The sequence below is a fragment of the Shewanella aquimarina genome, assembly GCF_023349185.1.
In the GTDB taxonomy this organism is placed as follows: domain Bacteria; phylum Pseudomonadota; class Gammaproteobacteria; order Enterobacterales; family Shewanellaceae; genus Shewanella; species Shewanella aquimarina.
In genome coordinates, this window is sequence record NZ_JAKIKY010000001.1 from 115344 (window position 1) to 230686 (window position 115343).

Annotated in this window: 97 protein-coding genes, 3 tRNA genes and 2 other RNA genes (2 of these 102 cut by a window edge); 45 read left to right on the forward strand and 57 right to left on the reverse strand. The window is 52.2% G+C overall.

Annotation, left to right across the window (positions count from 1 at the left end; translation table 11 throughout):
• From L2731_RS00440 to L2731_RS00530, 19 genes are all read left to right on the forward strand, one after another.
• A protein-coding gene (locus L2731_RS00440; protein WP_249251315.1) for an AAA family ATPase crosses the window boundary here: on the forward strand, positions 1 to 53 show its 3' portion. The gene continues 904 nt to the left of window position 1, outside the view; the window shows 53 of its 957 coding nt (coding positions 905–957); the start codon falls outside the window, past its left edge; the stop codon is at positions 51 to 53.
• Entirely contained in the window at positions 53 to 982 is a 930-nt protein-coding gene (locus L2731_RS00445; RefSeq protein WP_249251317.1) for a DUF58 domain-containing protein, read from the forward strand. Before L2731_RS00440 ends, L2731_RS00445 begins: the two co-directional genes overlap by 1 nt.
• Positions 983 to 1477 (forward strand): DUF4381 domain-containing protein, encoded by a 495-nt coding sequence (locus L2731_RS00450; RefSeq protein WP_239851295.1) that lies wholly within the window; start codon positions 983 to 985, stop codon positions 1475 to 1477.
• Complete coding sequence (locus L2731_RS00455) at positions 1465 to 2469, forward strand: vWA domain-containing protein (RefSeq protein WP_249251320.1); 1005 nt, start codon at positions 1465 to 1467, stop codon at positions 2467 to 2469. The genes L2731_RS00450 and L2731_RS00455 overlap by 13 nt, the downstream gene beginning before the upstream one ends.
• Positions 2466 to 4487: a VWA domain-containing protein gene (locus L2731_RS00460; RefSeq protein ID WP_249251324.1), complete on the forward strand. Its 2022-nt coding sequence runs from the start codon at positions 2466 to 2468 to the stop codon at positions 4485 to 4487. The genes L2731_RS00455 and L2731_RS00460 overlap by 4 nt, the downstream gene beginning before the upstream one ends.
• A complete protein-coding gene (locus tag L2731_RS00465) occupies positions 4481 to 6121 on the forward strand; it encodes a BatD family protein (protein ID WP_415836995.1) in 1641 nt (546 codons plus the stop codon). Before L2731_RS00460 ends, L2731_RS00465 begins: the two co-directional genes overlap by 7 nt.
• A gap of 84 nt (positions 6122 to 6205) precedes the next feature.
• A complete protein-coding gene (locus tag L2731_RS00470; protein ID WP_041509446.1) occupies positions 6206 to 6769 on the forward strand; it encodes a sigma-70 family RNA polymerase sigma factor in 564 nt (187 codons plus the stop codon).
• Positions 6762 to 7466 (forward strand): DUF3379 domain-containing protein, encoded by a 705-nt coding sequence (locus tag L2731_RS00475; protein WP_041509445.1) that lies wholly within the window; start codon positions 6762 to 6764, stop codon positions 7464 to 7466. The genes L2731_RS00470 and L2731_RS00475 overlap by 8 nt, the downstream gene beginning before the upstream one ends.
• A gap of 337 nt (positions 7467 to 7803) precedes the next feature.
• The gene (putP, locus tag L2731_RS00480) at positions 7804 to 9255 is read left to right on the forward strand and encodes a sodium/proline symporter PutP (protein WP_249251332.1); all 1452 of its coding nucleotides are present in this window, start codon (positions 7804 to 7806) and stop codon (positions 9253 to 9255) included.
• Between the two features lie 381 nt (positions 9256 to 9636).
• Positions 9637 to 10953 carry an OmpP1/FadL family transporter gene (locus L2731_RS00485; RefSeq protein WP_249251334.1) on the forward strand — a complete coding sequence of 439 codons (1317 nt, stop codon included), beginning with the start codon at positions 9637 to 9639 and terminating at the stop codon, positions 10951 to 10953.
• A 105-nt stretch (positions 10954 to 11058) separates the two neighbouring features.
• Positions 11059 to 11445 carry a VOC family protein gene (locus L2731_RS00490; protein ID WP_249251336.1) on the forward strand — a complete coding sequence of 129 codons (387 nt, stop codon included), beginning with the start codon at positions 11059 to 11061 and terminating at the stop codon, positions 11443 to 11445.
• A gap of 74 nt (positions 11446 to 11519) precedes the next feature.
• Complete coding sequence (locus tag L2731_RS00495) at positions 11520 to 12230, forward strand: SIMPL domain-containing protein (protein WP_011866235.1); 711 nt, start codon at positions 11520 to 11522, stop codon at positions 12228 to 12230.
• Between the two features lie 114 nt (positions 12231 to 12344).
• The gene (locus L2731_RS00500) at positions 12345 to 13361 is read left to right on the forward strand and encodes an efflux RND transporter periplasmic adaptor subunit (protein WP_249251338.1); all 1017 of its coding nucleotides are present in this window, start codon (positions 12345 to 12347) and stop codon (positions 13359 to 13361) included.
• A 30-nt stretch (positions 13362 to 13391) separates the two neighbouring features.
• Positions 13392 to 16646: an efflux RND transporter permease subunit gene (locus L2731_RS00505; RefSeq protein WP_249251341.1), complete on the forward strand. Its 3255-nt coding sequence runs from the start codon at positions 13392 to 13394 to the stop codon at positions 16644 to 16646.
• An 11-nt stretch (positions 16647 to 16657) separates the two neighbouring features.
• Positions 16658 to 16870 carry a YgaP family membrane protein gene (locus L2731_RS00510; RefSeq protein ID WP_033537722.1) on the forward strand — a complete coding sequence of 71 codons (213 nt, stop codon included), beginning with the start codon at positions 16658 to 16660 and terminating at the stop codon, positions 16868 to 16870.
• A gap of 23 nt (positions 16871 to 16893) precedes the next feature.
• Positions 16894 to 17280, forward strand: a complete 387-nt coding sequence (locus L2731_RS00515; protein ID WP_415836994.1) for a rhodanese-like domain-containing protein — start codon at positions 16894 to 16896, stop codon at positions 17278 to 17280.
• A gap of 750 nt (positions 17281 to 18030) precedes the next feature.
• Positions 18031 to 20445: a S8 family serine peptidase gene (locus L2731_RS00520; RefSeq protein ID WP_249251345.1), complete on the forward strand. Its 2415-nt coding sequence runs from the start codon at positions 18031 to 18033 to the stop codon at positions 20443 to 20445.
• A gap of 100 nt (positions 20446 to 20545) precedes the next feature.
• Positions 20546 to 20950 (forward strand): VF530 family protein, encoded by a 405-nt coding sequence (locus tag L2731_RS00525; protein WP_249251347.1) that lies wholly within the window; start codon positions 20546 to 20548, stop codon positions 20948 to 20950.
• A 142-nt stretch (positions 20951 to 21092) separates the two neighbouring features.
• Positions 21093 to 21551: an Atg14 domain-containing protein gene (locus tag L2731_RS00530; protein WP_249251349.1), complete on the forward strand. Its 459-nt coding sequence runs from the start codon at positions 21093 to 21095 to the stop codon at positions 21549 to 21551.
• A 54-nt stretch (positions 21552 to 21605) separates the two neighbouring features.
• On the opposite strand, the gene ribA is transcribed toward L2731_RS00530, so the two are convergent.
• From ribA to rssA, 6 genes are all read right to left on the reverse strand, one after another.
• Positions 21606 to 22223: a GTP cyclohydrolase II gene (gene ribA, locus L2731_RS00535; RefSeq protein ID WP_041509436.1), complete on the reverse strand. Its 618-nt coding sequence runs from the start codon at positions 22221 to 22223 to the stop codon at positions 21606 to 21608.
• 246 nt (positions 22224 to 22469) lie between these two features.
• Positions 22470 to 22826: a YibL family ribosome-associated protein gene (locus tag L2731_RS00540; protein ID WP_041509435.1), complete on the reverse strand. Its 357-nt coding sequence runs from the start codon at positions 22824 to 22826 to the stop codon at positions 22470 to 22472.
• 169 nt (positions 22827 to 22995) lie between these two features.
• Positions 22996 to 23472, reverse strand: a complete 477-nt coding sequence (gene nrdG, locus L2731_RS00545; protein WP_249251353.1) for an anaerobic ribonucleoside-triphosphate reductase-activating protein — start codon at positions 23470 to 23472, stop codon at positions 22996 to 22998.
• Positions 23473 to 23733: 261 nt separating this feature from the next.
• On the reverse strand, positions 23734 to 25851 hold the full coding sequence (gene nrdD / locus L2731_RS00550) for an anaerobic ribonucleoside-triphosphate reductase (RefSeq protein WP_239882807.1): 2118 nt from the start codon (positions 25849 to 25851) through the stop codon (positions 23734 to 23736).
• 250 nt (positions 25852 to 26101) lie between these two features.
• Positions 26102 to 26809 (reverse strand): Rossmann-fold NAD(P)-binding domain-containing protein, encoded by a 708-nt coding sequence (locus L2731_RS00555; protein ID WP_249251354.1) that lies wholly within the window; start codon positions 26807 to 26809, stop codon positions 26102 to 26104.
• Between the two features lie 446 nt (positions 26810 to 27255).
• Entirely contained in the window at positions 27256 to 28203 is a 948-nt protein-coding gene (gene rssA / locus L2731_RS00560; RefSeq protein ID WP_239851319.1) for a patatin-like phospholipase RssA, read from the reverse strand.
• 216 nt (positions 28204 to 28419) lie between these two features.
• Here rssA and L2731_RS00565 point away from each other — a divergent pair, with 216 nt between their 5' ends.
• The 3 genes from L2731_RS00565 to L2731_RS00575 all read left to right on the forward strand — a co-directional run bounded on the left by L2731_RS00565 (position 28420) and on the right by L2731_RS00575 (position 31093).
• Positions 28420 to 29763 carry a DEAD/DEAH box helicase gene (locus L2731_RS00565; protein WP_249251356.1) on the forward strand — a complete coding sequence of 448 codons (1344 nt, stop codon included), beginning with the start codon at positions 28420 to 28422 and terminating at the stop codon, positions 29761 to 29763.
• 315 nt (positions 29764 to 30078) lie between these two features.
• Positions 30079 to 30519, forward strand: coding sequence for a DUF3010 family protein (locus L2731_RS00570; protein ID WP_239851322.1), 441 nt, complete (start codon positions 30079 to 30081; stop codon positions 30517 to 30519).
• A 67-nt stretch (positions 30520 to 30586) separates the two neighbouring features.
• Complete coding sequence (locus tag L2731_RS00575) at positions 30587 to 31093, forward strand: M48 metallopeptidase family protein (RefSeq protein ID WP_249251359.1); 507 nt, start codon at positions 30587 to 30589, stop codon at positions 31091 to 31093.
• Positions 31094 to 31168: 75 nt separating this feature from the next.
• Here the strand turns inward: L2731_RS00575 and L2731_RS00580 are convergent, their stop codons facing one another.
• The 10 genes from L2731_RS00580 to L2731_RS00625 all read right to left on the reverse strand — a co-directional run bounded on the left by L2731_RS00580 (position 31169) and on the right by L2731_RS00625 (position 47450).
• A complete protein-coding gene (locus tag L2731_RS00580) occupies positions 31169 to 32425 on the reverse strand; it encodes a peptidoglycan DD-metalloendopeptidase family protein (RefSeq protein WP_249251633.1) in 1257 nt (418 codons plus the stop codon).
• 245 nt (positions 32426 to 32670) lie between these two features.
• Entirely contained in the window at positions 32671 to 35727 is a 3057-nt protein-coding gene (locus L2731_RS00585) for an AAA family ATPase (protein WP_249251361.1), read from the reverse strand.
• Entirely contained in the window at positions 35724 to 36866 is a 1143-nt protein-coding gene (locus tag L2731_RS00590; RefSeq protein WP_249251362.1) for an exonuclease SbcCD subunit D, read from the reverse strand. The genes L2731_RS00585 and L2731_RS00590 overlap by 4 nt, the downstream gene beginning before the upstream one ends.
• Positions 36867 to 37206: 340 nt before the next feature.
• Positions 37207 to 38067: a glutathione-dependent disulfide-bond oxidoreductase gene (gene yghU, locus L2731_RS00595; RefSeq protein ID WP_249251364.1), complete on the reverse strand. Its 861-nt coding sequence runs from the start codon at positions 38065 to 38067 to the stop codon at positions 37207 to 37209.
• A gap of 235 nt (positions 38068 to 38302) precedes the next feature.
• A complete protein-coding gene (locus tag L2731_RS00600; protein WP_249251366.1) occupies positions 38303 to 38626 on the reverse strand; it encodes a hypothetical protein in 324 nt (107 codons plus the stop codon).
• Positions 38627 to 38726: 100 nt separating this feature from the next.
• Positions 38727 to 39800, reverse strand: a complete 1074-nt coding sequence (locus L2731_RS00605; RefSeq protein WP_249251368.1) for a toxin-antitoxin system YwqK family antitoxin — start codon at positions 39798 to 39800, stop codon at positions 38727 to 38729.
• A 33-nt stretch (positions 39801 to 39833) separates the two neighbouring features.
• Positions 39834 to 42152 carry a toxin-antitoxin system YwqK family antitoxin gene (locus L2731_RS00610; protein ID WP_249251369.1) on the reverse strand — a complete coding sequence of 773 codons (2319 nt, stop codon included), beginning with the start codon at positions 42150 to 42152 and terminating at the stop codon, positions 39834 to 39836.
• Between the two features lie 91 nt (positions 42153 to 42243).
• The gene (locus L2731_RS00615) at positions 42244 to 44013 is read right to left on the reverse strand and encodes a toxin-antitoxin system YwqK family antitoxin (protein WP_249251371.1); all 1770 of its coding nucleotides are present in this window, start codon (positions 44011 to 44013) and stop codon (positions 42244 to 42246) included.
• A gap of 111 nt (positions 44014 to 44124) precedes the next feature.
• Positions 44125 to 46491, reverse strand: coding sequence for a hypothetical protein (locus tag L2731_RS00620; protein WP_249251373.1), 2367 nt, complete (start codon positions 46489 to 46491; stop codon positions 44125 to 44127).
• A gap of 194 nt (positions 46492 to 46685) precedes the next feature.
• Entirely contained in the window at positions 46686 to 47450 is a 765-nt protein-coding gene (locus L2731_RS00625; RefSeq protein WP_249251375.1) for a TSUP family transporter, read from the reverse strand.
• A gap of 111 nt (positions 47451 to 47561) precedes the next feature.
• Here L2731_RS00625 and gcvA point away from each other — a divergent pair, with 111 nt between their 5' ends.
• On the forward strand, positions 47562 to 48485 hold the full coding sequence (gene gcvA / locus L2731_RS00630) for a transcriptional regulator GcvA (protein WP_249251377.1): 924 nt from the start codon (positions 47562 to 47564) through the stop codon (positions 48483 to 48485).
• Between the two features lie 3 nt (positions 48486 to 48488).
• On the opposite strand, the gene L2731_RS00635 is transcribed toward gcvA, so the two are convergent.
• The 6 genes from L2731_RS00635 to L2731_RS00660 all read right to left on the reverse strand — a co-directional run bounded on the left by L2731_RS00635 (position 48489) and on the right by L2731_RS00660 (position 54031).
• Positions 48489 to 50459 (reverse strand): NERD domain-containing protein kinase family protein, encoded by a 1971-nt coding sequence (locus L2731_RS00635; RefSeq protein ID WP_249251379.1) that lies wholly within the window; start codon positions 50457 to 50459, stop codon positions 48489 to 48491.
• A gap of 108 nt (positions 50460 to 50567) precedes the next feature.
• Positions 50568 to 50954, reverse strand: a complete 387-nt coding sequence (locus L2731_RS00640) for a ribonuclease E inhibitor RraB (protein ID WP_041509417.1) — start codon at positions 50952 to 50954, stop codon at positions 50568 to 50570.
• A gap of 36 nt (positions 50955 to 50990) precedes the next feature.
• Positions 50991 to 51218, reverse strand: a complete 228-nt coding sequence (locus L2731_RS00645) for an RNA-binding S4 domain-containing protein (RefSeq protein ID WP_249251380.1) — start codon at positions 51216 to 51218, stop codon at positions 50991 to 50993.
• A gap of 48 nt (positions 51219 to 51266) precedes the next feature.
• On the reverse strand, positions 51267 to 51815 hold the full coding sequence (locus tag L2731_RS00650) for a GNAT family N-acetyltransferase (RefSeq protein WP_249251382.1): 549 nt from the start codon (positions 51813 to 51815) through the stop codon (positions 51267 to 51269).
• Between the two features lie 4 nt (positions 51816 to 51819).
• Positions 51820 to 52098: a peptidylprolyl isomerase gene (locus L2731_RS00655; RefSeq protein ID WP_011866267.1), complete on the reverse strand. Its 279-nt coding sequence runs from the start codon at positions 52096 to 52098 to the stop codon at positions 51820 to 51822.
• Positions 52099 to 52189: 91 nt separating this feature from the next.
• Entirely contained in the window at positions 52190 to 54031 is a 1842-nt protein-coding gene (locus L2731_RS00660) for a DUF885 domain-containing protein (protein ID WP_249251384.1), read from the reverse strand.
• A 79-nt stretch (positions 54032 to 54110) separates the two neighbouring features.
• Between L2731_RS00660 and L2731_RS00665 the strand changes: the two genes are divergently transcribed.
• Positions 54111 to 54620 (forward strand): diguanylate cyclase domain-containing protein, encoded by a 510-nt coding sequence (locus L2731_RS00665; protein WP_041509413.1) that lies wholly within the window; start codon positions 54111 to 54113, stop codon positions 54618 to 54620.
• A 59-nt stretch (positions 54621 to 54679) separates the two neighbouring features.
• On the opposite strand, the gene L2731_RS00670 is transcribed toward L2731_RS00665, so the two are convergent.
• From L2731_RS00670 to L2731_RS00715, 10 genes are all read right to left on the reverse strand, one after another.
• On the reverse strand, positions 54680 to 55927 hold the full coding sequence (locus L2731_RS00670; protein WP_041509412.1) for a tetratricopeptide repeat protein: 1248 nt from the start codon (positions 55925 to 55927) through the stop codon (positions 54680 to 54682).
• A 2-nt stretch (positions 55928 to 55929) separates the two neighbouring features.
• A complete protein-coding gene (locus L2731_RS00675) occupies positions 55930 to 56547 on the reverse strand; it encodes an energy transducer TonB (RefSeq protein WP_249251385.1) in 618 nt (205 codons plus the stop codon).
• Position 56548: 1 nt separating this feature from the next.
• On the reverse strand, positions 56549 to 56953 hold the full coding sequence (locus L2731_RS00680; protein ID WP_011866272.1) for an ExbD/TolR family protein: 405 nt from the start codon (positions 56951 to 56953) through the stop codon (positions 56549 to 56551).
• Between the two features lie 13 nt (positions 56954 to 56966).
• Positions 56967 to 57494 (reverse strand): MotA/TolQ/ExbB proton channel family protein, encoded by a 528-nt coding sequence (locus L2731_RS00685; RefSeq protein WP_082035592.1) that lies wholly within the window; start codon positions 57492 to 57494, stop codon positions 56967 to 56969.
• Positions 57494 to 58849 (reverse strand): MotA/TolQ/ExbB proton channel family protein, encoded by a 1356-nt coding sequence (locus L2731_RS00690; protein ID WP_041509410.1) that lies wholly within the window; start codon positions 58847 to 58849, stop codon positions 57494 to 57496. Before L2731_RS00690 ends, L2731_RS00685 begins: the two co-directional genes overlap by 1 nt.
• On the reverse strand, positions 58849 to 59631 hold the full coding sequence (locus tag L2731_RS00695) for a DUF3450 domain-containing protein (protein ID WP_239851343.1): 783 nt from the start codon (positions 59629 to 59631) through the stop codon (positions 58849 to 58851). The genes L2731_RS00690 and L2731_RS00695 overlap by 1 nt, the downstream gene beginning before the upstream one ends.
• 502 nt (positions 59632 to 60133) lie before the next feature.
• Positions 60134 to 61093, reverse strand: coding sequence for a class I SAM-dependent methyltransferase (locus L2731_RS00700; RefSeq protein ID WP_249251387.1), 960 nt, complete (start codon positions 61091 to 61093; stop codon positions 60134 to 60136).
• 107 nt (positions 61094 to 61200) lie between these two features.
• The gene (locus L2731_RS00705; protein WP_249251389.1) at positions 61201 to 63798 is read right to left on the reverse strand and encodes a TonB-dependent receptor; all 2598 of its coding nucleotides are present in this window, start codon (positions 63796 to 63798) and stop codon (positions 61201 to 61203) included.
• A gap of 764 nt (positions 63799 to 64562) precedes the next feature.
• Entirely contained in the window at positions 64563 to 65774 is a 1212-nt protein-coding gene (locus tag L2731_RS00710; protein ID WP_239851349.1) for a porin, read from the reverse strand.
• A gap of 233 nt (positions 65775 to 66007) precedes the next feature.
• Complete coding sequence (locus tag L2731_RS00715) at positions 66008 to 68407, reverse strand: DNA polymerase II (protein WP_249251391.1); 2400 nt, start codon at positions 68405 to 68407, stop codon at positions 66008 to 66010.
• 138 nt (positions 68408 to 68545) lie between these two features.
• On the opposite strand from L2731_RS00715, the gene dinG reads away from it, so the two are divergent.
• The 6 genes from dinG to L2731_RS00745 are packed head-to-tail and all read left to right on the forward strand — an operon-like array spanning position 68546 to position 74003.
• A complete protein-coding gene (gene dinG, locus L2731_RS00720; RefSeq protein ID WP_249251394.1) occupies positions 68546 to 70618 on the forward strand; it encodes an ATP-dependent DNA helicase DinG in 2073 nt (690 codons plus the stop codon).
• 8 nt (positions 70619 to 70626) lie between these two features.
• Entirely contained in the window at positions 70627 to 71400 is a 774-nt protein-coding gene (locus L2731_RS00725; protein WP_249251397.1) for a sulfite exporter TauE/SafE family protein, read from the forward strand.
• Positions 71397 to 72059, forward strand: coding sequence for a primosomal replication protein (locus L2731_RS00730; protein ID WP_249251398.1), 663 nt, complete (start codon positions 71397 to 71399; stop codon positions 72057 to 72059). Before L2731_RS00725 ends, L2731_RS00730 begins: the two co-directional genes overlap by 4 nt.
• Before the next feature lie 9 nt (positions 72060 to 72068).
• Positions 72069 to 72758, forward strand: coding sequence for a DUF2057 domain-containing protein (locus L2731_RS00735; RefSeq protein ID WP_249251400.1), 690 nt, complete (start codon positions 72069 to 72071; stop codon positions 72756 to 72758).
• A 7-nt stretch (positions 72759 to 72765) separates the two neighbouring features.
• Positions 72766 to 73668: a histone deacetylase family protein gene (locus L2731_RS00740; RefSeq protein ID WP_249251401.1), complete on the forward strand. Its 903-nt coding sequence runs from the start codon at positions 72766 to 72768 to the stop codon at positions 73666 to 73668.
• Between the two features lie 50 nt (positions 73669 to 73718).
• A complete protein-coding gene (locus L2731_RS00745; protein ID WP_041509400.1) occupies positions 73719 to 74003 on the forward strand; it encodes a late competence development ComFB family protein in 285 nt (94 codons plus the stop codon).
• Between the two features lie 55 nt (positions 74004 to 74058).
• On the opposite strand, the gene L2731_RS19585 is transcribed toward L2731_RS00745, so the two are convergent.
• The 3 genes from L2731_RS19585 to L2731_RS00755 all read right to left on the reverse strand — a co-directional run bounded on the left by L2731_RS19585 (position 74059) and on the right by L2731_RS00755 (position 76226).
• Positions 74059 to 74178, reverse strand: a complete 120-nt coding sequence (locus L2731_RS19585; protein ID WP_415836998.1) for a DUF6538 domain-containing protein — start codon at positions 74176 to 74178, stop codon at positions 74059 to 74061.
• Between the two features lie 114 nt (positions 74179 to 74292).
• Positions 74293 to 74389: signal recognition particle sRNA small type (ffs, locus tag L2731_RS00750), an RNA gene on the reverse strand.
• A gap of 310 nt (positions 74390 to 74699) precedes the next feature.
• Positions 74700 to 76226 carry an HNH endonuclease signature motif containing protein gene (locus L2731_RS00755; protein ID WP_249251405.1) on the reverse strand — a complete coding sequence of 509 codons (1527 nt, stop codon included), beginning with the start codon at positions 76224 to 76226 and terminating at the stop codon, positions 74700 to 74702.
• Positions 76227 to 76516: 290 nt separating this feature from the next.
• Here L2731_RS00755 and L2731_RS00760 point away from each other — a divergent pair, with 290 nt between their 5' ends.
• The 3 genes from L2731_RS00760 to L2731_RS00770 all read left to right on the forward strand — a co-directional run bounded on the left by L2731_RS00760 (position 76517) and on the right by L2731_RS00770 (position 78411).
• Positions 76517 to 77095, forward strand: coding sequence for a recombinase family protein (locus tag L2731_RS00760; protein ID WP_249251407.1), 579 nt, complete (start codon positions 76517 to 76519; stop codon positions 77093 to 77095).
• Positions 77096 to 77257: 162 nt separating this feature from the next.
• Positions 77258 to 77557, forward strand: coding sequence for a Rha family transcriptional regulator (locus tag L2731_RS00765; protein ID WP_249251409.1), 300 nt, complete (start codon positions 77258 to 77260; stop codon positions 77555 to 77557).
• Positions 77558 to 77739: 182 nt separating this feature from the next.
• Positions 77740 to 78411: a hypothetical protein gene (locus L2731_RS00770; RefSeq protein WP_249251411.1), complete on the forward strand. Its 672-nt coding sequence runs from the start codon at positions 77740 to 77742 to the stop codon at positions 78409 to 78411.
• Between the two features lie 238 nt (positions 78412 to 78649).
• Here the strand turns inward: L2731_RS00770 and L2731_RS00775 are convergent, their stop codons facing one another.
• The 3 genes from L2731_RS00775 to L2731_RS00785 form a co-directional block, all read right to left on the reverse strand.
• Positions 78650 to 79885, reverse strand: a complete 1236-nt coding sequence (locus L2731_RS00775; RefSeq protein WP_249251415.1) for a site-specific integrase — start codon at positions 79883 to 79885, stop codon at positions 78650 to 78652.
• Positions 79886 to 79958: 73 nt separating this feature from the next.
• Positions 79959 to 80055: signal recognition particle sRNA small type (gene ffs / locus L2731_RS00780), an RNA gene on the reverse strand.
• Between the two features lie 196 nt (positions 80056 to 80251).
• A complete protein-coding gene (locus tag L2731_RS00785; RefSeq protein WP_041509562.1) occupies positions 80252 to 80551 on the reverse strand; it encodes a ComEA family DNA-binding protein in 300 nt (99 codons plus the stop codon).
• Between the two features lie 391 nt (positions 80552 to 80942).
• Here L2731_RS00785 and L2731_RS00790 point away from each other — a divergent pair, with 391 nt between their 5' ends.
• On the forward strand, positions 80943 to 82334 hold the full coding sequence (locus L2731_RS00790; protein WP_249251417.1) for an SLC13 family permease: 1392 nt from the start codon (positions 80943 to 80945) through the stop codon (positions 82332 to 82334).
• Positions 82335 to 82416: 82 nt separating this feature from the next.
• On the opposite strand, the gene megL is transcribed toward L2731_RS00790, so the two are convergent.
• The 6 genes from megL to pspA form a co-directional block, all read right to left on the reverse strand.
• Positions 82417 to 83592 (reverse strand): methionine gamma-lyase, encoded by a 1176-nt coding sequence (megL, locus tag L2731_RS00795; protein WP_249251419.1) that lies wholly within the window; start codon positions 83590 to 83592, stop codon positions 82417 to 82419.
• A gap of 125 nt (positions 83593 to 83717) precedes the next feature.
• Positions 83718 to 84812, reverse strand: a complete 1095-nt coding sequence (locus L2731_RS00800; protein WP_249251421.1) for a TIGR01620 family protein — start codon at positions 84810 to 84812, stop codon at positions 83718 to 83720.
• A gap of 85 nt (positions 84813 to 84897) precedes the next feature.
• Entirely contained in the window at positions 84898 to 86340 is a 1443-nt protein-coding gene (locus L2731_RS00805; protein WP_249251634.1) for a YcjX family GTP-binding protein, read from the reverse strand.
• A gap of 127 nt (positions 86341 to 86467) precedes the next feature.
• The gene (pspC, locus tag L2731_RS00810) at positions 86468 to 86863 is read right to left on the reverse strand and encodes an envelope stress response membrane protein PspC (protein ID WP_144200503.1); all 396 of its coding nucleotides are present in this window, start codon (positions 86861 to 86863) and stop codon (positions 86468 to 86470) included.
• Positions 86850 to 87089, reverse strand: coding sequence for an envelope stress response membrane protein PspB (pspB, locus tag L2731_RS00815; RefSeq protein WP_041509393.1), 240 nt, complete (start codon positions 87087 to 87089; stop codon positions 86850 to 86852). The genes pspC and pspB overlap by 14 nt, the downstream gene beginning before the upstream one ends.
• A gap of 20 nt (positions 87090 to 87109) precedes the next feature.
• Positions 87110 to 87793 carry a phage shock protein PspA gene (gene pspA, locus L2731_RS00820; protein ID WP_011866293.1) on the reverse strand — a complete coding sequence of 228 codons (684 nt, stop codon included), beginning with the start codon at positions 87791 to 87793 and terminating at the stop codon, positions 87110 to 87112.
• Positions 87794 to 87970: 177 nt separating this feature from the next.
• On the opposite strand from pspA, the gene pspF reads away from it, so the two are divergent.
• From pspF to fabV, 7 genes are all read left to right on the forward strand, one after another.
• On the forward strand, positions 87971 to 89041 hold the full coding sequence (gene pspF / locus L2731_RS00825; RefSeq protein ID WP_239851371.1) for a phage shock protein operon transcriptional activator: 1071 nt from the start codon (positions 87971 to 87973) through the stop codon (positions 89039 to 89041).
• Between the two features lie 87 nt (positions 89042 to 89128).
• Complete coding sequence (locus tag L2731_RS00830) at positions 89129 to 90769, forward strand: ABC transporter substrate-binding protein (protein ID WP_249251423.1); 1641 nt, start codon at positions 89129 to 89131, stop codon at positions 90767 to 90769.
• The gene (locus L2731_RS00835) at positions 90769 to 91800 is read left to right on the forward strand and encodes an ABC transporter permease (protein ID WP_249251424.1); all 1032 of its coding nucleotides are present in this window, start codon (positions 90769 to 90771) and stop codon (positions 91798 to 91800) included. Before L2731_RS00830 ends, L2731_RS00835 begins: the two co-directional genes overlap by 1 nt.
• The gene (locus L2731_RS00840; protein ID WP_220071820.1) at positions 91787 to 92677 is read left to right on the forward strand and encodes an ABC transporter permease subunit; all 891 of its coding nucleotides are present in this window, start codon (positions 91787 to 91789) and stop codon (positions 92675 to 92677) included. The genes L2731_RS00835 and L2731_RS00840 overlap by 14 nt, the downstream gene beginning before the upstream one ends.
• 12 nt (positions 92678 to 92689) lie before the next feature.
• On the forward strand, positions 92690 to 93703 hold the full coding sequence (locus L2731_RS00845; protein ID WP_041509387.1) for a peptide ABC transporter ATP-binding protein: 1014 nt from the start codon (positions 92690 to 92692) through the stop codon (positions 93701 to 93703).
• Positions 93678 to 94463, forward strand: coding sequence for a peptide ABC transporter ATP-binding protein (locus L2731_RS00850; protein ID WP_011866299.1), 786 nt, complete (start codon positions 93678 to 93680; stop codon positions 94461 to 94463). The genes L2731_RS00845 and L2731_RS00850 overlap by 26 nt, the downstream gene beginning before the upstream one ends.
• A gap of 104 nt (positions 94464 to 94567) precedes the next feature.
• Positions 94568 to 95770, forward strand: a complete 1203-nt coding sequence (gene fabV / locus L2731_RS00855) for an enoyl-ACP reductase FabV (protein WP_239851377.1) — start codon at positions 94568 to 94570, stop codon at positions 95768 to 95770.
• A 486-nt stretch (positions 95771 to 96256) separates the two neighbouring features.
• Here the strand turns inward: fabV and ppiD are convergent, their stop codons facing one another.
• The 9 genes from ppiD to L2731_RS00900 form a co-directional block, all read right to left on the reverse strand.
• Positions 96257 to 98122, reverse strand: coding sequence for a peptidylprolyl isomerase (ppiD, locus tag L2731_RS00860; protein ID WP_249251427.1), 1866 nt, complete (start codon positions 98120 to 98122; stop codon positions 96257 to 96259).
• A 226-nt stretch (positions 98123 to 98348) separates the two neighbouring features.
• Complete coding sequence (locus L2731_RS00865; protein ID WP_011866302.1) at positions 98349 to 98621, reverse strand: HU family DNA-binding protein; 273 nt, start codon at positions 98619 to 98621, stop codon at positions 98349 to 98351.
• Positions 98622 to 98880: 259 nt separating this feature from the next.
• Complete coding sequence (gene lon, locus L2731_RS00870; protein ID WP_239851381.1) at positions 98881 to 101238, reverse strand: endopeptidase La; 2358 nt, start codon at positions 101236 to 101238, stop codon at positions 98881 to 98883.
• A gap of 126 nt (positions 101239 to 101364) precedes the next feature.
• Positions 101365 to 102645 carry an ATP-dependent protease ATP-binding subunit ClpX gene (clpX, locus tag L2731_RS00875; protein WP_041509384.1) on the reverse strand — a complete coding sequence of 427 codons (1281 nt, stop codon included), beginning with the start codon at positions 102643 to 102645 and terminating at the stop codon, positions 101365 to 101367.
• Positions 102646 to 102729: 84 nt separating this feature from the next.
• On the reverse strand, positions 102730 to 103341 hold the full coding sequence (clpP, locus tag L2731_RS00880) for an ATP-dependent Clp endopeptidase proteolytic subunit ClpP (RefSeq protein ID WP_041509383.1): 612 nt from the start codon (positions 103339 to 103341) through the stop codon (positions 102730 to 102732).
• Positions 103342 to 103430: 89 nt separating this feature from the next.
• On the reverse strand, positions 103431 to 104735 hold the full coding sequence (gene tig / locus L2731_RS00885; protein WP_239851383.1) for a trigger factor: 1305 nt from the start codon (positions 104733 to 104735) through the stop codon (positions 103431 to 103433).
• Between the two features lie 252 nt (positions 104736 to 104987).
• Positions 104988 to 105063 (reverse strand) — tRNA-His (locus L2731_RS00890).
• An 8-nt stretch (positions 105064 to 105071) separates the two neighbouring features.
• Positions 105072 to 105148: transfer RNA gene (locus tag L2731_RS00895), tRNA-Arg, on the reverse strand.
• 63 nt (positions 105149 to 105211) lie between these two features.
• Positions 105212 to 105288, reverse strand: a tRNA-Pro gene (locus L2731_RS00900).
• 345 nt (positions 105289 to 105633) lie between these two features.
• Here L2731_RS00900 and folD point away from each other — a divergent pair.
• The gene (gene folD / locus L2731_RS00905; protein WP_249251428.1) at positions 105634 to 106488 is read left to right on the forward strand and encodes a bifunctional methylenetetrahydrofolate dehydrogenase/methenyltetrahydrofolate cyclohydrolase FolD; all 855 of its coding nucleotides are present in this window, start codon (positions 105634 to 105636) and stop codon (positions 106486 to 106488) included.
• Between the two features lie 182 nt (positions 106489 to 106670).
• Here the strand turns inward: folD and cysS are convergent, their stop codons facing one another.
• Complete coding sequence (gene cysS, locus L2731_RS00910) at positions 106671 to 108050, reverse strand: cysteine--tRNA ligase (RefSeq protein ID WP_249251430.1); 1380 nt, start codon at positions 108048 to 108050, stop codon at positions 106671 to 106673.
• A 264-nt stretch (positions 108051 to 108314) separates the two neighbouring features.
• On the opposite strand from cysS, the gene L2731_RS00915 reads away from it, so the two are divergent.
• Both L2731_RS00915 and L2731_RS00920 read left to right on the forward strand, forming a co-directional pair.
• A complete protein-coding gene (locus L2731_RS00915) occupies positions 108315 to 108809 on the forward strand; it encodes a peptidylprolyl isomerase (protein ID WP_249251432.1) in 495 nt (164 codons plus the stop codon).
• 18 nt (positions 108810 to 108827) lie between these two features.
• Entirely contained in the window at positions 108828 to 109556 is a 729-nt protein-coding gene (locus L2731_RS00920) for a UDP-2,3-diacylglucosamine diphosphatase (RefSeq protein ID WP_041509559.1), read from the forward strand.
• A 33-nt stretch (positions 109557 to 109589) separates the two neighbouring features.
• On the opposite strand, the gene miaE is transcribed toward L2731_RS00920, so the two are convergent.
• Positions 109590 to 110354, reverse strand: coding sequence for a tRNA isopentenyl-2-thiomethyl-A-37 hydroxylase MiaE (miaE, locus tag L2731_RS00925; protein WP_239851390.1), 765 nt, complete (start codon positions 110352 to 110354; stop codon positions 109590 to 109592).
• Between the two features lie 250 nt (positions 110355 to 110604).
• Here miaE and L2731_RS00930 point away from each other — a divergent pair, with 250 nt between their 5' ends.
• Entirely contained in the window at positions 110605 to 111201 is a 597-nt protein-coding gene (locus tag L2731_RS00930; RefSeq protein ID WP_041509378.1) for a Yip1 family protein, read from the forward strand.
• Between the two features lie 120 nt (positions 111202 to 111321).
• Here L2731_RS00930 and glnS read toward each other — a convergent pair whose 3' ends face one another.
• Both glnS and feoB read right to left on the reverse strand, forming a co-directional pair.
• The gene (glnS, locus tag L2731_RS00935; protein WP_239851391.1) at positions 111322 to 112992 is read right to left on the reverse strand and encodes a glutamine--tRNA ligase; all 1671 of its coding nucleotides are present in this window, start codon (positions 112990 to 112992) and stop codon (positions 111322 to 111324) included.
• Positions 112993 to 113197: 205 nt separating this feature from the next.
• Positions 113198 to 115343 carry the 3' portion of a Fe(2+) transporter permease subunit FeoB gene (gene feoB, locus L2731_RS00940; RefSeq protein WP_249251434.1) on the reverse strand. Its footprint extends 149 nt past the window's final position, so 2146 of the gene's 2295 nt are visible here — the last part of the coding sequence; the start codon falls outside the window, past its right edge; the stop codon is at positions 113198 to 113200.

Here is a 115343-nt window from a genome sequence, read left to right on the forward strand (position 1 = left end):
TGAGCAGCGATCAGGTGATCAACCATATTCTCAGTCAGGTAGCGGTGCCTTAATGGAACAGAAGGCTTTACCGCTATTTGCCGATGGCGTCTCCCTCAATCAGAAAGAGCTGTTAGCCTGCCAGAATATCGCCAGGGCCCTGCCCGAACGCAAGACCAAGGCGCGAGCGGCGCTGGCCGGCCATAGAGCCAGCAGCATCAAGGGACGGGGCATGGAGTTTGCCGAGGTGCGCCACTACCAGAGCGGCGACGACGTGCGCACCATAGACTGGCGGGTGACCGCCAGAACCGGCAAGGCCCATACCAAGCTGTTTGTCGAGGAGCGCGAGCGTCCGGTGTTGCTACTACTGGATCTTAGCCATAGCCTCTATTTCGGCTCCAGCCTTATGTTGCAGTCGGTGCAGGCGGCGCACCTGGCCGCGACCTTGGGCTGGACGGCCGTCGGTCACGGCGATCGCCTCGGCGCCCTAATCGCCTGTGAGACAGAACACCTTGAACTTAAGCCTCGTAGTCGCCAGGGTGGCATGCTGGCACTCATCTCGGCCATGGAGCAGGTGCACCAGCGGCAACTGAGCCAGCTCGATCAGCCAGTGAAACAGCCTGAGCATATCTTCAAGGCCTGCCAACGCCTGAGACGGATCGCCAAACCCGGTTCGCTTATCTGGATCATCAGTGACGGCAACCATTTCAGCCCCCAGTGTCTGGGGCCGCTGAGCGAGCTAAAGCTCCATTGTGATATCGGCGCCTTTCTGATCACAGATCCCCTCAGGCAAGGCACCCTTCAGCTGCCGCCACAGTTCCAATTCCCGGTCAGGGATGGCGATAAGGAGCTGATGCTGGACAGGCGCAGCTACGATGCCTGGCTCAATCAGCAACAAACACAGCAACAGGGATTTATCACCATGATGAATCAGATCAACGCACGGCCAAGACGCATCGACGCGGCCCAGCCGTTAAACCAACAAATCGGAGCCCTAAGGTAGATGCAAGCGGCAAGTCAACCTGCACTAGCCAAGATGCAGGATATCATCACCCCTGAGCCTATCGGCTTCTGGCCCCTCGCCTACGGCTATTACCTAGTGGCTCTGCTACTGATTATCCTGATCGCCGCCCTGTTCATCTATGTCAAACGCAGAGGCAAGCAGCTGGCGGCCAAACGCGAGGCACTAAAGCTTCTTGCTGAAGTAACACCCGATGATCCCCAGTTAGCACTCACGGTCAACAGCCTGCTTAAACGCAGCGCCATGAGCTATCTGCCTCGTGAACAGGTCGCCTCCCTACAGGGAGACGACTGGTATGCCTGGCTAAGCGCCCAGCTGCCAACCATGGACCCTAAGCTGCCAAGCCTCTTGGAGAAGCGTTATCAGTCCGCGCACCTCACGCCAGAGGAAGCCACACAACTTTTGAGCGGCGCCAAAGTCTGGCTGCAGCACGCGCTACCGCTAAAGGCTGACAAGGAGGCATTATGTTCACACTAGCCTGGCCTTGGCTGCTGGTTTTATTGCCGCTTCCCTTAATCTTTCGCAGCAGCAAACAAGCACAGCAAACGGTTGGCGGGCATCTGCAGATGCCCGGCGTCGGTGAGGCGCAGACCCTCGCACTCGATAATTCCCCTAACCGCAGTCGCTGGCCCTATTGGTTGGTGTGGACGCTGCTGGTTTGCGCCGTCGCCCGCCCCCTATGGGTTGGCGATGCCATCGAGCTGCCGAGCAAGGGGCGTGACCTCATGCTGGCGGTGGATCTGTCGGGCAGTATGCAGATAGAGGACATGGTATTAAACGCAAAGACGGTCGATCGCTTTACCATGGTACAGAGGGTGATGAGCGAGTTTATCGAGCGCCGCAAGGGCGATAAGCTGGGGCTCATCCTATTTGCCGATCACGCCTATCTGCAGGCGCCGCTCACCCAGGACAGACGCTCGGTGGCCCAGTTCCTTACCGAGGCACAAATTGGTCTGGTCGGTAAGCAGACCGCCATCGGCGAGGCCATCGCCCTTGCGGTTAAACGCTTCGACAAGGCAGAGCAGAGCAACCGGGTGCTTATCCTGCTCACCGACGGCTCAAATAACTCGGGGAGCATCACGCCCGAGCAGGCCGCCGATATCGCCGCCAAGCGAGGCGTGACCATCTACACCATAGGGGTGGGCGCCGAGGTGATGGAGCGCCGCACCCTGTTTGGCAAGGAGCGTGTCAATCCGTCGATGGATCTCGATGAGGCGCAGCTCACCCTGCTGGCACAGAAAACCCAAGGGCGCTATTTCCGGGCGCGCAACTCGGATGAGCTAGAGCAGATCTATCAGGAGATAGACAAACTCGAGCCCACCGACAGCGACCAACTCAGCTATCGTCCACAGGCCGAGCTCTTCTATTATCCCTTGGCTGTCGCCCTGCTGATAACGGTTCTCATGATGTTAAGCGGCCTAGCTGCCGTGCAGGCCTTAGTTCAACGTTTACCACGGAGCGCCTCATGATCCATTTTCTCCGTCCCGAATGGCTGCTGGCCCTCATTCCACTGACCCTGCTGCTCTGGCTACAAAGACGCCAGCAGCACCAGGCCTCGAGTTGGAATCGCTATATCGCGCCGCATCTGGCTAAGGTGTTGGTGAGTGGCCAGGCGGCCAATAAGAAACAACATCTTGGCCTAGTCGCCTTTATCTGGCTCGTTGGCGTCTTAGCGTTATCAGGCCCGGCGCTGACCAAGCAGAAGCTGCCGGTATTCGAGTCCAATCTTGGCCGGGTGATCGTCATGGATATGTCGCTGTCCATGTACGCCACCGATCTGGCTCCTAACAGGTTAACTCAGGCAAAGTTTAAGGCAACGGATCTCATCAAGAGTCTCAAGGAAGGCGAGACAGGCCTGGTCGCCTACGCCGGCGATGCCTTTACCATCAGCCCACTGACCCGAGACCAATCTACCCTGCTAAATCTGTTACCGACCCTGTCGCCGGAGATCATGCCCGTGCTGGGCTCAAACCTGCCCGCGGCGCTCAAGCAGGCCAAGCAGCTACTGGTACAAGGCGGTCATCTCAAGGGGGAGATCATCTTGCTGGCCGACGGCGTCGAGCCAGAGCAAATAGGCGAGGCCAAGTCGATACTGGAAGATACCCAGTATCGCCTCTCCATCATCGCCATGGGCACGACACAGGGCGCTGCCATCCGCCTGCCGGATGGACAACTGATGCGCGGTAAAAGTGATCAGGTGGTGGTCAGCCAAACCCATCTCAATGATCTTGGCAGCCTGATTGGCGAGAGTGGTGGCAAGTTGTTTGCCTACCGCGCCGATGGCAAAGATCTCGAGGCACTGACACAAAGCCTGAGCCAGGAAAGCGATGCCAAGACGTCAGATCGCCAAGGGGAAGCCTGGCAAGATCTCGGCCCCTATCTGGCGCTGCTCCTGCTGCTGCCAGCGCTACTGAGCTTCAGGCATGCCCTACCCGCTCTGGCCTGCCTGATAGTCCTCTCCCCTAGCCCACAGGCGCAGGCTGCCAGCTGGCAACATCCGTTTACTACTGACGATCAGCGGGCCATGCAGGCCTATCAGGCGCAAGACTACCAAGCGGCGGCCGAGCAGTTTGACTCGCCTCAATGGAAGGCCTCCTCCCTGTATAAGAGTGGCGACTATCAGCAGGCACTGGAACTGTTCGAGCAAGATGATTCGGCAAGTGGCCTGTTTAATCAGGGCAACAGCCTGATGCAGCTCAATGAACTCGACAAGGCCATCGAGCGCTATCAACAGGCACTGGATAAAGATCCCCAGATCAACCAGGCTAAACAAAACCTTGAGTTAGCTGAGCAGCTTAAACAGCAGCAAGATAACCAAGGTCAATCGGAACAGCAGAAGTCTGATCAGAATCAGTCCCAAGATAACTCTGATCAAAGTAGCTCTGACCCAAATAGCGCTGATCAAAGTAATTCTGACCAAAACAAAGGCCAGGACGCTAACGGACAACAGGGTAGCGGGCAGGAGCAGAGCCAACAGACCAGCGATGGCGACCAGCAATCTGGCGACGACTCACAAGGCGATGGCTCACAGGAGCAAAACGCTCAAGAAAAGGATGGCCAGGCGTCACAACAGCAAGGCTCGCAAAATGCCGGTCAGGATAACCCGTCCCAAGGGGAGCAACAGTCAGGCACACAAAATGATGCTCAGATGAGCGCCGATCCGGCTCAACAGGCCAATAACCAAGAAGATGACAGTAAGCAAGCGGATGCTAATGCAAGTCAAAGCGATGCCGGACAACAGACGGGGCAAGACCAAGCTCAGGCAAGCAAGATGACCCAGGGACAAGCAGGCGAGTCAGATGAACAAGGCGAACCTGCTGCGGCCCTAACCAATGCGATTGCGCCAGAGGATCTGCCACCCGAGATGCAGCGGGCCCTCTCGGGGGTGGTCGATGACCCTCAGGTCTTGCTGCGCAACAAGATGCAACTGGAATATCAAAAACGCCGCCGTCAGGGCGCGACCATAAAGGACAATCAACAGTGGTAATACGACGCTTTTTGACCTTAGCCTGTTTGGCACTCAGCCTGTCAGCACCAGCCTATGCCTTAACCAAGGTAGAAACCTCGGTAGACAGAAATCCCGCCATCCAGGGGGAATATCTGGTGCTTAGCATAAAGGCCGATGACGATGTGGACAACGCCAGGCTGGACACCAGCATTTTGCTAAAAGACTTCATCGTCGGGCGCACCAGTGTCAGCCGCAGCACCCAGATCATGAACTTCGACGCCAGCAAGGAGACCCGCTGGCAGATCCTGCTTGCCCCCAAGAAAACCGGCACAGTGATCATCCCCGCCATGACCATAGACAACGTCAGCTCTGATCCTATAGAACTCAAGGTGGCGGCCCCCGGTAGCCAACCCGAGCAGATGAAGAACCTGTTTATCCGCAGCAGCGTCTCCACCGAGACCGCCTATGTGGGGCAATTAATCACCTATAAGGTGAAGCTTTACCTGGGCGTCGAGCTGCAACGCGGCGTACTCAGTGCGCCCAATGTCGAGGGCGCTCAGCTCAAACAACTGGGGGACGACATCGACGGCACAGAGATCATCGATGGCCGCCGCTACCGTGTGATCGAGCGTACCTATAGCCTGATCGCCGATAAGCCAGGCACACTGTCGCTTGCCGGCGCCAGCTTCTCTGGCGATGTGTTAGTCGAATCCTCCCGCCGCGGCGGCATGTTCTCCTTTAACGAGAGCCGCCCCATGCAGGCCAAGGCCGCCCCGAGCGACATAGAGGTATTGCCCATCCCCGCGACTTATCAGGGTGACTGGCTGGTGAGCGATCTCGTGGTGTTAAAAGAGGACTGGAAGAAAGATGCTCAGTACCAGGTCGGCGTGCCCATCACACGTAACATCAGCCTGCTGGCCTCCAACGCCGACGATACCAGCCTGCCGGGGATCACCCTAGACCTGCCCGAATCCTTTAAGGTCTATCCGGAAAAACCCCAGCGCAAGACCTATGTGCGCGATAAGCAGGTGGTCGCCCAGCTCAACCAGACCACGGCCATAGTGCCTACTCAGCCCGGTAGCTATACCCTGCCCGCGATCCGCATTCCCTGGTGGAACAGCCGCACCCAGAAACAGGAGTTTGCCACCCTGCCCGCCCACACCATCAGTGTGGCACCTGCAAGCGCAAGCCAGCAGAGTCCGCTGGTCGTGACAACAGATGCTCAGACCGCTACAACAAACTATTGGCCCGGCATCAGCGCACTGTTTGCCCTGCTATGGTTGGCGACTATGCTCTTGTGGTATCGCCACTACCAAGCTTATCGTTATCGCGCCGCGCCGAGCAATGCAAACAGGAACGCTGCAAACCCTGCCCCCATGGACTCAGATGCGCTGCGCCAATTTGAAACCGCCTGCCGCCAAGGCAAGACGGGCGAGGCACTGGTCGCCCTGCAGCGTCATATGAGCCAACAGGCGGGCAAGCCGCTGACCCTGACAGATATCGCGGCCCTTAGCTGCGATCTCGACCAGGCGATCCAAGCCATACAGCGTCAGGGATACAGCCCCGGTAGCCAGGGGCTAGACTGTGAAAAGGTGATCCGCACGGTGAAAAATGCCCCAAAAACTGCGCCCCACAGCACACCATCTGCTTTAAGGCCCTTAAATCCGCTCTAACAACTTGCCTCAGGCGCGCCAATGGCGGTAACTTAGTCGAAACAATTGACGCGCCTCCCCTCCTTTCTATGCTGCGAGTAAAAAATGTTTAGCGTGATACGAAATAAAAAACCGAAAAAGTCGGTCAATAGAGACATGCTGAATAAACAACGACGATACGATAGCCTTGTCAGGGCACTTCATGGCGATCTATTCCGCTACGCCTTCTGGCTGTGCGGGGATAAACATATCGCCGAAGATATCACACAGGAAACCTTCTTACGCGCCTGGCGCTCCTTGGAATCACTAAAAGATGACAAGGCGGCCAAGGCTTGGCTGATCACCATATTACGGCGTGAGAACGCCCGCCGCTTCGAGCGCAAACAGTTCGACTACTCGGATGTGGAGCAGGCCGATATCGCCGACCATATCTCCGCCTCCAGCGAGGAGAGCATGGAGCAGCATATGCTCAGGCGTCAGATCGCCAAGCTTGAAGCCGAATACCGTGAGCCCCTTATCCTGCAGGTGATCGGCGGCTTTAGCGGTGAAGAGATCGCCGACATCTTAGATCTGAATCGTAATACCGTAATGACTCGCTTATTTCGCGCCAGAAATCAGCTAAAAGAGATACTCGATGACACGCAAACTAGGGGGCGCTCCAATGGATGAGCTCAAATTCCGCCGCGAGGCCTATGAAAATCCAAATCGTCAAGACGACGAATTTCTTGCGTCGATGCATGAGTCGAGCGAGCGCACCGCGTTTGTTAACGATCTCAAACTACTAGACAAGAAGCTTGAGGCCGCTCTGAAGGTAGAAGTGCCTGAGGATCTCGAGGCTAAGCTGCTACTCAACCAACAGCTGCATCAACATCAGGTGGAGCGCCGCAAGACAGGTTTTACCCTGGCACTGGTGGCCTCTATCGCCTTCATCGCCGGGATCAGCTTCACCCTGCTACGCCTCGCCCCGGTCGATCTGGGGCAGCACGCCCTGGCCCATGTCTATCATGAAGAGATGGCGATGAAGAGTGAGCGCAATATCAGCGTCGATGAGGTCAATACCCAGCTCGCCTCGCTGACTAGCCTCAATCATGCCCGCTTTACCGAGCAACCCGGCCGCGTACTCTACAGTACCTACTGTGACTTCCAGGGCGTGAAGAGTATCCACCTGGTGATGCAAGGCAAGCAGGGCAAGGTCACCCTGTTTATCGTACCGCTGGAAGACCGCATGGTGCTTGAGGAAGCCTTTGCCGATAATCGCTACCAGGGAATGGGCTTCAAGTCTGACAACGCCTACGTGCTCCTGGTCGGTGAAGATGTGACGGATCTGAACTTTGTCAGAGACGAAGTGAAAGAGTCCTTCATCTAAGAGGCTAAAAGCTGAACCTGTGCATAAAGCAAATCGCCAGACAAGATGATCTAAGGAGCCGACCTAGTGTCGGCTCCGTCATACCTTGCCACGGCTAACACTTACACGCTACAACACCTCAAAACGACCAACAAAGCCACAACATTTCCGCTTTATTTGGCAATTAATCGACCGATAAAGCCTAGATATTGATCACATTTCAAGGCAGATTTGGGCTAGCGCTCAAACATCTGCTAGCATAGCAGGCTCACTTAAAACAGACATGTCACTCCCCATCGGCGCTGGGCTAGCATCCCAGCCAGCAAGGGCATTGGCATGAGAACAATATGGCGTAAGCATGAATATTGAATTACCGATATTAATTACTTTTTTCGGCTACCTCATCCTCATGATGGGCATTGGCCTTTGGGCATATAAAGCAACCGACTCTGTCGACGATTATATTCTAGGTGGTCGCTCCATGGGACCGGCCGTCACCGCGCTCAGCGTGGGGGCCTCCGACATGTCCGGTTGGCTGCTGCTGGGACTACCTGGCGCCGTCTACCTCGGCGGCTTGGGCGAAGCCTGGATCGGCATAGGCCTGGTATTCGGTGCCTGGCTCAACTGGCTGTTTGTGGCCAAACGCCTGCGGATCTACACCCAGTTTACCGACAATGCCCTCACCCTGCCGGATTTCTTCGAGAAACGCTTCGAAGACAAGCAGTCTGTGCTCAAGCTGGTCTCGGCGGTCACCATCTTAGTCTTCTTCACCTTCTACACCTCATCAGGCATGGTGGGCGGCGCCATACTGTTCGAGAAGGTGTTCGGCCTGGACTACAACCTGGCCCTGCTTATCGGCTCAGGCATCATAGTGGCCTACACCTTCGTCGGCGGCTTCTTCGCCGTGAGCTGGACCGATTTTTTCCAGGGCTGTCTGATGCTGATCGCCCTGCTTATCGTGCCAGTCACCATCTTCAGCCAACCAGAGACACAGAACGGCATTCATAGCCTGGATCCAACCATGTTATCCCTACTGAGTGACAACACCACCATGATTGGCCTGGCATCTCTGCTGGCATGGGGCCTTGGCTATTTCGGTCAGCCCCATATCCTGTCGCGCTTCATGGCTATTGGTAGCGCCGACGACCTCAAGGTATCGCGCCGTATCGCCATGAGCTGGATGGTAGTGGCGCTGATGGGCGCCCTGGCAACTGGCCTTGCCGGCAGCCTCTACTTTGCCGACCAGCCTATCGACAACCCCGAGACCATCTTCATTCACCTGACCCATGCCGCCTTCAACCCTTGGATCGGTGGCCTGCTGGTTGCGGCGATCCTCTCGGCCATCATGAGCACCATCGATTCTCAGCTACTGGTCTGCTCCAGCGTGATCACCGAAGACTTCTACAAGAAGTGGCTCAGACCCGAGGCCAGCAGCAAGGAGCTGATGATGATAGGTCGTATCGGCGTGCTGACCATAGCCGTCATCTCTGGCCTCATTGCCTTAAATCCGGAAAGCAGCGTACTGAGTCTAGTGAGCTATGCCTGGGCAGGCTTTGGCGCGGCGTTTGGCCCTGTGGTCATTCTGTCACTCTTCTGGCGTAACTATAGCCGCAACGGCGCCGTGGCCACGATTCTTGTTGGCGCCATCACGGTCGTGCTATGGAAACAGAGCAGTGGCGGCATCTTCGATCTGTATGAGATACTACCTGGTTTCCTCTTCGCCACCCTTGCCGGTGTATTGGTTAGCCTGCTCTCTGCCCCAGCAGACAGCACACGCGAACAATTCGACCAGTTTAACCAGAAACTCTGAGGCCAGGCTCCCACTTCGCTGACGTAAAAATGAGCGGAAGATAAAAAAAGCGTACAAGTGTACGCTTTTTTTATACCGTAAAAATTTTACTTACAATTTGTCATTTCACATCCCGTTAACCTTTAGCAAAACCTTAACCAAACCCAGAGCCTACGTGACATAGCTCGATCGAGGCACTCTTCAAACAGGCGTCCATTTCTCGGCACAAAACCGGCCAAGCATTTAACACAAAGTCAACAAAAAGTTGTATCTGGTCGGAGTTGTTGAGGTAACACCTCATCCCTACTATGCACGGGAATTATAAAATGGACCCGGCCGCCACGACTTAGGCACAAGCATGAGCGCAGTATGCAGCCGGGCCGACAATAACGAGAACAAACTATGAAGCGTTTCAACAAGACAATACTCGCAGTAGCCGTCACACTCGCTAGCTCACAGGCGATGGCCGCTGGTTTCCAACTCAACAGCCAGTCAGCCACTGGTGTCGGCCGTGCATTTGCCGGTGATGCCGTGATCGCTGACAACGCCTCAGTGCTGTCTCGCAACCCAGCGGCCATGGCCCTGTTTGACGAGAAGCAACTTTCTATGGGCCTGACCTACGCCGATGTGGAAGTCAGCGTAAAAGATGTCTATATAGATTCTGCGCTGGGTCAGATCCACTACGGCCATGTGGATGATGCGGCAGAAGCCAAGATCATCCCGAACTTCTATTATGTCAGCCCGGTAAACGACAAGTTTGCCTATGGCGTTGCCATGTTCAGCAACTTCGGCACAGGTACAGACACCACACCTATGTCACAGCAGCTGGTCAACGGCCTGCCTGCCCCGCTGGATCTCCTAGGTAAGACAGAAGTCACCACACTTAACTTTAACCTGAGCGCCTCTTACCGCTTTAACGACCACTTCAGCATCGGCGCCGGTGTCGATGTGATCTATGGTCAAGGCACCCTGACCCGCGGCGGCCTGGTACCGACTCAAGCCGGTGCAGTGCAGCAAGAGCTTGTAGATGTTGACGCCGACGGCGTAGCATTTGGCGGCATCATAGGCGCAGTGTATGAGATCAATGCCGATCACAGATTTGGTATGAGCTACCGTTTCAGCCCAGATTTCAAGGCGACGGGCGACATCGACATGTACAATCCTGCAGCCGGTGCCAACGTGGCCTTCGATGAGATCAACATCCCTATGCCGGATATCTTCCAGGTAGCGGGTTTCCATCAGCTCACCGAAAAGTTTGCCCTGCACTATACAGCTCAGCTCACCACCTGGGGCGACTTTAAAGAGATCACTGTGACCGATGGCACCCTAGGCGGTGTACCAGTTGCGCCCGAGGCTAGCCTGAAAACTTACGCCTGGGACGACTCTTGGCTGTTCAGCATCGGCGGCACCTATACCCTCAACCAGGACTGGACAGTGCGCGCCGGTTACATGTTTGACCAGGGTGTTGTGGGTGAACTCAGCTCTATCTCTATCCCTGACTCTGACCGTCAGTGGTTCACCGCCGGTGCCACCTATAACCTGGGTAAGCATGCGAGCCTGGACTTCGGTGTCGCCTTCATCCGTGGTGAAGATGTAGATCTTATCGAGCACAGCGCCATCACGGGCGGGCTACCAATCGGTCCAGATACCGGCATGGTTCACGCCACCACGCGCTCGAACGCCACCTACTACTCTATGCAGTACAACTACAAGTTCTAACTTGTTGACCAATACCCAAAAAGCCGCAGTCTACTGCGGCTTTTTTGTAGTTATGGGAAAACTTTTCTACAGTTAACACAAGGCTCCCATGACGACAGATGGACGATGGCAAAAGTAATTGGTTTAGGTGGCATATTTTTCAAGAGTGACGATCCCAAACGGCTCGCCGAGTGGTACAAGACCTACCTACAGGTGCCGGTAGAGAACTGGGGGGGCGCGGCCTTTTACCTCAACAACCTGATGCCGATGGCGGCCACCGGCTACAGCGTCTGGACCCCCATGGGCAGAGACACGGATTATCTCCATCCCTCAACCAAAGAATTTATGTTTAACCTGATCGTCGACGATCTCAACGAAGCCCTCTCCCAGGTGGCCCAGGGTGGCGCCCAATTAATTGCGGAAACCGAAGACTCTGAATTTGGCCGTTTCGGCTGGTTTATCGACCCCGACGGCAACAAGGTCGAGCTCTGGCAACCCAGCACCCAAACCTGAGCGCTGTTTCTCTGGAAAACCAAACGAAACAAGCATATGCTGGCTTTACCCCATAGCAACTCGGACGCTTATCCATGCAAAAATCACTGGCGAGTATTCTCTTAGGCGGCTTCATCTGCGCCGGTCTCTATCTGTTAGGCACTAGCCTTGGCGACAGCATCATAAAGATGCGCGCCATGGAAAGAACCGTCACGGTCAAGGGTCTCGCCGAGGTCGAGGTAAAGGCCGACACCGCCATCTGGCCCATCCGCTTCACCCAGGTCGACAATGATCTCAATAATCTCTATCAGGAGGTGCAGAGCAAGACAGATAAGGTGATAGCCTTCCTGATTAAACAAGGCTTTACGCAAGATGAGATCTCAAGTTCCCTCCCCTCCATCGAAGACAGACAGGCCCAGGGTTATGTAGACCCTAACGTCAAGTATCGCTACGCGGCTCAGGTCACCGTATCCCTCTACACCAAGCGGGTGGATCTGCTGCTGGGCACCCAACGCAACCTTATCGAACTGACCAAGGAAGGGATTGCCATCTCCAACCAGGATTACAACGGCCGCACCGAGTTTCTCTTCACCGGCCTGAATGAGCTCAAGCCGCAGATGGTGCAGACGGCCACGGAGAATGCCCGCCAAACCGCCGAGAAGTTTGCCAAGGACTCCGCCTCCCAGCTTGGCAAGATAAAGCAGGCGTCTCAGGGGCAATTTACCATCAGCAACCGCGACAGCAACACCCCGAGCATCAAGAAAGTCAGGGTGGTTTCGACCCTGACCTATTACTTAAACGATTAGTTTTAAAGGGGCAAAGGATTTTCGCCCCTTCAATCGCATTTTTCTAATAAAAGATTGCACAAGCTTAAAAAGTCCATTAGAATTTTCTTATGAAGTTTTAAGAGGTGATCTTCCATGCAAGTACAACACACGTTTTCCATCGGCATTCTGCTGTCGCTCGTCAGCCTGGTATCGGCTGCCAACGAACTGCCGACTATGAATCTGGCCAAACAGTCTCAACCCCAGTGGATCACCTTAGATGCACAGCTCGAGGCAGTAAAATCGGCGACGGTATCGGCGCAAACCTCGGGTCGCATCATCAAGATCAACTATGACGTCAACGATATAGTGCCCCAGGGCGCCTCCCTGCTGGAGATCACCAGCAAGGCACAGGGCGCCGAGCTGGCGGCCGCCGAAGCCGATTTTGCCCGCGCCCAGGCCCAAAACGAAGAGGCGCAGAAACAGCGCAAACGTTACGAGCAGCTGTTCCCCCAAGGCGCCATCTCCCAGGGTGACATGGATCAGGCCATCGCTAACGCCCGCGCCTCGGCCCAAGCCGTCAGCGCTGCCAGAGCCAGAATCATTCAGGCAAACGAGTCTTTGCAGTACACCACGGTCAGCGCGCCGTTTGCCGGAGTAGTGACTAAACGCCACGTTGAGGTGGGCGAGACCGTATCGCCGGGCCAGCCATTGCTGAGCGGCTTTGCCACCGAGCATATGCGCGCCGTCACCCATGTGCCGCTGCGTTACATAGATGCGCTGCGGGCCAATCCTAAGATGAAGCTAGTGCTACCTAACGGCAAGGAACTCGAGTCGGATACCCTGACCATCTTCTCTTTTGCCGACGCCAAGAGCCACAGCTATAAGACACGTATCGACCTACCGCCTCAGGAGCCCAACCTGATGCCAGGCATGTGGGTCAAGGCCAGCTTTAACGCAGGCAACAGGAATACCCTGACCATCCCTGAGTCTGCGGTGATCTATAACAACGAGCTAAGCGCGGTCTACCTGATGCAGAACGACCAGTTCATGCTCAATCAGGTGCGACTGGGCAACAAGCAGGGCGATAGTTTCGAGGTGCTATCCGGGCTAAGCGACGGCGACACCATCGCCGTCGATGCCTACCAAGTGCTGCTGAAGTTGAAACACTAGATCTGTTGATCGAATAGGAGCCGTATAGATATGAATCAGCAAGATCGACACCAAGATAATCACCACAGCCAAAAACGTCTGGGATTTTCCGGGCGCCTGGCGGCCATGTTCCAGCTGAGCGCCATCACGCCACTGCTGGCCCTGCTTGGCCTGCTGCTGGGTCTGTTCGCCGTCATGGTGACCCCAAAAGAGGAAGAGCCGCAGATAGATGTCACCTTTGCCGACATCTACATCCCCTTCCCCGGCGCCACGCCGAGCGAGGTCGAGCATCTGGTGACTCAGCCCATGGAGGAGGTGATCTCGCAGATCAAGGGCATAGATACCCTCTACTCCTTCTCGCAGCCGGACGGCGCGCTGATCATCGCCATCTTCGAGGTGGGCATTCCCCGCAACGAGGCGATCGTCAAGCTATACAATCAGGTCTACTCCAATAAAGACAAGGTCGCCAGCCAGGCAGGCGTGGGCGAGCCACAGATCAAGCCCCGCGGCATCGACGATGTGCCCATCGTTAGCCTGACCCTATGGTCGAAAGACAAGACGCAATCTGCCGAGCAGCTGACCCACATCGCCAAGGGGCTTGAGAGCGAGCTGAAACGCATTCCGGGCACCCGCGAGATCTACAGCGTGGGGAGTCATGAGATTAGCCTCAACGTGCGGATCGATCCCGCCAAGATGAGCTTCTACGGCCTCACTTACGACGATATCAACCGTAGCCTGTCGAGCAATAACCATGTCTCCATGCCGGTATCGCTGGTGCAGGATAATCAGGAGATCAAGGTTCAAACTGGGCAGTTTTTAAAATCGAAACAAGAGGTTGAGCAGCTGGTTGTCGCCGTGTATCAGGACGAGTCGGGCCAGAGCGCCCCCGTGTACCTGGGCGATATCGCCAAGATAAGCCTCAACAGCGACATCCCGACCCAGCACGCCTGGCACGGCTATAAGTCGGCCATCTATCCTGCGGTCACCATCGCCATCGGTAAGCAGCCGGGCGAGAACGCCGTGGATATCGCCAATGTGATCCTCGAGCGTCTGGACAAGATAGACAACATACTGGTGCCAGACGATGTCAACATCACAGTCTCGCGCAACTATGGTAAGACGGCGGGCGACAAGGCCAACACCCTGATCCTCAAGCTAGTGTTTGCCACCTCGGCCGTGGTGATCTTGGTCTTCCTCACCATGGGGCTACGCGAATCTGTGGTGGTGGGCATCGCCATCATTATCACCCTGGCGATCACACTGTTTGCCTCTTGGGCCTGGGGCTTTACCCTTAACCGTATCTCGTTGTTCGCCTTGATCTTCTCTATCGGTATTCTGGTGGATGACGCCATCGTGGTGGTGGAGAACATCCACAGGCATATGGCGCTGGGCAAACGCTCCTTCGTCGAGCTGATCCCCGTCGCCGTCGATGAGGTGGGCGGCCCGACCATATTGGCGACATTTACCGTGATCGCCGCGCTGATGCCCATGGCCTTCGTCTCTGGTCTCATGGGCCCCTACATGAGCCCCATTCCCATCAACGCCAGTATGGGGATGCTGATCTCCCTGGCCATCGCCTTCATCGTCACCCCCTGGCTGGCCACTAAGCTGCTCAAGGGCCATCATCACCAAGGCGGCGATGGCGAGCATGATGTGGACGATCGCATGCTAAGACTGTTTACAAGGCTGATCTCCCCCTTCGTCAGAGGCAAACAGGCCAGTAAGGCGAGAATTGGCCTGGGCGCTGCTATCACCCTGCTGATCATGATCGCCGTATCCCTGCCCGTAGGTCAGTTGGTGGTACTCAAGATGCTGCCCTTCGATAACAAGTCGGAGTTTCAGGTGATGCTGGATATGCCAGAAGGTACGCCGGTTGAGCAGACCCAGCGCGTACTCAAGGCCCTTGCAATGGAGCTGGATAAGGTCGAAGAAGTGGATAATTACCAGCTCTACGCCGGCACCGCCGCGCCGATGAACTTTAACGGCCTAGTGCGTCACTACTTCCTCAGACAGAGTCAGGAGCTGGGCGACATTCAGGTCAATTTGGTCGATAAAGGCGATCGCGATAGAGACAGCCACAGCATAGCTTCCGAGGTGCGCCGCGCGCTGCAGGCCACCGCCAAGCAATACAATGCCAACGTCAAGGTGGTTGAAGTGCCCCCAGGTCCACCTGTATGGTCGCCTATCCTGGCCGAGGTCTATGGCCCTAACGCCGAGATGCGAGAAACTGCCGCCAAGGCACTGCAACAGCTATTTCATGACACCCAGGATGTGGTGGATATCGACATCTATCTACCGGCCGCCCAGCAAAAATGGCAGGTCAATATCGACCGTGCCAAGGCCAGCCTGATGGGCGTGCCCTACAGCAATATCGTCGATCTGGTCGCCACCTCGGTGGGCGGCAAGGCGGTGAGCTATCTGCACAAACCCAATCAGAAGACCCCGGTACCCATCAAGCTGCAGCTGGAGGAAGGCGCCAAGGTGGATCTCGAGCAGGTGCTTAACCTCAGGCTCACCAACGCCTCGGGTAACTCTGTGCCCGTCTCTGAGCTGATCACCATACATAAGCGGGCCATAGACGCGCCTATCATACGCAAGAACATGATCCCTATGATCATGGTGGTGGCCGACATGGCAGGCCCGCTGGACAGCCCCCTATATGGCATGTTCAAAATTGCCGGCAGCATCAATCAAGAGGGTGGTCTGGGCTTCGATCAACACTATATCAACCAGCCTTCAGCGCTGGACAGCATAGCCGTACTCTGGGACGGCGAGTGGAAGATCACCTATGAGACCTTCAGAGACATGGGTATAGCCTATGGCGTGGGCATGATCGCCATCTACCTCCTGGTGGTGGGTCAGTTCCGCTCCTACAGTGTGCCGCTGATCATCATGGCGCCTATTCCGCTCACCATCATAGGCGTGATGCCGGGCCATGCCCTACTTGGGGCACAATTTACCGCCACCTCTATGATAGGCATGATCGCCCTGGCGGGCATCATAGTGCGTAACTCCATCCTCTTGGTGGACTTTATTAATCAGGAAACCGCCGCAGGCGTGCCCTTCGAGCAGGCGGTGATTCATTCTGGCGCCGTACGGGCTAAGCCCATCATGCTCACGGGACTGGCCGCCATGATTGGCGCCCTGTTCATCCTGGATGATCCGATCTTTAACGGGCTGGCCATCAGCCTGATCTTCGGCATCTTGGTTTCAACCCTGTTAACCCTGGTGGTGATCCCCGTGCTCTATTACGCCGTGATGCGTCACCGCCCCGAATACTTTGCCGCGGTCAATCCGCAATCTTAAGGAGATACAGTATGTCTGTCGAACGTAGTATTTTCGCCTTTGCAGGCTTTATGGTCATGTTGTCTTTACTGCTCACGGCCTTTGTCCATCCCAATTTTATCTGGCTAACGGCTTTTGTAGGCGCTAATCTATTTCAAAGTGCCTTTACCGGCTTCTGCCCGGCCGCCATGTTGATGAAGAAGATGGGGATCAAGACAGAAGCGGAATTGGCCCGCATGAAATAACTCACAGATCACAAGGAGCCAACGTGAGACAAGCCAATAAGATGCTACCCAAGTCTTTTATCAGCCTGATGGCGCTGCTGTTTATCGCCATCATGGGCGTATCTGCGCCAAGCTATGGCGAAGAGAAAAACCCTAAGGTTGCTTGGGAGCATATACAGCAAGGGGCCATGGTCGTCGATGTCAGAACCCCTGAGGAGTTTGCCGAGGGACATCTAGAGAACGCGATTAATATTCCCTTTGAAAACATTGCCGAAGAGTTTACCAAGCGCGGCATCGCCAAAGATCAGTCTGTGGTGCTCTATTGTCGCAGCGGCCGTCGCAGTGGCATAGCTCAGGAGAGTCTGGTAAAGCTAGGCTACAGCAACACCTATAATGGTGGCGGCTATCAGAGCCTGGCTAATAAGCAGTAAAGATAAGTTCTGCCATTAACACAAAGGCGCCTCCGGGTGCCTTTTTTATTTCAGCTTTCGTTATTTCTGCCCTTCTTATTTCAACCTTAGCTATTTCAACCTTAGCTATTTCATGCTTTCTATTTATAAGCCGCCTAGGACATAGCATCAAAGCAAGTTAGCCAAAGGCGGATCAGGACACCGCCCCCAATAACGCCTCTATCCCCTCGTTAGCCTATCTCGCCGGCAAGTAACCAACCGATACATAGATTCATGGGCCACTCGGTGCTCACTCAATATGCGCTCAATGTGAAACTAACTATGCGGCCAATGTAAAACGAATATGCAGGCAAGGATCAGCCAAGGTATCGGGGCAAATGTAACAATTGAAACAACATATAACCATTAGCTATAAGTTATTACAATTATGGAATATCAATTAGATAATAATTACAATGAGTTATAAATTAAGGTCAATTTCCCGTCGCAGGAAAGCACCCCTCGCACCTACAAAATAAATACGCCAAAAATTCGAATAAATACTCAAAAATACACTATCCCACCGACGAAACAATCGTATTCATTGAATATTTCCCGCATAAAAATGCTCTATCCCATTATGATGTTTGGCCCGCATCACGAATTAACAGCTTGTTTACAAATGTTTCTACAGCAGATAAATTCACTGTCGAGTAACGCATATAATGGCAGTCATGCTGCTATGTACTCTAATAATAATTATTAATTCTAACTTTTAAAATGGAAGACAATATGACAGTTAAAAAGACAACTGCGGTCGCTATGTCTTTGTCTGCGCTTGCCTTGGCAATCGCGGCAAACGTCAATGCGGCGCCTTCGAAAGGACTCCACCTTCAGGCGGATAATGCCCGTATCAATCAAGCATCTCCCCTGCCTAAGCGCTATATCGTCAAGTTTAAGAATGCCCAGGCCGCCGCACAAGCCGATGCCAACAGCCTGAATGATTATCAGCCTAGAGCCAACGAAGTCTTCTCTCAGCACAGAGCACTGAACAGCGTGAAGGCCAAGCAGATGAAGCGTATCGGTCGCTCAAACGCATACTCGGCTCAGCTCGATAGCAAGGGCGTTAAGGCCCTGAAATTGCGCGCCGACATCGACTATGTTGAAGAAGATATGCCGCGCCGTCTGCTGAGTGAAACGACGCCTTGGGGTCAAACCTTCGTAGGCGCCACCAGCCTAAGCGACAGCATGGCCGGCAACCGCACCATCTGTATCATCGACTCGGGTTACGATCGCAGCCACAGCGAGCTGAGCGGCAACAATGTCACTGGTACCAACAACTCGGGCACAGGCAACTGGTACGAGCCAGGCGCCCACAACGCGCACGGTACTCACGTAGCCGGCACCATTGCCGCTATCGCCAACAACGACGGTGTTGTCGGTGTGATGCCAAACCAAAACGCCAACATCCACGTGGTAAAAGTATTTAACTCTGACGGTTGGGGTTACTCGTCTTCGCTGGTTTCTGCGGTTGACACCTGTGTCAATAACGGTGCCAATGTCGTCACCATGAGTCTGGGTGGTTCTCAGTCAACCACGACTGAGCGCAACGCACTCGCGGCTCACGCCAACAACGGCGTGCTACTGATCGCCGCTGCCGGTAACGACGGTAACAACACGCACAGCTACCCAGCCTCATATGACGCCGTAATGTCTGTTGCCGCGGTAGACAACAACAAAGATCACGCCGCCTTCTCTCAGTACACCAACCAGGTTGAGATCTCAGGCCCAGGTGAAGCAATTCTTTCGACTGTCACACGTGGCGAGGGTCGTCTGGCAAACATCACCGCAGGTGGTCAGTCATACTTCGACAATGGCGTAGTGCCTCACAACCGCTATGTGAAAGACAGCAGCGGCAACTATGTCGGTACACCTATCGCAGGTTCTGTCACCGCCGAGCTGGCCGAGTGTAGCGTATCGGGCGGTGTATTTAACTGTGGCGACATGACAGGTAAGGTTTGTCTGGTTGAGCGTGTTGGCAACCAAGGCGCCAGCTACCCAGAGATCGACGCGGTTAAGGCTTGTAACAATGCCGGCGCCCAGGCGGCCATCGTGTTCAGTAACACGGCGCTGCCAGGTCTGCAAAACCCCTTCCTGGTTGACACCAACAACGAAGCCCCAATGGTTTCTGTTTCTGTCGATCGCGCCACTGGTCAGGCACTGCGTGCTCACCTAGGCACCAATGTCACTGTGGCTAACACTAGTGGTGAAGATTACGAGTACTACAATGGTACCTCTATGGCGACGCCACACGTATCGGGTGTTGCGACACTGGTGTGGAGCTATCACCCAGAGTGTAGCGCCGCTCAGGTGCGTGCTGCGCTGACCGCAACCGCAGAAGATCTGGACGTAGCGGGTCGCGACGACAAGACTGGTTATGGTCTGGTTAACGCGGTTGCAGCCAAAGAGTACCTAGATGCTTCTTGTAACGGCCCAACCGATCCGGGTACGGGCGGAAACGGTAGCAACGTGCTGGAAAATGGCGTGGCTAAGACCAACCTGTCTGGCGTGAAAGGCGACGAGCTACACTTCTCTATCGACGTACCAGCGGGTGCCAGCGATCTGAACTTTGCCATGAGCGGCGGTACAGGTGATGCTGACCTATACATGCAGTACGGCGCGGCTCCTACCCTGAGCAGCTACGACTGTCGTCCTTGGAAAGGTGGCAACAGCGAGTCTTGCCCTGTGAGCACACCGCAGGCGGGTACCTACTATGTGATGGTGCAAGGTTACAGCGACTTCAGCGGTGTCAGCCTGACGGCTAGCTACACAGAGCAGAGCTCTGGCGGCAACACTGGCGGCCCAGCCACCTACACCAACAACACCAGCTATGCGATCCCTGACAACAACACTGCTGGTATCAGCAGCCCAATAGATGTGGCTCGCAGCGGCGACTCAGGAACGGTAACGGTAACGGTTAACATTACCCACACCTACATCGGCGACTTGCAGGTTGAACTGCACAGCCCAAGCGGTCAGGTAGCCGTGCTACATGACAACAGCGGCGGCAGTGCCGACAACATCATCAAGAGCTACACAGTCGACATGTCTGGCGTAGAATCGGCCGGCACCTGGACACTGAAGGCCGTAGATAGCGCCCGTCGCGACACAGGTACTATCGATGCATGGCAGCTGAGCTTCCAGTAAAGGCATAAAATAAACAGGGGACCTCAGGGTCCCCTTTTTTATCGAAAACGCCATGAATAAGCTGATATAATAAGACAAATTTTTTGACTCATTCATCACCATGACCCAGGCGAATAATCCATTACACGGCATCAAACTCGAAGCCTTACTCACCGACCTTGTCGACCACTACGGCTGGGAAGAGCTGGGTAGACGCATCGACATACGCTGCTTTAACCACGACCCCTCCATCAAATCCAGTCTCAAGTTCCTGCGTAAGACCCAATGGGCCAGAGAAAAGGTCGAGCGCCTCTATCTCAAGATGATTGGCCAGCCTATCCCGCAGCACCTTCGCGGTGACGCCGGTCGCAATACCGAGACTCCACGCGCTAGCGGTACCCAGAGTTCTGGCAGATCCAGTCCAACAAGTCATCACCCCACAAAAGAGCAGCCCACGAAAGACAAGGCTGAAGATGAGAGTTCAACGGGCGTGAATCAACACATTTGGGGAAAAGGCCCGGATTAAGCTAGAAAAGAAGCCAGCGAATTTCACCGAAAAAGTGAATCCTATCAGCGTATTCATGCAGGAATTAACTTAAGCTTTGCGCCTGCCTGCCGATATTCTGGCTAGGCATCGTCTTAGTCGTCATAACCAGGAAGGTTAGCAAATGAATGTGCTCGGTATAAATCCCTTAGGCGCCCAAAGCGCCGGTCCTACAGACTTAAGCTCTATCGAGGTGCGCAGCACCAATTCCCCGCAGGCGCCCCAAGTTCAAAACACTCAGTCTCAGCCAGTAACCGATAAGGTCAGCCTGTCCGAAGAGGGCCGTCAGGCGCTCGCCGATGCGACGGGCAAGGCGCTGCGTAACAACGATGCGGCCAAGGCAGCTAACGCGCAAAAAGCGGAGCAAGAAGTGGATGAAGGCCAATCTCAGATAGACAAAAAGATTAAAGAGTTAAAGCAGAAACTCGAAGAGCTAAAACTCGAGCTACAGGCCCTTCAAGGGGATGATTCCGAGGCGGCGAAACAAGCGCGCAAGCAACTACAAGATCAGATAGCCGTTCTCAGCAATCAGCTGATGTCCCTGCTCAGCGCTAAAGAGAAACAGGATCAATCGCAAGGGTAACAAAAAATAATCACACCATGGCGACAGGTTAAGGTGTCGCCATGGCGAAAGAGGTTAATTTTGATGTTCTTCGGTGAAGTGATATTCAGACATCATATGACCCAGCTCGGTCGACTTGGTCTTTAGATACGCCTCATTGTAACGATTCTTACCTACCTGCAGAGGCACGCGCTCGATAACCGCTATACCTAGCTCTTTCATCGCCTTGACCTTGCGGGGGTTGTTGGTCATCAGCTTCACCTGCTGCACACCAATCTTCTCCAGCATAGGCTTGATCATGTCATATTTGCGCATATCGGCGGCAAAGCCCAGACGCTCGTTGGCCTCTACCGTGTTGGCGCCTTGATCTTGCAACTCATAGGCACGGATCTTATTGAGCAGGCCTATGCCACGGCCTTCCTGACGCAGGTAGAGAATAAACCCCTGACCCGCCTCGGCGATATTTTGCATCGCGGTTTGTAGCTGAAAACCACAATCGCAACGCAGACTAAACAGGGCATCACCGGTCAGACACTCGGAATGAATTCTGCCCAACATGGGCTGGCTCGCATCTAACTCGCCAAAGGTGAGCGCCACATGTTCTTTGCCCGTCTCTGTATCTTCGAAACCATGCATGGCAAATACTCCCCAAGGGGTGGGAAGTTTAGAGGTGGCGACATACTTAATCGACATGAAATAACCTTTACAACTCGCTCTGTCTGAGATGCGAATGAAGAATGAAAACCAGGTGGAGAAACTCTCCCCTTTCTCAGACCGAGCATTCTATGTGTTTTTGCCTAACAGTGAAATACCCGAGTATTAAAATCGGATATTGCTTCACCGCAACCGCTTCGGCTTATTAGGATACGCTCTGAGCGGCGACAAGGCTATGAAGTCGCTCACGCCGCCATCAAAATCCTTTATGCTTTATCCTCAGTCTTAAAAGGCCTTAGGTGCGTATCCTGTTACCTGAGTCAATCCCATCTGACGACCCAGCGCCGTCATGGGATGCACGACTATCAAACCCTTCACCGAACGCTTAAGCTTACCCATATCAGCCTGCTCGGCCTTGGTCAGCGCACGGCTAAAGGCAAGTTCACTCAGCTCGGTGCCGCGTTTGTTCAATTGACGGCTCTGTTGCTGTTTGACATGGGTAATTTGCTTAGTTACCGCATTGATCTCTTGCTTAAATTGCAAAATCACCGCCTGATCGCCGCGCTTCTCCGCCGCATCTAATTTACGACGATACTTGTCGAGACGATCGTTCAACTGCTGTAACTCTTGCTTTAAATTCATTAACTTGCCTTAAAAATCTCACGAATACACAAATGCCACTCGGTTAAAAATAGGCAGCATTTGCCAGTTTGGCGAACATTATACCACTAATGAGGAAGGTGCGAACAAGTCATCTGGTGCAGGCCTCACCAGCGTCTTGGAGCCTGTTTATTCGTTTTTGGCGTAACAATCAGCGCTGCTTTTGGGTGAGATAGTGGATCACTTGGTTGCTGCTGCCGCGAAACACCAGGCTAGGATCGGCTAAATCACGCTCAAACTTGCCATCCACCAGCACATCCACATAGGCGACAACGGCTTGTTGCGCCGGGCTGAGTTCATCAAGCCTATAGCCAGTCCATAACCAGATATCCTTACCCTTGCATTCTTGTCTAACTCTTCTCACCAAGGTGAGTATGGTGTCGAGGTTACCTGGATGCAGCGGGTCACCGCCAGAGAGCGACAGGCCGCGACGTTTAATGCGGGTATCGTTGAGATCCTCGATCACCTGCTCGAGCATCTGCTCATCAAACTGATGGCCCGAGTCGGGATTCCAGGTCGATTGGTTGTAACAGCCCCGGCACTGATGCTCGCAGCCCGAGACAAACAGAGTCGCCCTGGTGCCTGGGCCATTGACCACGTCGATGGGAAAATATTGATGATAATTCATGTGTCCCTCATGCAAAGATAGCAAGTGCCCTATGGCGCCTTGCTATCTTCAGCTTCACGTTATCGCGTTAACCGCAGCTAATACCAATCGTAATAAATAATTAATCATTCTAGCTTGTTAAAACGCTCGATAACTGTATTAGTATTTTTAATTGTAGAATAACTACTTATCTAAAAATCCTGCTTTGTTCTCAAGCGTTTTTCCTGCGCTATTTCTGATCACATATTTACTGTGATTGGTATAAAACGGGCCCTCTTCTCGTTAGAGGTGCTTCACCCGGCGTTTAACTTCTTCCTGCTTGCCATAGTTAAAGGGTCTGGCATCCGGGCTACCCAGGTAACCACACACGCGGCGGGTCACAGAAACCCTGCTCGGCTCATGATTGCCACACTTAGGACAGGTAAAGCCTTTACTGGTACAGCTAAACTCGCCGGTAAAGCCACAGTCATAGCACTCATCAATCGGCGTATTGGTACCATAGTAAGGCACCCGGCTGTAACTATAATCCCACACATCTTCCAGCGCCTCGATATTGTGCTGCATATTGGGGTATTCGCCGTAGCAGATGAAGCCACCACTGGTGAGCGCCGGATAGGGCTGCTCGAAATCCAGCTTATCGTACGGGTTCACCTTCTTCTCAACATCCAGGTGGAAGCTGTTGGTGTAATAGCCTCGATCCGTTACGCCATCGATCACCCCAAAGGCCTCTGTGTCCAGCTTGCAGAAGCGGCTGCACAGGTTCTCGCTCGGCGTGCTATAGAGGCTAAAGCCATAGCCCGACTCCTCACGCCAGCGCACGGTAGCCGCCTTTAGGTGTTCGATAATGGCAAGGGCCTTATCTCTGAGCGCTTCGCTGTCATACACATGGGTCTGGCTGCCATAGAGCGCATTGATGGTCTCATGCAGGCCAATATAACCCAAAGAGATAGAGGCGCGGCCATTCTTAAAGATGCCGCTGATCTCATCATCCGCGCGCAGGCGCACGCCACAGGCGCCTTCCATGTAAAGAATTGGCGCGACTCTCGCCTTCACCCCCTGTAGACGCTCGATGCGAGTGTCTAGGGCGCGGCGAGCCACCGCCAGACGCTCATCAAGCAATTGATAGAAGCGGGTCTCGTCGCCCTGAGCCTCGATGGCGATCCGCGGCAGGTTCAGGCTCACGACACCCAGGTTGTTACGCCCTTCGTGCACCAGCTCGCCTTCCTCCTCATAGGTGCCGAGGAAGCTGCGACAGCCCATAGGCGTCTTAAAGGAACCGGTAACCTTCTCGACCTGTTCGTAGTTGAGGATATCCGGATACATGCGCATCGACGCGCACTTGAGCGCCATCTGCTTGATATCATAGTTGCAGTCACCGACCTTATGGTTAATGCCGTCGCGAATGGCAAACACCAACTTAGGAAAAACGGCCGTCTTACGGTTCTTACCCAGGCCAGTCATGCGTACCTTCATCATAGACGACTGAATCAGGCGCGACTCCCAAGAGGTGCCCAGACCGAAGCCGAAGGTCACAAAAGGTGTCTGGCCGTTGGCGGTGTGCAGAGTATTTACCTCATACTCCAGCGACTGGAAGGCATCGTGACACTCCTTCTCCGTCTGCGCCGTGGCAAAGGCCTTGGCGTCTGTGATCCCCCAGGTCAGCGCGACCTGATAATGCTTGTCGTAACTCTTGGCAACGAATGGTGCCAGCACCTCATCGATACGGTTGATGGTGGTGCCGCCATAGATATGGCTGGCCACCTGAGCGATGATCTGCGCCGTCACGGCGGTGGCGGTCGAGATAGACTTGGGGGTCTCGATCTCGGCGTTACCCATCTTGAAACCATGGGTCAGCATGCCGGCCAAGTCGATCAGCATACAGTTAAACATGGGGAAGAAAGGCGCATAGTCGAGATCGTGATAATGGATCTCACCCGACTCATGGGCCGCCACCACATCCTTAGGCAGAATATGGCGTGTGGCATAATGCTTGGCCACAATGCCCGCCAGCAGATCCCGCTGGGTGGGGATCACCTTGGAGTCTTTGTTGGCGTTCTCGTTAAGCAGCGCGGCATTGCTTTGCTCCACCAGACCACGGATCTCGCGGTTGAGGCGACTGCTCAACTCACGATGGATATCCCTATCATGGCGATACTCGATATAGACCCTGGCGAGTCGCTTGTAGGGGCCTTCCATCAACTGGTTTTCGACCGCATCTTGCAGGTCATGAATATCCACCTGCTCGAGCTCGGCCACCGACTGGCGTACTTGTAGGGCCACCTCGGTGGCATAGGCAACATCATCAATACCTGCCGAACTTGCAGCGGCAATCACTGCATCCCGAATCCTTGTTTCGTCAAAAGGCGTGCGGTAACCATCCCGCTTAATAACCACTGGCATTGTTCAATATCTCCTCAAGTAACGGCCAAATTAACACCATATATAGTGTTAATATAGACGATGAACACAATATGTAGCGCATTAAGCTACAAGTTAGGCTCAAGTACCTTGATCCAGATCATTAATTTGCGGATGGATTTTTTTAACACAAGATTACTGCCAACTGAGCCACTTATCGTCAAAACTGGCCTTGACCCAGCCGGCAAAGGGAGCTAGATGCGGGATAAAAATGGGACAAACTGTGAATAAATTACGTAATTCTTTTAGATAGTGACAGATAACGCTGTAGTTGCCCGGAAGCCTGTTGCGAACTTCCTGAGGCAGACGCCAATTGCATGGTCGACTTGAGTCCCTGCCACATCGCCTTATCGTTCTGGGTCAGCCCGTGTTCCCCCTGAACAAATACCGCCAGTTGCGCCGACACCCGCGCCGCCTTCTGGTTCAGCCCCTGGCTATCGAGGCTGTCCATCTGTTTTAGCACAGACTCGGCATCATCGAGCATGGCGATCATCACGCTATCGGGCTTACTCTCCTTGAGTTGCGCTCGCTGGCTGGCAATAAAGTCAAGCAGCGACGGCTGCGACGCATCCCCCTTTGGGACCTCAAAGCCTGCCTGACCCAGGCGATTGAGCTGGTTTTCCGACAAGATGCCGTCCTGATGCAGACGCTGAATTAACTTAGGAATGTCGCCAAGACCAAATTGCCCCTTGGAAAAGAAATCTTTCGCCATCGCCTCTATCTTCTGCGCCCGCTCGGCCCTGGGCGAGAGAAACACCGCCTCCTGTGGGATCTCTGGTCCGCCAGCTTTTGCCTGGGTGTCCTGGTGGGACAGCGTCACCTTGTCGCTGGAAGATGAACTATCGACATCTGGGGTGTCCTGACCATGTGTGTTTTGGCCATAGGTGTTGGCGATCAGGTTGCCTTGTGAACCCGTAATGGCCTGGCTAATTGAATTCATTGTCAATTTTTCGACTGCTGCATGAAATATCCATGCAAGCAGCAAAAACCAGGCCAGAGATAACCTATGCCCCAAATAACTCAGGCTAGAGAAAACTCATGTTAGAAATAACTCAGGCCAGAGAAAACCCGGGTCACAGAAAACCCGGGGCACAGAAAACCAGAGGCGCTTATTTAAAAGCTAGGGCCTGTTTATCTTTCGCGTTCATTTTTGCAGCATTCTGTATCGCCTTTATACAAGACAGAGCGATTGTAATGTGGTGTGCTACATCAATGAGCGATAACGCAGTAGAAAAATGATACAGACGCTGCCCGCAGGGTTCGTCTTGAGCACGTTCAACTCTTTGTTACTCGGATTTTATATAGAATAACTATACTTCAAGCCTCATGCCGCGATTTGAACGTGCTCAATTAGAACAAAATTTGTTCTCAAAAGGTCAACAGGCCCTAGTGACTCTCCAGCTCATCGACTCGGGCGCGGATAATATGAGCCACCTGCTTAACCGCCTCCTGCCCCGCCTCGATTGCCTCACCAGCGCGGTGAAACTCCATGGTTCCTATCTCCATCACGTTAGGGGTGATCAGGATATCCGGCGGATCGCCCATCAGGCGTACTCTTTTATGGCGCTGCTCAAGGATATCCATCGACTGCGACATCACAGCCAACATCCCGGGCTCGCTACGATTACCCAGGGAAAACTTATCGGTCAGGCCGCTGACATAGTCTCTTCCCCTTGCCAGGAGATCCATGAAGCCGCTCTCCAGCTCCTTCTCGGCTTTCACCAGCTCGGCCTCGCTGGCCTTCACATCGGAAGAGATGGCCACAGGTAACTGCTGTTGGCGCGTCTTCCTGTGTGCATTGAGATCCACGGCAATCACCAGGTCGACCCCCATGGCACGACTCACAGACACGGGAACCGGATTGACCACGGCACCATCCACCAGCCAGCGGTCGCCGACTCGCGCCGGTGGTAAGATCCCCGGCATGGAGCAGGAGGCGCGCACCGCGTGACGCAGATTGCCCTGCTTAAACCAGATCTCCTGCCCGGTATAGAGGTCGGTTGCCACCGCGGCGAAAGGCATCTGCATCTGCTCGATGTCCAGGTTGCCGATATGCTGCTGCATCACGTCAAACACCTTCTCGCCACCAATCAGTCCGCCCTTGCGCCAACTGAGATCCATCAGGCCAAGCACGTCCCAGCTAGAGAAGCTGCTGACCCAGGCCTCTAAATCCTCAAGATTATCTTGCGCATAGGCGGCGCCCACCACGGCGCCGATAGAGCAACCTGCCACCTTATTGGGGAAAATCCCCATGTTCGCCAGCTCGTTTAGCACCCCGATATGGGCCCATCCCTTAGCCGCGCCACTCCCCAATGCAATGCCGATATTCGCCATCTTCTCTACTTCTCTCCCTGGGACGCGATCGGCCTTAACCACGCCGCGCCGTATGTTGTCTTTGTTTTCATCATAAGCCAAAGCGCGCTCGGGCACAGCCCGTGACACTGAAAATTAATCTCGGCGATAGGCTTACGAATCGGTATCGCGCTAGTCATGGCTGAATCGCGCTTAGCGATGTATAATGCGCGCCTATCTATATTTTGGAGCACAGCATTGCAATTTTCAGATTTTTCACTCGATAAACGTCTACTGACCAGCCTTGAACACATGGGCATCGATACGCCGACCGAGATCCAAACGCAATCGATCCCCGTAGGCTTATCGGGAAGAGATCTCATGGCATCGTCTAAGACAGGCTCGGGCAAGACCCTCGCCTTCCTGTTGCCAGCAATGCAGCGCGTCATCGCCACCAAGGCCCTCAGCAAGCGCGACCCTAGGGTCTTGATTCTGCTGCCCACTCGAGAGCTGGCCACTCAGGTCTACAGTCAACTGCGGCTACTTGTGGCTAACACCCAATATAAGGCAATCAAGATCCTCGGCGGGGAAAACTTTAACGACCAGGCCAAGGCGCTGGTCAAAGACCCTCACTTCGTGGTGGCCACACCCGGCCGTCTGGCGGATCACCTGGCCCAGCGCCATCTGTTCCTCAACGGACTCGAACTGCTCATCCTAGATGAGGCCGACCGCATGCTGGATCTGGGTTTCGCCGAGCAGCTAAAGGCGATCAACCAGGCCGCCGATCACAAGCGTCGCCAGACCCTGATGTTCTCGGCCACACTGGATCACGGCCAGATCAACGAAATTGCCGCCGAGCTACTCAAAGAGCCCGAGCACGTGGCCATCGGCGCCTCTCACGTAGAGAACCAGGATATCACCCAGAAGATCTACCTGTGCGACAACCTCAGCCACAAGGAGCAGCTGCTTACCCGTCTGCTGCAGCTCGAACCGCACAAGCAAGTGATCATCTTTACCGCTACCCGCGGCGATACCGACCGCCTGGCAACACTGCTGGCCGAGCAGGGCTTTAGCACCAGCTCCTTAAGCGGTGAGCTGAAACAGGCGGCGCGCAACCAGATCATGGATCAATTCAGCCGCGGTCAGCAGCAGATTTTGGTCACCACAGATGTGGCCTCTCGCGGCCTGGATCTGCTCAACGTCTCCTTGGTGATCAATTTCGACATGCCAAAATTTGCCGAGGAATATATTCATCGTATCGGCCGCACCGGCCGCGCCGGCGCCAAGGGCGATGCTATCTCCCTGGTGGGACCGAAAGACTGGTTCAACTTCAAGCAGGTACAAACCTTCCTGCAGAAACGTTTCGAATTTAGCGAGCTAGAGGAGTTAGCGCCTACCTTTAAGGGTCTGAAGGACAAGCCCAGCCAGGACAAGCGTCAGGGTAAGAGTCAGGCAAAGCCTAAGGCCAAGACGACCAAGACTAGCCGCAGCGACAAACCCAAGCAACAGCGAGATAAACGCTTTATCACAGGTGTCGACGTGGGCGATGCGCCTATGCTACGTAAACCCAAGTCGAAACTGAAAGATACGCCGGAAGAGTAAACATCGAGCGACTAAGCTAATACGACAAAGCAAGTCCAGCTAAGCTAGTACAAATAAGCTATTACGAATAAGCGGCCACCTAAGGCCGCTTTTTAATGCCCTAAGCCGCTCACCATCAGTTCCCTCTAAAGCAGCTTTCCCTGACCTGCTTCCCCAGACCAACTCTCCATGACACTCCCGGGGGAAACGGCGCCAAGTCGCATGATTTAAACCGAGCAATAGCTAAGTGCGGCGATTTTCACGCAACAACTAGTGCTCAATTGCAGCAATTAAGGTTACAATAGCCGCCATTGATTTTTTTATATTAGGGTTATCATGAGAGTTTGTGGCGTTGAGTTAAAAGGTGGCGAAGCCATCATCTGTTTGTTGAGCTATGAGGGTGAGACCTTTAACATCCCTGATTGCCGTTCTCGCTCACTGACCATCTCTAATTCGGCCAGCACAGAGTCGATCAAAGAGTTCCACTTTGCCTTCAGCAAGCTGATGCAAGACTATAAGGTCGACGAAGTCGCCATCATTGAGCGCGAGCAGAAAGGCAAGCTGGCAGGCAGCGCCACCAGTTTCAAGATGGAAGCGGCCATTCAGCTTTGCGGCCTGCCGGTGCAACTGATCTCACCGGTTAACATCAAGGAGCAGCTCAAGCGCAATCCGCCTATGGTCGATTTCGACGGTCTGGACCTGAAACGTTTCCAAAAGAGCGCCTTCGAAGTAGCCTACTGCTACCAAAACAAGTGCATCTTTACCAAGAAAGACTAAGCATCTTGCCGGGCCACTGCGCCCGGCTATCTCTTCGACCGCGACGTCAGCTAATCAACACCTAGTTATGTCATCACTGCCCTATCTACAAGGCTATCGACCCGAGCTCATCAGCCAGGTCAATGAACTCATCGAGACCAATCGACTGAGGACGGTGCTCGAGCGCCGTTACCCAGATGGTCACGCTATTCGCAGCGACAAGGCCCTGTATGACTACACCATGGCGCTGAAGAACCGCTACCTCAAGAAGTCATCCCCCCTAAGCAAGGTGATATTTGACGATAAGATCACCCTCAAGAAACAGGCCCTGGGGCTGCACAGCTATGTGGCCAAGAATCATGGTGGCAAGACCAAGTCGAAGAATGAGATCCGCATCGCCGCCAGGCTCAAGGAGGTCCCCGAGCCCCTGCTGCGCATGGTGGTGGTACACGAGCTGGCGCATCTTAAAGAGAAGGATCACAACAAGGCCTTCTATCAGCTGTGCTGCCATATGCAAGGCGACTATCATCAGCTGGAATTTGACCTGCGCCTATGGCTCACCATGCTAGATCTCGAGGCCCAAGAGAAAGCCTAACCATAAAAAACGCCACATCATGTGGCGATTTTTCTCTTCGATAAGCAGTTAAATCAATCGGTATTAATTAGCTTTTTAGCTCTGACCCATCATCATCTGGCGCACCTTGACCAGCTGAGCAAACTCGCCCATCTGTTTCTTCGACAGCTTACTCGCCATGGGGATATTTGCCTTCATAGGATCCACGGGGCGGCCATTGATATGGAACTCATAGTGCAGATGTGGCCCAGTGATGCGGCCCGTCTTACCCGACAGGGCGATCACCTGTCCGCGGGACACTCGTTGACCCTTATGTACCAAGGCCTTAGAAAGATGCAGATAGCGGGTACGGTACTTGTTGCCATGATCGATCACCACATATTTACCCGCATATCTATGGTCGGTCACCAAAGAGACGATACCATCACCAGGGGCTACCACCTTAGTGCCGATCGGGGTGGCAAAATCGGTACCATTATGGGGCGCGGTGCGCCCCGTCACCGGGTGGTGACGATGGCGGTTGAAACGCGAACTGATACGGTAATTTTTCTGTAGCGGAACACGCTGGAAGGCGCGCGCCAGGCTGCGGCCCTGATCGTCATAGAAGTTGCCGTCGCTATTCTGGTAGGCGTTGATCGTGCTGCGGCCACGTTCTATGGTGATGGCGAGGATATCGCTATTACCCGTCACCTCACCATCGATATATTGATCGCTCTTAAGCACAGAGAATCGATCGCCCGCGCGCAGATCCCGGGCAAAATTCAGCTTCTCTTTCAGCAGTGACTCGATGCGCTGGATCTCGCCGGCATTGAGGCCAATACCTTGAGCCGACAGATAGAAGGAACCTTGGATCTCGCCGCTTAGGGCCCTGTCCTGCCAGATCCCGTCGATGTTGATCTCATCGACACTGAAACCACCCTCTTCGTAACGGCTAAACACCACTTGGCGCGCCGCATTGAAGTAAAGTTCGAGTTTCTCCAACTGACCCGAGTCATCGAGCCAGAAACGTATTATGTTGCCGGGCTTTAGGGTATCGAGAGCCAGGATATTGAGATCCGCCTCCAATACCTTGTACATGGTCTGCTGATCCACATTGGCCTCAACAAACAGGCCGCTTAGGGTATCGCCAGACACTATGGTCTTAACAAAATCGGCATGAGACACGGTTTCGACCGTTTCATCGCTCAGGTGCAGGTTAGTCACCAGAGACTCAATATCCAGCGCCACGGGAATGCGTTGTGGCAGCGCCTGTTTTTGGCTCGGCCACAACAGCGCCGCACCCACAACCAGGCCCGCCGCCAATAAGATCTTTTTGTGTGGCGCGGGTAACGCCATGATACGGGATTGAGACATGCTCAAAAAAGAAATTTTACCTGCGCGCAACCTGTGCCTCATTTTTCATTATTATGCTTTTCATTAGACCCCAAAACCCCATAAAACATGGGGTCGATACCAAGTTATATCAAAAATAACGGCATTTACAAACCGATCGACAACACAATTTAATGGAATATATAGAGGTTTTCGGCCGCCAAACAGACAAAAAAACTAAAAAGGTGCTGAAAAGCCAACCAATATCAGCACCTTCTTAATTTCGGTTAAGGTAAAACTAATTTAATTTCGCTGCCCTCGGCACTCTTGTGGATATCGATGCGGCTAGTGATCTGCTCCTTCATCTCGGTGACATGAGAGATCACCCCCACCATGCGCCCGGCCGATTGCAGATCCATCAGGGTCCTGATGGCCAGTTCTAGAGAATCCTGATCCAGACTGCCGAACCCCTCGTCGATAAACAGGGTATCTAACTTGATGCCACCGGCGTAGGCCTGCACCACATCCGACAAGCCAAGGGCCATAGACAAGGCCGCCATGAAGCTTTCGCCGCCGCTCAGTGTCGCCACAGATCGCACCTTAGCCGTGTAGGCATCTTCGACCTCAAGCTCCAGGCCTGAGGCCTTATTTCCCTTGGCCCGCTCCTCCTTACGTAACAGGCGATAGCGCCCCTTACTCATCAGCTGCAACCTGTGACTGGCTTCTAGCAAGACATCGTCCAGCAGCACGGAAAGCACGAAGCGCTGCAGGCTTATCTTGTTACCCGTATTGCCATTGGCCACATCGGCCAGGGTGCCTACCACGGCATATTGCTGCTCGAGCGCATCGGCCTTAAGGTCCAGCGCTTTGAGCTGCTCCTGAGTTTGACTGAGCTGCGCCGCCCTGGCACTCAGCTTCTGCCACTGCGCCAACGCCTGCTGCATCGCCTGCTGGGCGTCCATTTTCTGCTGCTCGAGGACGGCGATATCCGGCGCCTCACAGTCCGCTAACGCCTGGGTTAACTGAGACAGGTTGGCTTGATGTGTGATTAGCGCCTGCTCGAACGCCTTTATCTGGTTTGCCAGCTCGCTCTGCTCTGCCTCTGTCAGGCAAGCCTGCTCAAAGTCAGCAACACACTCAAACTCTGAGGTGTCGAGCGCCTGTTGGAAGCTCTGAGTCTCCTGCTGGGCAAGCGCCTTGATGTCCTCAAGACGACCGCTGGCCGCCTCCAGCGAGGCCTTGGCCGCCGCGTTATCCTGCTCAGCCTTGGCGTGGGCCGCCCTCACCGCTTGCTGACGTGACTTAAGCCCTGCGATGGTTTGAGTGAGCTCGGCAATGGCCGCGCCGACCGCCGCCGCATCGCTGAAGCCCTCGGGAATGGCCGCGCTTATCTGCTGATACTGTCCCTTGTCGCTGGCCAGCTGCTCGGCCAGCTTGGCGTAATGCGCGCGCGCCTCATCTAGCGCGGTTTGTAACTCACGTCCCTGGCGCTCGCTGCGCTCAAGCTGAGTCTCTAACTGGGCAAGTGATTGCTGCGCCGCCTTAGCACGCTCAAACCCGTCGCTAAGCTCCGCAAGTCGCGCCTGATGCTCCTCGAGCGACAAGCCTGCTGCCTCGCCCAGCTCCTGTACAAGCTGATCCGCGCTCTGCTGCAGGTTCGAAAGGGATTGCTGTAGCAGCTTATACTCGCTTCTGGCCTGATGCAGCAGATTGAGCGCGTCGCTCTCTCGCTGCTTGGCGCTCGCCAGCGCCTCGTCGCTCGGCAGGTCAAACTCGCCCATCGCAGGCTCTGGGTGTTCCAGGCTGCCACAGACGGGGCAAGGCTCGCCCGGCGCTAACTCGGCCGCGAGACGCGCCGCCTGACCACGATGCCAGCTAAGCTCCAGACGCTTATGGGCATCGATGGCCTGCTGGTGCTTTTCGGCAAGCTCACTGCCGGCTGTCTTAGCCGCCATTAACTTCTGCTCGAGCGCCGCGATCTCCAGCCCCTGCTGCTGCCAGCGCTCAAACACCTTGAGCTGGGCGCGGCCGTCGCTAAGCGCCTGCTGCATACTCAGCAGCGGCTCGGCCTCACGTTTTAGGCTCTCGCGGCGACTCACCATCTCCTGACGAGCCAGGTTAAGCTCGTCTAACTGTTTGGCGCTCTGCTTACCACTGGCCTCGGCCGCCTGCATCTTGGCCTGACCATCCGCAAGCTTCTGACTCAGCAAGTTCAGCTGCTCAAGCTGAGGGGTCAAGGCCTCGAGCTGGGTCAGGCGCTGCTGCTGGCTCAATTGCTCCAGCTCAAGCTCACCCAGCCGCTCAAATGCCTGCCTGCTCTGCACTAATGTCTGCTCGGCACTCGTTTGGGCCTGCCGGCACATCTCTAGATGACGGGTGGCGCTTTGTTGCTCGCCGAGGCGTGACTGCATCGCCCGGTACAGGGGGCTCAGACTATTTGCCCGGCCCGCCGCCTGCAATCTCTGCTGCCACAGGGTCGCCTCGACCTGACGAGCCTTCAAGGCTTCACCCTCGCTCTGTAATTGCTGCAAGCGATTAAAATCGCCCTGTAACTTCAATCCCTTGTCCAGATGCTGATTAGCCGCCAGCAGGCTCTGCTCGCTCTGCTGCTTTTGTGTCTGGGCAAGTGCCAACTCGGGCGCGATACTCTCAAGCTCGTCCGCCAGCGCCTGGTCGCTCTCAAGCGAAGCGCCTTCCAGGATACCGCCGCGGCGATTACGCATCGCCTCGACGTCGCGTCGAATACCGGCTGCCTGCTGTTTGAGCCGTTCCTCTATGCGGCGGTAGATGTGGGTCTGAAACAGCTGGCTGAAGATCTTCTCTCTGGCCTTGGAATCGGCCATCAAGAGCTCACGAAACTTGCCCTGGGGCAGCACCATGACCTGACGGAACTGATCCACATCCAGGCCTGTTAACTGCTCTATCTGATGGGTGGCGTCAGACACCTTGGCCGCCACCAGCAGGGTCTCGCTGCCATCCGTGTCGAAGCGGCTCAGCTGGGCCTCGCTCTTTTGCAGCGTTACTCCGTCACCACTCTTCTTGGCTCTAGGCTGCTCGGGCACACGGCGAATCAGGTAACGGGTCGCCCCCAGTTCAAACTCGAAACTGACCTGAGTAAGCCTTTGCTCATCGGCCATGTCGCAGCGCATCTGAGTGCCTTCGCGCTCATCCCCCGTGGTCTTGCCATAGAGGGCGAAACAGATGGCGTCGAGAATCGTCGTCTTACCCGCGCCAGTGGGGCCGTTGATCAGAAACAGCGGGTTGCTACCAAGCGCGGCAAAATCTATGGTCTGCTCATCGGCGAAGGGCCCGAAGGCGGTCATGGTCAGTCGCAGTGGTCTCATCGCTCCGCCTCCCCTTTGTGTAGCTCATCCAGGGTCTGGGTGAGCAGATCAAGCTGCGCCTCACTCAGCGGATCGCCAGAGACCTGTGTGAAAAAATCTTTAAACATCTCGAGCTCGCCCTTCTTTATGTGATCCGAGGCGATAGCCAGCTGCTCGTTATTGGCCATAAGGCCGGTGCGCTCCAGATGCAGCACGTTGGGATAGACGCTCCTGAGCTTGCCCATGGCATCTAAGATGGCGTGTTTATCCAGCAGACGCACCATCAGATAATCCTCTCGGCCGGGATCTTTCGCCCCCTGCTTTAGTAAGTCATCGAGCGCCCCCTCTATGATGCGCACGTCTCGCAGAGGGCTGAGTGGCAGTAGCGTCATGCTCGCCGGGCTGCCCGAATTCAACTCCACAAGGGTCACCGACTTGTGCTGATGCTGCTCACTAAAGGAGTATTTGAGGATGGAGCCCGAATAGCGCACCTGCTCCGCCCCCTTGTATTGGGGACCATGAAGATGGCCGAGCGCCGTGTACGCGAAGGGCTGGAAATGTTTGGGCGAGATCTTGTCCGCCCCGCCGATACTCAGTGGCCGCTCCGAATCCGACTCGCTGCCGCCATCGAGGAAGCAGTGACCTATCACCACCTTAGGCAATCCCTGACTATCGTGCTCGTGCACCTGCTTAAGCAGCTCGACCATCGCCGCCTCATGGCTGCCGGCCTCGCAATCGAGTATCTGCCTGACGGTGGCAGGCTCGGCATAGGGCAGCGGATAGAAGATGGCGTCGCCGCCCTCGCCGCTCAACCTTATGGGGCATACCTGGGCGCCTAGCGGGCCTATGATATGCAGGCCACTGGCCTGCATCTGACGCGCGGCAAATCCGAGGCGCTCATGGCCATCATGGTTACCGGCGATCATGATGACGTCGATCCCAAGGGCGATAAATTCGTTGAGCACCTCATCGAGCAGGGCCACCGCGTTGGCCGGCGGCACGGATCTATCATAGATATCACCGGCGACAATCAGGGCGTCGACCTCATGGGTCTTAGCCAGGGAGACTATCTGATCGAGCACATGGCGCTGGTCGTCGAGCAGGCTCTGATTATGCAGCTGACGGCCGATATGCCAGTCTGAGGTATGGATAAATTTCATCTTTTCTCGTTTAAAAATGAGGAGGATAGGAGCGAAGCCATTGCTGGCTATAGTAAGAAATGTCACCCCATTAGGCAATGCAGGCCTGTATCTGTATCACTTTTCTACCGCGTTATTGCTCGTTGTTCTAGTACATACACAACAATCGCTCTTCCTTGTACAAAATCGATGCAGAATGCAGCAGAAATGAACGCGCAAGCTCAACAGGCCGTAGGACTCTGTTTACCGCAGATAGAAAAGATAAATAGATAAAGAGATAAAGAGATAAGAAGACAAAAAAGACCCACCTTAAGCGGTGGGCCTTTTCGGTATTGCTAGCTCATATTATCAAGCGTGTGCGTTACTTCTCGGGCGTCATGGCCAGCACGGCGTCGATATCGGCGCCGCTGTGGCGCTCGGCCAACAGCTCCCAAGGCTCTCCCCAGGTGCGATTGACGATGCGGCCACGGCGCACCGCCTCCCGTGAGGCGATCTGCTCTGCCCAGCGCTTAAGATGCACATAGCTATCGACATCGAGGAACTCGCCAGCATCATAGGCCTGACCCAGCACCAAGTTGCCATACCAGGGCCAGATAGCCATGTCGGCGATGCTGTACTCATCCCCGGCGATATAGGTGTGCTCGGCCAATTGCTTGTCCAGCAGGTCCAGTTGGCGCTTCACCTCCATGGAGAAACGATTGATGGGGTATTCAAATTTTTCCGGTGCATAGGCATAGAAGTGACCGAAGCCGCCCCCCAGGTAAGGCGCGGAACCCTGTAGCCAGAAGAGCCAGTTGAGCACCTGAGTACGCTGTGGGCCGCTCTCTGGTAGGAAGTGGCCAAATTTCTCCGCCAGATAGAGCAAGATGGCGCCCGACTCGAACACGTTAACCTCGGTCTCGCCCGAGGTGTCCAGCAAGGCGGGGATCTTGGAGTTGGGGTTGACCGCCACGAAGCCGCTGGAGAACTGGTCGCCCTCACCTATCTGAATAAGATAAGCGTCATATTCGGCATCGGCGCCGAGGGCGAGTAACTCTTCGAGCATGATGGTGACCTTCTGGCCATTTGGGGTCGCCATGGAGTAGAGCTGCAAGCCATGCTCGCCTCGGGGCAGCTCGGCCTCATGACGGGCGCCCGCGGTGGGTCGATTGATACTGGCCCAGGTACCGCCATTTTCGCTGTCCATGGTCCACACTTTCGGGGGAGTATAGGTTTCTGACATACTGCTTCCTTTATCTTATTCGTTTGCGCCCCTCACTCATTCAGGCCTTGCCTGTGGGAGCCTGATTGCTACCCAATCTATCTCGGGGCGATTGAGTTCAATTTAAACCCTTGTGAGGTCAATTGGATAGAACCTTTGGCTATAGCGCCAAGAAAAAAGGCATGAAAGAAAACTGGCACTTAACCGCTGCAACCATCGCAAGGCAAGCGTAACGATATTATCGCCGAGGCATTAGTCAGGCGGGGTCTGTATCAGACTCGCCATTCTGCTTTGTCTGATACCTATCCAGGGTACCGCTGCGGGCCAGCCCTCTATGCACGTTGCGGCACAGCTTGGCAAAACGACTCACCTCACCCAATAAGGGCTTTTCTCCCTGCTCGAGGGCACTTTCCCAATAGCAGATCTCGCTGTCGACCAGCTCGAGTAACTTCTTAGGACAGCCGATACAAGACCCCTTGGGCCCACAGACGAAGGTCTCTGGCTCATTTAGTGGCATGGTCTGTTTGACCTGATCGATCAGCTGCAGCATGGCGGTGGCGCTATCTGGCTTACGCGTCATGGGCTTCGATATCTCCCATCGAACCAAAGTAAAAGTGAGGCCGCTATATTACCTTTCCCTGAGATAACAAAGTGGGGTCTAGATCAAAGTAGGGCCTAGATCAAAACCGCTCGTGATAAACCTGCTCACCCACCTGATTAAAATAAAAGGCCTCGAGTCGTTTTCCCTTGCCATCAAATAGCTCACGTTTAACCAGGTGGCCCGACTCATCCAGGGTGTCCACTCGAGTATCCACCATGATGCCCTGTCGATAATGCTTGGCATTCATCAGCCGGCCATTACAGTGATACCACTCAAACCGCCCCTGTTCGCTACCCATCTGGTAGTGGGCGAGTTTTTCCAGCGCGCCGGTGGACTGACAGTAACTTCGCTGCTCACCATGGCGCACTATGAGCGGGTCGAAGCCGTATTGCTGCTCAGACTGCAGGCGACCGTTTGACCAATAGGTCTGCTGCGCGGCCAGGTTCGCCGCCCTGTCATAGGTATAGCGGGTCTTTACCTTGCCGCTGGCATAGAAAGTAACTTCGCTCAGGCGCTTAAGATCCTTTTTACGAAACAGGGCGTCGCTGGCCAGGCTGCCGTCGGGGAAATAGCGACGCAGGCGCTCTCGCTGTTCGCCATCTTGATAGAAGAGGTGTGTCCAGGGACGCCCCTGCTCATAGGTGATGGACTCGACTGTCTTTTCGCCTTCCAGGCGCTGGTAACGCTCAATAATGCCTTGCTCATTAAACAGGGCTACCGCCTGAGTCTCACCGCCTCGATAGATAGCCTGACGTTTAGGCCGCTGGCTTTGTGCATGATAATCCAGCTGCTCCCCCTCTCTTACCCCCTGGTGATACCAGGCATGGGACAAGATACGACTGCCATTTGCCGAGAAGCTAAAGCCGTGGCGTTTACCCTGATGGTACTGGGTGGCGCTGAAGAAGCCCTCCGGCTGGCCTGTGGTCTTGATGCCACTGAAGGGCTCGCCGCGATAGCCCTCCAGACAGTCCGTCTCGACCCAGATCCCATAGACCTCTTGTCTGCTACAGTCGATGGGCGACAGCGCCTGCTCTTCTACGGGCAGCTGTGGCGCCTCGCTGCAACCGGGTATCAGGAGAATACCAAGCAAGAGCGTCGCGGCCCGGCCTAGCAAACGCGCAGCGGCTCGACTGAGCAAGAAACCGGGACACATCTTATCTAACCACCCGCATTTTCGACACGCCACCTAGTGATGCTCCGTCTTGATCAGCTTGCCAAATTGGTCATAGAAGGCCCAATCACCGGCCTCGCGGTCTGCAATGTAACTTCCTTCGCTGCGCAGCTCACCGTTAGGCCAGAAGGCGCGCCACAACCCTTCTTTGCGTGAGTGCAGAAATGCCCCCTGCTCGGCCTGCTTGCCGTTAGCATGGAAATAGCTGGCCTCGCCTTCTCGCTGACCGTCGAGCCAGAGCTCCTTGGCCTTAGGCTTGCCGGTTTGAAAATAGCTCAACTGCTCGCCGCTGAGCCTATCCTTTCGATAGTGGGCGCGCTCCTGCAGCTGACCATTGGGATAATACTTGGCATAGTCCCCGTGGCGCTTACCGCTCTGATACTCGGCGCTTTCCGCCAACACGCCATCCTCAAACCAGCTTTGCCACAGGCCCTCCTGGCTGCCCTTGAGCATCTTGCCCTCGCGCTTGAGTTGACCATTGCTCGGGTAATACTCGCTGAAGTGGCCACTGAGCTCACCCGCCTGATACTGCTCGCTGCGATAACGCACCTGCTTGAAGCTGTAATAAGCCCGCTCGCCCTCGAGTTTGTCCTCATGATAGTGGCTAATACGATAGATGTTACCCTCGGGAATCGACCCGAAGCTGGGGTCTTTATCCTGGTAACGATACTCGATCCACTTACCCTCTTTACGATCTGCCTGGTAACCGCCTGTCACCCGGCGGCGGCCATTATCAAACTCGCGGTAAGGCCCGTTTAGCTTGCCCGCCTCGAAGGTCATCTCCCGACTGACCAATCCCTGGCGATATTGCCGCCAGGTTCCCTGTTTCTCGCCATTCTTGTACTCGCCCGCTTCGTTAAGATCGCCATTTGCGTACCAGCGGGAAAACTCACCGTCGAGCGGATAGCGGCTGCGCCCGGCCGGCTTATCCATGCCGTAATGCAGCAGCTCTCTGGGTTTGCCCGTTTCATAGAAGGCCTCATACTTGCCCACCCATTGACCCTCGATGCGTGTACCGCGCTCTTTAAGAGTGCCATCATCGAAGTAGCGCTCGGCCCTGCCGGTCTGGCGATTGTCCTGGTATTGATCCAGGCTGCGCAGATTGCCATTGTCGTAATAGGCCAAGAAATCCCCATGACGTGCCCCCTGGCGCCACTGCTCTTGGCGTTGCAGCCTGCCATTACGGTAGCGCTCGAAGTTGCCATCTTTCAGACCGAGATCATAATCTTCTGTCTTGACTAGGTTACCGGCCGTGTCGAAGACTTGCTGCATTCCGTGTAAGGGGTACTGACCGTTATCGGCCAGAGTCTCCTCATGGTAACGAATCACCTTCTTGGGCTTGCCGTCGTCAAAATAGGTCTTCTGCACGCCAGCCTGCAGCCCGGCTTTATAATTAAGCTCGCTCACCAGGATGCCGGCGCGATTGAAATAGCGCTGTATACCGTCATGTTCGCCATCGAGGTAGTTTTCCTCCTCGAGCTTAACGCCCGTATCGCCGTAATGCACCAAGGTGCTCTGGCGCAGCCCCTCACTGTACAGCCCCTTTAGCGACAACTGACCATTGGGATAGTAGGTCAGGCTCTCACCATGGAGACGACCGGCGGCGTAATACTCGTCGCGCTCGGGCGTACCATCATCATAAAAAGTCTGCCAGCGCCCCTGACGCTCGCCGTTGGCATCCAGGGAGCCTTGCTCTATCACCAGCCCCTCGCTGTTTTGTGCAAGATAGGGGCCGGACAACTGGTTGTTGGCATACTGCTGTCGCTGAGCCAGCACACCATTGCCATGATAGGTCTCCCAGATCCCGTGGCGCAGATTATCGACATAGGTTTCTTTGGCCTGTAGCTTGCCGCTGGCAAAATAGCGCAGCACCTCAGTCTTCACCCCGGCCTCATAGACGATCTTCTGGTAGAGGTTCCCTATGTCATCGTATTGCACCCACTCACCGCTTGGCACGCCCTTGAGATAGAACTGCTCCTCACTCAGCTCGCCACTCGAGCCAAACAACTGCCAGCGTCCCGATTGCAGGCCGCTCACATACTCGCCATTCAGCAGCTTTTGATTGTTTGGCAAGAAGACCTGCCAGCGCCCATTGGGCACTCCTTGAGCAAACTCCCCCAGGGTATAGCCCTGATTGTCGCGCACCAGGGTCACCTGACCATTGAGCGCCATGCCAGTAGCCAAGTTGTAGTATGTGGCTATGCCCTCCTGCTGGCGGATCTCCACCATCAGGCTGGAAAGATTCTGACTCGCCGCCACTGGGCAGGCGATAAAGCTAGCGACGCCTAGGCCAACGCCAGCCAGCAGGGCCGAATAAGCTCGATTAAACTGCATGTAAGCTTCCTTTTACCTAACAATATGTTCCTAAAATACTTTTCTATAAAATCTTGCTTGAACTTGGCCCTCAGCCTTAGTCAAGCCGAGCCTATCGCGCGAAGATCTGATCCCGCAATGGGCGATTGGGCCAGCTTTGTGCGTCGCCAAACGGCTCGCCATGGCGATATTCGCTGCGCCTATGTAGCGCTCCATCCTCATAAAACTCATACTGAGCACCATGCTGACGTCCCTGCTCGTCAAAGTTAGCGATCGCCATCTGATAGCCCTGGATGCTGCGTCGCTGCCAGACACCTACCTTAATGCCTTCCCGAAAGCGCCCCTGCCAATACTCTCTGTGTGAGACGACTCGCGGTGAATAATCGCCCTCAGCGAGCGGCAATATCCACTCGCCGTCGCGCCGACCATCGCGATACTGTCCCTGAGCGTAGATCTCGCCATCGGCGTAGTAGCGCTCAAATCTCCCGGTTAGCTCGCCATCGCGATAATGGATGCGCTCCAGCACCTGCCCCTTCTCTCCAAGGGAGAGATATTCGCCATCGAGCCGACCTTCGAGGTTATAGTGACACTGAGTGCGCATCTCGCGACTCTGTCTCTGCCAGTCGCCCACCGGCTTATCTTCGACATATTGCCCCTTGTAGATAAGAGTACCATCGCCGCTAAGCTTCTCGGCCAGACCGTGGCGCAGCCCGTCTCGGTAATGGATCTTCTCTATCCAGGCGAGCTGATTTTGCTGTTCTGGCTTATTCTGCCGACCTAGATTAGGTTGACGTTCTAGCTTAGTTTGACGACCTAGTTTAGTGGCGATCTTGAGTCCGGTAAGCTTACCCGCCAGGGTTTCTTCCCGGCTTATCACCTGCCCATCAAGATATTGGGTCTCCAGACGCCACTGCCTCAGCTTGTGCTTTTCTATCTGCTTAACCAGGGCGTCTTGGCGATAAAAGCGTCTCACCTCTTGCTTGTCGCCATTTGCACCATAGTGAAATTGCCCCTCTCGATATCGCTCGCCGCTGCCTCGATACTCGACGAAATTTAGGGTGCGGCCGCGATCGTCCAGAAGCTCTCGTTTCGCCAGCTGCCCCTCTTCGAAATAGTTCAGCTGCTCGCCCACCTTGACGCCATTTTGCCATTGATGATGCTGTTTTATCTGACCATTTGGAAAATAGGCAAAGTAATCGCCCTCTTCCTTACCGTCTCGATAGGCCTGGGTAACTTCTACCTTGCCCTCACGCCAGAAGATTTCGGTGCCATGCTTAAGCCCGTCTCGTTTCTGGCTCTCCATGGTGAGCTGGCCCTGCCGGTTATAAAACTTATCGCTGCACTGCCCCGTATGACACAGCACCCGCACCGTCTCCCCGCCCGGGGTATAGACCGTCTCTTGCTGCACAGGCTCTCCCAGATGATAGACCGCCTCACGCTTGAGCTGCCCCTCGGGGTAATACTCCTTCTGCGGCCCGTCTCTTTCGCCCTTGTCGAACTGACAGTCACAACTGAGTTGGCCGTCTTCATAGAAGATCTTAACCGCGCCCTGTCGCCGCCCCTGCGGATTAAATGTCCCCTGCTCGACTAAGGTGCCATCGACGCCATAGAAGCGATACGGTCCTACAGGATGAGTCTTGTCATCCCCCTGGCGATCGCTGTTGAGGGCGCCGCTAAACTGCCGAATACCAGAGTGCGTGCCTGAATCATTACCAAGATAATAGGGCTCGAAGGAAAACTTTTGCTCGGCACCGGGTCGCGACTTGGATTGCGGCTTGCGCAGCGGCTTGGGCGGCCCCTTGAGGTAAAACTTGGCCTTATTCTTCTCCTGGGTGGGCTGCCAGTCCTTATCGAGCCAAATCGTCGCCTGGGCAGTGGCCATGCAGACACACCAGAGCGGCAGACTGTACGGCAAACAGCGCAGAAGCGTGTAAAAAATACTGGAAGAAATACTGAAAAGAACACTGAAAAGAAGACGCAATCTACTCATCTCCTATGGCAGCGGCTTTAGGTGAAATTGATAGGGAATTGTCAGCGGCTCATGGTCAATCGAGAGATAGGCAGCGCTGCTCACGGCGCCATCGACACTTAGCCAACGCTCGTCAACCAGGGCCTTGTCTAAGGTATTTATCTCGCTTCCCTTTGCCGAATTGGCCCCTTTGGATAGCCGCGGCGATAGGTGTCGCCCCTGAGCGTCGGTGATCACCAAGGAGCGATATAGCTGGCTGATTGGCACCTCGGTCTTGTCCAGTGTCGATAGCCAAGGGGTGAGATCCACCAGCCAGGGACGGCGATTATCACCCGCGCCGAACGTCTGCCAATGGGCGTGACCAAGACACTCTATGCTGCCTTTGATGCGCTTGTCGTAAAAATAGCGTCTCTTGCCATCGGGCGTCATCAGCACATAGGCACTCTGCCCCAGGCCATTGTCGACAAGGCGCCACTCAACCAGCTTACCCGCCTCTTCGAAGCCCTCGCTGATTTGAGGCTGACACACCTCGGCGAGGGCGCTCGGTAACCGGATATAAAGATCGTTGCCCGTAATGGAGGCAATCGATGGCTCGCTTAATCGGCCAGGCTCAGCAACGGCGCCTCGATCGGTTACCCGGTCTAACTCAACAGGACCTAGAGAGGCTGACTCGAGCGGTGGATTGGCCAGGTTGGCCTCATAGGCAGCCTGGGTAACGAAGCTAATCTGTTTTGCTATCTTGCGATCACTTAACTGCGCGCTATGCAGGATCTTGAGCGATTCGGGCACGCTATCGAGCTGCAAGATATAGACATGAGTGCTTTGCTCGCGGGGAAACAGCTCATCGAGCAGCAGCTGCTCTGTGTTTGAGAGCCATGCAGGCCCCTGCCCCTCCGGCTCGACAATGCCCAGCTTGCCCTGTAGGCCATTGAAATCTGGCGCCAGGGCGTTAGCACCTAGATTGGTTATAGCCAGGCGATAGCGGCCGGGTTTACTCAGCGCGGTGAGCGTTAGTGTCGTCTCACCAAATCGATAGGGCTGCTTCAGCAGTTGCGCCCAGGGCAACTGCAGGCTGTAACGTTTCACTGGGGTGAATATCAGCTCGGCGCGGATCTGATAGAGCTCCTCCAACTTGGCTTTACTCTCCCCCCAACCTATGGGGAGCAGATTAACGCCTGAGCTGACCACACCATTGATGGCGCTGGCGCCGCGGGCGCTGTGTTGCCACAGCGGCAAGTCGATCACTCTATCCTTCCAGTCAAGCAACTCGATATTACGGTATGCGACCGAGGTGGCGTAATCCCCCGTCGTCAGGCCATGGATATAACGCAGCTCGATATCATCGCCGCCCCAGCCCGCAGACATGACCCCCTCATCGGGTTCCATCATGGCTACGCTGGCATCTCTATCATCCGGCGCCATGGGCAGGGTCGGAATATCGAACAGCTCGATAACGGCCCCCTCGCCGCCCAGAGCGTCATCCCCAAGATGCTCCTCAGCGAAAACGTCATCCTCATCGAAATAGTCACCCTCATCCTGCCACAAGATGCTGCTGACATAGGGGGTCGATGTCGGTGCCATTAGCCAGCGGCGAGCCTGAAGCTTGTCGCCCTTTTGTTGCTGGTCTACTAGCAAGAGTTTGTCGAGCCAGCCGTTTTCCCGATTGAAGCTCACTTCGCCAAAGCGCCGATATTCGATGCCTTGTCGCTGCGTATCTCGCTCGAGTCTCACTGTGATCCATTGCCCCTCGGTGGCGACTATCTGCCACTCTTCAGGCTCGCCAGCTCCTCTTTGCAAGAAATCGCCAAGCCCCGATGGCAATAAATTGCCAAGTCTAAGCGTATCGCCCACCGCGAGCGCCTTCTGTAGACGATGTGCTTGAGAAACAAGCGGATAGAACTCGAATAGCGATTTTAGGGGAGCGAGTACCGACTGCGCCTCTTGCCCCTGTTTAGCCACATAGGCAAGCCACTCATCTTGGGCCTTAAAGCGCGCCGTACTCTGACTGACGCCATTGTCCATTAGCAAGGTGCCCCGGCGCACTATGTTGGCAAGCGCCGCGCCGCGGCCGCTATCGTCGAAACTGTTGATATTGAGTCGATAGGCGGGGTCTTGATATTGCAACATAGTGGGCAAGACGGAGAAACTGACCGCCTTAGCGCTATTTGGCGCCGAGTCCACTCGATATTGGAGCAGTGCCCGAGCTCGGACACCGACTTGCTGGTTATCACCATGGGCAAATAGCGTGCTCATGGTGACCTGATATTCGCGCTGGCTGGGGGCCATTTCCTGGCCATCCGATTCACGACCATAGCTGGGTGACGCCAGCCCCAAAAGGCTGAAACAGAGCGTCAATGCCGTAAAAACAATCCTGTTCTGGCTAGAGGCCATCCTAACTTCCCTGGCTTTGCATGTTGCTGAAATGTAATGAGATTAAACTATCCCTTCGGCCATTCTACACAAAAGCCCGGTGAAATCCACAGCCTTGGGCACAACCAAAACACATAGTCAAACCGATGGCCTGCTAACTCGCAATCGTCCCCTGAAACCTTTTAAAGATCGGCACTATCTATAGCCCTTTAGCGCTATAGATAGTGCTCCAACAATAACTTGCCGCTCATCGCTATCGACATGGTCACCACCAGCGGGCGGATGATCTTACTACCCTTGGTGAGCACCATGCGAGAGCCTAAGGTCGCACCTATGGCCTGACCCAAGAGCATCACGCCCCCCAGCAGCCAGAGCACCTTACCGCCTAAGGCGAAGAAGATGAGTGAGGCAATATTAGTGGAGAAATTCAGCACCTTGGCGTGGGCAGTTGCCTTTGCCAAGCCATATCCGGCGAGCGACACGAAGGCCAGCGCGAAGAAGCTGCCCGTACCTGGGCCGAAGAAGCCATCGTAGAAACCGACGCCTAAAGCGGCCGTCAGACCGAACAGGGTTGGCGAGAGTACCTGATGCTTGTCCTCTTCGCTGATGGACTTTGAAAACAGGAAATAGCAGCCTATCGCTAGGATCAAGAAAGGCAGCAGCAGCTTGAGCACGCTGGTGTCGATAAGCTGCACCGCAACCGTGCCCAAGGCCGCCCCCACAAAGGCGCAGCAGATGGCGAGCTTCATCTTGCTGAGATCGACCATCCCCTTACGCACAAAATAAAAACTGGCGAAGAAACTGCCGCCACAGGCTTGCAGCTTGTTGGTGGCCAGCGCCGCCGTGGGGGGAAGCCCAGCCCACATGAGTGCGGGAATGGTAATAAGGCCACCGCCGCCGGCGATAGCATCGATAAAACCGGCCAGGGCAGCCACCGCAAACAGCATGGCCACCAGTTGATAACTCAGTTCGACAGACATAAGGACTCATATAAAGCTTGATTAGAATTTGGCGGCTATTAAACGCCCTTTGCATCCATTTGGCAAAGGAGTTATCCTCGCCTTAGCGTGAAATAATCTCACACATAGACGATGAAACCACTGACACTCCCGCCCCTCAATGCGCTGCGCGCCTTCGAGTCAGCGGCAAGACACCTAAGCTTTACCCGCGCAGGAGAGGAACTCTTTGTCACCCATGGCGCCATCAGTAAACAGATAAAAACATTAGAGTCTTACTTGAATGTCAGCCTGTTTACCCGCCAACATAAACAGCTCAGCCTCACCCTGGAGGGAGAACGTTACCTGCGCCACATCAGCAGCGCACTGCAAAGCATCGGTCAGGCCACGGAGGAGCTAAGGTCACAGCCGGGTATCGCTCAGGCATTATCGATCAACGTCTTGCCCAGCCTTACCATCAACTGGTTGATCCCAAGGCTGGAGGAGTTTAAGGCGCGCCACCCTCACCTGTATGTGGATCTCTCCATCGGTGACTTTCAGGTGGACTTCAAACGAGATAAGTATGACGTGGCCATTCGTAGTGCCACGGTGCGGCCAAGCCATTGCCACGTGCTCAAACTGATGGATGAAGATCTCTGCCTGGTGTGCGCCCCCCAGCTCGCCGAACAGATAAAGACGCTCAAAGATATCAACCGGCAGACGCTACTGAAGCACACTACCCGCCCTGAGCTCTGGCCGCTCTGGGCCGAAAAGGTGGGCCTAAGGCTGACCACGGACAAGATGCTGGGGATGGAACATTTCTATATGCTGAGTCAGGCGGCTGTCAGCGGCATGGGGCTGGCGCTGATCCCCCGCTTCTTCATCGAAAGGGAGCTGGCAGAGGGCAGTCTGGTGATCCCCTTAGCGACCCAATTTACCAGCCCCTACGCCTACTATGTGTTGACGCCTAATCTACTACCGTCAAAGCAAAGTGAGCGACCACTCAAGGTCCAGGCCTTTATCGACTGGCTGCTGGAGATCTTTGCCCCATACCGCCACCAAAGCGACGATCTCAGTTAGAACTTACTCGAGCAAATCGCTCACATCGAAGGCCTCGAGATAGTTAACGCCCTGGCCCACATCGAACTCGAAGTTGAGCACCTTGAGGCAGGTATCGAAGGTCTTCTCGCCAAACCACTCCCGGTCGAAGGCATGCAACGCCTTGATGATCCCGGCCTGACCACCGTCGCCCTGGAGTTTAACCGGCGTCAGGGTGGCGATAAAGCTTGCCACCAGGCCGTAGAGGTCCTTCTCCGCCTCCCCTTCGGCGGCCCATAGCTGAGGGTCGGCATAGCGACGAGCATAATGACTGGTGGCGATATCCAGCCCTATGCCGAAGTTCACCAGTACGGCCTTATCGTCGCTACAGATGATGTTTTTCGGACAGATGGCGCCGTGATAGATATCCATCTGATGCAGATACTGCAGCGCCGACAATAACTGAGTAAACCAGGTTGCTGGCTGCCCGAATTGAATCTCGCTGAGTTCGTCCAGCGACACGCCTCGCTCCCAGGCACGACTGATAAACAGCTCATCGCTCTGGGGCAGCTGACCAAAGTTAAGCACCTGCTCCACATGGGGGTGATAGAGTTTCGACAGGCTGCGATATAGGCTGCTGAGCATCAGCCAGTCTGTCTCTACCTTGGCATAGATGGAGACACCGCAGGGGTAGTTCCCCTGAAGGTGACGGGCACGCCAAAACTGGCTGTGCTCTGTGGCGGCAATAAACTGCTCGAGCTGATAGTGATGGTCTATGATGGCGCCGCTGGCGATCTCGATACGCTCAGGCAGGGTGTCGCAGACGCCGTTGTCGATCAATGCCGCGATATCACAGCGGATCATGTCCAGATCTGTGTTACTGCCACTGGCGGCCTGGCGAAACCATTGGTAGATCCTCGGCTGACGTGTCTGCTCCGCCAGGGAAAGAAAACTGGTGGCGAAGGCGGTGATATCTTCGCTGGTATTGAGGTTGTCCTTGATATCGATAAACTCGACATCACCGAGATCCGAGACGAACAGACAGTTGCTCTGCCAGCCACCCACAGTCACCCCGCGGCGGTGGATCTGCTGCAGGCCAGACACGGCTCGGCGCAGGATCTCCAGCAGTTGATAGGTGGTCAGCTGTTCATGTTCGAGCACATCCAGCGGCACGCCCCGAGGCATACGGATGGGCAGCACCAGCTGCTCGCCATCCTGAATAAGGGGCGCACACTGAGGCACGCCGCTGCAGCCGGCCAGGGTTTGCAATCGCTTAAACTCGTCGCGCAGGCGCAGCTCATATTGCAATGACTCATCGCTGTTCTCAAACTGAGTAGGCACTAACATCTTGAGCAACCAGGGGGCGGTCCAGCCACCTGGATTGTACTCCGCCTGCCACACCTCGAGGCCACTCTGGATGAAGAGACACTTGAGCTTAACGAAGTCCTGGATCTTGTTGTTGCGCTGCTCTACCAGGGCCACCTGACCTATGGTCTCAAGCACCATCTGTTTCTGTTTGTCGGTCACCTGATGCTTACGCGGCGCAGTGAGTCCCCACTCCTTGGTAAGCGCCGCGACGATCTGACTCGGGGTATAGATACTAAGCGAGCCCTGCTGCTTGGCCAGCTCTATCTCCTCCCCCTTTCGCCCGGTGACAAACACCATCCCCTGACACCAGGGGGCATAGACGCCTACAGGGATCTTATGTTTGACGTTGCCTGCAAGCACACGGGCCACATAGTTGGCCTTAGCTAAACTGTTGTCCACCTGACGCCCGTCGAGCGACCAGGCATGCATTCCGGCGTCTAAGCGCCCTATGTAGCCCTTAACATCGACCACATAGACGCCCCACTCGCCGATCACCAGGGCATCGACTTCCATCGCCTGGCCCGATTTGGTGGGGATCTCCACATTGGTCAGCAGAATGTAATTTTCCGGCAACTCGTCGGCCAACATGGCAAATGCCCAGCGCTCGGCGTCATTGACCGGGGTTCCAAAACTGATCTGCTTCGCCATCTGCTCTCCCTAACTCTGGCTAAATGCTCTTGTCGCTAACATTACCGTAAAAAAAAGCCACTATAAATAGTGGCTTATTAAATTAGTGGCTTTCTAAATTAGTCGCGATTAGTGCTGGCAGTCGTCGCCGCACTCATGGTCGTGGTCGGCAAACTCGTCGTCACCTTCCTGATGCTGCATCACACCCCAGCCATCGGTGGCGCCGCCGAACTCCGCGGCAAACTCGTTAAGCTCGAACTCCTGATCGACGATCGCCTGGTAGTCGGGCACCATGTTGATACAGACGATAAGCTCCCACTTGCCAAGCTCGTCGTTGAGGTGTAATTCCATCTCACCTTCGAGCTCAGACTGAGCGAGTTCTTCCACCGCAGATTCGGCGTCACGCTGATCTTCGAAGATCAGGAAAAAATCCACATCCAAGGCCTTGGTTAAGTCGATACCCGCCTCGGCCATGGCCGCTAACATCTTGCCATTATCATCATCTGGAAACTGCATAGTTTGACTCCTTCTGGATCTCTCGGCGACGAATCACTAAGCGACAATTGTCACGCTTTCGCCGTTATAGCTGACCACCTGGCCGGCAATCACCTTCTTACGTTTACGGGTTTCGACCTCACCATCGACGGTCACCAGGCCTTCGCTGATCACCATCTTGGCTTCGCCGCCACCTGAGGTCATGGATTGCACCTTCAATACTTTATAGAGTTCGATATACTCATCACCCGGCAACAAGGCCAAGGTTTGGGATTCTGTGGTCACACTAACTACCTTTATTTAACTGAGTCGGCGGGAGTATACCACTCTGCCCTACTGCGGGCTATCGGGACGCTCCGAGGCGAGCAACCCATAATAGCGGTCGTCCACCCAGGTCTGGTTGAGCCTAAAGTTCTGCCTCAAGGTGCCCTCAAGGACAAAGCCGCACTTCTCCAGCACCCGCGCCGATGCAAGGTTATTGTCCGTACACAGGGCGATAAACTTATGCACCTTAAACTGCAGACAGGCCCAATCGATCACCGCCTTGAGACTCTCGGTGGCATAGCCTCGTCCCTGGCCGCTGCGGCTGAGCATATAGCCCATCTCGACCTGTCTCAGGCTGGCATCGACACAGTAGAAACCGGTGAAGCCGATAAACTCGCCGCCATCTATGGTTTCGATCACCAGGGTCAACCAGGCGCCGGACTCGTAATGCCAAGGAGTGAGCCTTTGATCAAACCTCTCCCGTATGACACCTTCGCTTTGGGGCGCTCTCACATAGCGATTTTGCTGCTCATCCTGATGGACCGACAGAAAATGCGGCCAGTCCTCAGGCGTGAGCGAGCGGATCTTCAAGCTATCAGTATATAACTCGAGACTCAAAAGATTAACCGCGGCTGGTCACTTCGAGCAGGTGGTAACCAAACTGCGTCTTAACCGGACCCTGCACCTCGTTTAGTGGTGCACTGAATACCACTTCGTCAAACTCGCGAACCATCATGCCTGGGCCGAATGAACCCAGATCGCCACCCTGTGCGCCAGACGGACAAGAGGAATGAGCCTTAGCCATCTCACCAAAATCCGCGCCGTCCAAGATCTGCTGCTTAATCTGTGCGCACTCTTCTTCGCTGCTAACCAATAGATGACGTGCTGTTGCTTGTACCATGTGGCACTCCTTTGATTTTCCTAAAAATGAATAAAATAAAACCCAGCAAGTATAAAACATTTGCTGGGTTTAAAAAGGCGTATCGCTCAGATTATGCCTTACCACCCTCTGCTTTTATCCAGCGGTGGATTTTTTGCTCCATGACCGCCATCGGCAGAGAGCCAGAGGTTAAGATCTGATCGTGGAAGCCTTTCAGATCGAACTTGTCGCCCAGGGCCTGCTCGGCTTCTGCGCGAAGCGCCAAAATCTTCAACTGACCAACCTTGTAAGAAAGGGCCTGGCCGGGAATCGCCATATAACGCTCTACCTCGGCGATGATATCGGTTTCGGCCATCGGCGAGTTGTCCTTCATATATTGAATCGCCTGTTCGCGGCTCCAGCCTTTGGCGTGTAGACCTGTGTCCACCACTAGGCGCATGGCGCGCAGCATCTCGTCGGATAGTTTACCGAAATACTGGTATGGGTCTTCAAACAAGCCCATCTCGATACCCAGGTACTCGGCGTACAAGGCCCAGCCCTCTTCGAAGGCGGTATAGCCGCTAAAGCGCTGGAACTCGGGCACACCAGTCAGCTCCTGCTTGATGGCTATCTGGAAGTGGTGCCCAGGCGCTGCCTCGTGCAGAGATAGCGTCGTCATGCCCCACTTAGGCTGAGCCTTAAGGTTGTAGGTGTTGATGTAGAACACGCCTGGGCGAGAACCATCCACCGCTGGCGACTCATAAGATGCCCCGGCAGCAGACTGCTCACGGAAGCTCTCCACAGGCTTAACCACATAATCGGCCTTGGGCATGACATTGAAGTAGTTAGGCAATACGGCGTTGATCTTGTCCTTTAACACCATATAGCCGTCAATTAGCCCCTGGCGCTCGCTAAAGAAGTACTGAGGCTCTGAAGAGAGTGACGCAAAGAAAGCCTTAAGGTCACCCTTAAAGCCCACCTGCTCTCTCACCTTATCCATCTCACTGAGAATACGCGCCACTTCATCTAGGCCAATCTGATGAATCTCGTCGACCGACATAGTGGTCGTGGTATGGGCGTTAGCTAGGTGTTGATACCAGAGTTTACCGTTAGGCAGCCCCCACCAACCATCGCTCGCTCTGGCGACCGGCAGATAGGTTTCCTGGAAATATTGCTTCAAAGCGGCCAGCGCAGGGATCAGCTCTTTGCTGATTAACGCGTCATATTGCTCGGTCAGCTTTTGCTTGTCAGCGTCACTAAAGCTCTCTGGCAGGTTGTTGATTGGTGCATAGAAGAGGCTATCTTTGGCCTGCTCAACTAACTGTGCATCCAGCTGAGGAATAATACGCTCAACCAGGACTCGTGGAAGTACTGCCTTGCTGGCAATCCCTTCGTCCATGCGTGCCTGAGCGAGCTTAGTCCAGTTGATGAAGCCTGACAGACGCGACAGCCAGTTCTCATAGTCTTTAAGCGTCTTGAATGGCTGTGCACTCTCGCCACTGCCCAGCTGCACCATAGTAATCACAGTGCTGTAGAACTGGTTCATCGGCATGAAATAGGCTGGGAAAGTCTCTGACACTAGGGCCATGTTTCTGTCATAGCTAAACATGTCGTAGCTAAGTTGCAGCGACTCGGGTAAGGCACTGCGATCGATTGCCTTAACAGCCTTCAGATAACGACTATTAAGCTCGTGACGCGCCTTGAGGTATTCCTCGGTGAGGTCGCCACCGAACTGGTCGTTGTAATCGTTCACGCCGACAAAGGTGGCGTACATAGGCTCCAATTTGAGCATGTCGTTGAAATAACGATCGACTAAGGCAAGGTATTCTTGCTCGGCGCTTTGCACTTGAGGCGCCACAGTCTGTTCTGGCGCCGGCGCATTGCCGTTAGCCTGGCTTGCACTGGTTTCCTTTTCCGAGCAGCCCACCATGGCCACCATAGCTGATATCGTCAAAGCGAGAAGCGTTTTGTTCATTCGAGTTATATCCTTCATATTCTGTGCAAGTGAGTGTTGTTTTCTATAATTACCTTAGGTGTATCTGAGGAGCGAGCTAATGATTTACTCATTTAGTAATTCTGGATTCAGAGATCCCGAAACTGGCGTCTACAACCAAACCTATTTTATGGAGGTGTTTAATCGTGAGTGGCACCGCCACATGCGTGAACGCCAGACGCTGGCCTTATTGTATCTTTGCCCACACATTCATGAAACAGTAAAGCAACCTCATTTACTGGAATTATTCATGAAACAGGTTCAAGAAGCGATATTGCGAACAACAGATATGGTGGCCAGGCTGAACCAGGATAACTTTGCCTTGGGGCTGTTTAACATAGATAGAGAAGGAACCGAAATCGTTATCGCCCGCATAGAACAGAAAATAAAGGATTTTAACCAGGATTATCAGCGCAAGCACAATAATCGTATCGACTATGAACTGGCCGGTTGTCTCTGCCAACCCGAGAGTGACCTCAACATCGAAAATCTGTTTGAAGATGTACGGTCGTTAACACATACCCTAGAGGGACAGAGGGAGCAGCATACGGCGATGCACTGCCTTAACTAACAGATTTGTTTGTCTACAGGCATAAAAAAAGCCCCTTGCGGGGCTTTTTATTTTCAGGCTTAAAGAGCAACGTTATAAATACGTGCCTTTTCCTTGATGTAGGCGAGATAACTGGTCGCTGTGCGCTTAGTCTTCTCATCCTTAGCAGCCTTCAAACAAGCGTTATATGCCGCTTTATACTGCTTAGTACCTAGATAAGCCAAGGTTAGCTCGAACTCGACCTCACCCGCGCTAACGCCACCGGCAGCCAATGCTTTCTTCAGCACAGGGATCGCCGCTTTGTGTTGCTCACGCAGAGTCAGCAGACGGGCTTGCTTAAGGTATAGCTTACCGTCGTTATTAACGGCAGCAGCCTTACCATAATATTCCGCCGCTTCCTTTAGCTCTTTCGCATTATGATAGAAGCCACCCAGGATAGACAAAGTTTTTTCATCTTCCTTAATCAGGCCACTCTTCATGTGCTTTTCATAGATTTTTGCCGCACGGTATGGTGAACCATTCTGCGCCAGCAGTTGAGACAGACGCGTAATGTTACCCGCAGTCTCTAAAAATCCATTCTTATAAGCTAAGTCGTAAGTTGCTAATGACTTATCATAGCTCTCAGTCATCAAATAAAACTGCGCTAGCTGTACCCATAGACGGCCATCTTGTTGGAAGAGTGGCACCATAGTCTCTAGGACTTTAATCGCATTTTTATAATCTTTCTTATTGAAGTAAGCAGTCAGCTTCATCTGGTATAAGCCCTTATCAGGCTTAGTGCTGATGGCCAGACCCTTATCGACAACGCTGAGTACCTTATCCCACTGCTTAAGCTCAGAATAAGCAATACCTATACGACGATACACTTGTGGATCTTCTTTACAGGTAAACTTCATCCACTCGTAGTAGTAAGGGATAGACTCTTTAAACTTCTTTTCCTGAATCAACAGGTCGGCATACAGACGCAGGGTTGCACCATGGTCTGTACCGCCAAGAATGTCTGCGTCAACGGCTTGCTTCAGATACTTGATCGCCGTACCCATCTGATTTTTTTCGGCATAAAAGTTACCCAACATACGGGCAATATAGGCCTTATCAAAGTCGTCACGGGGACTCGCTTCAAGCAAAACAGCGATCGCTTCGTCGATATTGCCTTCCTGATAAGCTTCGAAAGACTTTTGGACTTTCTTTGCCGAGCTTTGGCCTACGGCCTTAGACTGGCGCTTTTCAATCGGACACTTCTCGGCGGCGTTGGCCGCTGGTGCGACGACTAGGCTTCCACCGATGGCAAGCAATAGTGCTGCTGCAAGCGTATTAACTTTTTGCATCTCTATTTGCCTCCATCAAGTTTAAAGTCTAGTTGTACCGTCATGCCTGGTTGCTTAAGGGCTTTACCGTCAACAATCTTTGGCTTGTACTTCCACTTTTTAAGTGCACGCTTAGCTTCTTTGTCGAAGATACGCTTAGGATCGGCATTGATCACTTGCACATCTTCTACACCACCAAGTTCGTTGATGGTAAAGCTAAGTTGTACCCAGCCTTCCTTACCGTCACGTGCTGCCGCAATTGGATACTGAGGCTCGATACGTACGATAGGTGTTGCATCACCGTCACGAGTCATCATGTTACCCAGCTTGAAGCCAGTATTTGCAGTGCCAGCTACTACACCCGTCATGTTGAAAGACATGTTGGTGTCGATGTCTGATGAGCTATCAGGCGGTGGCGTATCTGGTAAAGGTGGCTGCTCAGGCGGTGTAGGTGGCTTAGGTTTAACCCTAGGCTTGTCCTGCACTTTCGTATCCTGTTTATCCATACTGATCTCAATAACCGGAGAATCAGTCGCAGTGTCGGCGCGTTTCGCGCCGCCACTGACCAAAAAGGCCATGAAAACAAACAGGGCGAAAGTAACAGCACCACCAATTAATAATGATACTATTCCTCTCAGCATATTAGTCTTTCCCCGCTGATACCGAAATCTTGTTGATCCCAGCTTTCTTCACATTGTCCATAACCTTAACAACAATGCCGTGTTCAGCTTCTTTATCAGCTTCGATCAATACAGCCGCTTCTGGTGATTCAGCCAACATACGTTCAACGTTTGCTGTTACACGCTCGATGTCAACCTGACGGTTTTCCATCTTAATAACGCCTGTCTTGCTCACACCAATAAAGATGTTTGCCGACTTCTGAGTTGTCGCTTGAGAAGCCTCTGGCTTGTTGTAGTCAAGGCCAGATGGCTTAATGAACGACGTTGTTACGATAAAGAAGATCAACATGATAAACACGATGTCGAGCATCGGTGTCATATCAATTTGCGCTTCTTCTTCTATACTTGAATGCTTTTTACGTGCCATGTTCAATCTCTCTCTAGTGGTGTGGCAGGCTATCTTTTAGCTTTTCCATACTGATTTTCATTTTGGCGTCCAGACGAGTACTAAAGAATACTCCCGATAACGCTGCGACCATTCCCGCCATTGTCGGCATGGTTGCCATTGAAATACCAGCTGCCATCATACGAGCATTACTCGTCCCATGAACTGCCATCACATCGAATACCTGTATCATACCGGTTACGGTACCTAGCAGACCGATCATTGGACAGATGGCTACTAAGGTTTTGATAATCAGCATACGAGCATTCATATCTTGTTTCGCTTGGGATACCCAAGCTTCACGGATACGGTGTGCATGCCAAGAGGTAGAATCCTCTCGATTGTCCCATGCGGTGATAATGTTTTTGTGCTCTTTTGGCGCAATCAGATTGAGATACCAATAGCGCTCAAGCATTAACACCCACATAAGGAACAGCACTGCCGCAACCAACCAGAGGACGTCGCCTCCGGAGGCCATGAAGCCCCTGACGGAATCCCAGATGTCCATCAGGTATAGCATCATTAGGCGTTCCTCTTCTCAGCGTGCTCGGCAACGATACCCGCACTTTGCTCTTCAAGTACTTGAACAACTGACTTGCTACGTGCAATCACGATAGCGTGCATTAGCATTAGTGGTAGTGCCGCAACCAGACCCTGTACAGTAGTCATCAGTGCCATAGAGATACCGCCAGCCATTAGCTTAGGATCACCAGTACCGAATAGCTGGATGCTCTGGAAGGTTGCAATCATACCGGTTACTGTACCCAGTAGACCCATCATCGGAGCGATAGCCGCTAGAACCTTGATGATAGAGATACGAGTCTCAAGAGCAGGAGTTTCTTTCAGAATCGCTTCGTCAAGTTTCAGCTCAAGGGTTTCAACGTCAACATCTTTGTTGTCGTGGTATGCCTTCAGTACACGGCCCAGAGGGTTGTTACCTGGGTTGTCGATGTTCTTACGTTGTGCGTTAACTTTCGCGCCAACAACATACAGAGTAACCAGACGCTCGATAGAGATCAGGGCACCTAGTACAAGCAGACCGATGATGATGTAACCGATGGTTCCACCCGCTTCGATACGCTCTTCGATAGTCGCCTTCTGAGTGAACACGTTTAGCAGTACACCACGTGCAGGGTCAACAAACAGCTTGTGAACACCAGATGTTTGGCCTTCGAAAGCCTTAACACTAGCGACTTGCTCACCACCAGGCTGCTGTGAAAGCTGCTGAACCAGACCTAGGTCGGCGTTATATACAACATACTGGCCATCGGCTAGCAGGTTGTAGGCACCAACACGAGTGATCTTAGTGTTGTGAACGTTACCATCGATACCCGTTACGGCACCGTCAAAAGTAACGACTTTGCCAGACTCGGCCATTTCGAATAGCTGCTCTTCCCAGAACTTTTCTAGCTCTTCGATTTTTGGCAGCTCTTTACGTGCACCTAGCTCGGCGATGAAAGCATCGCGACCTGGGAACTGAGCGCTTACGTTTGATGAAACAAGCTTACCAGCGAAATCACCGGCTTCACCTTTAACAACACCGAACATTTCACCCAAGTCGCCTTGAGCAATCTTACGGTCTTCTTCTAACTGAGCGATTTTGCGCTCGTTATCGGCGAATGCTTGAGAAAGATCTTTACCGCGCTGTTCTTCAGCAGCCAATGCCGCCTTTTCACGCTTTAACAGTGCAGCTTTATCGCCACGCTCCGCTTGGAACTCGGCTTCGCGCTTCTTGTTTACTTTAGCAGCGTTAGCACGATCGGTTTGAACTTGCTTAAGTAGCTGGTCGATGTTCTTAGGCGCATCAGCAGCGCTCACCATGCCAGCAGTTAAAGATAGACTTGCAGCAACGATTGCTGTAGAGATTAACTTTTTCATTATTGTGCAGCCTCCGCAGCTGGGATTGGTAACGCGAACATATCTGGAGCACCCTGGCCACGGGCCTGGCGAATTGCTTTAGTAATGTTACGTAGGTAGCTATCTTCTAGCTTATCCCATGCTTTAGTCTCAGGATTGAACATCCACGCAGACTTTTGATCTAGGCTTTGTGCATAGTAGGCAACGCGACCGAAGTTGATGAAATCAACCAGGATCTCTTTACCGTCAAGCTGCAGCTTACCGGTTTCAACGTTCATCTTATAACCGTATTCACGCTCGATGTTATAAGCATCAAGGATCAGACGGTATTTTTCAGCCAGCGTTACGTTGGCAGTGTTTAAGGTTTCACGAAGACGCTTGATACGCGATTCACGAGCTTCCTTGTTGAATGGCAGATCCAGAGCAACAAATTGCTCTAGTGCATCAACCATCTTGAACATTAGCGGTACAACGCCTTGACGTAGCTTATCAACACCATTGATGTCTTCTTGGATAAGCTTCATTGTTGCTTCTTGGTCTGCTACCAGGCCAGCTACATAATCGTTGTATGACTTAGTTGACTCACGAGTGTCTGCAACTTGGCCATATTCAAACGCCATGTCTTGCGCTTGATCGTAATACTTATCAACTTTCTTCTGAGATGCAGCTGCATCCGCATGAATTTTCGCATCCGCCTTCTGAACATCAGAAAGTGGATCGGCAACCACTAAGTTACTGCCTGCTAAGGCCAGCGCGCCAATGAGCGCCGTAGCGATTTTAGTTCTATTGCTTACCTTGGACATAGTTCCCAACCAATTTGAAGTGAAAAATAAAAGGTTTAACTTAACGGTAACACGGGTTTTCTGCTTATAGTTGCATGAATTCCGTAACCTTAAGTATGCATTTCTCTTGTGATTGTTAGTTATTATCTTCCCTTTTCTACACCGTTCAAGGTGTAGACCCGCAGGCATCATTTCACAAAATGTTGACCTGTGTCAACATTTGGAAACGGCTAAAACTGCTAGAAAAAGCTCTTAGGGCGTGAAAATAACACAAGAGTCGTTTTTTCAAACAAGTCAACATTTACAAATTTAATTCACATATACTGATTCAACCAATTAAAAACACTTAAAACACTGATTTATATAACCTTAAGAGAATAACAAAAGTAAAATATATTGTTAACAAAATATTAACCGGTCAGCTCTTCCAGAAACGTTTGCATCAAATTATGTTGTGCTGGTATTACCACGCGGTCTATTTACAACATCTTTTATACAAATCATGACTTAACGCCTTCTGGTGCTAGTTCGTTTTATTTATGACTATCTTCCAACCCAGTACCTGACCATCGTGATCTTCAATCTGATTGATGCTAACCAAGTTTGCTCCCAGTTCAATTAGATTAGCTAACATAGCAGAAAGCGCCAGTTCATCTAGTGAGGCTTCGACAAGCTCGCCGAGACGATCTTTTAAAGTATCAATTTGCTGTCGCGCAAAAGCTAAATACTCCTGCTTCTTTGCTAGCGGCCAAAACAGCCCCTGCTGAAAAAGGGTTGCGACATAAGTGAGTAATTCACTGTCTTTCAATGCTCCCTCATCTGACTGAGCCAGAGTGGAGATTTCTTGATTCAATTGGTGACGTAATCGCTCGCACTCTTGATTCTGCTTAATACGCTGGACATCTTCGGCATTGGTAAGTGTCCCCATCTGCAATATAAGCGTATCTATGGTCTGAAATACCCTTGCAATTACCTGTTGACTGATCAGAGTCAATATTCGCCGATTACGATTGATGATCATTGAGCGGCTATGATGCGTCACCAAACTCAGTCTGCCACCAGGACGGAGCACGCGAAGCGCCTCAGGGATAGAAAGTGCTAAATCTGAATACTCGAGACCATATTGAGAGATGACGAGATCAAAACTATTATCATCAAAAGGCAAATCCGAACAATCGATATTCGAGACCAGCGATACATCGACCTGTTTATTTAGCACTAATTCATCAAGCTTGGTGCTAATTTTTGCAAGGTCTACACCTATTACTTCACCCTTCCGGCTCGAGTCTTTAAAAAATTGATTAAGTAACAGCGGTAGTGCCCCATTACCCGTTGCGAGATCCAGCACCTTAAAATTATCAGGTAAATCGTTAAAGTCATGATGCCAATTTGTCTCTAACACCCCTGAATAATTGCCAGAAAAACTGTCCCCAAAAGATGTCAAATGTCCTTGCTGCCAGTATTCGTCCCAATGTTGGCTCATAATGCTCGCCCTTCAGTCTTGTTGTTATTAGCTTATTAATATCATAAAAAAAGGCCCTAAATAGGGCCTTTTTATCAGATATTTATACTAAAACTATTAGCTTACTCTTAGAACTTCAGAGTGTAGCTTGCGCGGTATTCGCGGCCATAGTTGTTGTATAGGTCAGCGTTTTCGAACTTACCGTCTGAAGATAGAACTGGATCTTCATCAGTTAGGTTGTTAACACCTAGCATGATTGAACCGAATGAACCTGCGTCATAAGTATAGTTGATGTTATGGATTAACCATGAATCAAGCTTACCTGTGTCTTTAGTTTCATAAGTTGAATCAGTGTAGTTCATGTTCCATGAAACGCGGTGATCGCCCATGGTATAAGTTGTAGTGAATACAGACTTGTACTCAGGCTGACCATTCCAACCCTTAGTATCTACAGCACCGGCACCACCTTCAACTTCTTCGGTATATTCCAGTACGAAGCTGTTAGTCCATGCCAAACCGAAGTCACCGATATCAGTTTCTAGGTTACCGTTAAATGCAACGTCAAGACCTCTGATTTGAAGTTTGTCGCCGTTACCGTAACCAGTACCGATCTCTTCTGCAGCACCAGTTGCATCACGCTTAACATAGAAAGTGTCTGTAGGAGTCAATGAACCGCTTGCGATACCTTCCATCACGTTTGTGATTGAACGCTGGCTGATAACGTCATCGATCTTCAGATCGAAGTAATCAACCTTGATACCGAAGTTATCAACTACATCCCACGCAACACCCAAGTTGATGTACTCAGAAGTCTCAGGACCTAGATCCTTGTTAGCGCTGATCCAAGTATCATACTGCTTTTCAGGACACTTATCTTGTGGGATACCAGTAGCAGCACAGTATGGGTAGTCAGTACCGTCTTCAGCACTGAATGTAGTCGCAGCATATAGCTGATCAAGTGCTGGTGCACGGAAGGCTTCAGAGTAAGAAGCACGAACAACAACATTGTCCAGAGCCTGCCAACGAATAGATGCCTTAGGTGCAACGTTATCACCGAAATCACTGTAATCATCGTAACGAGCAGCGATGTTCAGCTCAATGGTGTCAGTCAGAGGAAGAGCTGCTTCATAGAAAGCCGCCCAAACTTGACGGTCACCGCCAGCAGAGTTACCAGCACTACCACCGATTAGACCCGCTTCAGACTGTGCGTCATAAACAGAGTCATAATCTTGATCGAAGTATTCCATACCGAAGTAGTGAGCAACCTCACCACCTGGCAGCTCAAATGCGTCGAAACCGATACCAGCGTTGTACTGGTGGAAGGTCGCACGGTCTTGCGTCAGAGTCGTTGCTTTCAGGTTGTTTACACCAGCTTCTGAACCTAGATCGATGCCGTTAGCTTCGTTGTAAGCAAGACCTGAGTAACTTAGGTAGTACTCACCGATAGACTTGTTATCAGCCTTGTTGTAGTGGTAGTAGAATTCCCAAGTCGCATCGTTCCATGCGCTGATAGAACCACGAAGACCAGTCAGGTAATCTTGGTTGTAGTCGTCTACGTTACCGTCACGAGTACCGATACCAACCCAACGGAAGTAACCTTTCGCTTCAACATCGAATGGGTTATGTGGATTGTCTGGTGACATGTTGTTCCAAGCCGCGGCTGGAGGCGCATAACGACCGAAAGAGTTGTTCTGTGTGAACATCACACGACCAAACCACTCAACATCTTCAGCAACTTCATAGTTAGCATCTACATAAACAGTGTTGCGGTCTACAGAGGCTTTGTTGAATGAAACGTTACCGTATGCATACATACATAACTCAGAACCCGCACCGAATACATCATCACCACGTACTTTCTTAAATACGTTGTCACCGTATTGTGCAGCTAAGTCATCACACAGCGGTGAAGGCTGGTAAATACCAGTGTCAGGGTGTTTTACACTCGCACCGTAATAACTCCAGCCATCAGTTTCTGAATAAGCTTGAATTACGCCGTCACCGTTAAGATCACGCATCCAAGGAGCTGTGAATTCACGATCTGCATCAGAGATGCCCTTACGGTCTTGATGGTCGAATGCAAAGGTAATGTTACCCTTATCCATTTCATAACCAGCAACCACAGAGAATTCTTTACTTGTCAGGCCGCCGTCACGGTCTCGAGAACCGCCACCAACGTTGAATTCGATACCTTGGAAGTTCTTCTTCATGATGATGTTAACAACACCAGCAATCGCATCAGAACCGTAAGTAGAAGAAGCACCGTCGGTTAGAATTTCGATACGCTCAACCGCCGCCATAGGAATAGCGTTAAGGTTAGCAGAAGCACCACCTAGAGTAGGTGAACCTGGGAAACGCTTGCCATCGATCAGAACTAGGGTACGGCTTGAACCAGCACCACGTAGGTTGATTGTTGCTTGAGACTGAGCAGAACTACCAGAACGCTCAGAGAATGAACCAAAAGAGTTTAAGTTACTGTTACGTAGCGCATCAGCTACTGTAAAGTTACCTTCAACTTTCATGTCATCTGCAGTGATCGTTGTTACAGGTGATGCACCTTCAAGATCACTACGCTTAATGCGTGAACCAGTAACTTCAATACGTTCAACTTTATCTGCAGCTTGCTCATCTGCCGCGAATACTGCTGGCGCAGTAAATGCCGTCATAGCTGCACCGCTAACTAGTGCGAAACGCACTGAATTAGCTAATAAGCTGTTCTTATACATGTTGTTTCTCCCTGGACTTTATTTTTTATTTTTTTGTGAAAGTAAACACAAATCAACACCAATCGTTACACTTGTGCACATTCGCCAACAAATAGAACCACATGTGAAACATTTAATCAACAATAGCATCACTATTTTCACAGATTTAATTGGTGACCGCTCAATTTGTAGACGACAGTCACAATAAGTCAGGTTTTTGTTAACAGGAGCAATTCGACAGTTTATGTACAAGAATCCCACAAATTAACTAGGCAGACAAATGAAATAAAAGATTAATCACTATAAAAACAATAATATAGTGATTTAAGAATATTTAATCATCCAACAGCTCATACTAAATTAAGAGAGTGTTTAATTAGATACAATCAAACTAAACAACGACAAGATGTTAAATGTCTGTAGCTGTAACAAAGAGGCTTAATTCCAAAATCACGCTGCTCATTGGGCGGAACTCATATTTTTACGTAAAGAATTGATTACAAATTAAGCAGCCAGTGAAGATTAAATCGCAGTCTCCTTTAGGTAACGTCATTAGGCCATGACGCACTATCGTTAAGAGCAGACAATGAGGTGAAATGCTAACGCTAAAATAGACACATCTTCGCCATAGTGAACAAAGAGACTTAAGTTAAATGGTGAGGCAAACTAAGACTGGATTATCCCCCGCTCCTTAACGGAAAAACTTTTTGGCTGAACATAAAAAAGCGCCCAATAGGCGCTTTTCTTTAAATTGATCAGACTTTCAGTCGTCATTACAAGCTGTATTACAGTGTGTAACGAATACCTATGGCTACACCGTCTTCTTCGAATTTAGCCTGGGCCTCTGCATCGGCACCATCGAACTCACTGAAGTCTTTACGGCCTTCAACATAGAGTACTGTGTTGGCATCCCATACATAATGCAGACCGACCACAACGAACTGACGCTTGAACGTAGAATTAGGATCGACATTGTTTGGCTGGATCACATAGTCCTTACCCGCATCTAAGACGTTGTAAGAAACAAAGGGACGGAATCCATTATCAAACTTGTACGAGAACAGGGTTTCGACACCGTAAGAGTCTTTGATCAGACGACCCAGGTTATCGGTATCATGGTTCTCATTCTTGTTGAAGTTAGCCGCGCCATAGAAACCTTCACCATCCCAGTTCCCCCAGGTCGCACCGACACCATAAATCACATCTATGGCGGTGATCTGCTCAGAGGTCTTTCTGAAGGTGACATCAAACTCACCACGGTTGATACCGGCAGTGACAGAAAGTTTGTCGTTTACCTGGTAGGTAGCAGAAGCACCATAGGTGTAATCGTACTCAACTTCCTCTGAATCTAGCACGGGATCTTGGCTGTCCCAGCGCTCTTTACAGTCTGTAGGCAGGTTAGGATCTGCTTCGCAGGTATAGAAGGTATCGTGCTTGAGCTGCGCCTGAACGGCAAAGCTTAGATCGCCTATGCTATTACGGTACTGTACGATCTTGTCACCACGACCCACACCGTTTACCGCGCCATCGGCCTTATTGTAGGTATATACACCCGCAGCGTTACCATCCCATACGAAGCCGTAGTTGGTGTTATAGACGACGTCATACCAAGCGCCCCACTGCTTACCTATGGTCAGGCTACCATAGAGATCATGAGCAATACCGACATAACCTAAACGGTTGTTAAGAAAGTCACCGCTCTTAGATTCGAAGTTACTCTCGCTGCTGTATACGATTTCGCTGTTACCGAATGGATTAACTCCCCACTCAAGCTTAGTGAAGGCCTTCCAGCCATCGCTCATCTCACGAGTAAAACCAAAATTGATCCGTGATGCACCGTTAACCACTTCAGTTGAACCTTGAGTGTTAATAACACGGGCATCAATAAAACCACCAATTTCTACCGCATTTTTATCGTCTTTATAGATCTCGATAGCGGATACAGCGGGGACAAAAATGACAGCCGCTAACGCTGTTGCTATTACACTCTTCTTCATCTGTTTGTCTAACCTTTTGTTATGTTCAGTCTGCTTTATCTTTTTGCGCTACATTCCGTTGTTTTATTTCGTTCCAATTTCAGCTAAAGACTAGCAAAAGATTAGCATTCCCTCAAAGACGAATATCACAATAACGGCGCTATTTTTCACCAATTTAACTTAAGAACTCCCGAAATATCAGACTTTACACTAAGCGTTAACAATTCATCACTATCTCAACAACCAGAAAACAACTAAATTAACGACATTTGCTTGGCCACAAGATTATTGAAACTAGTGTTTAAAATTGAAAGTATGGGATCAGAAATAGGCGCTATCTGTTTATCCAGATAATACTGATAATCGATCTTTCCAAGACGATGCTGTACAGGTTCTGCGCCATTTTGAGTCATCAGATAGCTAATCTTCTCGCCCCGTTTACCATGGCTATCATCTCCGCTTCGCTGACACCAGAGGGTCGCTGCCTTAACGTGAGGCGATGACTTTGCAGTATAGTCTTCTATGTTGCGCCTAAGGCGTTTGGAGAAGATTAATTTATCGTCCAGCTCGCCCTGCTGCAACGCCTCGACGATCTGCTTTAAATAACCAAGCACATCCTGCTTGGCAAAGAGCCGATAATAAAGCTCGCCCTGCACCTCACGCGCCAAGGGGCTCCAGTCACTCCTTACCTGCTCCATCCCCTTAAAAACCAACTTGAGACTGCGGTCATCCTGCTGGTACGCACCCACATAACGCTTCTTAGAACCCTCGGTTGACCCCCTCAATGTCGGCATAAAAAACTGCTCGAAGTGACGTTCATATTCAAGCTCTAGGTAACAGTCTAGCTTAAAGTCCTGCTTGAGCTTGTGTCGCCATTTTTCGTTGATCGATGCGACCAACTCCCGGGCAAAGGCATCGATATCACCAACGCGCTCTGGCGATGAGACATGCACAAAGGTCGAATCGGTATCACCATAGATGACGGTCAATCCCTCTGCTTCAATCCATTGCTTGGTCTGTTTCATGATCTCATGGCCCCTAAGGGTTATCGAGCTGGCTAGGCGCGCATCGTGAAACACACAGCCGCGAGAACCCAGCACCCCATACAGGGAATTCATGATGATCTTTATCGCCTGGGAAAGGGGCGCATTGGCATCGCGCTTTGCCTGCTCCCGCTTGGCCGACAAACTGGCGATAAGTTCAGGCAGGATGGGAGAACTACGGCTAAACTGCGCCCCGAGAAAGCCGGGGACGGTATCGCTCTCTGCTTTGGCGCCTTCTTTTGAGCATTTTGCGCCTTCCTTTAGTCCTTCCACCAATCCCTTAGGATCGATGAGAAAGGTTCTGATGATCGAGGGATAAAGGCTCTTAAAATCGAGCACCAATATGTGCTCATAGAGACCGGGTTTAGAGTCCATCACATAGCCGCCCGGACTCTCTATGCCATCGCTTATCGGCACACTTGGCGCCACATAACCGGCGCGGTGCAGATGCGGCAGATAGAGATTATTAAACGCCGCCACCGAGGCACCTACACGACCTAGCTCTAAACCTGTCAGGCGAGAACGTTCCATCACGAAGGCCAGCAGATCCGTTTTTTCGAAGATCTCCCACACCAGGCGACAATCGGTAATATTGTAGTGGGCCAGCGCCGCCTTATCTTGACGAAACAGCGTCACTATCTCTTCCGCCCTTTGGCTGACATCATGAATCGCCTTGCCTTCACCAAGCAGTTCCCTGGCGACAGACTCCAGGCTAAAACTCTCAAACTGATAAAAGGCCGCCTTTAACCAATCTATGCCATCGAGCACCACACGCCCGGGCAGAATTAAGGTCTCCGGCCGATATTTGTTATCGACACGCCACGAAAGCTGCGTACCCTGCCTGCCCAGCGTTAGCGGAATATTGAGTGCCTTGGCCCTGCGATACAAAAGTGCTAAGTCAAAGGTGACCACGGCCCAACCAATGATGATGTCGGGATCATGCAGCGTAAACCAGTCGAGCAACGCCTTAATTAGCGCCGCCTCATCTGCCACAAGCTGAAGATAGTCTGGCGGCGACTCAACCGCCTCCCCCACCATGATCACCTGTTTGTAGGGCTCGCCGCTGGCCGATTGGCCGTAAAGCCCGACACTGAAAAGCTCGCCATCCATCGCACATTCGAAGTCCAACGAGACCACAGCAAGCTCAACATCTAATTCGCTACGCCTGGCCCGCTCGGCAATAAAAGTCGGCATATCCTCTGCTTGATTCTGCCAGCGGCCGATAAACTCCACATCAAGGGCTATGTAACGCTCGATAAGATAACGCTGCTCGGCTCTCAGTTCAGACTCGTAAAGGGAGATCCCCTTATCGGTGGCGATACGGCTTAGATGACGAAAGCTTTGATTATTGGCGAAATAGAGGGCGCTGACCGGCTCGTCGTCGAAGGTGGTTAAATTAAGCGCCTCGCTGCGTAAGCCACTCTCTTGGTTGCCATCGAGCAAGCGCAACTCATCCTGAGTCCGGCAAAAGCAGATCCGCTCGCCATGAGGCACGATCACCCGCAGCGGCCCGTCGGCCGTACAGAGGTAATAATGTAATTCGCTGCCTAGGCGGTGACGGGTTAAGATCCGTCCCTTTACACTCAATACAGGGGTGTTCAAATCATGCAAGCTTTGCTGTATTCCATTTTAATTCAATATATTAGGATTGTTGACGACAAATAAGTCGTGAATTCCTCACATCAACTCTTCTTAGGCTATGTAATCACTGTTATTATGTACAGCATTATTTGCCAGACATAAGCCTTCATGTTATCTGCCGACGTTAAAACCCAGATCCGCACGATTTATAAAGATATTGCCGCCGCCCTGCCTAACTTCAGATCGCGTCGGGAACAAAATTATATCGTCGCAGAGATCTCCAAGACACTTGCGGGTGAATATGACAAGCACAGGCGTATCATAGTGGTCGAGGCTGGCACTGGCATAGGTAAGTCGCTGGCTTATATCTTGGGTGCAATCCCACTGGCATTGGCCAGCAAGAAAAAGGTCTGTATCGCCACGGCAACGGTTGCCCTGCAGGAGCAGCTGCTCAACAAGGACTTACCCTTCTTCTCCAAGCAATCTGGGCTTAACTTCACCTTCGGTTTGGTAAAAGGGCGTCAGCGCTATGTCTGTCTCTCCAAGCTGGAGATGCTGATCGGTGGCGATGACGGCACTCAGATGGCCATGTGGCAGACCAAGCCCGACCATAGTCAGGTCGAGCTCTTACAAGGCCTGCTGAAAGACTTTCACGAAGGACGCTGGAACGGCGAGCGCGACACACTATCTCAACCGCTACCGGATCACCTATGGCAGCAGATCGCCTGCGATAAACACAGCTGTCATCGACAACTCGCCAGCCACAGACACTGCCCTTTCCATAAGGCCCGTGAAGATGTCGACACCTGGGATGTGCTGATCGCCAACCATAGCCTGCTGTTTGCCGATCTCGAGCTGGGCGGCGGTGTGATTCTGCCCGACCCGGAAGAGCTCTATTATGTGATCGACGAGGCACATCACCTACCGTTGGTGGCTAGAGACTTCTCGAGCGCCCAGGCCACCCTGAGAGGCGCCATCGACTGGCTTGAAAAGGTCGGCAAGACCAGCGCCAAACTGCAAAACCAGCTCAAGAGCAACAACATCATAGCCCCCGCTCAGGCCATGTTGGATAACATCAACGATCTCACCAGCCTGCTCACCAGCGTCGCGCAATATTGCGATGGCCAGGCGGCAAAATTTGATAACCCTGAGCGGCGCATCCGCTTCGAGCACGGCAAGCTGCCAGCGGCGCTCATCATGCTGGCCGAAAACCTGGCTACCGCATCCAGCAGCGCCCTCAAGCAATTTAACAAGATGCTGGCCCTGCTCAACGAGGCGATTAAGGATGGCGAACTGCCTAAGCACCAGTCAGAACAGCTACTGAGTGAGACAGGCTTCATGTTGCAGCGCCTTGAGAACCTGCAGAAGCTGTGGAAGATGATGGCCAAGGAAGACAGCGCCAAGGGCGCCCCCATGGCCCGCTGGGTAGAGCATCTTGTGGGCAAGCAGAGTGACTATCTGTTTAATGTCTCCCCTATCGAAGTGGGTTATATGCTCGAAACCCTGCTGTGGGAGAAGGCCGCCGGCGTGGTGCTCTGTAGCGCCACCCTGAGGGCACTCAACAATTTCAATCACTTTACCCATCAGGTGGGACTCTCTATCAATGATGGCAGTCGCTATCTTGCCATGGACAGTCCGTTCGACTTCCAGCAGAACGCCACCCTCTATCTGCCCAAGATGCGCACCGAACCCACGGACGATCGCTATACCGATGAGCTGGCGGAACAGATCCTCACCCTTATCGATGGTGAGATGGCCACCCTGGTGCTGTTCGCCTCCTACTGGCAGATGGAAAAGGTGGCCGATCTGGTCAGGAGCAAGATTAAGTCGCCGCTGCTTATCCAGGGGGAGGCGTCCCGTCAGCAGCTGCTACAAGATCACAAGACGCGCTGTGACAATGGCGAGGTCAGCATCATCTTTGGTACCGGCAGTTTCTCCGAGGGTCTCGACCTTCCCGGTGACTACCTGACCAACCTTATCATCACTAAACTGCCCTTTGCCGTCCCCACCTCACCGGTGGAACAGGCGCACGCGGAATACATTAAGGCAAAAGGGGGAAATTCCTTCTTACAGCTGACGATCCCAGATGCTTCGCGTAAACTGATCCAAAGTTGTGGTAGATTACTGCGTAAAGAAGAGGATTATGGCAGGATCACCATATTGGATCGCCGCTTAGTGACCAAACGCTACGGCAAGTCTCTACTGGATGCCCTGCCCCCCTTTCGACAAGTCATTGAATAGGAAGACCATTGGATCTATTACTCGACCCAGGTAGCTGGGCGATTCTTGCTGCGACCGGCTTTATCGCAGGTTTTATCGATGCCGTCGCCGGTGGCGGTGGCCTACTGTCGATCCCGGCCCTGCTCACCATAGGCATTCCCCCACACACGGCGCTGGGCACCAATAAGCTGGCCGCCAGCTTTGGTTCCTCCATGGCGGCCTTTACCTATTATCGTAAGCAGTTTTTTACCCCCAAGTTTTGGTATCACGCCTCTATCGCCACCTTCATCGGCGCCGTAATAGGCACCTTTGTGGTCTATCTTATCGACAATCAGTGGCTGGAAAAGTGGCTGCCGCTGTTTATCATCGCCGTGGCCGTATATACCTTACTTAAACCTAACGCCATGGGCTGCCCCAGCTATGAGCCGCCGGTGAAAGCGCCCTCCAAATATAAGCAGTGGCGCCAAGGGCTACCACTTGGTTTCTACGACGGATTTGCCGGCCCGGCTACCGGCGCCTTCTGGACCATTAGCAGCGTATCCCAATATCGACTGCCGGTGCTCAATAGCTGCGGCCTGGCCAGGGCCATGACCCTTATTAGTAATCTCACCTCCCTGAGCGTGTTTCTGGTGTTGGGACAGGTGAACCTGATGGTCGGTCTGTCGATGGGGCTTTGCATGATGCTCGGCTCATTTATCGGCGCCCGCACTGCCATCAAGTTTGGCGTCCCCTTTATTCGTCCTCTGTTTATTAGCATAGTGATACTCATCGCCATTAATCTGGCATGGGGAGCCTGGGCATGAAGACAAATGAACTTATCCATCGCCTGCGAGTCCAACTGAAACAGTTAGAGCAAGAGGTACTGCAACACGACAGTCAATTGCCTAAGGGGCAGCGCAAGCTGCTACAAGATACCGAGCGATTTAATGACAACCTGTTTAATCAGGCGGGCGCGCAGCTCTCTCCCTGTATAGATCAGCTCAGTAAGAAGATCGCTCAGCTCGAGAAGCTGCTCCAAGGCAATATATCGGCGACCACCATCACCCTGGCCTGTGAGGGCATTCAGGACAGGTTTACCGCCTTGAGGCGCGCGCTGAATACCACGACACTCGGTGTGAAATCAGCCGAGCAACAGAAAGCTTCGCGGATCGCTCATGCGCGTAAACGTCGCCAGAAGAGCCACGCCCAGAGTGGATTTAGCTGGATCGCCGCCGGAGTGATGAATAACAGCCACCAGCTCTATGAAGAATTGAACAAACATATGAACTGGGTTCACACCTTTGAACAAAAAATTACGCATTTGCAATCTAAGCTTGAAAACTGTCATAGTGCTGACAAAATTGCACTGCAAAATGAAATACTTTTGGTCCACCGCCGCTTAGGCAAGTGCCGACAAGCTATCAGCTATATAGAAGATCGTATTCAGGCGTTCGAACGCCCATACAAGCATCAGAATCGTTAAGGAGCAACAATGAAATCAATCAAGCCAATCACCGCTTTAATCGCTCTGCTTGGTGCCTCATCGGCAATGGCTGCCAACCTCACCATCCCCATGGCTTTCGAATACCTTGCCCTAGACGGCAAGAAGGTGGAAGGCAGCCTGTTTAATCACAAATCTGATCTCGAGTTAAGCCAAGGCACGCATAAAATTGCTATCCGTTACCACGACATGGTGCAAGATGACTTCAGCGATAGTGAAAGCTTTGTGAAATCATCTCCCTTCATCGTAACCCTGGCCGTCGATGGCGACTATGACTACCGCTTGCAACCGGCCGAAGGCGAGATCATCAAGAAGCCTAAGGCGTTCGCCAAGTCACCCGCCGTGGTGATCAGCCGTGTCGATGGCGGCGTCGTTAACTACAAGGTTGCCCAAACTGACATCACAGAAGACAGCTTCGTCAGCAAGCTGTTTAATGGCAACTCGGGTCAGGATATCGAAACCGCCGCCGCTGCCGCGACCGGCGCAGGCGTTGCCGCGCAAGCAAGTGCCCCGGTACCGCAGGCAGGCGCTGTCGAAGCCGTTACCCTACCCGCTACATTGCCGACGAACCCAAGTGCAAGCGACGCCGATCATGCTCAGCAGATGTTGCAATACTGGTGGCTACATGCCGACGACAAGACACGTAAAGAGTTTATGAGCTGGGCAATTAAACAGCTGTAAATCCTAGATGGTACCACTCGTCTATCACGCCAGCTATTCACAGCTGGCGTTACCCTACCACCACAGATTTCCCATTACTAAATACCAGGCGCTCTACCAATACCTGCTGGATAGACAGATAGTCGACCCGACCGCATTTCACTCCCCCGAGGCGGTCAGCCTTGAGTGGCTGAAATCGATCCATTGTCCCGACTATGTCATGCAATTTATCGAGCAGCGTCTGCCCGACAAGGCGGTGCGTCGACTTGGATTTCCTCTGAGCGAGCGATTGACTCAGCGGACACTCTACTCTATAGGTGGCACCCATCTCGCCTGTGAGCTGGCAGCAAAACACGGTATCGCTCTGCAACTGAGCGGCGGTTATCACCATGCCCACTATCAATTTGGTAGCGGCTACTGCGTATTCAACGACCTGATCTCTGCCGCCCTACACGCCCAGACACTAGAGGGGATCGATAGGGTGCTGATCTTCGATTGCGACGTGCATCAAGGCGACGGTACGGCCGCCATGGGTCAGGCTCATGACGAGATCTACACCTGCTCCATTCACTGCCAGGAAAACTTCCCGGCTCGAAAGCAAACCTCTGATCTCGATCTGGAATTACGCCGGGGTGTCACCGACGATGAGTACCTTGAGGCCGTGGCACAAACCTTAGAACTCGCGCTGCGCCTCTATCAGCCGGATCTGATTATCTATGACGCGGGTGTCGATGTGCATCAGGATGACAGGTTAGGCCATCTCGATATCACCACAGAGGGGATCTATCAAAGAGACAGGCTGGTGTTAACAAGCGCCAAAACCGTCGGCATTCCTATCGCCTGCGTCGTCGGAGGCGGTTACAACAAGTCGGTAGAGGTCCTCGCCGAGCGCCACGCGCAAGTTTTTATTGCCGCCCATGCCATATGGTAGCAAACTAGATTATGCTTAGTTAAACCGCAACGGAACCCGAGGGAGAAGCTATGCAACTGGAAATTCGCAATTATTACGAAGTGTTGTTGATGGAGATACTGTCAGATGAAGGATTGTTCGACGAGCTACCCGAAGACTATCTTGCCGATCTCTGCTGCGTAACCCTAAACCAACTACCAGTACGTTACATACGTCACCTGGTCGATACCTACTTCTTCGAGGACTATAACGAACTCAAGCAGATGAAGGAGGAGATCCAAACGGCACTGGAAAAATCGAGAGCCTTCTTAAAGTCCAAACTGCCCGAAGAGCAAACTCAAACGGAAGAATCCTGAGGCGGCCAAGGTAAGAGCTTATCTGTTGCTGTTAGCAGCAAGAGTCAACAGCAGGCTATTTTTCTCTGGTGGCGAGTGACTTTCTGATTTCCCGCTTGCCTAAAATACCTTGCTGAGACTCAGGCACGACAATTCGCGCAAACCAAATGCCTGATGTCCTTTGCGTGGACGAGATTGAAACAGATAAGGAGGGTTTTTAGATAACCTATTTATCATCGAGTGTACCACCAAGTGTATCACCTGAGGTATTTCTGAGCTAACTCGTTGATAATATATGAGATTGGAGGTTCCCCTAGAGCCACACCCCGGCACATGAGTCGCCTGCTGCGGTTGCTCCCTTCCGGGCCTGGCCGAGTTCACAAGTTATCATTGCGGGGGGATACAAGGTAAACCCCCATTAACTACTTCAGAAATACCCCAAATCGGGCTAAGTTGTTAATGTCGCACTCTTTGTACCACCAGCTAAACCTAATGGCAAGCAATACACAGTCTCGCAGCACAAGCTAAAGGGTATACGTATCAAGTAAATGAATGGGCTATGGGCTGGCATTGGTTAGACCAACTCTACCAAGTCGCTTTCCCATAGCTCGGATAGCCTTTCAAAAATGATAAAAAAATCTGGGACCGTCTTATTAATATATGACTCTCATTGAGCCCCCCCTCCCCCCAAGGTCATTGAGAATAATTTACCTTATCTTATGGACTTAGAGGTCTAAGGATTTCGATTATTCTTACATCAAATACCACGAATTGCCCACGTAATGACTCTGCGTGATAATCTTCTGGGAACTGTATTGGAATACGAATATCATCCCCTTGTCTTGCACCAATAACTCCTTCTTCAAAGCCAGGAATCATCCTCCCAGAACCTATAACAAGGTCAAACCCTGTGGCAGTGCCACCTTCAAATGGAACTCCATTTAATTCACCAACGAAATCAACGGTGACCTTATCCCCTAATACAATAGGCCCATCTACCGCTGATAGCTGACGTTCAACATTAATCGCTTTTGGCTTACCCTCAACAGACTCGTCGCCTCTATCAGGAGCGTCACTTACAACATATGCTCCCAAACTCACATCACCAGCATAACAAGTCGCACCGGGATTGAATCGATGACCAACGTCGAAATTGCCGCTAGCCATTACATTTTTTACTTTACGCTCAACCGGAGAAACCCATATCGGCTCACCCGATGGATATTCATCATCTGACACCTCAATGGCAGCATTAGACTTACCACCATAACTAGTGATGTTTAACTGCCCTATATACTCACCTGTTATACTCGAAACCTCCTGCTTATCAGATATGACTCCAACAAACTCGTAAGATTTACTAAGGATAAGGTTCCCTAGTTTCCAAGCAATTCGTGATCCATTAAACGAAATAACACCAAGACCTCTCGATTGAATCTCCATTGCCAATGTGATTTTTTTCATTACCCCTTGCTGATCTCTTCTACTAGATGGAACACCTCCAATAGAGAACCCTGAATTAAAACCACTAATGCTTCCACCATTGAAAACTATATCTGAGCCGTTTCCCTTTAACCGAATGCCAGCTTTTGAGTTAACTGATACTTCTTGCCCTAAATACTCCATGCATAAGCGCTTTATCTCTATTGGCTCATCACCGACAGACTCAATTATCAGTGAGATTGTTCTAGGCTTAGCTCTAATTTCAAACCTCGCAGCAGTACTGACAATGTCATGCTCACCGACAATCCCTCGAAATACATTTCTACTCACATATGCAATAGGTTTAGAGCCGTTATCATGAAAAATGGCATTCAAAAAAATAGGAGCGTCAGGTTGATTGGAAGGTTCAAACCAAATGATAGGCTTTCCGTACAAACTCAAGACAATGTTAGCTAATGAGCAATGCATATTCCCCATCTTGATAACCGCTTTGTCTTGAGAAGGACTAAGACTGTTTCTGATAAAGCCTTCTTTTTTAGCAAATGGTTCAGCTTTCGCAGCCCAAACACGCTTTTTAGACCAACGCCTCTGAGTAACATTGTCATGACAACCTGAACAAAGTAGGGTCATCTTATCCGGGTCGTGGATTTTGGCATCTTTAAACTCAGGGTCTATGTGTTCATAATCGACAAAAGGATTCCCACAGAAGACACACCCATAACCAGCTTCCTTTCTTATCTGTGCCCGTACTGCTGGAGGTATAATCCTCTTCAAACCAAACCTATTTATCTTTTTGCTCATCCTAATCCCTTATACAAATCCGATAATGGTGATTCATTGAACTTTACAATAAACCATAAGCTGTATATGTGGCTTCCCTAACATATTTGTTGCTTATAAATTACGCGAAAACAATTGTCCGATGAAACAAAACAGCACCTAAAGGTTAATCGTAAATGGTAGGGCAACAAACCATCGTTTAATGACACCAGACAATGAGAGAGCAATCACAGTCCAACAACCTAGGGCTTTAACTTGTTGACACCAACATTTATAGTTGACACCAATTGTTGACACCAAAGGAAAGGATTATGAGAACATTTGCTTATTGTCGTGTATCTACACTTGAGCAGAATGCAGAGACACAAGCCCACCAGCTAAAAGAGAAAGTACCTGAACTCAGACCTGACCGAGTGATTAGTGAGTCAATCTCAGGTGGTGTAATGGCAATGGAACGCCCCGAATTTAAGAACCTAGTTGAGAACAAGCTTGAAGCTGGTGACAGGTTGGTAGTCTTAAAGCTCGACCGATTAGGCCGCAATGCTATCGATGTGCTTTCAACGATTGAGTTACTGACTAAGAAAGGGATTAGCGTCCAATCGCTAGACCTTCCAGTCTCAAACCTAAACTCCCCAGAAGGTAAGCTCATGCTCTCGCTAATGACAGCCTTTGCTGAGTTTGAGAAGGATAGGATCAGGGAGCGCACCAACGAAGGTCTACAGCGCGCAAAAGCAGAAGGTAAAAGACTGGGTAGACCAATGGCTGACTCCACCGTACAGGCCGTTTTAGACGCTAAAGCTAAAGGGTTATCACAAGCTAAAGCGGTGAAAGCAACAGGCTTATCGCTATCTACAGTTAAGCGCTATTGGAACGGCAGAAAGGCCTCTTAACAATCTCTGGATAGACAATGAGCAAGGACGCTCTAAGAAGCCAAATACCAGACGGTTACGATTAACCTACCCTTCTTACTCCCTCCCCTTTATCTCTCCATAGCGGATCAATTAGAGGGCTGCTTACGGCATACTCTAGTTGACCCATGACAGCAACTAGCAATGACCTCTTTGGAAATTGCAGAACTAACAGGCAAGCAGCACAGCCACGTCAAGCGTGACATTCGATTGATGATGGTGGGTTTACCAAATGAATTTCATCCAAAACTGGATAATATTCGCAGCGGCGGTAGAGGCCGACCCGCTGAGCATTACTGCCTAAATAAAGACCTAACGCTGACCCTTATCTCTGGCTATGACATGGCTATGAGGTACAAGATTGTTAAACGCTGGCAACAGCTAGAAGGGATTGTGAGATTAGACCTATCCTTCTTAAACAAACCAAACCTTCCCAACAGATAACTATCAACAACGGTCTTCTTCAATCATCTTTCTTGTCCGTTACCCTGTTAATGCCTCCATCCGTGCCCCTTACTAAGCCATCAAGTAGTCCGTACCTGACCCCAATCTATTTATCCCCCCCTTAAGAATAAGGAGGCGTAAGTCCTCACGGTTTTCTTCACTTCGTAGTAGGAGCATGAGTCTTGAAAGTTAACAAAAACCAAAGAGAACTATTAGATAAGATAGTCTTGAGCAAAGAGTGTTTCGATAGGCGCGAGAATACCTTTCAACTAAACGATTCAGCGATAGGGAGAAGCTTAAAAGTCTCTCGGGACAAGGTTGGTCGTCTAATGCGAACACTTAAAAAGCAAGACGTGATTAGAGAGATTGTTGGGGCAGACCAATCTACAGCCTTAATGTTAAGCCTATCCGTATATGCAAGATTGCACCCTATAGAACATCACTTTCACTCTATCCTATGGTCTCTTCGTGATTACAATGAAGCGATTAACTTCACCAAAAAAGAGAGACAAATAGGCTGGTTCATTGACCCAGAAACAGGAGAGTGTCTAAGTAAAATCTATAAGCGTTGGTACGCACTTTATACTAATTACATCGAAGACTATTTCTACGACCGTTTTGGACCGTCAATGGAGTCAAGAAGGGTTGAAAGAAAACGGCACTATCTTGATCCCCTCTGTGAAGCATCAAAGGCTTTAGACACCAATGATACAGAAGAGACAGCTGAAACCTTTGAACTGTATGACAGCTACAACAAGCCGACAATCAAAAAGCTATCCCCAAAACGATTCAAAGAAGTCGTTGCTAGCCTCCCCTCAATAGTCATAGGACTAGAGTTCAAGAATGCGGCTTAACCAAAAGGTCACCCTTTAGTTTTCTGAAACATATCGCTTTAGTCCATATGAATATGGGTCATACATCACCTAAACCTCTACATCCCTTGGTACATAAGGGTTTTAGGCCTTTTGTGGGTGTGCGTTTTTTTCTGGGTGTAGTCAACTGTCAGCCAATGGCGGAGCACAGCAGGTCTATTGAATGCACGACCTTAAATAGCCCAAAGCACACAGTATCAACACCATGCATTTGCAAGGATTAAGCATCCCCCCAATCTAGAGCCTTAACTAACTTCAACATGTTCTCAACCTTGTACTCTTTACCGTACCGGTCAAAGGTTATCGAGCCATGAGCATGACCAAGTAACCCTGCCACTAGGTCAGAACTATACTCTTTATGCTTAAGCTGAGTGGCGACCGCGTGACGAATACCGTGCAGGGTGTCCCTCTTAGTCCAACCAAGCTTTGCCTTAAAGGTACAAAACCATTTAGATACTTGATGGGAATACCCCCTAATAGCTTGCCTCCTAAGTTCAGGAAACAGTCTCTCCTGCCCGCTAAGCCTTTGCTTTTCTGCGTACTGAAGGAAACCCATAGCGATTAGTTTAGGGTGAATTGGAATGACACGTTCGCTAGTCGCAGTCTTAATAGATTGGTCTGAGTGTGTCGCTCTAATCAAGATGCAGGGGTAACCGTCAATAACGATGAAGTCATCTAAGTAGAGTTGAGCTAGCTCCCCTAACCTTGCTCCAGTATAAGCCGCGAGTCTAGGTAGCCATGCTCTATAGGGGAATTTAAGCTCAGAGGTAGGAGGGAGCTCTCTGAATAGTTGCTTGATTTTAGCCTCGCTTAAAGCATCCCTAGCCTTTGACGTCTTGACCTTAGTAGACACCTTAATACTTAAGCCTGCCATAGGGTTACCAGTACCGTAATGAAGGCCAGCCCAATGTAATAGTGCTGAGACGCGAGTCAATCGCTTGTTAACTGTAGATACTGATAGGTCAGCTTTAGAGGAGAAGTATCGCTTGTACTCCAATGCCTTAGCCAAGGTGAATTGATCAAGCCGTATGTCGCCTAAAAGACTAACCATATCCTTAAACGTCATACGGTTAACTTGTTCACTATGAGGTGACCAAGAACCTTGCTTAAGTTTCTCTTGGCAAAACTCTTCCACAACTTGAGTGAGTCTGGGTAACTTTGCTTTGCGAGTGCTGACAGCGCTTGTAGTAACTGGGGCCGAATCTTTGGTGGGGGTTAAGGTATGAGTCGACTCCTTGCTTTCGAGGCTACCAGCTTCGGCAACACTTTGTAGCTGACTCAACACCCGCCAAGATTTGCGAACAGCTTCCAATCTGTCTCTGGTGGCGAGTGACTTTCTGATTTCCCGCTTGCCTAAAATGCCTTGCTGAGCTTCAGGCACGACAATTCGCGCATACCAGATCCCATGACGAGATTGAAACAGATAAGGAGGATTTTTAGATAGACTATTTATCATCGAGTGTACCACCAAGTGTATCACCTGAGGCATTTCTGAGTTAACTCGTTGATAATAGTTAGAATTGGAGGTTCCCCTAGAGCCACACCCCGGCACATGAGTCGCCTGCTGCGGTTGCTCCCTTCCGGGCCTGGCCGAGTTCACAAGTTATCATTGCGGGGGGACCCTAGGGTCACCATAGATGCTTAAGCAATTAAATCCTTAAGACGGCGTGCATTATCTACTATGGCAGCCCGGCGATCAAGTCAATAACCAAGAGTAATCACCAGAATAGGCCCAACTGCCGAATCTATAAACAAAAGCCCGCGAGTGCGGGCTAAATTCCATCGACCTTTGGCGTCGCTACGGGTGCCACTACAAATGTCACTACAGAGACAGGATCGCCCTATTCTGTTCAAGCACCTTGGGGCCGATACCTTTTACCCGGGTTAATTCTTCAATACTATTGAAATTACCATGGGCATCTCGGTATTCCACAATGGCAGATGCCTTAGCTTCACCTATACCCTTGAGTTGAGTCAACTCTTGGGCGCTTGCGGTATTGATATTAACCTGGGTCAGGCTCGCCTGGGCCGTGTCAGCAGGTATAGAAACCTGTTCGGCAGCCAGAGCGGGAAAGAGGGAAAATGACGCCACGACGAGCGCGGCTAAAAGTAGGTTTTTCATTGAGGGGCTCTCCTTAAATGTCCTTATGGTATGCATGGCCAACAATCCTTTTTCCTCGGCCACCTCGAAAACATAGAACAGCTTCAAAAATTTCGCCAATACGTGACAGCCAAACAAACCGCGCAGGGCTCGCCGAGATATAGATCACAAAATAAATTATATTAATTTATTTCAGTCTGTTATTAATTAGCACCCCTTTACCCAGCCGTCGTAAAAAAAATTGATCGCCAAGCGTCACTACCGCGTGATCAACGCCTCATATGACTCAAACAAGGCGAGGCAGATCACGCCACCAAAAGTGAAATATGTAGCTTTGCCACATAAAAATTTTGTTGCGCAGCGCAACCGCTAGGCTAGTGTAGAGCGCCAAAATAATAATTAAGGAAACCCTATGTCCCTCGACACCACACAAGAGGCGCTCGCCGCACCACCTAAGTCGGCGCCTCAAACCAACTTGCCCATCTTGTTTGGCGATATCCTACTCTTTGTCTTGCTCTATAACTTTCTACCTTTCGAGCCTGGCGTAAATACCGGCATTGCCATCTTGGTCTTCGCCGCCGTGCTCTGGTTGACCGAGGCGATTCACATCAGCGTCACCGCCATTCTGATCCCCATCATGGGGGTGTTGTTAGGGGTATTCGAAACTAAGGCGGCCATGAGCAACTTCGCCAATCCTATCATCTACCTGTTCTTCGGTGGCTTCGTGCTGGCCGCAGCGCTAAGTCATCAAGGAATCGATAGACGCATCGCTCAGAAGGTATTAACCGCCTCCAAGGGTAAGCTCAGCATCGCCTGCATGCTACTGTTTGGGATCACAGCCCTGCTCTCCATGTGGATCAGCAACACGGCCACCGCGGCCATGATGCTACCACTTGCGCTTGGGATCCTGAGACAACTGGATTTCAAGGAGCACAGAAGCACTTACCTCTTCATGCTGCTGGGTATCGCCTACTCGGCCAACATTGGCGGCATAGGCACTCTGGTCGGTAGCCCGCCAAATGCGATTGCCGCCGCCCAGGTGGGCCTGAGCTTCGCCGACTGGCTTGAGTTTGGTCTTATAACCGTTGCACTGATGCTGCCTAGCATGTTGATTGCCCTCTATCTCTACCTTAAGCCCAATCTGAATGTGGTCTGTGAGATCCCCAAGAGCAACGAGCATCTCACCATGCAGGGCAAGCTTACCCTGCTGATCTTCATCACCACGGTCTGCTGCTGGATCTTCAGCAAGCCCATCTCCACCTCGCTGGGGGGAATTAAACAATTCGACACCATAGTGGCACTGGGCTCGGTAGTGATGCTCGCGGGGCTTGGCCTGGTCGACTGGAAGAAGATAGAGAAAACTACAGATTGGGGCGTGCTGATCCTCTTCGGCGGCGGTCTCACACTGAGCGCCATCCTTAAGGCCACGGGCACCAGCGTCTTCCTGGCACACTGGGTGACTGATATCTTTGGTAATACCCATATGGCGCTGTTTACCTTTGCGGTGATCTTCTTCGTGGTGATGCTGACCGAATTTGCCAGTAACACCGCCAGCGCCGCCCTCTTGGTTCCCGTATTTGCCGCCATCGCCGAGGCCCTTGGTTTGTCGCCTGTGATGCTCTCCGTACTCATAGGTATCGCCGCATCCTGCGCCTTCATGTTGCCGGTCGCCACGCCGCCGAACGCCATCGTGTACGGCTCTGGCTTTATCAAGCAATCTGAGATGATGCGCGCCGGGGTGATCATCAACTTCATCAGCATGTTGGCGCTCTATGTGATCGCCCATCTGTTCTGGACCATCTAAAAGTAAAAAGCCTGCAATCGCAGGCTTTTTTATTGATCGAAGCTAACGGCTCACATCACTGTTATCGACTCCAAGCTTTAGGCTATTCTCCGAAGGCCTGCGCCAGATCGGCAATGATGTCATCGCTGTCTTCCAGGCCTAGGGAGATCCTCAACAGGCTATCGCCTATGCCAGCGTCCATTCTGGCCTCTGGCGAATAGGGGGAATGCGTCATAGAGGCAGGATGCTGGATCAACGACTCGGCATCCCCCAGACTGACCGCAATTTTAAAGAGCTTGAGTCGATTAGCGAACGCCTTGGCGGCATCGAAGCTGCCTTTGAGTTCGAAGGCGACCACACCGCCGGCCCTGAGCATCTGCTTACCCAGCAGGGCATGGCCCGAATGTCCCTTGAGGCCAGGATAATAGACTCTGGCCACCTTAGGATGCTGCTCAAGGTAATTAGCTACCCGCTCGGCGTTATCGCAGTGGCGCGCCAGTCTCACATCTAAGGTCTTGAGCCCTCTTAGGATCAACCAGGCATCGTGCGGCGAGATCACCCCGCCGATATCCTTAAGCACCTCAAGCTTGACCTTAGTGATCATCTCCTCGGTGCCACAGACGATTCCGGCGATCACGTCACCATGACCGTTGAGATACTTAGTCGCACTGTGGATCACCATGTCTATCCCCATGCTCAGCGGGCGTTGCAACAGTGGCGTCATAAAGGTGTTGTCGACGATACTGACCAGCTGATGGCGCTTGGCCAGTGCTGCAATGGCGGCGAGATCATACACATCCAGATGGGGGTTAACGGGCGTCTCGCAAAACAACGCCTTAGTGTTGGGGCGAATGGCCTGCTCTATGTTGGCCACCTCGCAAAAATCCACTAGGGTAACCTCGATACCGAAGCGTTTAAACTGCTCTGTCATCAAGGCAAAGGTACAGCCATAGACAGCCTTGGATGCGACCAGGTGGTCACCTTGACTTAGGTTAGTCAACAGGGCCGCCGACACCGCCGCCATGCCAGATGCGGTCGCGGCAGCCGCCTCGCTGCCTTCCAGCACAGCCATCTTGCGTTCGAGCTCTGCCGTGGTGGGATTACCGAGACGAGTGTAGATATAGCCTTGTTGTTCGCCGGCAAAGCAATCACCGCCCTGCTCGACATTCTCAAAGGTAAAGGTGGCACTTTGCACCAAAGGGGATACCAAGGCGCCATGCTGATTGGCCTCATGCCCAGCATGGATCACCTGAGTGGCAAGTTTCCATTTATCTTGCATACACTTTCTCCGTCATACTCGCTGCCTATTATTGTTGGCTTATATTTATTGTCTTGGCGTGGCAGCGATGCACTAACTTGCCCAGTTTCGGGGCATAGAGTAAACCTGTCGCGAAAAATTATCCCCTACTTAGATGTAAAATCTTTGTTACGAACAGGCGTTTTACCTAGGACGCTGAAAGAGAAGTCTTTCAGCTCGCCAAGCAAAGCTGTGTGTATCTTGCTTAGCTTAGGTTGAGATTCTGGCGTAAACACCACGGGACGACACAGGCGCATGGTCTGATAGCCTAAACGTGCGGTAAGCAGTCCGCCGCCTAGTCCCTGTGCCAACCTGGCGGAAAGCTTGCCCGAGATCTCCAGCGAAAACAGCTGAGTCCCGATATCTGTGACTAGCTCACTGGTACCTGCGTAGATGATGTTAGTGATCACCGACCGGATAAGCTTGATGCGGCTCCAGTAACCCAGCTCTATGCCATAACACCTCGCCAGCTCAGCTATCATCTTCTGGTTGCGCCAGAGTATGAGCGCCATATCCAGCACAGCAATAGGACTGGCCGCCAACAGGAGTGCCGACTCACTGGCATATCTATGCACTAGCTTCTTCGCCTTGGCATCGACCTGTGGCAGCACGCTGCTCTCGAACAAGATCAAGCGCTCGGCGTCGTTATGCTCCTCGTGCACTAGGCGATAATAGCCCTTGGTATCGATATCTTCAGGCAGGTTCGAGATCAGCTTATCGATGAAGCTGTCTGCCTCGCCTCTCTGCATACTCTGAGATAAGCGCTCACTTACCGCCTGGGCCTCTTCTACCGCACGCAGCCGCCTTAATTGACGCCACTCTTTAACGCCTATGGTTATCGCCCACAGACTGACGATGGCCGTGACGCCGCCATAGAGGCCAAACAGCCAGGGGCTTTGCCCCCATGCCTCTTTTAAGGTCAGCACTAGCTCCACCAGCAATATGCTTCCTATACCGAGCAATGATGCCTTAGCCAGCCAGGACCATGAACGCCGACGCGCACCAGATGGCGACTTGCTAACGATGCCGTCAAGCTCAGGCACCAGTGCCTGAAGCGCCGCTTCGTCGAGTTCGCCTGTCTCGGCATCCTCGAACACCACCTGATCATCGAAGCGCTCTGCCGCCTTGAGCTGAGTAACGCTTAAGGCCTGCTCTGGCTCGAACACTTGCTTCTTTTCAATCTGCATATCGGCTTTACTCATAACGCTTTTCGGTGCCCTCTTTGCAATGCATACTTTCTAACAGCTAGCTTTCTAACAACTAGCTCTCTACACCTAAGTGCTCGATTTAACTCAGCTTGTCGCCGAGCAAAAACTGCAACAGGTGATCCAGGCGTATATGCTCAAACTGCGCCTGATGGCCAGACTCGGCCAGTCGCGGCGGGGCGAAATCGACAAACTCAAATCCTTGCTTTCGCCAGAAATCGCCACCAGGTAAGTGAGTGGGGACTTCGCCGGGGAACATGGTCACCTCTTGGTTTGAAGCAAGCTCTATCCCCTTCACCACCTCGACCGATTTTCCCTGGCTCTGCACCATGCCGTGCTGAGTCGCCTTGATGGCACTGATCGCCATCACCTCGACGTCGCATCCCTCAAACTGGGCGTGTTGCTGACTGCGTTTCACCAGATGAGACAAAAGCGACAACACATTGCTCTGCTGATCCCGGGTGATGTGATCGACCTTACTGGCAGCAAACAGCAGCCTGTCGATCCGAGGCGCGAATAGTCGTCTCAGCAGGTTGGACTGGCCGAAATGAAAACTCTCCATGATGGCGTCGATCGCCCCTGTCATATCATCAAACTGTGCCTTACCTCGATTGAGCGGCGTGAGGCAATCGACCAACACCAACTGGCGGTCGAACTTCGCAAAGTAGTCTCGATAGAAGGGTTTCACCACCTGGCTAACATAGCTGTGATAGCGCTGCTTCAACACCTGATAATAGGAGTGCTTCGGACTCTCTTCGGCCGCATCTAACTCGGTCTCACTGAGATGCAGCAAAGGAAAAAACGCTAGTATGGGCGTATCTGCGAGCTCTCCCGGCAGCAACATGCGGCCGGGCTGCGCATGATAGAAGCCTTGCTGCTCGACTAAATCCACCAGCAAGGCCTGATAGAGACTGGCGATATGCTTTAACTTGAGTTCATCGGCGTTCTGGGTCAGGTCTAGCGCTCTACATGCAGACACGAAGGCCTGATAATGGGCACTCTGGGACAACACGGCATCGCGGCGCGCCTGCGTCTGGCACCAGGCCTTAAAGCTCAGCTTGAGCATAGGCAGATCCAGCAGCCATTCGCCGGGGTAATCCACTATGTCCAAATAAAGCGTCGCGCTGTCGGTAAATTTCGCCCTAAAGCCTGCCGAAGGCTGGTATCGAATGGCCAGGCGCAGCTCGCTGATGGTACGGGTCGATTGTGGCCAGGCAGGCTTCTCGCCGCATAAAGCGCTCATGGCGCCCTCATAGTCGAAACTCGCTATGGTCAGATCCGGCTGTAGCGCACGTTTCACCCCGTGTAAGCGCCCCTCACGGGAGACCTGTAATAGTGACAGCGCATTGTGGCGCTGACCGACACCGGCATGCAGCAGTTGATTGACCAGTCCGGTAATAAAGGCGGTCTTTCCCGCGCCCGATAAGCCAGTCACCGCCAGGCGAACATGATTGTCCGTGGTGCGTTTAACCAGTGACTTGGAGTGATGGCCGAGTTGACGAAGTGAGCGGTTAAATGAATTCATCATTTGCTTTTACTATTGGCTAAGGGCTTTATGGCTAAGAGCTTATAGCTAAAGGCTAAAGGCTAAAGGCTAAAGGCTTCTAATCTTAATACGGCTAAGGGCGGTATACACCGCCCATTGAAAGGATTTAAAGATTGTTGATCTGTTGTTTAAGATCGAAGCTGTCCGAGGTGACGTGCCTTTCAAGATGCTGCAACCTAAGTTCTAAATCGCGGAACTGGTTGTTGACGTCTCTCAAGGCGGCCTTAGCCGGCTCTCCTGCCTGCCATACCTTCTTCTTCACCTCGATCTCCTTGTGTTGTTGCTTGTTCTTTGCGCTGCCGGGTTTGATATCCAGAATCATCCAGAGTAGTACGTAGATGATAAGAATAACCCCCGATCCCCCAAGCAAAAATATCGATGCGGCGACCACTCTGACCAACCAGGTTTCGAAGTTGAAGTAGTCCGCTATCCCTGCGCACACTCCAGCTATCTTGCCTGACTCGGGGATTCGATATAAGGGTCGTCCCTTAGATTCGCTCATCTCGATTCCTCCACTGCGGGGCCTCGCTATCTAAAATCGCTTCCAATGTCTCTATGCGTTGGGCCATTTTATCAGCTTTGCCAATTAGCTCATTGAGCTGAGCATACTCTTCTTCAGTGAGTCCCTGGCTCACTTGGCGTTTGCTACGATAGTGCAGAACCAGCCAGATGGGCGCCACCACTACCATAAAGATAATAATTGGGGCTATTAGTAAATCCAAATCCATAACTCACCTCAGAATTGTTGTTATTTAGTCTGTTTCTTGGCTTTTGCTGCTTTTACCTTAGCCTTCAGGGCTTCTAGCTCTGCACTAACGGCATCTTCAGCTTCCAGCGCGGCGAATTCGTCATTCAGTGTCTTCTGGTTACCCAGATCATAGGCTTCCACCTGTGACTCCAGCCCTTCGACACGACGCTCATACTGCTCGAAACGGCTCATGGCATTGTCAATTTTGCTCGAATCCAGCTGACGCTTCACTTCCAGGCGAGAAGACGCAGTCTGCTTACGCATAATGATAGTCTTCTGACGTGCCTTGGCGTCGGCCAATTTCTCTTGCAGCAGGTTCACTTCCTCTTTCAGGCGTGCGATCTGCTCTTCGACAACCACTAGCTCCTGCTCTAGGGTGCTTGCCAGCTCACTGGCCTTTTGCTTTTCAAGCAGCGCGGCCTTGGCCAGATCTTCACGGTCTTTCGACAGTGCCAGTTCTGCCTTATCCTGCCAATCCTGAACCTGCTCCTGCACCTTAGCGATACGACGAATGATCTCTTTCTTCTCTGCCAGTACCTTGGCCGAGGTAGAACGAACTTCCACTAACGTATCTTCCATCTCTTGGATGATCAGGCGAACCATTTTTTCTGGATCTTCTGCTTTATCGAGTAATGCGCTGATATTCGAGTTAATAATATCTGCAAAGCGAGAGAAAATTCCCATAATACTGTCCTCAAATTTATGTTGGTTTCGCCTAGATTAATACATTAAGTGTGCCAACTTAACTATACCGATTAAAAACAATCAGTTAAACATATTTATAACTTTTTCTTTATTTTATTTCACAGGGCACATATTATAATTTTCACCAATAATTAGCGTGAAAGACTAAAAAATAAAGTGGCCAATCAATTTCAACAAGACAACCTCATAGGTCAGTCGAACGCTCTACTGGAAGTCCTTGAGCACGTTTCAAAAATTGCACCCTTATCTAAGCCGGTCTTAATTATTGGCGAGCGCGGAACCGGTAAAGAATTGATCGCCGAGCGCCTACATTATCTCTCCAAACGCTGGGATCAAAGCTTTATTAAGCTAAATTGTTCATCGCTCAGTGAAAATCTATTGGAGAGCGAGCTCTTCGGCCACGATGCCGGCGCCTTCACCGGCGCCAATAAGAAACACGAGGGACGGTTCGAGCGCGCCGATGGCGGCACCCTGTTTTTAGACGAGCTAGCCAACACCTCTGGTTTGATCCAAGAGAAACTGCTTCGCGTCATCGAATATGGCGAGTTTGAACGTGTGGGGGGCAGCAAGACGGTACAGACGGATGTGCGTCTGGTATGCGCGGCCAACGAAGATCTGCCCTCACTGGCCGAAGCGGGGGAATTTAGGGCCGACCTACTCGACCGCCTGGCGTTCGATGTGATCACCCTGCCGCCGCTGCGCCATCGCCCGGAAGATATCATGCCCCTGGCCGAATATTTCGCCATAGGTATGGCTCGCCAGCTGAAACAGCAGCAATTTGACGGCTTTAGTCGCAATGCCATCGAGCAATTACTGGATTATCACTGGCCGGGCAATATCCGTGAGTTGAAGAACGTGGTCGAACGCGCCGTCTACCGTAATACGGATCTGGAAGAACCAATCGACAGCATTATCATAGATCCCTTTGCTTCCCCTTATAGACCGACCAACCGCGTCAAGACCAAGTCCCGTCAGGCGCAGAGTGAACAGGCCATTGAGCAGGAGAGTCCAGCGACGCCCGCTACCGAATCAACGAACAAGGCTAACGACCTAGATATCAGCTTCCCACTGGACTTTAAAGAGCATTGTGAGCAGCAGGAGATCATGCTGCTTAAGAAGGCGCTGGAATCAGGGCAATACAACCAGAAGAAGACGGCGGAGCTGCTCGGACTCAGCTACCATCAGCTGAGAGGCATCTTAAAAAAATACAACTTACTGGACAAATAAGACCAGCAGGGGCAGATGATGTTTGCCCCTGACTCCATCCCACTGTTAAAATAAACCTCTCCATTCAAATAACTATTACATCTGCTGATGAAAGAGCTGCTCAAACGTCTCACGTTAGGTTCGGCGTTTTGTTGTATCGTGCCACTGTTGTCGGCCTGTGGACCGACGCGAGTGCCCTCGGGATTGGTCTATTGCTCTGAAGGCAACCCTGAGTCCTTCAACCCCCAATTGGTCACCTCTGGTACCACGGTCGATGCAACCTCACAGCAGCTTTACGACGGTCTGGTGGATTACGACGCCAGAACCGGTGAGATGACCCCGTCTCTCGCCACCTCCTGGCACCTCAGCGATGATGAGAAGGTCTACACCTTTGAGCTTCGCCAGGACGTGCAATTTCATCGCTCCGACATATTTACCCCGAGTCGCAACTTTAATGCCGACGATGTGATTTTCTCTTTCAACCGCATCATAGATACCGACAACCCCTATCACTTTGTCTCTAAAAGCGGTTATCCCTTCTTCCAGAGTATCGGCTTTGCCGAGCTTATCGACGACATAGAGAAGATTGACGATTACCATGTCGCTTTTCATCTCAAGCATAAGGACGCCTCTTTCCTCTCTAACCTGGCAACAGGCTTTGCGGTGATCCTCTCTAAAGAATATGCCGACCAACTCCAGCGCACGGGCCAGGAAGAGTTGCTGGATAGACAGGCCATAGGGACCGGGCCCTTCAGGCTGATCGATTACGTCAAGAACGACTTCATTCGTTACTACCGTAATCCCTACTATTGGCGCCTGACCCCAGAGGTCGACCAGCTGGTGTTTGATATCACGCCAAAGAGCACCACTCGCCTGGCCAAGCTTATCACCGGCGACTGTAACGTCTCGGCCCTGCCTAAGGCCGGTGAGCTGCCGGTAGTAATCGAGAAAGAGGATCTCGAGGTGGAGTCGCTCCCCGGATTTAACGTGGCCTTCTGGGCCTTTAATACCGAGCGGATCCCCTTTAACGATGTCAGGGTACGCCGCGCACTGGCCCACGCCATAGACAAAGAGAACATTCTCAGGGCCGTGTATCAGAAGACGGCCGAAGAGGCCGTGGGCCTGCTGCCGCCACTCTCCTGGGCCTACTCGGCCAACGAGAAGATGATCGATTACAACCCTGAGAAGGCGCGCGAGCTCCTTAAAGAAGCCGGGGTAGATAAGCTCACCATAGACATCTGGGCCATGCCGGTCGCGCGTATCTACAACCCTAACGCCCACAAGACCGCCGAACTGATCCAGGCGGATCTGGCCAACATAGGCGTCAAGGTCAATATCGTCAACTACGACTGGAGCGTCTTCAACCAGAAGCTGAGCCAACGCGGTTACGATTCGGTCTTAATCGGATGGAACGCCGATAACAGCGATCCCGACAACTTCTTTACCCCTATCTTGAGCTGCGCCTCGGTGGGCTCAAATAGCAATCGCTCACGCTGGTGCGACCCCGCCTTCGACCATATTCTCAATGCGGCCAAGTCCACCACAGACAGAGAGAAACGCGCGCGCCTCTACCAGGAGGCAGAGCAATATGTAGCAGAGCAGGTGCCTTTGCTCCCCTTCGCCCACGCCACGCGCATGGTAGTGAAACAGAAATCGGTAACCGAAGCTAAGCTAACCCCCTTCGGTGGCATCTCCTTTACCAAGACTTCCCCAAATCGCCCTGAAGGCGATAACAAGGAGAGCAACTAATGGCCAGATATCTGATCCGCAGGTTAAACCTTTTCCTGGCAACCTCACTGGTTCTCTTCCTGGTAATGTTTATCGTTACCAGCAAATTTCCCGTCGAGCATACCTTTGCCTTGACCGGACTTCAGTCGCCGACCAGCCAGGAGCTGGCACAAATAGAGAGCGATTATCAACTCGATAGCTCACAGCTGCATCAGTTTTTTGCCTACCTACAGCAGCGCTTATCGGGCAACCTGGGGATTTCGGCCACCTCGCAGAATCCGGTGATCGATGAGCTCACCGCCGTGCTGCCCGCCAGTTTCGAGTTGGGGATTGTCGCCGGGCTGATCGCCCTGGTGTTGGGTCTGCCTCTTGGGGTACTGGCCTCTCTGAGCAAACATAAGATCACCCAACACACCATCATGGCCATCACCTTAACTGGCTATTCCATTCCGGTATTCTGGCTCGGTCTGTCGCTGTCGCTCTGGTTTGGGGTGCAGCTGGGCTGGCTGCCAATTTCGGGGCAGATCAACCTACTGTACGACATACGCCCGGTGAGCGGCTTTTTGCTGATCGACACCCTGCTGTCGGATTCGCAGTACGCCACCTCGGCCTTTATCGATGCCCTGCTGCATATAATCTTGCCGGCGGTAACCCTGGCAGTACTGCCCTTTACCGTGGTGGTGCGGATCACCCGCGCGGCGATGATCGCCATCATGGAGCAGACCTATATTAAGGCCGCCGAGGCCCGCGGCCTTCACACCAGCATCATAGTGCTGCGCCACGCATTGCCAAACGCCTTTATTCCCGTGCTGAAAAACCTCGGCCTTATGCTCGGCGCCTTCGCCAGTTATGCTATGGTGGTGGAGGTGATCTTTAGCTGGCCTGGCGTGGGCGCCTGGCTGGTCTCAGGGATTTACCAAAGGGATTATACTGTGATACAGGGTGGGATCCTCGCCGTCGCCTTAATCATCATCTTCTTAAGCATTCTTATCGAGGTGATCCATACGGCAATGAACCCCCTCAGCAGGAAAGAGCTCTATGCCGCAAATTAAAATCTACCAGGAAGACCATATCCCCTCGCCGCTGAGCCGGATCTGGTCCGCCTTTACCGACAACCCCTTCGCCTTTGCCGGGCTCTGGGCCGTCTGTTGTCTGCTGCTTCTGGCTCTATTTGGCCCGCTTATCGCCCCATATAGCCCTGAACATCAAGACCCCTTGGCGTTGCTACTGGCGCCCTCCTGGGAGCCCACAGGCACTGTGGAGCACTTCCTCGGCACAGACGACTTGGGCCGCGACATCTTCAGTCGCCTACTCCATGGTGCTCATCTGACCTTCGGCATGGCACTGGCAATCGTTATCACCGCCCTGCTACTGGGTTTCATCATAGGTTCTATCTCGGGCATGATGAAGGGACTCAAATCGAGTATCTTGAGCCACCTGTTAGACGCCCTGTTATCTATCCCTTCGCTGCTGATGGCGATTCTAGTGGTGGCGGTCACAGGACCAGGGCTTGGCAACGTCTTCTGGGCCGTAGGCATCGCGCTTACCCCGCAGTTTGTCCGCGCCATTCATCAGGCGGTACACGAAGAGTTACAGAAAGAGTATGTCACCGCCGCCAGACTCGATGGTGCCAACAGCCTACAGATCTTCTGGTATGTGATCCTACCAAACGTCATGGACACCATGATCATTCAGACAACCTTAGGGATCTCGGCCGCTATCTTGGATATCGCCGCACTGGGCTTCCTTAACCTAGGGGCTCAGGCACCTAGCCCGGAATGGGGCGCCATGGTGTCTCAGGGGTTGGACAACCTGCTCACCGCTCCCTGGACGGTCACCATTCCCGGCGTCGCCATTCTCTGTAGCGTGCTAGCCATTAACCTGGTGGGAGACGGACTGCGTTCGGCCCTCTCGCCGATTCGCTCCTAACGAGACACTGCTATGCCATTACTGGACATTAGAAACCTCACCATAGAACTGGATACGCCCCATGGCCGCGTCAAGGCCCTGGAGCGTGTGAGCCTCACCCTGAATCCGGGCGAAGTCCACGGCCTGGTGGGCGAGTCGGGCTCCGGCCGAACCTTGCTGGCCAAGGCCATCCTGGGGATCCCGGGACACAACTGGACCATTCAGGCGGATCGCATGATGTGGGATGGCCAGAACCTGATGGACATGTCGCCCAGCGAACGCCGCGTGCTCATGGGCAGCGAGATGGCGATGATCTTTCAAGATCCCATCAGTAGCTTAGACCCGGCGATTGCCGTCGGCACCCAGATCATCGAGGCGATGCCAGAAAACAAGGAACTCCCCTGGTGGAAACGCGGCAGCGATAAGCGAAAGAAGGCTCAGCAGTGGCTGCATAAGGTAGGTATCAAAGAGACCCAGAAGATCATGTCCAGCTACGCCTGGGAACTCTCCGACGGCGAATGCCAGAAGGTGATGATCGCCATCGCCGTTGCCAACCAGCCCAGGCTGCTCATCGCCGATGAGCCGACCAACTCGATGGAGGTTCGCACCCAGGCGCAGATCTTCCGTCTACTGAGTAAGCTCAATCAGCTACAAAATGTATCTATCCTGTTGATTAGTCATGAATTAGAGACGCTTTCTCAGTGGTGCGACCGGCTAACCGTCATGTACAGCGGTCAGGTGATGGAATCTGGGGTCACCAGTGAAGTGATCGCCAATCCCTATCACCCTTATACCAAGGCGCTTTTGGATAATATTCCCGATTACTCCAATCCCGAGCACCACAAGACCATGATGCAGACCCTACCAGGCTCGGCGCCGGCACTGCAGCATCTGCCCATAGGTTGCCGACTCGGCCCCCGTTGCCCTCAAGCGCAGAAGCTCTGCGTCAACCAGCCTAGCCTGTGTCACCAGAAAGATCGCTATTTTGCCTGTCATTTCCCTTATCACAATGAGCCATGCCATGAAGAGCCCCTTACTAAAAGTTAATCGACTGAGTAAAACCTTTTTTGCCGGCTATAAGGGATTTAAGCGCCAATATAACCACGCATTGGAGCCCATCTCCTTCGAGCTTAATCGCGGCGAGACCCTGGCAATTGTGGGCGAAACCGGCTCGGGCAAGAGTACCCTGGCGCGTATCTTGGTGGGTGCAGAACAGCGCACCGATGGCGAGATCTTGTTTGAAGGCGAAGCCCTAGAGAGCCGCAACCTGAAGCAGCGTTGCAGGCTCATTCGGATGATTTTCCAAGACCCCAACACCTCGCTCAACCCGCGCTTGACAGTCGGTGAGCTGCTGGATGAACCCTTAAGGTTCAATACCGATCTGGACAAGCAGGCACGCTTTGCCCAAGTAGTCGATACCCTGCGCAAGGTCGGCCTGCTGCCGGAGCACGCCGACTTCTACCCTCACATGATCTCAGAGGGGATGAAACAACGGGTAGCGGTAGCTAGGGCCTTGATGTTAAACCCAAAAATCATCATTGCCGACGAGGCGTTAACCGCGCTTGATCTCTCGGTTCGCTCACAAATTCTTAACCTCTTGCTCAAGCTGCAGCAGGAGATGGGACTCTCCTACATATTTGTGTCCCACAACATGAATATCATTCGCCATTTCAGCGATAAAATTATGGTGCTGCACCAGGGCAAGATGGTGGAAAAGGCCACCACGGAGAAGCTATTTAACGCCCCCGAACATGAATATACTCAGCGTCTGATCCAGGAACAGACCATGTTTTCCTACAAGCGTTAAACTGATCCAACCACTGGAACATTAACGTCTTATTATTAAAAAAGGTGTGCCATTTCAGCTTGGTTTAATTATCCTTATGGCACTTTTTCAAGAGAAGCAGAAACATGATAATCAAACCCAAAACACGTGGCTTTATTTGTACCACCACTCATCCGGTTGGCTGTGAAGCAAATGTACTAGAGCAAATCAACATCACTAAGGCAAAAGGCCCTGTCGCCAACGGCCCTAAGAAAGTATTAGTGATCGGCTCTTCAAGTGGCTATGGTCTATCTTCGCGCATTGCGGCAGCCTTTGGCAGCGGCGCGGCAACCCTCGGCGTCTTTTTTGAAAAACCAGGTACCGAGACTAAGCCTGGTACGGCTGGCTGGTATAACTCAGCGGCCTTCGATAAGTTTGCGAAGCAAGACGGTCTCTATTCTAAGAGCCTGAACTGTGATGCCTTCAGCCATGAAGCCAAGCAGAAAGCGATCGAGCTGATCAAGCAAGATCTGGGTCAGGTAGACATGGTCGTCTACTCACTGGCCTCTCCGGTAAGAAAGCTGCCTGACAGCGGCGAACTGGTGCGCTCATCTCTGAAGCCGATTGGCGAGCCATACAAATCTACTGCGGTTGATACCAATAAAGACCTGATCATCGAAACTAGCGTAGAGCCAGCTACAGAGCAAGAGATCCAAGACACTGTTACCGTCATGGGCGGTCAGGATTGGGAGCTGTGGATCAATGCCCTGGCCGAGGCCGGTGTTCTGACCCCAGACTGTAAGACAGTTGCTTACAGCTACATAGGCACAGAGCTGACCTGGCCTATCTACTGGCATGGTGCCCTGGGCAAGGCCAAGATGGACTTAGATCGCGCCGCACACGAACTTAACGACAAGCTATCGGCCACTGGCGGTAGCGCCAACGTTGCCGTACTTAAGAGTGTGGTCACTCAGGCGAGCTCGGCCATTCCTGTGATGCCACTCTACATCGCCATGGTATTTAAGAAGATGCGCGAAGAGGGCCTACACGAAGGCTGTCAGGAGCAGATCAACCGTATGTTCCACGAGCGCCTCTACCGCGCCGATGGTGCCGCACCAGCTGTCGACGAGGCTAACCGCCTGCGCCTGGACGACTGGGAACTACGCGAAGATATTCAGCAGCATTGCCGTGACCTATGGCCAACCATCACCACAGAGAACCTCAGCGAACTCACCGACTATCGTGAGTACAAGGAAGAGTTCCTCAAGCTATTCGGCTTCGGTATCGAGTCTGTAGACTATGACGCCGATGTGAACCCAGAGGTGAACTTCGACGTCGAGCAGTTCTAAACCGCTTGCTCATCGATAAAAAGCCACGGCCATTGCCGTGGCTTTTTGTTTGCTGGCTTATTTTCCCTGAAGCGCCTCAGAGGCACGATCAGGCCGCAATTGGTGAAACCTGCTATATCGCCCTCATAAAGCTGCCTTCTCTCAGCCCTGCGCTTGTAAGAGACGTCATGAAAAGGCTAAAGACAATCTCCCTACCTATCCCCCATAGAAGATAATCCAGAGTAATAGTTGTAACGGTAAATGCTAACCGCTACTGGATAGAAGCCGCGGCCATACACTCGATAGAAGGAAGTTATCGACACTCACCTCCCCTACCAAATCGGTGGAAATACCTTCTAAACAGCAACTCAGGCTGATCTCCCTCTAGTCGGATTGTCGCTCTAAACACACAGGCAACCGAATTGAATGCCATCGGGCCAAATCTTAGCAACAAAAAAGCCAGTCACAGGGACTGGCTTTTATTCACTTATTTCGCTTTTGAAATAGTTACTCGGCTGGTGTGTAAACCACTTCCGCCTGAGCCTTCAGCGCCGCGATAAGCGCGCGGTAATCATTTTCACTGTACTGTGAGTTCAGACGTTGTTTGAGTGCCGTTACCAGGCTCTCATCCACACTCTCGGCTTGATTCACCTTATCGAGGATCACCACGGCATAACCGTTAGCCAGCGCCGCAGTATCAACCACGAATTGACCAGCAGGCTGCGCCATCTCGAATGCCTTGCTGACGATAGAGGTATCGATACCTTGCTCGCCACGGCTCAACTCGGTACGAGCTAGCATATCCGCTGGAACTTCGCCGCCCTTGATGGCCGTCATCATCTCTTGCGCCTGGTCGCGTGCCAGCTCGTTGGCCTTATCTTGCTTGAGGCGCTCGATGATTGTCGCCTTCACTTCGGCAAATTCCATAGTACCCGCCGCAGCGTGCTTGTTCACACGCACCACGACCACATGGTTATCACCCAGCTCAATCACATCACTGTTCATGCCGTCGAGCAGCACAGTATTAGAGAACGCTGCCTTGATGACGTCGGCCGAGTTAAGCGGCTCAGGTGCGTTGTCACGGGTAAATACCGGGCTGGTCTTCACCTCAACGCCCACTTCTTTAGCCGCCTCGGCTAGCGTATCAGGCACTTCATAGCTCACGTCAGACAGGCGCTGTTGCAAGGTATAAAACTCGTTAACTGCCTTGTCTTGCTGGATCTGGGCAACGATCTTGTCTTTCACCGCCTCAAATGGAGAGGTAGATGCCGCCTGTAGATCCAGTAGCTTGATGATATGGTAACCGAAGCTAGTCTTCACTATGTCTGAATACTGACCCTTTTCCAGGGCGAATAACGCCTGATCGAAAGGTGATTCCATCACGCCCTGCTCAAACCAATCCAGCTTACCGCCTTGCTCACCGCTGAAGCTGTCGTCAGAGTCAGTCTTGGCTAATGCCTCGAAATCTTCACCCGCCTTGAGCTTAGTCATGATCGCTTCGGCCTTAGCCTTAGCTGCATCTTCGTCATCACCCAGGCTCACCAAGATATGCGCGGCAAGACGTTTCTCAGGCTGCAGATATTGCGCCTTGTTCTCGTCGTAATAGGTCTTAGCATCTTCATCGCTCACCTGAACTGCCGAGGCCAACTGATTGGCACTTAGCTCGATATAATCCAGTGCGATGGTCTCAGGACGCACGAACAGTGACTGGTTTTGCTGATAATAGGTTTTCGCTTCTTCGTCGCTCACGCTTACAGCGGCCAGCATAGGCTCGGCATCGACCACATGGTAACGAATGTCACGGGTTTGTCCCTGGATCTTGGCCAGATACTCGGCTTCACCAGGCAACACGAATTCAGAACCGACAACCGTCACCACTAACTGACGACGTGTCATGTCACCACGCATCATGTCGCGGAAGCTGTTGGCCTGATAACCTAGCTGACGAATAAGCGCAAGGTAACGGTCGTTGTCAAACTTGCCATCAACCTGGAAAGCCGGCTCATTCATGATAGCCGCCTTGATCTGTTGATCAGACACGGTAAGCCCTAAGTCGGCAGCGGCTTGATCCACCAACTTGTCGGCGATCAGGCGCTCTAATACGTTCTGCTTTACACTCGCCAGGTAGCTTTCGTTGCTGGCCAATGTGTTGTACATGTCACCCAGTTGCTGCTCTAATCGAGCTCGCTCGCTTTGATAGGCTTGCTCCAGTGCAGATTTACTGATCTCTTCACCATTAACCGTGGCCGCGCTCGGCTCAGAAGATGAACCCAAATAGCTACTCACGCCAGTAAATGCAAAGGACAGAATAACAAGAACGAGAATGCCTTTAGCAATCACGCCCTGTGAGCCTTCGCGAATCTTTTCTAACATCAGACTTCTCGCTCGTTGCAATAAAAATAAAAAGGCGCATCACCTATTGGAGGATGCGCCATTTCTGTAATTTGTAGACCTAGTTTACACAGTGCGTAATGTTAGGCCAACGGCTTGATAATGAGGGTATACATTATCAAAACCCTTACTCGTAAAAAGCACTGCCTAAACAGTGCTTATCAAACTACTCATAAGGTTTACAAAGGCCACCTTAACTAAGTGTTTCTTAGTTAACAGCGTCTTTAAGTGCTTTACCGGCCTTGAATGCTGGAATGTTTGCCGCAGCAATCTTGATCTCTTTACCCGTCTGTGGGTTGCGACCAGTACGCTCTGCGCGTTGACGCACTTCGAAAGTACCAAAACCAACTAGAGAAATTTTATCGCCATCTTTTAGGCCGTCAGTCACAGCAGAAATAAAAGAATCTAGAGCACGACCAGCTGCTGCTTTAGAAATATCAGCGCCAGAAGCGATTTTCTCGATTAGTTCAGATTTGTTCATGTCATCCCCTTGAATTTAATTTTTGCGCCGCAACCAAATCCTTCTCTAGAGCGGTCTGCGGAGGCTTTTTATAACAAGCTTGAAACTAAAGTTCAAGCCAAATAGGAAAACCTAAGAAATAAAATTGGAATAAGCCTAAAAACCAGCAGCGCCAAGGGCTGCAGCTAAAATGCTATCCACAGACCTAGGCTACCACAGGTTTAGATTTTAAAAAGCCCCTTTTTGCATTTTTTTTAATGCAAATAGGCATTTTCTTGCGTTAGACCAAATTTTTAACAACTTCAAAGCCTTCGATTGGTTGTTCTAACGCCAGCTTAAGCACTTCATCCACCCAACGTACCGGCCTGATCTCAAGGTCGGCCACCACATTAGCCGGGATCTCCTCGAGGTCACGCTCGTTCTCCTTAGGAATCAGCACCAGCTTAGTACCGCCTCGATGGGCCGCCAGTAGCTTCTCTTTAAGGCCACCGATTGGCAGGACTTCACCACGCAGGGTGATCTCACCCGTCATGGCCACATCGGCGCGCACCGGGTTACCGGTCAGGCTAGAGACCAGTGCGGTACACATGGCTGCACCTGCAGATGGACCGTCTTTCGGCGTCGCCCCTTCGGGCACGTGAACATGGATGTCGCGCTTCTCATAGAAGTCAGGGTTAATACCAAGCTGCTCTGCGCGGGCGCGCACCACAGTCATGGCGGCCTGAATCGACTCCTGCATCACATCACCCAGTGACCCGGTATAGGTTAGCTTACCCTTACCCGGCACAGAGGTGGCCTCTATGGTAAGCAGATCGCCACCCACTTCGGTCCAGGCAAGACCTGTCACCTGGCCAATCTGGTTGTTCGACTCCGCCTTACCATAGTCGAAGCGCTGAACGCCGAGGAAAGACTTGAGGTTGTCTTGATTGACATCCACATGTTTCACCGACTTGTCGAGCAGGATCTGTTTAACCACCTTACGGCAGATCTTAGACAGCTCACGCTCAAGCGCACGCACACCAGCTTCACGGGTGTAGTAGCGAATGATGCCAATAATGGCGCTCTCATCGACGTTGACTTCGCTGGCTTTGAGGCCGTTACGCTCGATCTGCTTAGGCAGCAGATGCTGCTTAGCAATGTTGAGTTTTTCATCCTCGGTATAACCCGACAGGCGGATAACTTCCATACGGTCCAGCAGTGGCCCAGGAATATTCATCGAGTTAGAGGTCGCCACGAACATCACATCAGAGAGATCGTAATCCACTTCTAAGTAATGATCGCTAAAGGTCGCATTCTGCTCAGGGTCTAATACCTCAAGCAGCGCCGATGCCGGGTCACCACGCATATCGCTGCTCATCTTATCGATCTCATCGAGCAGGAAGAGTGGGTTCTTAACCCCAACCTTAGACATCTTCTGAATCACCTTACCCGGCATTGAGCCGATATAGGTACGGCGATGACCTCGGATCTCGGCTTCATCTCGCACGCCACCGAGCGCGACACGCACGTATTTACGGCCTGTTGCCTTGGCAATAGATTGTCCCAGAGAGGTCTTACCCACACCCGGTGGGCCCACCAGACAAAGGATAGGGCCTTTAAGCTGCTTCACGCGGCTCTGCACCGCCAGATACTCGAGAATACGCTCTTTGACCTTTTCCAGACCATAATGGTCTGTGTCCAGCACATCCTGGGCCTTGGCCAGATCGCGCTTAATCTTAGAGCGCTGTTTCCAAGGTACAGAGATCATCCAGTCGACGTAGCTGCGCACTACCGTGGCCTCGGCCGACATAGGCGACATCATCTTCAACTTGTTGAGCTCGGCGGTGGCCTTCTCTTTGGCCTCACTCGGCATGCCGGCTTCTTCAATCTTGCGGGTCAGGGTCTCGAACTCGTCGTGAGACTCGTCGATATCCCCAAGTTCCTTCTGAATCGCCTTCATCTGCTCGTTGAGATAATACTCGCGCTGGCTCTTCTCCATCTGCTTCTTGACGCGGGAGCGGATACGCTTCTCCACCTGCAGCAGATCGATTTCCGACTCCATCATGGCCATCAAATATTCCAGACGCTCGGAGACATTCACCATCTCGAGTACCGCCTGCTTGTCTTCCAGCTTCAACGGCATATGAGCCGCCATGGTATCGGCAAGGCGCGCGGCCTCATCAATACCCGACAGTGAGGTCAACACCTCTGGCGGGATCTTCTTGTTTAGCTTGATATAACCTTCGAACTGGCCGATGGCCGAGCGTACCAGCACCTCCTCTTCCTTATCGGCAAGTTCTTCCGATTCGAGGTATTGGGCGGTCGCCACAAAAAATTCGGTCTCTTGAGTGTACTTGTCGATTCGGGCACGTTGGCCACCTTCGACCAGCACCTTCACCGTGCCGTCAGGCAGTTTGAGCAGTTGCAAGATAGAGGCGACGGTACCGACCTCGAAGATATCATCGCTGGTCGGTTCATCTAATTCAGCATCGCGCTGGGCCACTAATATAATCTGCTTATCTTGCTCCATCGCCGCTTCCAGGCAGCGAATAGATTTTTCCCGACCGACAAACAGGGGAATAACCATATGGGGGTAAACCACCACGTCTCTCAATGGCAGTACCGGGAGTTCGATTCGCGCTTCACGCTCTAAGGTCATAGCTCGATTCCGTTTGGTAACAATATTAATGAGTATATTGGGGTGTTTCAGTGGGTTTCAATGGCAAAAATAAAAAAAGGAGCCCACTGGACTCCTTTATGTTTGATTCGCTTGGTATTAGCCGAATTATTGTTCAGCCACAGCCGCTTGCGTCTCGTTGGCTTCGTAGATGAGGATAGGAGCCGACTCGCCCTTAACCACAGACTCATCGATAACCACCTTGGCTACGTTTTCTGTCGATGGCAGGTCATACATGATATCCAACAGTATGCCTTCGACGATTGAACGCAGACCACGAGCACCGGTTTTACGCTCCATTGCCTTCAGAGCAATCGCCTTAAGCGCATCTTCTCTGAACTCCAGCTCGACCCCTTCCATCTCGAACAGTGCCGCAAACTGCTTAGTCAGCGCGTTCTTTGGCTCAGATAGGATCTGAATCAGGGCGGCTTCATCCAGCTCAGCCAGGGTTGCCAGCACAGGCAGACGACCGATGAACTCAGGGATCAGACCGTATTTCACCAGATCTTCCGGCTCTACCTGCAACAACACATCAGAGATGGTTGCCTTATCGGCCTCGCCTTTCACCTCCGCGCCGAAACCAATGCCGGTGCCCACGTGAGAGCGCTGCTCAATCACCTTCTCAAGGCCCGCAAAGGCGCCGCCACAGATGAAGAGGATCTTAGAGGTATCGACCTGCAAGAACTCCTGCTGAGGATGCTTACGTCCGCCTTGGGGCGGTACGGCAGCCACTGTGCCTTCGATCAGCTTAAGCAGTGCCTGCTGCACGCCTTCACCGGACACGTCGCGGGTGATCGATGGATTATCTGACTTACGGCTAATCTTATCGATCTCATCGATATAGACGATACCGCGCTGCGCCTTCTCGACATCATAGTCACATTTCTGTAGCAGCTTCTGAATGATGTTCTCGACATCCTCACCCACATAACCGGCTTCGGTCAGCGTGGTGGCATCAGCCATGGTAAAAGGCACATTCAAGAACCGAGCTAAGGTCTCGGCAAGCAGCGTCTTACCACTACCCGTTGGGCCGATAAGCAGGATGTTACTCTTGCCCAGCTCGACACCATCTTTAGGCGTAGCATTCTTTAAACGCTTATAGTGGTTATATACAGCAACAGATAAGACTTTTTTAGCCTTCTCTTGACCTATGACATAGTCATCAAGATGCGCTCTGAGCTCATGTGGCGTAGGTAATCTATCTTGATCTTGCTTTGGCGATATCTCACGGATCTCTTCACGGATAATATCGTTGCAAAGCTCTACACACTCGTCACATACATACACAGAAGGGCCAGCGATGAGCTTACGAACCTCATGCTGACTCTTTCCACAAAAAGAGCAGTACAGCAGTTTCCCGCTATCACCGTTACTTTTGTTGTCGCCCATTAGTTTACCTCTTTTGCAGTTTCACTCACTGCACAATTCTTCTCTTACGCCTTTTACTGATCATAGCTCAGCAAGCGACAAATATCAGCCTCGTTTATCGAGCACAGAGTCAACCAATCCGTAGGCTTCCGCCTCGGTGGCACTCATGAAATTGTCACGATCCGTATCGCGCTCGATCACTTCCAGCGGCTGGCCAGTATGGTCGGCAAGCATCTGGTTTAGCTTATTCTTAATGCCCAAAATCTCTTGTGCATGAATCGCGATGTCAGAAGCCTGACCTTGGAAGCCACCTAATGGTTGGTGGATCATGACACGTGAGTTAGGCAGACAGTGACGCTTACCTTTGGCACCACCGGCAAGCAGGAAGGCGCCCATACTGGCGGCCTGGCCGATGCACACAGTGCTAACGTTAGGCTTGATAAACTGCATGGTATCATAAATCGCCATCCCCGCCGTAACCGAGCCGCCAGGAGAATTAATATAAAGATAGATATCTTTATCTGGGCTCTCAGACTCGAGGAACAGTAGCTGAGCAACGATCAGGTTAGCCATATGTTCTTCAACCTGACCAACGAGAAAGATCACCCTCTCTTTGAGCAGACGAGAATAAATATCATATGAACGTTCCCCTTTGGCAGTTTGTTCAACGACCATAGGCACAAGTGCATTCAGTACTGATTCTGGCGCATTTTGCATTATTAACTTCCCTAAATAAAAACGGCCCGCATGAGGAGCCTCATACGAGCCATTATAAATGGCTAACAGCCATTTAAGTCAAGCATAGGTTACGCGCGACCAGTAGCCTTGTTCATAAATTCTTCGAATTGAACTGCTTTCTCGGTAACCTTAGCTGATTTCAGCAGTGCTTCAACGGCTTGCTCTTCTAGGGCAACGTTGCGCATGTTCTGCATCATCTCTTGGTTGTTATTGTAGTACTCAATAACTTCCTTTGGATCTTCGTAGGCAGAAGCCATAGAAGCGATCAGTGCTTGAACGCGCTCGTCATCAGCTTTCAGCTCGTTAGTCTTGATCACTTCACCAAGTAGCAGACCCACTTTTACGCGGCGCTCAGCTTGCTCGGTGAACAGGTCAGCTGGCAGCTCAGGCATGTTAGCGGCTTGGTTACCGAAACGCTGCATAGCTTGTTGACGAAGTACGTTAACTTCACCGTCAATCAGAGCCTTAGGCAGGTCGATTTCGTTTTGCGCTAGCAGACCATTTAGAACCTGATCTTTCACGTTAGCTTTAAGCGCTTGCTCAAGTTCACGGCTCATGTTCTTACGGATCTCAACTTTCAGCGCTTCCAGGCCACCGTCGGCAACGCCGAACAGCTTAGCGAACTCGTCATTCACTTCTGGCAGGTTAGCCGCTTGCACTTCTTTCAGAGTGATAGCGAACTTAGCCACTTTACCTTTCAGGTTTTCTGCGTGGTAGTCTTCAGGGAAAGTCACTTCGATATCGAATGCTTCACCGGCCTTGTGACCTTCAACACCAGACTCGAAACCTGGGATCATACGGCCGCTACCTAGTTGTAGTTCGAAATCTTCAGCCTTGCCGCCTTCGAACTCTTCACCGTCGATAGAACCAACGAAGTCGATCTTCGCCTTGTCGCCTTCGGCAGCTGCACGGTCAACCGCTTCGAAAGTAGCGTGTTGCTTACGCAGGGTTTCGATCATAGCGTCAACATCGGCGTCAGTTACTTCGGCAGTTGGTTGCTCAACTTCAATCGCATCTAGACCTTTTAGTTCTACTTCTGGGTAGATTTCGAAAGTAGCAACAAACTGGAAGTTCTCAGCATCGGTCTCACCAGGAACGAAAGTAGGTGCACCCGCTGGGTTTAATTTTTCTGCGATGATGGCTTCAACGAAGTTACGCTGCATCACTTCACCAGTGATCTCTTGACGAATCGCTTTACCATAACGCTTGTTGATCACGCTTACAGGTACCTTGCCTGGACGGAAACCAGGAATACGTGCACGCTTAGCTTCATTTTTCAAACTATCAGAAACGGCTTTTTCAATCTGCTCAGCAGGAACAGAGATAGTTAGGCGGCGCTCTAAACCTTGTGTTGTTTCTACAGAAACTTGCATTGTTTTACCTCGAAATATGTCAAACGTCTTTTGTAATAGCCGAATCATCAACTATTAAGGTATTCGTTTCTTGATCTAAAAAAACGACTAAAATGCCTTGGTAACTGGGTTTGGCAGTCGTCGCACATAGTTGAAATTTATCAAGACGCGACATTATAGCCACGGTTTTCGGCATAGTCGAGCCTCAAAGCCCTAATTACGGACGTAAAAAAAGCGACCAGAGGTCGCTTTTTTTATTTTCTTCGAAAGAAGTGGGGTGACTGATGGGACTTGAACCCACGACAACCGGAATCACAATCCGGGGCTCTACCAACTGAGCTACAATCACCACTGATTTGGTACGCCCGGCAGGATTCGAACCTGCGGCCATCCGCTTAGAAGGCGGATGCTCTATCCAACTGAGCTACGGGCGCGTCGTTATGAACTTGGTTCATATCCTAACAGGGCAAATAACGTCTCCACGTTATTTAAAAATTTGGTCGGTGATAGAGGATTCGAACCTCTGACCCTCTGGTCCCAAACCAGATGCGCTACCGGACTGCGCTAATCACCGAGAATCTTATTCTTGACCATACACAGGGTGTCGTCGAGAACGGAGCGCATATTATCCCCTCATATGGTTAGCGTCAACGATTTTTTTGCAATGCCTGCGCGCCTGACTATTTAAACAGCTATCCGAAACTTTATTAGACAATTAAGGCAAATATCAGGGCATTTAGTCTATTTCAGCCCACATCCTGTCGTCTTACACAAAGCAGAGGAGCACTGTAGCCTGGCCGACATTATCCATATATTAGAACTGACTGTTATCGAGCGAAGTCAATGACAGTTTCCGCCCCCCCTGTTAAAATGTCGCCGATTTTTTATTATCGCGCCATATTAAGGAAATCCACCCCCCATGACAGCCCAAATAATCGATGGCAAAGCGATTGCTCAATCCATTCGAAAGCAACTGAGTGCCAAAGTAACCGCCCGCAAAGAGGCCGGAAAACGTGTGCCGGGATTAGCCGTTATCTTAGTGGGAGCCGATCCCGCCTCTCAGGTCTATGTCGGCAGTAAGCGCCGCGCCTGTGAAGAGGTCGGCTTCCTGTCGCAATCTTTTGACCTGCCTACCGAAACCTCGGAGGCCGATCTACTCGCCCTGATCGACAGATGTAACGAAGATCCAAGCATAGACGGTATCTTAGTTCAGCTGCCACTGCCGGATCATATCGAAGAGTCGAAGGTGATCGAGCGAATCCGTCCGGATAAAGATGTCGATGGCTTCCACCCATACAACGTGGGTCGTCTGGCTCAACGCATCCCAGTGCTGCGCTCTTGCACGCCGATGGGGATCATGACGCTTATCAAGTCAACAGGTGTCGACACCTATGGCTTAGACGCCGTCGTCGTAGGCGCCTCTAACATCGTCGGCCGACCCATGACCCTGGAACTGCTGCTGGCTGGCTGCACCACGACCACCTGTCATCGCTTCACCAGTGACCTCGAAGATAAGGTACGCCGCGCAGATCTGCTGATCGTTGCCGTAGGCAAGCCTAACTTTATTCCTGGTGAGTGGATTAAACCGGGCGCCATCGTTATCGACGTGGGGATCAACCGTTTAGAGAGCGGTCAACTCGTGGGCGATGTGGAATATGATGTGGCTGCCGAGCACGCCAGTCATATTACCCCCGTTCCGGGTGGTGTCGGCCCTATGACCATCGCCAGCCTGCTGGAAAATACCCTGTACGCCGCCGAAAACTATCATGACTAACTATCATGACGAATCATCACGACCGATAATCGCTACTCATATTAGGGATTAAGATCGGGGGCTGATATCAAAGGTTAGTATCAAGGACTGATATAAAAGGCTTTAGCTAAGCCGCTGGCCCCTGAAACAAGAAAGCCTGCACTAAGTGCAGGCTTTCTTGTTCCAACCGTTATAAGAAGGTTTTACTTCTTACGCCAGGTGGTGCCGCCAGGGCCATCTTCCAAGATCACGCCCAGGGCATTCAGGCCATCGCGAGCCACGTCGGCCGCAGCCCAGTCCTTCTCGGCGCGGGCACGGTTACGCTCGGCGATCAAGGCCTCGATCTGCGCCACCTCATCCTCACTACCCTCGCCCTTAAAGAAGCTATCCACATCCAGCTCTAAGATCCCTAGCACGTCACCCAGCTGCTTCATGCTCACACCCAGGGCAGAGGCCGCATTCATATCATCTGCCTTGAGGCGATTGATCTCACGGGCCATATCAAACAGCACTGAGTAAGCCTCAGGCGTATTGAAGTCGTCGTCCATCGCCTCTTTAAACTTGGCCACATACTCCTCTGCCGGCGCCGCCTCGACGGTCAGATCCAGATCTTTGAGCGCGGTATAAAGACGCTCGAGCGCCGCCTTGGCTTGCTTGAGGTTATCTTCCGAGTAGTTTAGCTGACTGCGGTAATGGCCCGACAGCAGGAAGTAACGCACGGTCGAGGCATCATAATGCTCGAGCACGTCACGAATGGTGAAGAAGTTATTGAGCGACTTAGACATCTTCTCCTTGTCCACCATCACCATACCCGTATGCATCCAGTAGTTTACATAAGGGGTGTCGTGGGCACAGCAAGACTGAGCGATCTCATTCTCATGGTGGGGGAACTGCAGATCAGAGCCACCGCCATGGATGTCAAAATGCTCACCCAGATGCTTGCTGTTCATCGCCGAACATTCGATGTGCCAGCCAGGACGACCAGGGCCCCATGGCGAATCCCATGTCGGCTCGCCCGGCTTGGACATCTTCCACAACACGAAATCCATAGGATCGCGCTTGTTCTCGTCAACCTCGACGCGGGCGCCCGCCTGCAGCTGATCGAGATTCTGTCCTGACAGACGACCGTATTCAGGGAATGACGCCACACTGAAGAGTACATCGCCATTAGCGGCAATATAGGCATGATCTCGCTCAAGCAGACGCTCGACCATCTCGATGATCTCAGGCATATGCTGAGTAGCACGAGGCTCGAAATCGGGGCGCTTCATATGCAGCGCATCGAAGTCACGATACATCTCTTGTGTCAGACGCTCGGTCAGCGTGTCGCAGCTCTCGCCGTTCTCGGTGGCGCGCTTGATGATCTTATCGTCGACATCCGTGATGTTACGATGAAAATTCACGTCATAGCCGATATATCTTAGGTATCTGACGATCATGTCGAAAGCAACAAACGTACGTCCGTGACCTATATGACACAAATCATATATGGTTACCCCGCAGACATACATGCCGACTTTACCTGGCTGTATTGGCTTAAATTCCTCTTTTTTGCGGGTAAGACTGTTGTATAGCTTCAACATTGATATTCTCTACAGATAATTGACAACAAATAGGCCGCTCAGTCTACCACCTGCAAACGGCCGCTTCCAGCGTGATTGCGTGAATCTAAAGCGTTTTTTGTGCCCTCGCACATTCTTCACACCCGATAGCCTAAAATGCGAGTGTAGATCGAGCTGTAAAGCATGTTCGCAGGGATAAAAGTCACGCCATCCCTTTATGCGCCCAGGTTAATAGGCTAGAATCTGGCGCTATCTGAATAAGTAACCATGATGAGATACAGTCATATGATCACAATGCAAACCAACCACGGTGTTATTAAACTCGAACTCGATGCCGAAAAAGCACCAGCAACCGTAGCGAACTTCATTAAGTACGCAAAAGACGGTTTCTATGACGGCACCATCTTTCACCGCGTAATCGACGGTTTCATGATCCAGGGCGGTGGCTTCACCGAAGATATGTCGCAAAAGCGTTGCAACGAAGCGATCGAGAACGAAGCCAACAATGGTCTTTCTAACCTTGTCGGCACCATCGCCATGGCCCGCACCTCTGATCCTCATTCGGCCACCGCACAGTTCTTCATCAACATCAACGACAACACCTTCCTCGACTTCAAGTCTGAGTCAGTACAAGGTTGGGGTTACTGTGTGTTTGGTAAAGTCACCGAAGGCATGGATGTGGTTAACCAGATCAAGGCTGTTGCTACCGGCAACCGCGGCATGCACCAAGACGTTCCGCTAGAAGCTGTCGTCATCGAAAACGTGACAGTCGAAGAGTAATCACAGGGCCGACACTTGTTGAACTACACCCTGTTTGTGGGCGATCTGCACCTCAGTGCCGATCGCCCCGATATCCTAAGCGCCTTCCATCAATTTCTTAGTCAAGATGTCACCCACTGCGACGCCCTCTATATCCTGGGGGATCTGTTTGAAGTATGGGTGGGAGACGATATCGCCGAGCCTTTTGCCCTAGAACTTGCCGAGCGCTTAAAGCAATTCTCGGTTCACACCCCAATCTACTTCATCCATGGCAATCGCGACTTCCTCCTGGGTAAAGCATATGCCGAGCGTTCGGGCATGACACTCTTACCCGAGGTATATTGCCTAGACCTCTATGGTCAGCCTAGTGTGTTGCTCCATGGCGATAGCCTGTGCACCCTAGATAAGGCCTATCAGAGATTCCGCCGCTTTAGAAATATGTCGTGGGCCAAGTTCATCTACAATCACCTGCCTAAGTCGAAGCGCATCGCCATTGCCGACAAGCTTCGAAGCAAGAGTAAGCAGAGCAATCAGCTAAAAAGCTATAGCATCATGGATGTGGAGCCCTGCGCGGTAGCACAGCTCATGGCGCAAACTGGCGCTAAGCGCATGATCCATGGTCACACCCATAGACCCGACATTCACCAGCTCGCCAATAATGGCCAGCGAATCGTGGTGGGAGACTGGTATGAGCAAGGCAGCGTATTAAAAGTGAGTCCCGAGCAGGTGAGCCTGCAAAGCTTGCCTTTCAGCGAAACTGACGCCTAAGGCGTTCATTCACCAGCCTAGATTAAGTGTACCTTAGCAAGGCCTTCCCGAGTGAAACTTGAACTCACTGTCTGGCGCGCTTATCAGCTCGGCTTCCAGCCTGGCGAAATGTGCCACACGCTCGTCGATATTCTCTGAAGAAATGGCCTGGGCCAACACCAGATAATCTTGATAATGGCGCGCCTCCGAACGTAGCAGAGATACGTAGAACTTACTCAAGCCTTCATCGAGATGGGGGGCCAGCTTGGCGAAACGCTCACAGGATCGCGCCTCGATAAAGGCGCCGACGATCAGCTTGTCCACTAAGGTCGCCGGTTCGTGGGTGCGCACCCCGCGCATCATCCCTCTTGCGTAACGCCCGGCGGTGAGATTTTGATAGGGTATGTTACGTGCCTGCATGATCTCCAGCACCTGTTCAAAATGGTGAAACTCTTCCTTTATCAGACGCACCATCTTTGCTATAAGGTCTGGGCCATAATCGACTCCAGGCTTGGCAGTGAGTTCACCCACCAGCTCATTTTTCTTCACGTCCCGCGCCAGAAAGGCATCTATGTCCCGTGACTTGTTGTAAACGAATTCCTCATAGGGCTTAGCCCACTCGAGCAGCTTATCACCGCTTGCCTTATCGACCGCGTACTTACGGATCAAAAACATCGCCGTCTGCGCCGCCTTCAGCTCACAGTTACAGTGATCGATAAGCAGCGCAGCAAGCTGCTCGCTCTGGCTGGCGAGTGCAATCCACTCATCTGGGGTTTCACATTGTAAGAACTGCTTTATCGGCGCTAATAAGGCTTGCATGACACACTCGGGGGTTAAACGGACAGACGCCGACTATTCTACCCTTAAAAGACAGCCTTAGGCAGGTCCATCTGCCTAACAGATGAAAGTTAGCTTGACTAGTCTAAGTTTATGTTCAATAAATAAACTATGTCAGTCCTTATAGGACTGTTTGGGAGCCTGAGGTCTATTGGGTAGCAGACCAACAGGCAATGCGGGTTCGTCTGAAGTTTGGCGAGCACAAAATGAAAGCTGAACAAGGATAATTATAATGATATTAAATCACTTAATGGGGTTATACACTCATCCGAAAGAAGAGTGGCACACAATTGAGAAAAACCACGAAGCGCTGAGAAGCAGTCTTAGCCATGTCCTGTTGATCGCCCTCATTCCAGCCGTCTGCACCTATCTTGCCTCCACCATGTTCGGCTGGAATCTAGGGGTATCTGATCCCCTGTTCCTCACTAAGCAAAGCGCATTGATGATGTCGATTAGCATGTATTTCGGCCTGATTGCCGGGGTATTCGCCCTGGCCTACCTGGCCTACTGGATGGCAAAGACCTTCGATGCTCAGCCAAGCTACACACAGGCGATAGAGCTGGCGGCCTATACCGCCACACCACTCTTTATGGTGGGTCTTGCGGCCCTGTATCCTGCGCTCTGGTTTATGATGATCGTAGGCTTGGTGGGGCTGACCTACTCTGTGTACCTGCTCTACACCGGGGTACCTATCATAATGAACATTCCCGAAGAGAAGGGCTTTATCTACGCCAGTTCGGTCGTCACCGCCGGCCTTGTGCTGTTAGTCGCCCTGATGGCCTCGAGCGTCATCCTGTGGAGCTTCGGCTTAGGCCCTATGTATCAATAGAAGGTATCGATAAGAGAAGGTATCAATAGGAAAAATTATCAGTAGCCGGCATAGGTTAACCTGAGATACAAAAAAGGCTTTAGGAATCACCTAAAGCCTTTTTTAGTACCAAGCGTTAACTTAGTTAGAAGAATCTCTCAGAGCAACCGTCAGGTTAAACACCAGGTGTTCAGGCGATGAGTCTTTACTGTCGGCGCAGAAGTAACCTTCACGCTCGAACTGATAGGCCTTCTCGGCCTCTGCATTAACTAGGCCTGGCTCGACTAAACCATGCTTGACCACCAAGGACTCAGGATTCAGCACCTCATCGACCGTCTCTGCAGCCGCCGGATTTGGCTGATTAAAGAGTCTGTCATATAGACGGAACTCGGCTGGTACGGCACTTGTGGCCTCAACCCAGTGGATCACCCCTTTTACCTTACGGCCATCGGCAGGATTCTTACCTAGCGTCTGATCGTCATAGGTACAGTAGATGGTGGTGACATTGCCAGCCTCATCCTTGTCGCAACGCTCAGCCTTGATCACATAGGCATTACGCAGGCGCACTTCCTTGCCCTGAACAAGACGCTTGTATTTCTTGTTGGCTTCTTCACGGAAATCGTCGGCATCGATATAAAGCTCGCGACCAAACACCAGCTCACGCTGCCCCATAGACTCTATGCTTGGGTGTGCTGGCGCCGATAGCTTCTCAACTTGCCCTTCTGGGTAGTTTTCGATGACAACCTTAACCGGGTTGATCACCGCCATGGCGCGAGGTGCATGCTCGTTCAGCTCTTCACGAATACAGGCATCCAACATGCTCACTTCGACCATGTTCTCCTGCTTAGTCACGCCGATACGACGGCAGAACTCACGAATAGCGGCAGGCGTATAGCCACGACGACGCAGACCGGCAATAGTCGGCATACGTGGGTCGTCCCAGCCTGATACCAGGCCACGAACCACGAGGTCATTGAGCTTACGCTTAGACATCAGGGTGTATTCCAGATTCAGGCGTGAAAACTCATATTGACGGGTACGGTTTGGCGCCTGGAAATCATCCAGGTTATCCAGCACCCAGTCGTACAGACGACGGTTATCCTGGAACTCAAGCGTACAGAGCGAATGCGTGATATCTTCCAGCGCATCAGAGATACAGTGGGTGAAATCATACATAGGATAGATGCACCACTTGTCGCCAGTCTGGTGGTGATGGGCGAAACGGATACGATAGATCACAGGATCACGCATACACATGAAGGGGGATGCCATATCGATCTTGGCTCGCAGTGCACACTCACCCTCTTTAAATTCACCCTTACGCATCTTCTCGAATAACGCTAGGTTTTCTTCGACAGAGGTATCACGATAAGGACTGTTCTTACCAGGCTCCTTCAGGGTGCCACGGTACTCACGAGTCTGCTCACCATTGAGGAAGCAGACATAAGCTAATCCCTTCTTAACCAGTTCTACCGCGTACTGGTGCAGCTGGTCGAAATAGTTAGACGAGTAGCGGATCTCACCATCCCACTGGAAACCTAACCAATGCACGTCTGCCTGAATAGAGTTAACGTAATCGATATCCTCTTTCTCAGGGTTGGTATCATCAAAACGTAAGTTACATAGCCCCTTATAGTCCTGCGCCAAACCGAAGTTTAAACAAATCGATTTTGCGTGACCAATATGAAGATAACCGTTTGGCTCGGGCGGAAAACGTGTGTGCACTCGGGTGTGCTTACCGCTCTCTAAATCTTCATCTATGATGTTACGAATGAAGTTACTAGGACGTACTTCGGTGTCCACATGACTCATGGAAATCCTCTTTGCGAACTCTATTTCATCGGGCGCACAGCTGCCGCTCGAGACTAATGGGAGAAAACCTGCATATTCCTACAGATTTCGCTTCGTTACAACGGCCAAATCGCAAAAACTGCCATGATTTAGCGCAAAAACAGAAAAGCAGCGAATTATCGCTGCTTTTCTCGGTTTAACAAACTGTTTTACATCAAGCTTAAATCTACTCTGTCACCACGTTAATCACAGGTATGATGGTCTGAGCACGCTGCCCCTTGCGCTTGAGCCACAGGTAGAAGACCACCAGCGCGACTAAGAAGAAGCCGATCCACAGCCCAGACTGCAATGGGTGCGCCGCAAATGTCATCGCCTGATAGAAGATGGTCGCGGTACCGTAAGCCAAGCCGAAGGTCCAGGTGGCGGCAAAGGTTGCCCAGCGCGGTCCAAACTCACCCACCAGGGCGCCCATGGCCGCCACACAAGGGGTATAGAGCAAGATGAACAGCAGGTAAGCAAAGGCTGCCGTCACACCGCTAAAGCCACTCTGCAGCGCACTAAAGGTTGAGGTATCTACATCCAGCTCGCTCGAGGCTGTCTCTATGCTCTCAATATCACCAACAGACATTGACAGCGGATCTTCAGGCGCGATGCCAAACAGGTTCTCTGGAATGGTCGCCAAGGCTTCACTAAAGCTCTCTGACAGCGGCGCCAGATCTTCCTCTTCACCACTTGCGGTAGAGTAGAGGCTATTGAGCGTACCTACCACGGCTTCCTTCGCGAAAATCCCCGTGATAATACCCACAGTTGCCGGCCAGTTATCTTGCTCTATGCCCATTGGTGAGAAGAGCGGAGTCACCTTCTGACTCGCCACACTGAGCACAGACTCAGAGCTGTCTTCGTGGCCGAAGCTGCCATCGACACCGATTGCGTTGATGAAGTTAAGCAGGGTGACCACGATAACGATCGTCTTACCCGCGCCTAGAATAAAGCTCTTAGTACGCTTGCCGGTTCTTGCCATCACCGCCTTGAATTTAGGCGTCTCGTAGTTAGGCAATTCCATCACCACGGCGCTGCTGCTGCCCGGAAGCAAGGTTGAACGTAGCAGTAAACCCGTTCCTATCGCGGCCAGCACACCAATGATATACAGCAGGAACACCAGGTTCTGACCCGACTCGGGGAAGAAGGCCGCCGCAAACAGGGCATAAACCGGTAAACGTGCACCACAAGACATGAAGGGCGCCATCATACCCGTCACGATGCGCTCACGCTCGCTGCCTAAGGTACGGGTTGCCATGATGGCAGGTACCGAGCAGCCAAAACCGACGATCATAGGCACAAACGCCTTGCCCGGCAGACCAATACGACGCATCAGGCCATCGACCACGAAGGCGGCGCGCGCCATATAGCCCGAGCCTTCCAGCACAGAGAGTGCCAGGAACAGAGCGGCGATAACGGGAATAAAGGTGGCAACGGTTTGGATACCCTGGCCTATACCGCCGGCAACCACAGTTACCAACCAGGCTGGAACACCGATATTGGTCATCAGGGCGCCGAGGTGATCGACAAACAGGGCACCGGCCGTGATGTCGAAGAAATCGATAAAGGCGCTACCGACGTTAATACTGAACATGAACATCAGGTACATCACAAACAGGAATACGGGTACGCCTGCTATCGGATGTAACACCAGCTTATCTAAGCGATCGCTCAGAGTGAGCTGCTCACTGTCTTTCACCGATTGATTAAACACCTGCTGCACGAAATCGAAACGTGTGGTGGCCACCATGATCTCGATATCCTTGCCCTGCGCCGCCAGGCGCTCGGAGCACTGGGACACCTCAGACAGCATCTGACCATTCTTACACTGGCCACAACCCAGGCCGTTGCCCATCATCGCCAGTGCGCGGCCTCGACTGAGTTGACTATCACGCTCAAACAGCGCCTTGATGCCCGCCTCAATATCGGCGTCGTAATTTAGTACCAATGGCGCCTCAGAGACCTTGCCATCTAGCAGATCTACCACTTGAGCCTGTACCTGCTTGATGTCGTTAACATCGCGAGAGCAGACGGCGATCACTGGGCAGCCTAACTGCTGGCTCATCTTGTCGACATCGACCTCAATCCCCTGAGCCTTGGCCGCATCAATCTTATTGAGCACCACCACCATAGGAATACCAAGTTCGCGCAGCTGCACGGTCAGGTACAGGTGACGCTCGATGTTAGTCGCATCCACCAGGTTGATGATGCCATCCATCTGCGCCTCGGCCAGATACTGCTGAGCAATCTGCTCATCGAGGGAGCAGTCACAGCTGCTACCGGCAGGAAGCAGATCATAGATACCCGGCAAGTCTGTCAGCAGCACCTGGGTA

Bases quoted from the DNA above. Each gene is read 5' to 3' on its own strand.
- L2731_RS00695 (WP_239851343.1), bottom strand. From the start codon at position 59,631: ATGTCCAAGGTAAGCAATAGAACTAAAATCGCTACGGCGCTCATTGGC.
- L2731_RS00735 (WP_249251400.1), top strand. From the start codon at position 72,069: ATGAAATCAATCAAGCCAATCACCGCTTTAATCGCTCTGCTTGGTGCC.
- L2731_RS00610 (WP_249251369.1), bottom strand. From the start codon at position 42,152: ATGCAGTTTAATCGAGCTTATTCGGCCCTGCTGGCTGGCGTTGGCCTA.
- L2731_RS00615 (WP_249251371.1), bottom strand. From the start codon at position 44,013: ATGGCCACTGCCCAGGCGACGATTTGGCTCGATAAGGACTGGCAGCCC.
- L2731_RS00675 (WP_249251385.1), bottom strand. From the start codon at position 56,547: ATGCTGAGAGGAATAGTATCATTATTAATTGGTGGTGCTGTTACTTTC.
- L2731_RS00590 (WP_249251362.1), bottom strand. From the start codon at position 36,866: ATGAAATTTATCCATACCTCAGACTGGCATATCGGCCGTCAGCTGCAT.
- ppiD (WP_249251427.1), bottom strand. From the start codon at position 98,122: ATGTTAGAAAAGATTCGCGAAGGCTCACAGGGCGTGATTGCTAAAGGC.
- pspA (WP_011866293.1), bottom strand. From the start codon at position 87,793: ATGGGAATTTTCTCTCGCTTTGCAGATATTATTAACTCGAATATCAGC.
- L2731_RS00705 (WP_249251389.1), bottom strand. From the start codon at position 63,798: ATGTATAAGAACAGCTTATTAGCTAATTCAGTGCGTTTCGCACTAGTT.
- megL (WP_249251419.1), bottom strand. From the start codon at position 83,592: ATGCAAGATAAATGGAAACTTGCCACTCAGGTGATCCATGCTGGGCAT.
- lon (WP_239851381.1), bottom strand. From the start codon at position 101,238: ATGACCTTAGAGCGTGAAGCGCGAATCGAACTCCCGGTACTGCCATTG.
- tig (WP_239851383.1), bottom strand. From the start codon at position 104,735: ATGCAAGTTTCTGTAGAAACAACACAAGGTTTAGAGCGCCGCCTAACT.
- L2731_RS00640 (WP_041509417.1), bottom strand. From the start codon at position 50,954: ATGCAGTTTCCAGATGATGATAATGGCAAGATGTTAGCGGCCATGGCC.
- L2731_RS00865 (WP_011866302.1), bottom strand. From the start codon at position 98,621: ATGAACAAATCTGAACTAATCGAGAAAATCGCTTCTGGCGCTGATATT.
- L2731_RS00450 (WP_239851295.1), top strand. From the start codon at position 983: ATGCAAGCGGCAAGTCAACCTGCACTAGCCAAGATGCAGGATATCATC.
- L2731_RS00475 (WP_041509445.1), top strand. From the start codon at position 6,762: ATGGATGAGCTCAAATTCCGCCGCGAGGCCTATGAAAATCCAAATCGT.
- L2731_RS00740 (WP_249251401.1), top strand. From the start codon at position 72,766: ATGGTACCACTCGTCTATCACGCCAGCTATTCACAGCTGGCGTTACCC.
- L2731_RS00775 (WP_249251415.1), bottom strand. From the start codon at position 79,885: ATGATAAATAGTCTATCTAAAAATCCTCCTTATCTGTTTCAATCTCGT.
- clpP (WP_041509383.1), bottom strand. From the start codon at position 103,341: ATGCAAAATGCGCCAGAATCAGTACTGAATGCACTTGTGCCTATGGTC.
- L2731_RS00840 (WP_220071820.1), top strand. From the start codon at position 91,787: ATGCCGCAAATTAAAATCTACCAGGAAGACCATATCCCCTCGCCGCTG.
- L2731_RS00660 (WP_249251384.1), bottom strand. From the start codon at position 54,031: ATGAACAAAACGCTTCTCGCTTTGACGATATCAGCTATGGTGGCCATG.
- L2731_RS00845 (WP_041509387.1), top strand. From the start codon at position 92,690: ATGCCATTACTGGACATTAGAAACCTCACCATAGAACTGGATACGCCC.
- L2731_RS00915 (WP_249251432.1), top strand. From the start codon at position 108,315: ATGATCACAATGCAAACCAACCACGGTGTTATTAAACTCGAACTCGAT.
- L2731_RS00710 (WP_239851349.1), bottom strand. From the start codon at position 65,774: ATGAAGAAGAGTGTAATAGCAACAGCGTTAGCGGCTGTCATTTTTGTC.
- L2731_RS00495 (WP_011866235.1), top strand. From the start codon at position 11,520: ATGCAAAAATCACTGGCGAGTATTCTCTTAGGCGGCTTCATCTGCGCC.
- pspC (WP_144200503.1), bottom strand. From the start codon at position 86,863: ATGAGCGAATCTAAGGGACGACCCTTATATCGAATCCCCGAGTCAGGC.
- L2731_RS00930 (WP_041509378.1), top strand. From the start codon at position 110,605: ATGATATTAAATCACTTAATGGGGTTATACACTCATCCGAAAGAAGAG.
- L2731_RS00485 (WP_249251334.1), top strand. From the start codon at position 9,637: ATGAAGCGTTTCAACAAGACAATACTCGCAGTAGCCGTCACACTCGCT.
- dinG (WP_249251394.1), top strand. From the start codon at position 68,546: ATGTTATCTGCCGACGTTAAAACCCAGATCCGCACGATTTATAAAGAT.
- L2731_RS00635 (WP_249251379.1), bottom strand. From the start codon at position 50,459: ATGGCGAAGCAGATCAGTTTTGGAACCCCGGTCAATGACGCCGAGCGC.
- L2731_RS00575 (WP_249251359.1), top strand. From the start codon at position 30,587: ATGTCATCACTGCCCTATCTACAAGGCTATCGACCCGAGCTCATCAGC.
- L2731_RS00805 (WP_249251634.1), bottom strand. From the start codon at position 86,340: ATGAATTCATTTAACCGCTCACTTCGTCAACTCGGCCATCACTCCAAG.
- L2731_RS00570 (WP_239851322.1), top strand. From the start codon at position 30,079: ATGAGAGTTTGTGGCGTTGAGTTAAAAGGTGGCGAAGCCATCATCTGT.
- L2731_RS00850 (WP_011866299.1), top strand. From the start codon at position 93,678: ATGAAGAGCCCCTTACTAAAAGTTAATCGACTGAGTAAAACCTTTTTT.
- glnS (WP_239851391.1), bottom strand. From the start codon at position 112,992: ATGAGTCATGTGGACACCGAAGTACGTCCTAGTAACTTCATTCGTAAC.
- L2731_RS00490 (WP_249251336.1), top strand. From the start codon at position 11,059: ATGGCAAAAGTAATTGGTTTAGGTGGCATATTTTTCAAGAGTGACGAT.
- L2731_RS00555 (WP_249251354.1), bottom strand. From the start codon at position 26,809: ATGAATTCAATTAGCCAGGCCATTACGGGTTCACAAGGCAACCTGATC.
- clpX (WP_041509384.1), bottom strand. From the start codon at position 102,645: ATGGGCGACAACAAAAGTAACGGTGATAGCGGGAAACTGCTGTACTGC.
- L2731_RS00455 (WP_249251320.1), top strand. From the start codon at position 1,465: ATGTTCACACTAGCCTGGCCTTGGCTGCTGGTTTTATTGCCGCTTCCC.
- L2731_RS00665 (WP_041509413.1), top strand. From the start codon at position 54,111: ATGATTTACTCATTTAGTAATTCTGGATTCAGAGATCCCGAAACTGGC.
- L2731_RS00625 (WP_249251375.1), bottom strand. From the start codon at position 47,450: ATGTCTGTCGAACTGAGTTATCAACTGGTGGCCATGCTGTTTGCGGTG.
- L2731_RS00670 (WP_041509412.1), bottom strand. From the start codon at position 55,927: ATGCAAAAAGTTAATACGCTTGCAGCAGCACTATTGCTTGCCATCGGT.
- L2731_RS00530 (WP_249251349.1), top strand. From the start codon at position 21,093: ATGAATGTGCTCGGTATAAATCCCTTAGGCGCCCAAAGCGCCGGTCCT.
- yghU (WP_249251364.1), bottom strand. From the start codon at position 38,067: ATGTCAGAAACCTATACTCCCCCGAAAGTGTGGACCATGGACAGCGAA.
- L2731_RS00790 (WP_249251417.1), top strand. From the start codon at position 80,943: ATGTCCCTCGACACCACACAAGAGGCGCTCGCCGCACCACCTAAGTCG.
- putP (WP_249251332.1), top strand. From the start codon at position 7,804: ATGAATATTGAATTACCGATATTAATTACTTTTTTCGGCTACCTCATC.
- L2731_RS00800 (WP_249251421.1), bottom strand. From the start codon at position 84,812: ATGAGTAAAGCCGATATGCAGATTGAAAAGAAGCAAGTGTTCGAGCCA.
- L2731_RS00585 (WP_249251361.1), bottom strand. From the start codon at position 35,727: ATGAGACCACTGCGACTGACCATGACCGCCTTCGGGCCCTTCGCCGAT.
- nrdG (WP_249251353.1), bottom strand. From the start codon at position 23,472: ATGAATTATCATCAATATTTTCCCATCGACGTGGTCAATGGCCCAGGC.
- pspB (WP_041509393.1), bottom strand. From the start codon at position 87,089: ATGGATTTGGATTTACTAATAGCCCCAATTATTATCTTTATGGTAGTG.
- L2731_RS00510 (WP_033537722.1), top strand. From the start codon at position 16,658: ATGTCTGTCGAACGTAGTATTTTCGCCTTTGCAGGCTTTATGGTCATG.
- L2731_RS00620 (WP_249251373.1), bottom strand. From the start codon at position 46,491: ATGGCCTCTAGCCAGAACAGGATTGTTTTTACGGCATTGACGCTCTGT.
- L2731_RS00765 (WP_249251409.1), top strand. From the start codon at position 77,258: ATGACCTCTTTGGAAATTGCAGAACTAACAGGCAAGCAGCACAGCCAC.
- cysS (WP_249251430.1), bottom strand. From the start codon at position 108,050: ATGTTGAAGCTATACAACAGTCTTACCCGCAAAAAAGAGGAATTTAAG.
- L2731_RS00505 (WP_249251341.1), top strand. From the start codon at position 13,392: ATGAATCAGCAAGATCGACACCAAGATAATCACCACAGCCAAAAACGT.
- nrdD (WP_239882807.1), bottom strand. From the start codon at position 25,851: ATGCCAGTGGTTATTAAGCGGGATGGTTACCGCACGCCTTTTGACGAA.
- fabV (WP_239851377.1), top strand. From the start codon at position 94,568: ATGATAATCAAACCCAAAACACGTGGCTTTATTTGTACCACCACTCAT.
- L2731_RS00540 (WP_041509435.1), bottom strand. From the start codon at position 22,826: ATGAATTTAAAGCAAGAGTTACAGCAGTTGAACGATCGTCTCGACAAG.
- folD (WP_249251428.1), top strand. From the start codon at position 105,634: ATGACAGCCCAAATAATCGATGGCAAAGCGATTGCTCAATCCATTCGA.
- L2731_RS00835 (WP_249251424.1), top strand. From the start codon at position 90,769: ATGGCCAGATATCTGATCCGCAGGTTAAACCTTTTCCTGGCAACCTCA.
- L2731_RS00460 (WP_249251324.1), top strand. From the start codon at position 2,466: ATGATCCATTTTCTCCGTCCCGAATGGCTGCTGGCCCTCATTCCACTG.
- gcvA (WP_249251377.1), top strand. From the start codon at position 47,562: ATGAAACCACTGACACTCCCGCCCCTCAATGCGCTGCGCGCCTTCGAG.
- L2731_RS00730 (WP_249251398.1), top strand. From the start codon at position 71,397: ATGAAGACAAATGAACTTATCCATCGCCTGCGAGTCCAACTGAAACAG.
- L2731_RS00680 (WP_011866272.1), bottom strand. From the start codon at position 56,953: ATGGCACGTAAAAAGCATTCAAGTATAGAAGAAGAAGCGCAAATTGAT.
- L2731_RS00830 (WP_249251423.1), top strand. From the start codon at position 89,129: ATGAAAGAGCTGCTCAAACGTCTCACGTTAGGTTCGGCGTTTTGTTGT.
- L2731_RS00745 (WP_041509400.1), top strand. From the start codon at position 73,719: ATGCAACTGGAAATTCGCAATTATTACGAAGTGTTGTTGATGGAGATA.
- ribA (WP_041509436.1), bottom strand. From the start codon at position 22,223: ATGTCGATTAAGTATGTCGCCACCTCTAAACTTCCCACCCCTTGGGGA.
- L2731_RS00580 (WP_249251633.1), bottom strand. From the start codon at position 32,425: ATGTCTCAATCCCGTATCATGGCGTTACCCGCGCCACACAAAAAGATC.
- L2731_RS00690 (WP_041509410.1), bottom strand. From the start codon at position 58,849: ATGAAAAAGTTAATCTCTACAGCAATCGTTGCTGCAAGTCTATCTTTA.
- L2731_RS00525 (WP_249251347.1), top strand. From the start codon at position 20,546: ATGACCCAGGCGAATAATCCATTACACGGCATCAAACTCGAAGCCTTA.
- L2731_RS00760 (WP_249251407.1), top strand. From the start codon at position 76,517: ATGAGAACATTTGCTTATTGTCGTGTATCTACACTTGAGCAGAATGCA.
- L2731_RS00445 (WP_249251317.1), top strand. From the start codon at position 53: ATGGAACAGAAGGCTTTACCGCTATTTGCCGATGGCGTCTCCCTCAAT.
- L2731_RS00700 (WP_249251387.1), bottom strand. From the start codon at position 61,093: ATGAGCCAACATTGGGACGAATACTGGCAGCAAGGACATTTGACATCT.
- L2731_RS00600 (WP_249251366.1), bottom strand. From the start codon at position 38,626: ATGACGCGTAAGCCAGATAGCGCCACCGCCATGCTGCAGCTGATCGAT.
- L2731_RS00655 (WP_011866267.1), bottom strand. From the start codon at position 52,098: ATGGTACAAGCAACAGCACGTCATCTATTGGTTAGCAGCGAAGAAGAG.
- L2731_RS00755 (WP_249251405.1), bottom strand. From the start codon at position 76,226: ATGAGCAAAAAGATAAATAGGTTTGGTTTGAAGAGGATTATACCTCCA.
- miaE (WP_239851390.1), bottom strand. From the start codon at position 110,354: ATGCAAGCCTTATTAGCGCCGATAAAGCAGTTCTTACAATGTGAAACC.
- L2731_RS00520 (WP_249251345.1), top strand. From the start codon at position 18,031: ATGACAGTTAAAAAGACAACTGCGGTCGCTATGTCTTTGTCTGCGCTT.
- rssA (WP_239851319.1), bottom strand. From the start codon at position 28,203: ATGGCGAATATCGGCATTGCATTGGGGAGTGGCGCGGCTAAGGGATGG.
- L2731_RS00470 (WP_041509446.1), top strand. From the start codon at position 6,206: ATGTTTAGCGTGATACGAAATAAAAAACCGAAAAAGTCGGTCAATAGA.
- L2731_RS00785 (WP_041509562.1), bottom strand. From the start codon at position 80,551: ATGAAAAACCTACTTTTAGCCGCGCTCGTCGTGGCGTCATTTTCCCTC.
- L2731_RS00605 (WP_249251368.1), bottom strand. From the start codon at position 39,800: ATGTGTCCCGGTTTCTTGCTCAGTCGAGCCGCTGCGCGTTTGCTAGGC.
- L2731_RS00500 (WP_249251338.1), top strand. From the start codon at position 12,345: ATGCAAGTACAACACACGTTTTCCATCGGCATTCTGCTGTCGCTCGTC.
- L2731_RS00685 (WP_082035592.1), bottom strand. From the start codon at position 57,494: ATGATGCTATACCTGATGGACATCTGGGATTCCGTCAGGGGCTTCATG.